The sequence below is a fragment of the Latilactobacillus parasakei genome (assembly GCF_049674265.1).
Taxonomy (GTDB): domain Bacteria; phylum Bacillota; class Bacilli; order Lactobacillales; family Lactobacillaceae; genus Latilactobacillus; species Latilactobacillus sakei.
In genome coordinates this window covers 57,672-173,014 of record NZ_CP186861.1, presented here as the reverse complement: position 1 = coordinate 173,014, position 115,343 = coordinate 57,672, and the positions used below count along the sequence as shown (strand labels likewise).

Here is a 115,343-nt window from a genome sequence, read left to right as displayed (position 1 = left end):
TCGCTACTTGCTTATAGTCTTTGACCCCTAATAAATTATGATACCGTTCATTATCTGTAAAGAAATTACCGTGATCTTCTACACTAGTTGCCCAATTTGGATATTTTCTAAATTCAGCATTAATTGTTACATAATGGCCGTTTACCCATTCTTGAGTTGGAAAAACGATATATTGCCCATTATATCTACCTTTAATCCCAAATAAATTATTTGCTGCAGTAGTTAAACCCGAAGTTCCCCAACCACTTTCAATTGCGGCTTGTGCTGCAGTCACTGATGGTAAGAAATTATGCTTCTTCCATGTATCTACAGCGCCTTGCTTAATAGAATTGAAAAATATTGATGGATCTGTCCGTAACATTGGATTTGGTAGGGCTAATTTTTGACTAGGTGAATAAAAGCCTTGCCCAATCTTACTATTTTGAACTAATGGTGCCTCATGCTGTTGTACTGTGGCATCAGCCTTAACACTATTTATATTACTAAAAACTGGTAATGCAGCTCCTGTTGTTAGCAGTAAAGTCGCAAGTGATACTAAAAGCTTTTTACTTTTCATGTGTATCTCCTCCGGTATATCTGAATAATATTGTACTCAAATCAATTAAATTTTTTAAATATTATCTTAAAAATCAACGTGTCCAAACTGTGTAAACTTCTTTGGTAAATATTCATTCGTACTTACTTGATACATTTGTTCATTATTAATCATTCTAAAACCACTATTTTTCCACTTAGTACCGTTTTTCAGCTTATCTATGGCCATTGTTCCATCTAATTTATAAGTCGGAACTGATTGCCCAGGAATATAATTAACTTCTACAACTCTATTATCGATAGTTGTGTCCTTTCTTGGGATATATTCATCTCCACCAACCAATATCATTTCTTGACCATTGATCATTTTAAGGCCACATACTTTCCAATTAGTTCCTTTTTTAAATACATTATTAGTACCACTCATTTGGGCACCACTAGATCTATAACCAAAGGTACTATTAACAGTAATTCTTGCCGTTGATTCACTTTGTGCGGGTTTTGGGCCGCTGGCCCCAAATTGAGTATATAACTTAGGTAGATAGACATCTCTACCCACTTGGTACATTACTTGCCCTTTTATCGTTGTAAATCCACTATTCTTCCACTTAGTTCCAGTTTTTAATTTATTGGGTGCCAAAGTTCCATCTTTTTTATAAGTATTCACCGTTAAATTAGAATAATAATTTATTTCTAAAATACTATTATCAATAGTTGTATCTTTTCTTGGAATATATTCATCACCACCAACTAACAACATTTCTTGACCATTAATCATTTTAAAGCCATTTACTTTCCAATTAGTTCCTTTTTTAAAAACATTATTAGTACCACTCATTTGAGCCCCACTAGACCTATAACCAAAGGTACTGTTAGCGGTAACTCTTGCCGTTGATTCACTTTGTGCGGGTTTAGGTGACTCAGCCGGTAATTCAGTTGGTAAAACTCTTCTAGCAAAGCTAGGATAATAATATTTCATATTAGTAATTTTTACATTTTGGCCTGGTTGTGGAGCTTGAACAAAGTTGCCATCACCGATATAGATAGCAACGTGATATGTACTACCGCGACTGCCCCAGAACAATAAATCACCTGGTTGCAAAGCGCTTAAACTAACTTCTGATCCACTTTTTTCTTGTTGCGTTGTTACCCGTGGTAAATTAATTCCCGCTGCATGAGAATAAACATATTGAACTAATCCTGAACAATCAAAACTGTTTGGCCCAGTTGCTCCCCAAACATATGGTTTCCCAACTTGTTGCTTAGCTAAGTTGACAACCGCTTGTTGCTTACTATTCATAGCTGCCGCTTGGACAGGTGTGGTATTTGTTAAACCATTCGATATTAGGCCTGTCCCTCCTAATGATAATCCAATTGCTGCCAATAATACTAAAAGTTTTTTATTAACTTTCATTTGTAATCCCTCCTTTACACCTCCATACTAGTCCTATATAATTTTAATACAACTCTATTATTAATTAATTCACAAGAGTATAATTTTAATTGTTATGACTTAAATATTAATAAAATTAACCATTGATGTTTAAAATATGTCTTTTCGGATTTCATCATTTTTTATTACCAATAAAATAAGGCTACCTCACAATTAAGGAAGATAGCCTTATTTCTATAGATAACCTACTTATTTATCAAAGAAGTTATTTCATACTTAAAAGAAGAGGTATTTGATTATTAACTTGGAAAAAATCGGCTTTTTAGGCCAAATTGACCAGAAATATGAGTACCACACATACCCATACGCATCATTTAAAGCAAATAAGATTGTCTCTGGATCTCTAACAAAAACTTTTTCATATCAATTTTTGCTTATTTCATGTTGCTTGAATGGTTTATTTAAATTCGACCTTGTGGCTATGCTATTTGGCGGCCAAGCAGCTATTATTTCACGAATTGTTTATGTCCTAGTTGGACTAAGTGCGCTCTACTGTATTAAATTATTTGCTAATATCAATGCACGTTAATAACCTGAAAAAAGCCCTCAGTTGAGGGCTTTTTTGATGGCTACATTAAAAGTTTTAGGTCACTAGTCTTTTTTTATTATCCCACAGACCCTTCCATTTCATAACTAATCAATCTATTCAATTCCACCGCGTATTCCATTGGGAGTTCCTTGGTGAATGGTTCGACGAAGCCCATGATGATCATTTCGGTTGCTTTGGCTTCCGAAATGCCACGGCTCATCAAGTAATAGAGTTGTTCTTCTGAAATTTTGGAGACTTTGGCTTCATGTTCCATTGAGACGTTCCCGTTTAAGATTGTATTATACGGAATCGTGTCGGAACTGGATTTATCATCCATAATAATCGTATCACATTCGACGTGGGCAAAAGAGCCGTCACTGTCGCGTTCAAAACGAACAGTGCCCCGGTAATCAACCGCGCCACCGTCTTTGGCAATCGATTTCGAAACGATTGATGACGACGTATTTGGTGCGGCGTGAATCATCCGGGCGCCACTGTCTTGGTCAACACCTTCGCCGGCAACAGCGATTGACAGCATTGTGCCCCGTGCGCCTTCACCATCGAGGTAGACGCTTGGGTATTTCATGGTCATTTTAGAACCGAGATTCCCATCAACCCATTCCATTGTCGCGTTTTCCATGGCTTGGGCCCGTTTGGTTTCCAAACTATAAACATTCTTCGACCAGTTTTGAATCGTCGTGTAACGGCAGTAAGCATCCCGTTTAACGAAGACTTCAACGACCGCAGCGTGCAAGCTATCACTTGAATAACTTGGCGCAGTACAGCCTTCGACGTAGTTAACACTGGCGCCTTCATCAACAACAATCAATGTCCGTTCGAATTGACCTGAATTTTCAGCATTAATCCGGAAGTATGATTGGATTGGAATATCTGTCCGCACACCTTTTGGCACGTAGATAAAGGTCCCCCCGGACCAGACAGCCGAGTTGAGGGCTGAGAATTTATTATCGGTTGGTTTAACCAAAGTACTGAAGTATTCCTTCACGATATCGGGATATTCGCGCAAGGCAGTATCCATATCGGTAAAGATAATCCCGAGCTTTTCAAATTCATCGCGCATATTGTGGTAAACCACTTCTGATTCATATTGCGCACTTGAACCAGCTAAGTATTTCCGTTCAGCTTCTGGAACCCCTAAGCGGTCAAAAGTCTCCTTGATTTTATCAGGGACATCTTCCCAATCGCGGTATTGTTTATCAGTCGCCTTTTGGTAGTACAGCATATGCTCTAAATCAAGGCCGGATAAATCTGGGCCAAAATCGGGCATTGGCATTTTTTCGTAAGCATGGAATGATTTTAAACGGAAGTCTAACATCCATTGGGGTTCTTTTTTCTCGTGCGAAATTGCGCGCACAACATCTTCAGTTAAGCCCCGACCGGTTGAAAAGACGGGTTCAACATCATCGCTAAAGCCGTAATCGTAGTTCTCAAATTGGGGCATCGTCGTCTCTTCTGTCATTAATCTGTTCCCTCCGTTTCTGCATGGTTCACAATTTGACCCGTTGTCGCTGTGTTGGTATCGCTATTGAGCGCTTTGTGGAGCGCCTTCCAAGCAAGCGTGGCACATTTAATCCGCGCTGGAAATTGTTGAACGCCCTGCAAGATGGCCGCATCTTCTAGAATTGTCCAATCCTCATCGCGATCACCAATCACCATGTCTGAAAAGCGTTCGATCATCACTTCAGCTTCAGCAGGTGTCTTATGCAAGACCGCATCGGTCATCATGCTGGCAGAGGCTTGGCTGATTGTGCAGCCTTCCCCTGAAAAAGCAATCTGGCTAATCCGGTTATCTTCAAGCGCAATCTCCAACTGCAACACATCGCCACAAGTTGGGTTACGTAATTCAATTTCATGATCGACAGTGTCTAAATGACCATGATGGTGCGGATGTTGCGAATGGTCTAAGATGACCTGTCGATATAAGTTATCTAATTTAGAGAGTGCCATTTTGGAAAAACTCCTTTGCTGCTTGAATCGCGGCCACTAAGGCTTGTACGTCTTCTGACGTATTGTAGAGGTAGAAACTCGCGCGAGCCGTTGCCGCAACGTTTAGCCACTGCATCAGTGGTTGTGCGCAATGATGCCCAGCGCGAACAGCGACCCCTTCCATATCAAGTGCCGTTGCTAAATCGTGCGGATGGAGATTATCGAGATTAAAAGCAATCACACCCGTTCGCTGACTAGCTTCTTGCGGGCCATAAATCGTCAACCCGTCAATCGCTTGTAAGGCCGGTAATGCCTCGGCGACTAAAGCCTGCTCATGTGCCTGGATGTTGGTCATCCCAATCTGATTCAGATAATCAATCGCAGTTCCTAAGCCAATCGCACCAGCAATATTGGGTGTCCCACCTTCTAAGCGCCAAGGCAGTTCTTTGAATGTCGATTCTTGTAAGCCAACAAAATCAATCATCTCACCACCATATTCAACCGGCGGTAACTGTTCGAGCAAGTCCTGCTTACCATACAAGACACCGATCCCTGTTAGGCCCAACATTTTATGCCCTGAAAAGGCATAAAAATCTGCATCGAGCGCCTGCACATTAACTGGCATATGCGGGACAGCTTGTGCGCCATCAACCACCATATAACCACCTTGTGCGTGGACTAGTGCCGCAATCGTCTTCACCGGATTGACAACGCCTAAAACGTTAGAAGCATGTGCTAAACTGACAATTTTAGTCCGTGGACCAATAACCTGCTTAGCAGCTTCTAAATCTAACTGACCATCTGGCAATAGATCGATGTAGCGTAGTTTGGCCCCCGTCTTTTTAGCAAGTTGTTGCCAAGGGACTAGGTTGCTATGGTGTTCCATGTAGCTGATGACGATTTCATCGCCAGCTTGAACAACGGTTGGCCCGAAACTGCCGGCGATCCAGTTTAAACTCTGCGTGGTCCCTTTTGTGAAGACTATCTCCGCTGAAGAAGCTGCATTGATAAATTGTTGAACTTTAACTCTAGCAGCTTCGTATTGAGCAGTCGCCCGCTCCGCCAACGTATGCACGCCCCGGTGAACATTGGCATTATCATGTTGGTAGTAACTCACTAATTGGTCAATCACCGCTTGTGGCTTTTGCGTTGTCGCTGCGTTATCCAAATAGACCAAGGGTTCGTCATTCACCAATTGTTCTAAAATTGGAAAATCTTGCCGACTAGTGTTCAGACTTTTGCCCATCGATTAACTTCCTCTCGATCGTGTCCGTTAATTGTTGACGAACATTTTTGTCCGGAATTTCAGTCAGGACGGCGCCTAAGAACCCACGAATGACTAGGCGTTGTGCGACTTCTTTAGACAAGCCCCGACTCATGAGATAGTACATTTGTTGTTCATTAACACGGCCAACACTGGCAGCGTGACCGGCTTGAACGTCATTTTCATCGATTAATAATAGCGGATTGGCATCCCCACGGGCCGTTCGTGATAACATCAAAACCCGGTTTTCTTGTTGTGCATCGGCACCCTTAGCGCCTTTGATGATGTGCCCAATCCCGTTAAAAGTCAGGGTCGCATCTTCTAAAATAACGCCATGTTGCAAGATATGGCCAATTGAACGGGGACCAATATTCGTTACCCGCGTATCAATTCCTTGAATCTGTTTCCCGGTTGAAATAGCGACCACTTTCGTTTCAGCATGCGAACCATCGCCGACCAAATCAGAATCAAAGTCGCCAATGATATTGCCGTCATTCATGAAGCCCAATGCCCAATCAATCCGGGCATCACGCATTAAGTGTCCCCGACGGTTCAGATAAGTCGTAACAAACTTACCAAACGCATCAACGGCTGAAAAATGCACGTGACTATTATCCTTAGCAATCACTTCAACCACCATATTGGCTAGGTTCTTGTGATCACCCATTGTTTGTAGATTTTCTAGATAACTAAACTCACTATTTTGTTCCGCCACAATTAAAACATGGTGGATAAAATCAGTAGCTTGCGTGCTATCTTGCACATAATAAGCCGTAATCGGTTGTTTAATCACCACATTCTTCGGTACGTACAAGAACATCCCACTGTTCATCAAAGCCGTGTGAAAGGCTGTCAAACGATCCTCGTCCGGTTTAACCGTCACTTGCATATAGTATTCATGAACTAATTCAGGATAGTCTTGTAAAGCAGTGAAGATATCGGTAAAGATGACCCCTTGTTCTGCTAATTCACTAGGCAGATTTAATTTAGCAATCGTTTGTCCAACTTGTACGACATAGGGTTGATCCGCTGTTAAATCAGCGACCATTTCGGGTAGTGTGTCAGTCGCAGAAGTTGTCAAAGTAGGCGCACTCGCAGCCATAATTGGCCAATGTTTGTAATTAATCTTTTCGAAAATAGGTAAGTCGAGCTTTTCAATTTGGCCTAAGGCTGTTTGGCGTAAGGCTGCAAACCAATCTGGTTCTTGATGGGCAATTGAAAAAGCCGCAACTTGTTCAGGTGTGATGGCTAATTTCTTTTTCATCAAAGCTGCCCCCTATTTACTTTCATCGTCAGTTAATTTAATGTCTAACCCTAACTCATCACGAATACCGGCGTAACCTTCGTCTTCTAGACGTTTGGCCAATGACGCATCACCAGTCGTTACGATTTTACCGCCCATCATGATGTGCACGAAATCAGGCACAATGTAATTCAATAAACGTTGATAATGCGTGATAATCAATGAACCGAAGTTGTCACCGCGCATTTCGTTGACCCCTTTAGAAACAACTTGTAAGGCATCGATATCTAAACCAGAATCAATTTCATCTAAAATAGCAAATTTAGGTTCAATCATCATTAATTGTAGAATTTCGTTCCGTTTCTTTTCACCACCAGAAAAGCCTTCGTTTAAGTAACGTTCAGACATTTCTTCTGTCATATCTAAGACAGCCATGCGTTGATCTAATTTTTTCAAGAAGGCCATGATTGAGATTTGATCATCTTCAGCCCGACGCGCATTGATAGCAGCCCGCATAAATTCAGCATTTGTAACCCCTTGAATTTCAGATGGATATTGCATCGCTAAGAACAAGCCAGCGCGCGCCCGTTCATCAACTGGCATTTCAAGAATATTTTGACCGTCTAATTTAATTTCACCTTGAAGCACTTCGTATTTAGGATTACCCATGATGGTTTCTGAAAGGGTTGATTTCCCGGTCCCATTTGGTCCCATGATGGCATGAATCTCACCCGTATTCATTTCTAAGTTAACACCTTTTAAAATTTCTTTACCGTCAATTCCGACGTGTAAATCGATAATTTCTAATTTAGACATTACTGACCCTCCAAAAATCGCATTATAGCACGTTGTTGCTGACTTAATTCTAAGCTAAATGAGAACGCTTTTCAATAGAAGAATGATTGTAAAAAAGAATCAATTCTTATCTATCTCCCAAAAATATGCTAATAAAAAAGCCCTATCCTTCGATAAGACTTTTCCTTCATTATTTAACGGGTAATACCGCCCCGTGCCATTGTTTTTTAATCCAGGATTGGGTTGATTTTGATTTAAGTGCTTTAATTAACTTCTTAATAGCGGGTTTGTTTTCATCACCTTTATTAACGGCGACGACGTTTACGTATGGTGATGAGAGACTTTCAATTGCCACTGCATCTTTTTCCGGTGTGAAGCCGGCTTGAACCGCATAGTTTGAATTGATGGCAACCAGTGTACCTTCATCATTTTTCAACAATTCAGGCATCAATTTCGGTTCAAATGTGTACTTAAATTTGAGCTTCTTCGGATTTTTAGCGATATCCTTGAAGGTCGCATTTTCAACTTTGACCCCTGGTTTCAAGGTGATCAAGCCGCCTGCTTTTAGAATCGAGAGGACCCGGCCCCAGTCAGTTTGACTATTTGAAACCAGAACGGTAGCGCCGGTTTTGACGGCACTCAATTTTTTAACTCGCTTACTATAAAGACCTAGTGGTTCCAGATGAATCCCACCGGCACTCACTAAGTGATAACCATTATCGTGGTTAGCCTTTTTCATAAACGGAATGTGTTGGTAATAGTTGGCGGTCAATTCACCGCTGGCTAAAGCCTTATTAGGTAATACATAATCACTGAACGCTTTGACGTCCAATGTGATGCCTTCTTTTTTTAATTCGGGTTTAATGTGTCTTAAAATGGCGGCATGCGGAATGGTTGATGCGCCAATCACAATCGTATTGGGATCTGCTTTTTTAGCGCGACAGCCAGTCAACAGTAAGCCAACAATTAAAAGCCCGGCGAGTACGCTTAAATATCTTTTTTGCATCTACTTTTCTCCCTCTGTTTTAACGATGATCAATTTTAGCAATGATCATGTCACCGGCTTTTTGACAAATGAACACGATGATTAAAATAATGATTGTCGCCACTAACGTAATTGTATTTTGATTTGCTTGGAAGCCTTCCGTATAGGCCAAGTTTCCTAAGCCACCGGCCCCAATCACACCGGCCATTGCCGTGTAACCAAGTAATGAAATCGCGGTGACGGTTAACCCAGAAACAAGTGCGGGCATGCTTTCTGGTAAAAGGACTTGCCAGATAATTTGCCATTTTGAAGCGCCTAGTGCGCGGGTCGCTTCAATCACCCCGCTATCAACTTCACGAAAGGCTAATTCTACTAACCGGGCGTAAAATGGTGCTGCCGAAACGATTAATGCGGGAATTGCAGCTTTGGGACCAATCATGGTGCCCATTAATTCCTTAGTCATGGGAATCAAAAGCACGATCAAGATGATGAATGGCACTGAACGGAAAACGTTAACGAATAAAGCGACAATCCCATTTAACAACCGACTCATAAAATCCGTTTTACCATTCGTTTGATATAAGACTAATCCCAATAAGAAACCGAGAATCGCCACTAGCAAGACACTGACAGCTGTTAGCCAAACCGTTTCGCCTGTCGCTTCCCACATCGTTGGCCAGTCGATTTGTTTAAATTGAAAATAAGATTGAAACCCGTTGATATTAGCCATGTCTTAACACCTCTACTTCGATAGTTTGTTGACTTAAGTCGGATAATGCCTGTTTTAAATCGTCTGGACTAGCTTGAATCTGAATGTATAAATACCCCAGGGCACCATTAATCGTTTGTTGTAAACTCCCACTAATCACGCTGACTTCAACGCTTGGATAGCGGCGCATTAATTGGCCGATGACCGGTTGACTGGATTGTTCTTCGTTAAACCGGAGTTTGACGATCGTGCCCTCTGGTACCCGCGTCAACAACTGTTCGATTGAAGCGGCTGTTTCGCTAGGCGTAATCACCAATGATTCTGAAACAAAGGCTTTCGTCACTTCTGCCTGTGGCGTTTCGAAGATGGCTTGTGTTGTGCCTTCTTCAATTACCCGACCGGCCGCCATCACTGCGATTCGTTGGCAGATCCGGCGTACCGCATCCATTTCATGGGTTACCAGCACAATCGTGATGCCCATTTCCTGATTAATCTTAGCTAAAAGACTTAAAATTGAATTCGTTGTTTTAGGATCCAAAGCACTGGTTGCTTCATCACATAGTAAGATGGCCGGTTCGCTGATTAACGCACGGGCAATCGCAACCCGCTGTTTTTGGCCACCTGAAAGTTCGCTAGGATAAGCAGCGCCCAAGTCTGTTAGTTCGACTAACGCCAACATCTCTTTGGCCTTAGCTAAGCGTTCCTTCTTACTAACCCCCGCTAATTTAAGCGGTAAGGCAATATTTTCAAGAATTGTTTTTGACCAGAGTAGATTGAAGTGTTGAAAAATCATGCCAATCTTTTGCCGAATTGGTCGCATTGCTTGTTCGCTCAAACCAACGATTGATTGACCGTTGACCAAGACATCCCCGCTGGTTGGTTTTTCTAAACCATTTAATAATCGAATCAACGTACTCTTACCAGCGCCTGAATAGCCGATAATACCGTAAATTTCACCCGCTTCAATTTTCAATGAAATATCGCTGAGTGCTGTAAATGTCTGTTGTTCCCGTTGGTAAACCTTACCGACTTGCTTTAGTTCTAACATTGCATTCTCTCCCTTTGACTAAAAATGTACAAAAAAAGTCCTCCCTCTCAAATAAATGAGAGAAAGGACGCCAATTTGCGTGTTACCACCTTAATTTCACGACTACTTCACAATAATCGCCTTACAAAGTACCAGAATCGATACTCGTTCGCTATATCGGGCAACCCCCGCATTCGGCTCAGTTAAACCTTACCAAATGAATTTGCTCAAAGACCATATTCGAAAATTGTTCGCATTATCCGCTTGCACCTGACCGGACTCTCTTAAAATGCTACTAAATCATCTACTCATCTTTTCATCGCTTGTATTAAGTAATTCTTATCTTAATTAATCAGACGCCAGATGTCAAGTCTAATTATCTGAAATTCGAATATCGGCAATCCACGCATCTTTTTCATTATCCGCATTTAATAATTCGGGATTATCGGCTAAATCAGTATTGACGTTGACTAATTCACCTGCTAAAGGACTATCTAACTCTTGAACCATTTTTTCAGCTTCAATTGCAACAAGTGGCATATCAAGTGCCATCTTTTGCCCTTCAACTGGGACATCTACAAATTTAATTAACCCAAATTCATTTTGCGCACCCTTAGTCAAACCAATTCGTCTGATTGAAGCTGCGATTTCTTCTGTCCAAAAATAATCATTGTTACTCATTGTCAATTGTTTTCACTCCTAGAAAGTATCTTCAGATTCGCTGAACATATAACTCTTATAATGGTACCGCATCGACATGATAAAGCCAATCCCCATCATGTTCCCCAATAGCGATGAACCACCTTGTGAAATAAATGGTAATGGAATACCAGTCAATGGTAATAGACCAACACTCATCCCAATATTTTCAAAAACATGGAAAAGAATCATCATGATAACACCCGTTGAAACATAGGCATAAAACTCATTTTTGGTATCAAATGTGACCCGAATCATTTGGTAGATCAACAAGAAATACAATAAAATGACTAAACAAGAACCGATGAAGCCGAAGTTTTCACCAATTACGGAGAAAATCATATCGGATTCACGAACCGGTACGTTAACCTGAATCTGATTGAAGCCTTTACCAAATAGTTGACCAGACCCGATGGCTTTTAAACTTTGGGACAATTGTAAACTTGTGCTGGCCGTATTATCAAACGGATGTAACCAGGCATCAATTCGGTTAAATTGATAGGTTTTAAAGCCTAAGTGGGTTAAAATCGCCCGCCCGGGGGTTGTTGCCGCCAAGGTCAAAGCAGTTCCACCAATGGCCGCCATTATCGCCATTGCAGGTGCTAAAATCTTCCAAGTAATCCCAGACACCAAGATAATACCACCCAAAATTGCAACGAACACTAATAACGTCCCAAAATCGTTTTGTAATTTCAATAGCACCATAACCGGTAAAGTCCAAATTAATAATCGGCCTAACAATAACCAATCCGTATTAATCGTGTGTTCTGGATACTCAGTATTGTGCTTAGTGACAACCCGGCTCATCATCAAGATATAAGCCGGCTTCATCACTTCGGAAGGCTGGAACGAAATCGGTCCTAACGAGAACCAACTCTTAGCACCAGTTTGAATCGCCACTGCCCGATTGTAAAAGAATAAGACGGCGACTAAGAGGAAAATCCCAATGCCATAAGCAATCGGTGCAACTCGCCAGAGCTGTTCCGAATCAAACTGCATGATGGCCACAATTGCGATCCCACCAATGACGTACCAAGCCGCCTGCATTAGCACAGCTCGCGTTGAGCTGGCACTACTTGTATCATGCGTTACCGCGACATAAATCGACATTAAACCCACTAACGCTAACATGAAGACGGAAAAAACAATCCCGTAATCTACGCGCGAAGTATCGTCGACTTTTTCTAATTCCTTTGGCATGTTAAGTCTCCTTCAACTAAAAACTGTCTTAATTATAAAATAACCCGGCCAAAAATCTGCCGGGTTACTCTAAAGCTAATTAATTCTTAAGAATTAACCTTGGTGTAAGTGATACTCCCGTAGTAATTCGTTAACAGCATCGTCGTGTGTTTTAGTAATGATGCTTTGGCCAGTACCTTCGACAGTTGCTTCAAACCGTTTTTTAGCACTGTCTTCGACAATAACACCCACTTCGTTTTTACCAACTTTGACACTCGTCATTGCTTGGCCGTTGCGGTTAATATCATCAATTGTGACTTCTACGCGTTGTTCTTTTTTAGACATATTTTTTGAAACTCCTTATTTTGTAACATTAGTCATTAACGGACTTATTCCGAAACACTGTGAAGTGGTCCGGAACGGGATCATAACCACCCTTTACAAACGGGTGACACCGCAAAATGCGGCCGATACCCATAATCAAGCCCTTAATAGCGCCATGTTTTTGAATGGCTTGAATCATATAACTAGAGCAAGTCGGATAATACCGACAGCTCGGTGGTAAGAATGGCGAAATACCAGTTTGGTAAAACCGCACAAGTGCAATTAATATCTTTCGCATGCAATCACCACTTATCCTGGCCTACTGTAAGAAATTAATAATGTGACTCCAGGTACTTGGCAAAAAGACGGCAAACGGATTTTGTCCACCCATTGCAAAACCGATCATTTGGCCAATTAGCCCGGCGAAAATCATTAAAACAATTACTAGTAAGATCTTTTTAAGAACTGGTTTGACGTGCTCTTCAAAATTTGATCGATACACAATATTCACAATCCCTTACTTCTGATTTAGTGTGCTCGTTTTTGTGCAATATTTTCTAATAAAACACCCGTACCTAAGGCAACCGCGTCTAATGGCTTTTCAGCTAAGACAACTGGGACCTTAAGGTGTTCAGAAAAGAGGTTGGCAATATTGCGTAACAGCGCGCCACCACCGGTTAACATAATCCCGCGATCAATAATATCACCGGCTAATTCTGGTGGTGTCACTTCAAGCACTTCTTTAGCAGCAGCTACGATGGCCATCATTGTTTCGTGCAAGGCAAGTTCAACTTCATCCGCACCAATCGTGATTGACACTGGTAACCCACCAACAATATCACGGCCACGAACTTCTAGTTGTTCGCTTGCATCAGCATGCCAAACGCTACCAATCTTCAACTTGATTGTTTCGGCAGTATGTTCACCGATTAATAAGTTATGTTTACGTTTAACGTATGCTGCAATTTCTGCATTCATACGATCACCGGCAAGCCGTAATGACCGACTTGTCACCACTTCACCCATTGATAGCACGGCGATATCACTCGTCCCACCACCAATATCGATGACCATGTTACCGCGTGGTTGGAAAATATCCATCCCAGCACCCACGGCCGCAACTTTGGGTTCAAATTCTAAGAAAACTTTACCGCCGCCAGATTTTTCTGCAGCTTCTACAATTGCTTTTTGCTCAATCGATGTAATATTTGTTGGACAACAAATTAAGATGTTTGGTTTTGATAGAAAACCTTTGACGTTTAATTTATTAATGAAATAAGCAAGCATTGCTTCGGTCATGTCAAAATCAGCAATCACACCATCTTTAAGTGGGCGCACTGCCAAAATATTGCCGGGTGTCCGGCCGACCATGCTGTATGCTTCAGAACCAACTGCTAATACTTTTTTTGTTTTAGTATCGATCGCAACGACTGAAGGTTCATTAAGAACAATGCCCTTGTCCATGACGTTAATTAAGACGTTGGCTGTCCCTAAATCAATCCCGATATCTTTAGCCATTTAGTGTTGCTCCTTCCAGAAACCATATTCAATAGTCAATTATACCACAAGCCTAATATCAATAAAATATAAGTTTCGTTTACGAAATTAACACTAAAAAAGAATGACCTCCGTCTAAAAACGAATATCATTCTTTAATAACTGCTAATTAAGCTAATTTTTGAGTTGTTTTACGATGACCGGCTTCATCAAAATCAGCACGGCTGATATGTGCACCTAATGCTCGTAATTTTTGATGGAAGTGATAATAACCACGATCCATATATTGTAAGTTGGTGACCAGTGTTTCGCCATTGGCTACTAGACCTGCGATGACCAATGCTGCGGCTGCTCGTAAATCAGAAGCAGCCACTTCAGCACCAGTTAATTCAGTGGGTCCATATAAGATGACAGATTGACCTTCAACTTGGTAATCAGCATTCATGCGGCGCAATTCTTCTAAGTGCATGAAACGATTTTCGAAGACTGTTTCAGTCATGACACTCGTTCCATGAGCCATCAATTGTAAAGCGGTCATTTGCGCTTGCATATCCGTTGGGAACCCTGGGTATGGTAGGGTTTTGATATTACTTGGTTTCAATTCATCAGGCCCGATAATCCGGATGCCATTTTCTTCCTCGATAACTTGTGCGCCCATTTCAGCTAGTTTAGACAATAAAGGTTTATTATGTTCAGAAATAGCTTCTTCAACTAAAACGTTCCCCTTAGTAGCCGCAGCGGCAATCATGAAGGTCCCTGCTTCAATTCGATCTTGCACAATACTGTGTTCGGTCCCCTTTAATTCGGTAACCCCTTCGATTCGAATTTCTTCAGTCCCTGCGCCGAAAACTTTAGCGCCCATCTTATTCAAGACGTTAGCTAAATCGACAATTTCTGGTTCGCGGGCAACGTTTTCGATAACCGTTGTCCCTTTAGCTAAAGTTGCCGCCATCATGATATTTTGCGTTGCACCGACACTTGGAAAGTCTAAATAGATGTTTGCACCGACTAATTGGTCGGCCTTAGCTTCTATGTAACCATGACTTTGTGTAATCGTTGCGCCGAGTGCTTCAAACCCCTTGAGGTGTAAGTCAACTGGTCTTGAACCAATTGCACAGCCACCTGGCATGGCAACTCGGGCGTGACCCAGTCTTGCTAATAAAGGTCCCATGACAACGATTGAAGCCCGCATCTTTGAAACATATTCGAATGCCGCTTCAAAGTTTAGTGGTTGATTGGCATCAATCATTAGATAGTTACGTTGTTCATCAAATTTAACACGTGCATCCAGACTCTTCAAAACATCTTGCATCATAAAAACATCTGATAAGATTGGCACGTTCGTTAATTCAACTGGTCCTTTAGAGGCTAAAAGTGCTGCCGCCATGATTGGTAAGACTGCGTTTTTAGCACCTTCGATGTGGACATCACCAACTAATGGTTGTCCGCCTTGTATGATCAATTTTTCCAAGAGTTTCCCTCCGATATGACTGCTAATTTATTGGATTAAAAAAATGATATTGCGCGCTTGCGCGATAATATCTAAAAAGAATTGACTCACTAAATAACCCATTACGATGGCTGTAAACATGAGGACAATCTGAATCTGTCGAATATGATTCGGTTTAAAAAGCTGTTCAAGTCGTAAAGACTGTAGACCGTAAAAACTAAGAACGATAAAGCCGATATGACTAATAATGGTAACAACTGCTTGTGATCCAATTGATTGCACTTCAATAACGCCCCTCTATGAATGGATATAGGGACATTGTAACACACAGAAAAGTCCCTTGTCTGTATTTAGCTGTTTTCTTAATAAAAGAAGATTGGATTGTATTATAACACAACAAAAAAAGCCCCCACGACTTTTGCCGTGAGGACTTTTACAATGACTATTGTAAATGATTTTTGACGTCAATCCGGTTCATCGCGCGTTGAAGTGCGATTTGAGCCCGACGTAATTCGTCTGAATCATGTTTTTCTGAAGCCGTCTTAATAGCGTCTTCAGCACGTTGTTTAGCACGTTGGGCACGTGATAAGTTAATATCGCGCGCACGTTCAGCACCATCAGCAACGATTGAAGCGATGTTATGACTAACTTCCATAAAGCCGCCAGTAATTGCAATGGCGTCTTCATGCCCTGGGTTATCCGTCCGCTTAACACGAATTTCACCAATTTCTAGAGGGGTAATAATTGGCTCATGATTAGCCATAATACCAAGTTGTCCTGCCATTGCTGGTACAACCAACATTGAAGCATGGTGATCATAAACGACACCATCAGGAGTTACGATATTAACGGTTAATACCTTTTGCTCTTCTGCCATCATTAACGCCCCTTTCTAGTCTTGATCGACAGCCTTTTCAGACTGTGTATAGCCCATTTCTTTTGCCTTTGCTAATGCAGCATCAATGTTCCCAACAAGACGGAATGCTTCTTCTGGAACATCATCGTAGTCACCCGCAAGGATGGCCTTGAAACCAGAAACAGTATCCTTAACTGGCACGTATGAACCGGCTTGGCCTGTGAAGGCTTCGGCAACGTGGAAGTTTTGTGATAGGAAGAATTGAATCCGACGAGCACGTGCAACGATAATCTTTTCATCATCAGATAATTCATCCATACCTAAGATAGAGATGATATCTTGTAATTCACGATAACGTTGTAAGACGTGTTGTACTTCAGAAGCAACTTCGTAATGTGCTTGGCCAACAATTTCAGGATCGAGCGCACTAGAAGATGATTCTAGTGGGTTAACAGCAGGGTAAATCCCTTGTTGTGTTAACTTACGATCCAAGTTAGTTGTGGCATCCAAATGCGCGAAAGTTGTTGCAGGCGCAGGATCAGTATAATCATCGGCAGGCACATAAATGGCTTGGATAGATGTAACTGAACCTTTTTTAGTTGATGTGATTCGTTCTTGTAATTGACCCATTTCTGTTGCCAATGTTGGTTGGTAACCAACGGCTGAAGGCATCCGTCCTAATAGGGCAGAAACTTCTGAACCAGCTTGCGTGAAACGGAAGATATTATCAATGAACAATAGCACATCTTGGCCTTCAACATCACGGAAGTATTCAGCAATTGTTAAACCAGTCAAGGCAACACGCATACGTGCACCAGGTGATTCATTCATTTGACCGAAAACCATGGCTGTCTTTTCCAAAACGCCTGATTCTTTCATTTCAAAGTATAAGTCATTACCTTCACGTGTTCGTTCACCAACACCAGTAAAGACAGAAATACCACCATGTTCTTCAGCGATATTATGGATTAATTCTTGGATTAAGACGGTTTTACCAACACCGGCACCACCGAACAAACCGATTTTACCACCACGCACATAAGGGGCAAGTAAATCGATAACCTTAATCCCTGTTTCTAGAATTTCTGAACTTGTATTTAATTCCTCAAATTTAGGCGCAGAACGGTGAATACTGTCGCGTCTAAAATCTGCAGGAAATTCTTCGCCGCCATCGATTGTTTCGCCTAAGACGTTAAAAACACGTCCTAGAGTTTCTTTACCGACTGGTACGTTAATTGCACGTCCAGCATCTTCAACAGGCATGCCACGACGTAAACCGTCAGTAGATTCCATTGAAATTGTACGCATTACCCCGTCGCCTAATTCTAGAGCAACCTCTAAAACGACAGTTTCATCATTACCTTTATCGACTGTTAAGGCATTATTGATATCTGGTAAATCCGTATCTAAAGAAAATTCGACATCGACAACGGGACCAATAACTTGGACAACTTTTCCCATACTCATAGTTGTTTCTTCCTCCCGCATTTTTATTCTAATGCTGCCGCACCACCGACGATTTCGGTGATTTCAGTTGTAATTTGAGCTTGACGTGCACGGTTATATTTAATTGATAATTCTGAAATTAAATTATTCGCGTTATCGGTCGCACTCTTCATTGCTGCCATTGAAGCAGCATGTTCTGCTGTTTTAGAATCTAACATTGCGCCATAAATTAAGCTTTCGGCGTATTGCGGTAGAATTGCGTCTAAGGCATCATCCACGGAAGGTTCCGTAATGTATTCTAGATTTTGATCAGCAACTTCTGAAACATCTAAGTCGGTAATTGGTAACATTTTTTCAGCTCTAAAGCCAGATGTTAATGAGTTAACATGGTGGTTGTAACAAACGTACAACTCATCGTAAACACCATTATCATACATCGCAACGGCCGTTTTAATAATTTGTTTAACTTCTTCAAAAGAAGGGACATCACTGACACCACGATATTCGTAAGTTAAGTTCATGCCACGTGCTTTAAAGAAATCAGCACCAGTCCCGCCGACCGCAAGAATTGCGTATTCATCAGGTGATTGATGCGTTTCTGAAATCATTTGGACCATTGCTTTTAGGATTGAGCTGTTATATGCACCAACTAAGCCCCGATCACTTGTAATAACTAAGTAACCAGTTTTCTTAATTGGTCTTTCCACTAACAAATTACTCAACGTTACTTCGTGCTTGATCGCCTTTTTAATAGTTGAATCAGCAGGTTCTGCTTGTAAACTACTCTTTTGACGAGCAATGTCAATTAATTGACTTGCAGCTAGATGCGTCACGATTTCTCGAATCTTATCAGTATAGACTTGGTAAGCAACTGAGTTCTTTTCGATTTGAGAAAGCTTAGCACCAGAAACCATTTGCATAGCACTTGTAATTTGCCCAGTTTTTTTAGTAGAGGCGATTCTTCGTTTGATATCCATTAAAGATTCAGCCAATTAATTCACCCCTTACTTATCTGAGTCTTTGTCATCGGCAGCTTGTTCTGGTACAAAACCTTCTGTGAAGGCTTTAATAGCAGCATCAAGTTTGTCTGTGTCTGGCAATTTAGTTGTTTGACGGATTTCATCCATCAAGTCTTTAGCGTTACTTTCTAGATAATCATTTAAACCACTCTCATAACGCATGATGTCATCAACAGGTACATCATCGATGAAACCGTGTGTTAAGGCATATAGAATTACCGTTTGTTGTTCAAATGGTAATGGTTTATGCAATGGTTGTTTCAAGACTTCAACAGTCCGTTTACCACGATTTAGTTTGGCTTGTGTTGCGGCATCTAAATCAGAACCGAATTGCGTAAAGGCTTCTAGTTCACGGTATGATGAAAGGTCAAGACGTAATGTCCCTGAAACTTTCTTCATAGCCTTGGTTTGAGCTGCCCCACCAACACGAGAAACAGATGAACCAGCATCAATAGCTGGACGTGTTCCTGAATAGAATAAATCACTTTCCAAGAAGATTTGACCATCTGTGATCGAGATAACGTTAGTTGGGATATAAGCTGAAATGTCACCAGCTTGTGTTTCGATGATAGGTAAAGCAGTCATTGAACCGCCACCTAATTCATCACTTAACTTAGCAGCACGTTCTAGTAAACGTGAATGTAAGTAGAAGATATCACCAGGGTAAGCTTCACGGCCTGGAGGTCTTCTTAAAAGTAATGAGATTTCACGATAAGCAGCAGCTTGTTTACTTAAATCATCATAGACGATTAAAACGTGCTTGCCGTTATACATGAATTCTTCACCCATTGCTGCACCAGCATAAGGGGCAATGTACAAGAGTGGTGCGGGTTGGCTAGGGCCAGCTTCGACAACAATTGTATAATCCATTGCACCATAACGCCGTAAGGTTTCAACTTGTGTTCTAACAGTTGATTCCTTTTGACCAATGGCAACGTAGATACAGATCATATCTTGACCTTTTTGGTTAATAATCGTATCGATCGCAACAGATGTTTTACCAGTCTTACGATCCCCGATGATTAACTCACGTTGGCCACGACCAATTGGCACCAAGGCATCGATCGCTTTTAAACCTGTTTGTAAAGGTTCTGAAACAGATTGACGGGCCATAACGCCGGGTGCTTTCTTTTCGATAGGACGCGTTTTGTCTGTTTTAATTTCGCCGCGTCCATCCACTGGTTGACCCAAAGGATTAACAACACGACCGATTAAAGCATCGCCAACAGGTACTTCCATGATCCGACCTGTCCGTTTAACTTGGTCCCCTTCACGAATATTTTCGTATTCGCCGAGGATGATGATACCAACATCATTTGTTTCCAAGTTTTGTGCCACACCGTATGAACCGTTAGAGAATTCTAACAATTCACTTGAGAGGGCATTTTCTAAACCGTGAGCACGTGCAATCCCATCACCAACATAAGTGACAGTACCGACTTCTTCAACGGCTAATTCTTCATTATAATTTGCTAGTTGTTGTTTAATTAATGCACTGATTTCCTCAGTTTTAATGCTCATCAGGTTCACCTCTTTATCAACGATTGACTATTTCAATAATAACGACTTAATTTGGTCTAAGCCGTGTTTGACACTTCCATCGATTACCTTATGGTTCGATTCAAGCACGATACCACCAATAATATCTGGATCAACGACACTTTCGATTAACACTTCGTTTAAACCTTCGCGTTTAGCGAAAGATTGACTGATCTTAGCTAATTGATCATCGTCTAAAGCAACTGCTGAAGTCACCTTAGCGTGTGCAATCCCCTTATGTTGATCGTAAAGATCTTCATAAGCTGCGATAATATAAGGCATTTCAGCCATTCTTTGATAGTCAAAAACTAAGCTCAAAAAGTGTTGCATTAAAGTACTAAAATCATTACTCAATGATTCTAATAAGTTACGCTGTTTCAACCCAGATAAGGTTGTATCTGTTAAAACTGTGCCTAATTTTGGATTGTCATTGAAAATGGTCTCGAGTGCTTGTATCTCATCATGGATACTTTCAAATTGTTGCTCTTGTTCTGCAAGGGAAAATAAGGCCTTTGCATAGCGTTGTCCGACTGCATACTTATCTAGTTTCATTTTGCTTGTCCAACCCTTCAATATAGGAATTGATCAATGACTTTTGATCAGCGACTGACAATTCTTTCTTAATGAGTTTAGAAGCAATTTCAATAGATAATTGAGCAACATCATCTCTCGCACTGTTTAACGCATCTAAACGAGATTGTTCGATGTCTTTTTTAGCATTTTGTTTTAAAGTTTGGACTTCTTCTTGAGCGAGGGTAACCATACCTTCGCGTTGTTTTTCACCGTTTTGTTTAGCTGTATTAACAATCTCAACGGCTTCTGATTTAGAGCTTTTCAACTCTGTTGCGCGTTGTGCAGCCAATTTGGCAGCATCTTCGCGTGATTGAGCGGCGCTATCTAAATCATTTGTGATTTTATTTGAACGTTCCTGCATCATTTTTGAAACAGGTCCGAAAGCAAATTTACCAACTAAAGCGACTAAGATGATGAAGACAACAAGTACAAATAGTGAATCTCCAAGGTAAGATGCAGAAGCACCAACGATTAAATTACTAAACATCTATTGACACTCCTTCCTTGACTTACTGTCTAATTTTTAAAGTGAAACGTTGTTCACTCGGATTAACTAAATAAGATCAAGAAAGAAACGACGATTGATAAAATTGGAACAGCTTCAATCAAACCAACACCGATAAACATTGTTGATCTTAATTGTGCTGACAATTCTGGTTGGCGTGCCATACTTTCGATTGTCTTAGAAATTACCTTACCATTACCGTATGATGCTGCGAATGCTGCAAGTCCTGCTGCGATAGCTGCTGCTAAAAAGTTCATATTTTTTTCCTCCTGATTTTAGTCTTCCATTTCGACTTTCTCTGAAATGTAGACCATTGATAATGTTACAAATACAAAGGCTTGAATTGATCCGATAAAGACGGAGAAGCCTTGCCATACCATTTGAATTGGTGCTGTGACAAGCATTGTGGCTGGGCCATGCGAGAAAGCCATCTTAACTAAAAGATTCAATAAAACTTCCCCGGCAAAAATGTTCCCATACAAACGCAATGACAGCGTCAAGAAATTGGTAAATTGTTCGATGATATTAATCGGTAAGAAAAATCCTACTGGTTTAATATAACTCTTCAAATAATTACCAAATCCTAGTCGTTCAATACTGAAATAATGCGAAAGGACTAATACAATCATCGCTAAGGACATTGTAATAATCGGATCCGCAGTTGGACTCTTCAGCCAAACCACTTCGTCCACCTTCATCTGGAAAATCAAACCGAACTGATTACTAATGAATACGAAAAGAAACATAACAAAGGCAAATAGGTAGAATTGCTTCCCTTCTTCGCCCGGCATAGCACTCTTAACGATACCATTAGTAAAATCGATCATCCATTCCAGGACGTTCTGCCGCTTGGTTGGTTTCAACGCAATCTTTCTTGATAAAAAGAAGACGAGCGCGAAAACAATTGCTGCACTTAATAATACCGAAAGGCAGTTCGCTAAATTAAAACGAATTCCCAAAATGCTAATAATGGGATATTTATCACCCACAAGATTCCCTCCTTCCCTAGGCTTATTTAATAGTTCACGCGAGTTTTCCGATTAACAACTACGTACAACCAATTAACCTAAAAAACAGTAACATTTATGTAAAGAGACGCATAAATTATTACCGCAACACAATTAAGATAATACCACCATTAATTTGAAAGTACAAAGTAATTAGTGATTAATTTGTAATTATTTTTTGTTGAGTCGGTTAAGCGTTAAATAAAGCGCTAGCATGTTCAAAACATAACGTTGAGTATCAAAAAGGCGTTCGCCAAAATGCCGAACGCCTCCTATTATATGTGCATTAATTATTTAGTCCCGAATAAGCGATCACCAGCATCGCCCAAACCAGGATAAATGTAACCTTCTTCATTCAATCCATCATCTAAACCAGCTGCATAAATATCAACATCTGGATGTGCTTCTTGCACAGCTTTAACGCCTTCAGGTGCTGCTACTAAAACAACTAAGCGCATTGATGTTGCGCCACGTTTTTTAAGGGCATCAATTGCCATAATTGCAGAACCACCAGTTGCCAACATTGGATCAACGATGAATAATTGACGTTGGTCAATATCTGTTGGTAATTTAACGAAATATTCGTGTGGTTGAAGCGTCTTTTCATCACGATACATCCCGATATGACCGACCTTAGCGGCTGGAATTAATTCCAAAACGCCGTCGACCATGCCTAAACCGGCACGTAAAATTGGGACAACTGCTAATTTTTTACCGCTCAATTGCTTTTCAATAGCTGGGCCCATTGGTGTTTCAACTTCAACGTCTTCCATTGCTAGATCGCGCGTAATTTCGTAAACCATTAATTCGGCAATTTCATTCGCCACTTCACGGAACACTTTAGTCCCCGTATTCTTGTTACGAATAATTGTTAATTTGTGTTGAATTAACGGATGATTTAATACTGTGAACTTTGCCATTACCTTTTGCCCCTATTCTATTCAATTTGATGGAAAGAATTTCAACAAAAAAGAGTGACTCCAAAGAAAACATCCTCTGAGCCACTCTCCTTTCCGCTTAAAATTCTGTTTACTATTGTAGCGTATATCACAGTAAAAAACTAGCAGTATTCCTAAATTAGTCTAAAAATTTTGCTTGGGTGATTGGGAATTGGTCGGTTAACTTCAAGACCGCTTCACTAATTGCAGTCATTGCTTCTAGTTGATCGTGTTTTTCAATCACTTCTAGAATCAGTTTGGCGATTTGTTCACAATCAGCCTCTTTAAAACCACGTGATGTAATAGCTGGTGTACCAATTCGAATCCCACTTGCCTTAAATGGACTTAATTTTTCAAATGGAATTGTATTTTTATTAACCGTAATATGCACACTATCCAATAGATTTTGCAATTCTTTCCCATTGAGGCCACTATTGGTCAAGTCCAATAACATTAAATGGTTATCCGTTCCCCCCGAAACGACCCGGACTAAATCTGATTGATCAAAAACGGCAGCCATTGCTTGCGCATTAGCAACGATTTGTTTTGTGTAAGCTGTAAATTCTGGTTGGAGCGCTTCACCAAATGCAACTGCTTTAGCAGCAATCACGTGTTCTAATGGTCCACCTTGAATCCCTGGGAAAATGGCAGAGTCAATTGCCTTAGCATATTCTGCTTTGCAAAGAATCATCCCACCACGAGGACCACGGAGTGTCTTATGGGTAGTTGTTGTGACAACATCAGCATACGGCACTGGACTCGGATGGACACCCGTTGCAACTAAACCGGCAATATGGGCCATATCAATCATTAGATAGGCACCAACTTGATCAGCAATTTCACGCAAACGTGGAAAATCAATCGTGCGGCTATAAGCTGAAGCGCCAGCAACAATCATCTTAGGATGCACTTCTTGGGCCTTGGCTGCTAAACTATCATAATCCAATTGTTCGTTTGTATCCGCAACCCCATAACTATAAAAGTCATAGAGTTGGCCACTAAAGTTGAATGGTGAACCATGCGTTAGATGGCCGCCGTCCGTTAAATTCATCCCTAGAATCTTATCGCCAGGTTCTAATAGCGCTTGATAAACCGCCATGTTAGCTTGTGAACCAGAATGGGGTTGAACGTTGACGTGATCGGCACCAAATAATTCTTTAGCCCGTTCAATCGCAAGTGTTTCGATTTGATCGATATACTCGCAACCACCGTAAAATCGCTTGTTGGGATAACCTTCCGCATATTTATTCGTTAGCACGCTGCCCTGTGCTTCTTGAACAGCACCCGAAACAATATTTTCAGACGCAATTAATTCAATATTATGACGTTGACGATTTTCTTCTTGCTTAATTAAATCATTAATCACTGGATCTGTCTTAGCTAACATGCACAACACTCCTTAGGGGGATTATTGGGTCAAAAGTGCTTCACTTGCAACTTACGATCACTGGCCATTAGGCAGTTACTAAACCATTAATCGGCTTGTTGCTTACTAAAATACTTTTGCCCTGCTGATTTTTCGAGGCGGTTCATATACGCTAAACCAACACCTTCCTTGGCAAAGCCTTGGACAAGGATTAGTTTAACTTCCGGATTCAAATCAAAATACCGTAGTCCTTCAAATAAATGCTGGCTCGCTGTGACAACCGATTCACCTAATGAGAATTGGTCCTTGAAGCGGACTTTTGCTTGCTTTTCCAAAATCGTATCGACGGCCATCACACCAAATGGGACAGCTTGTTGGCTAGCCCAGTCAATCGCAGCGTCAAAGTCATCCGGATTAGCAACAATATAAACCTGTGCGTTAGGCGCATAATGCTTATATTTCATCCCGGGTGCTTTCGGTGTTTCTGCTGCTCCGACTTTGTGCTTATTGGTCATAATGGGGCCAATCACACGTTCAATGGCTTCTTGGGTTACCACACCTGGCCGTAAAATGACTGGTGTTGCCACACTTAAATCAATAACCGTTGATTCCAAGCCAACACCGGTAGGCCCGTCATCAATGACGCCGGCAATTTTCCCTGTCAAATCATGTAATACATGATCAGCTAAGGTTGGACTTGGTTTCCCAGATGTATTAGCTGAAGGGCCAACAATCGGCACTCCCGCGGCTTTAATCAATGACAATGTCACTTGGTTATCTGGCATTCTAAAAGCAGCCGTCTTCAACCCACCTGTCACAACAGCATCAAATGCCCCATGTTTTAAGGGCAAGATGATTGTTAGTGAACCGGGCCAAAAAGCTTTGACTAATTGCCCAAAAGCCGGGTTTGACGTCACTGCATAATGTTCAACCGTTTCAACCGAAGCAACATGGACAATCAATGGATTATCGCTAGGACGTCCTTTGGCAGCGTAGACCTTCTTAACAGCGGCTGGATTAGTCGCATCTGCCCCTAAACCATAAACCGTTTCAGTTGGAAAAGAAACTAATTCGCCCGCATTTAAAGCAGCGGCTGCTTGTTCAATTTGGTTGACTGTGTATCGTTTTGTTTCCATTATATGCCTTCCTTAATCAACATCTTATTCTATAATAACAAATTCCGATTGAAATAGTAACCCACTCGCATCATTCTAGACCAATTTGCCATATCTTTTTGTACTTCAAGGCTGAATCGGGGGTCTTTTTGCTCAAAAATACGAACAATCGCTTCTTTTTGCTGATAACCAAACTCTAAAAAGAGCGCGCCGTCTGATTCTAAAAATGCGGGGACTTCCTGCGCGAAGCGTTCATAAAAGGCTAACCCATTATTAGGCGCAAATAACGCTAAATCCGGTTCGTGTTTAAGTACCGAAGCATCCATGACAGAGCGTTCGTCTTCTGCGATATATGGTGGGTTCGAAACAATCACGTCAAATTGTTGCCCCATAACAGGCGTTAAGAAATCACCTTCGATGAAGTCAACCTTTGCACCTAATGTTTGCGCATTTTGTTGGGCCACAGCAATTGCTGCCGGTGAAATATCAACCGCAGAGACTTGCCAATCTGGGCGTTCACAGGCCAAAGTAATCGCAATGGCACCAGAACCGGTTCCGACATCTAGCACTTTTAGCGGTCTGTCCTTAACAGGGGCTACTGACAATACCCATTCTACCAATTCCTCGGTCTCAAGTCGCGGAATAAGCGTTGCGGGTGTCACCTTAAAATCACGTCCGTAAAAATTGGCATAACCTAAAATATATTGTGCCGGTTGATCCTCCGCAAATGCCGCCAAATCGGCTTGGTATTGTTCATACTCTTTTGCAGGCATTTCATCTCTGTAATGCAACACTAATTGGGTAGTCGTCCAGTGATGACGTCCTAATAATAGGAAACGCGCTGCTTCGCGTTCTTTATTGCGTTCTTCTAAAAATAAAAAAGCCCAATTCAGGGCTTTAAGATAAGTGAGCTGTGCCATCTTGTAATTGCTCCAATTTCTCTGTTTGATCGAAGAGGATTAAGGCATCGATTACGTCGCCTAATTCACCATTCATAATGCGATCTAACTTATTGAGCGTCAAACCAATTCGATGATCAGTCACACGATTTTGTGGATAATTATACGTTCTGATTCGTTCTGAACGATCCCCAGAACCAACGGCTGATTTACGACTTGAGTCATATTCACTCTGATTTTGTGATTCATAATAATCGTAAACACGTGCTTGTAAAATCTTCATTGCTTTAACACGGTTTTGTTGTTGTGAACGTTGATCTTGCATTGCCACAACAATCCCAGTTGGAATATGGGTCATCCGAACGGCTGAAGAGGTCTTATTAATATGTTGACCACCGGCACCAGAAGCACGGTAAACATCAACCCGAATATCTTTTGCTTCTAATTCGACATCGACACCATCGTATTCAGGCATGACAGCAACGGTTGCTGTTGACGTATGAACACGGCCTTGTGATTCCGTCTTTGGGATCCGTTGGACACGGTGTGCACCATTTTCATATTTTAGTTTAGAATAAACATTCTTACCGGTAATCATCATCGCAACTTCTTTGAAGCCGCCGACTTCAGTAGCCGTTTCATCGATGATTTCTGTTTGCCAGTTTTGTGATTCAGCGTAACGTTGGTACATGTTGAGGAGGTCACCCGCAAAGAGACTTGCTTCATCCCCACCAGCAGCGCCCCGAATTTCCATGATGATATTTTTTTCATCGTTAGGGTCAGTTGGTAACATTAAAATCTTAATTTCTTGTTCTAATTGGGCTTTTTCAGTTTGGAGTTCTTCTAAATCAGCCTTAACTAATTCTGTCATTTCAGAATCGGTTGTTTCTCGCAAAAGTTCTTCATTTTCAGTCACTTCGCTTAAAACTTCCTTCAAACGCGTATACTTGCCCACAATTTCGCGCAAGCCCGCTTCTTCCTTAGAAAGTTCCATGTAGCGACTGGTTTCATTAATCACTTCTGGATCAGACATTAATTCCTGTAATTCTGCATAGCGGTCTAATAAACCATCGAGTTGTTCAAACATTTTATCCATGAATGATTAGCCTTCCTTTTCAATCTCTTCTTGTATTGGTGGGTTAAAATAGTGCTTCCGGCATACTGGATAGTAAGCTTCATTGCCACCGATTTGAATCTGTTCACCTGTATAAACAGGCAAGCCGTTATTCATTCGCAAGTTCATAATCGCCTTTTTACGGCAGAACCAACAAATTGTCTTCATTTCTTCTATCTTATTGGCAAACAATAAGAGGTATTTCGAGCCTTCAAATAATTCATTCTTAAAATCATTTTTAAGACCAAACGCCATCACCGGGATATTCAAATCATCAACGACTTTGGCAGCTTCGATAACATGGTGCCGTTCTAAAAATTGTGATTCATCAATTAAAACACAAGCGGCATCTGGATTAGTTGCTTCAACCAATTCGTAAATATTCGTGTCCGAAAAGATCGGTGTTGCTTCGCGTTTCAAACCAATTCGACTTGAAACGATTCCCACGCCGTCACGATTATCAATCCCACTGGTTAAGATAATCACTGATTTATTCTGTTCTTCATAATTATGAGCAACTTTTAGAATTTCAATTGATTTACCACTGTTCATTGCACCATATCGAAAAAATAATTGCGCCATTTCCAAACACCCCTATATCAAAGCACATTTTAGTCTAGTATACCTGAAAATAGGAATCGCAACAATATCGGCCCCGATAAAAACTAAAGTTTCCATAAATTTTGCCCCTTCATGACTTCCCTATCGTCGTTTTCCAGAAAATATGCTATTATTATGAACATTGAAAGGGTGGCTTGCATGACAATTAAAAGTTCATTTGCAACAACAACGGGACGTTTTTCATACTGGTTCTTACATACCTTTATGAAAGGCGGCAGCTCTTTACCTGGTCAGATTGCAACAAATCTAGACCCCGCTGTTTTGAAAAACTTAACTAAAAACTACGACGTGATTATCATCACTGGGACCAACGGGAAGACGTTGACGACAGCTTTGACGGTTCAAACGCTCAAGCAAAAATACGACAACATCATGACCAATTCAACAGGATCGAACATGATGCAAGGGATTACGACGGCCTTTTTGGCCCATCATCCTAAAAAAGGGCAAAAGCAACTTGCGATTCTTGAAGTTGATGAAGCCAACGTTGAACCACTTTGTCGTTATATTGAACCCAAAGCAATTGTGATGACTAACATTTTTAGAGATCAAATGGATCGTTTTGGTGAAATTTATACCACTTATAATAAGATTTTGGCCGGGGTTAAACTCGTGCCCAATACGACCTTAATTATGAATGGCGATGTACCACTTTTCTCATCGGTTGAATTACCTAATCCTAAAATTTACTATGGTTTCAATCATCAACCAGATGGTGAAATGCTCGCACCAAGCAATACGGATGGCGTTTTGTGCCCTGTTTGCCAACATATCATTCACTACAAGTTCATCAGTTATAGTAGCCAAGGCAAATTCTACTGCCCAAATTGCGGCTTCAAACGCCCTGAACTAACGGATCAAGTGACGGCCATCAACGAAATGCGCCCAACCAGTTCTCAATTTGAAATTAACCAAGCACCTTTTGAAATCTCAATCGGTGGTATGTATAACATCTATAATGCCCTAGCAGCTTACAGCATTGGCCGCTTCTTGGATGTTCCTGTTTCAGATATTCAAAAAGCCTTCACGCAAAATAAAAAAGTCTTCGGTCGCCAAGAAGTGATTCAATTGAAAGACAAGGCAGTCACATTGGTACTTGTTAAAAACCCAGTTGGCTTAAATCAAGTCCTCCAAATGATCAGTTCTGATCCAGAAGATTTCTCATTAGCAATGTTACTAAATGCTAACTACGCTGATGGTATCGATACAAGTTGGATTTGGGATGGCGAATTCGAAGACCTTTTGAAACACCACATTCCAACGGTTATCACCGGTGGCGAACGGCGTGATGATATCACTTTCCGCTTGAAAGTGGCTGGTGTTACTGACGAACAACTACATGAAACAGCCGATTTAGATGCCACATTAGCAGCTATTGAAGCAGCCCCTACGAAACATGTTTACGTACTTGCTACCTACACGGCAGTCTTACAATTACGTAAAAAAATGGCAGAGGCCAACTACATTAAGAAAGGACTATCAGTATGACCCAAACCTTAAAAATTTGTCATCTTTATGGCAACTTAATGAATACTTATGGGGATCTCGGCAATATTTTAGTCCTCGATTATTACGCTAAGAAAATCGGCTTAAAAACTGAAACAGAAGTTATCAGTATCGGCCAAGATTTCGATGCCAGCCGCTACGACATCGTCCTCTTCGGTGGTGGCCAAGATTTCGAACAAAAAATCATTTCAGAAGATCTTAACAGTAAAAAAGCTGCACTCACAGCATACATCGAAAATGGCGGTGTAATGCTTGCCATTTGTGGTGGTTACCAATTATTGGGCCACTACTACATCGGTGCGAATGGTGATAAGATTCCCGGGATTGGCGCCCTTGATCACTACACACTCAGCCAAGATAATAGCCGTTTTATTGGCGATATCGTTATTGAAAATCGTGAATTTAACGAAACTTACCTCGGCTTTGAAAATCATAACGGTCGGACTTTCTTAGGAAAAGATGAAAAACCACTCGGTTACGTTAAACGTGGTCATGGTAACAATGGCGAAGATGGCACTGAAGGTTGTGTTTATAAAAACACCTTTGGCTCTTACTTCCATGGCCCAATCTTAACCCATAACGGTGTCTTAGCTAAACGACTCTTAACAACAGCGATTAGCCGCCGTTTCCCAGAGTTTGATCTTCAACCACTAGCGGACCTTCCAATCGAAGAATCCCGTTACCAAGTCGACGCAGCAGGTGTCAAAAAGGTCCAAAACTAAATACTCCCAAAAGAACCCCGACAATATCTTTTTCGATATTGTCGGGGTTCTTTTTTTGCATTTTAATCTGCCAATGTTAATTGACTTTGGGCCGCTGCCAAACGGGCACTTGGCACTCGGTATGGTGAACACGAGACATAATCAATGCCTAAATCACGATAAAACGGCATCGCTGCTGGATCACCACCGACTTCGCCACAAACACCAATCGATAAATCAGGTTTGGTTTGACGGCCTTTTTGAACCGCCATTTGCATCAAAGTACCGACCCCATCTTGGTCGAGTGTTTGGAACGGTTCGGTCGGCATTAATCCCTGTTGTTGATAATCCGGCATAAAATGACCAATATCATCGCGAGAAAAGCCGTACGTCATTTGCGTTAAATCATTGGTGCCAAAACTAAAGAAATCTGCGGTCTCTGCGATTTGATCCGCAACTAAACACGCCCGCGGAACCTCAATCATTGTCCCAATTTGATAAGTTAGTTGTTGGTGATTTTCTACCAAATAGTCGTTGATGGTTTGTTGTAATAGTTGTTTTAGATACGCCATTTCAGTCGCCGTGCCAATTAGCGGCAACATTATTTTAGGGATTACAACATGGTGGTGCGTCGCTTGAACCGCTAAGGCACTTTCGACGATTGCTAAGACCTGCATTTGGTAAATTTCAGGATAGGTCACCGCCAAGCGACTGCCACGATGGCCTAACATGGGATTAACCTCCGCTTTATCAGCAATCCGCCGCTTAATCTCGGCCAGACTAATGCCTAACGCGGTTGCTAATTCAGCCTGTTCCGCTTCATTTTGCGGTAAGAATTCATGCAATGGTGGGTCTAACAAGCGAATCGTACATGGCCGTTCTTCAGCTAATGAAAAGATTTGCTGAAAGTCAGTTAATTGAAGGGCTTTTAGTACCGCCAACGCCACTTGGCGATCCGCTAGTTCAGTTGCTAAAATCATTTGGCGCATTTTAAAAATTCGTTCTGGGCCAAAGAACATGTGCTCCGTCCGCACAAGTCCTAACCCCTGTGCGCCAAATTCAAAAGCAGTCGCCACTTCTTGAGGTGTTTCAGCGTTGGCCCAAACCGCAAATGGCGCAATCTCATCACACCAACTGAGCACCGTTGCAAGCGTTGTTTCATGTACACCGGTTTGTTGTGGTAATGTCCCCAAATAAAGATTACCAGTATGCCCATCAACCGAAATAATCGCCCCTTCTTTTAAAACTCGGTCGGCAAAATGCGCCTCACGTTGTTCATAATCCACTTGAAGCTGCTGACAACCAACGACACAACAACAGCCCATTCCCCGGGCAACAACCGCCGCATGCGATGTCATACCACCACGACTCGTAACAATTGCCTCACTAATCACCATCCCATCAATATCTTCTGGTGATGTTTCTTGGCGAACTAAAATGACTTTTTCACCAGCTTCGTGTGCCTGTTGTGCTTTTTGGGCGTCGAAATAGATCGCACCAGTGGCAGCCCCGGGACTCGCTGGTAACCCAGTCAATAACTGAGTTGCCTGTTGCACCGCACTATCTTCAAAAAGCGGGTGTAATAACCCATCAATCATCGTCGGCTTCAAGCGACTAATCGCGGTTGGTCGATCAATCACCCCTTCATTAACTAGATCGACTGCAATTCTAAAAGCGGCCGGTGCAGTTCGCTTACCAATCCGTGTTTGTAAAATATATAACTGACCAGATTCAATCGTAAATTCCATATCTTGCATATCCCGGTAGTGCGCTTCTAATTGGTTGGCAATCGCTTTAAATTGTTCATAAATTGCTGGCAACTGTGCCTTTAACGTTGCAATTGGTGCGGGTGTTCGAATCCCCGCCACCACATCTTCACCTTGTGCATTCAATAAATATTCACCAAACAAACCAGGTTCCCCAGTTGCTGGATTCCGGGTGAACGCAACGCCAGTTCCACTTTGTCCTTGATAATTACCAAAAACCATTTGTTGCACGTTGACTGCGGTTCCCATGGCACCGTCGATTTGATTTAACCGCCGATAAGTTTGCGCACGTGAATTCTGCCATGATTTAAAGACGGCTTCAATTGCCAGTCGCAGTTGTTGATCAACCGACTGTGGAAATTGATATTGTCCAGCCGCTACGTACAGGCCTTTATAGGTTTCAATCAATTGTTTTAAGTCAAGTAGTGTTAAGTCGGTATCCTTTTGAACTTGTCGTTTATTTTTCAGCGCCGTTAATGCCGCTTCAAAAATTGGCTTATCAATACCGTAAACCACATCCCCAAACATTTGAATCAACCGACGATAACAATCATAAGCAAACCATGGATCATCGGTCATCTCAGCTAAACCGATTACCGTTTGATCATTTAGGCCCAAATTCAAGATGGTATCCATCATCCCCGGCATTGAGATTGGTGCACCGCTACGAACGGATACCAATAACGGTTGCTCAGCATTCCCTAATTGTCGCTGCGTTTTTTCTTCAAGAACGTGAACCGCTTTCATTAATTCGTCTTCTAAAAAGTCCGTCTCTTGTTTAGAACTCGCTAAGTATTGTCGACAAGCAGCCGTTGTAATTGTAAAGCCGGCTGGTACGGGTAATCCTAATCGCGTCATTTCCGCTAAGTTGGCTCCCTTGCCACCTAATTCTTGATTCGTTAACGTTTGATCTTCAGCAAAAGCATAAATACAGTTCATGATAGCGCCTCCAAATTTTATCGATACCCGCATTATATAGTGTGTCACATTACAAGTCAATAGTGTAGCTTATAAAAATTAATAGGTCACACTATTGTGTGAATATATTGCAATTAGCGTACTACTATCATATAATGAATTCATTGAAACCGATTTATTTAAAGGAGCGCTTATGGAATTATCTATCCGCCAACAAGCAATTATTAAAATCGTCAAAGCGAATCAACCCATTAGTGGGACTAAAATCGCTGAACAATTGCATCTTTCTCGGGCAACCTTGCGTAATGATTTCGCAATTTTAACAATGACCGGTATTTTGGACGCCCGCCCTAAAGTCGGCTACTTTTACGTCGGCCAAGAAGTGATGCCGCTCTTAACCGATGAACTCTACCAAGAAACAGTCGGTCAACTGATGGTCCCACCTCTTTTAATCCCTCAAACGACAACGATTGATGAAGCGGTCACGCAACTATTCATGCACGATGTTGGGTCGCTTTATGTAACGGATGAGCAGTCAGGTTTGCTAGGTGTTTTATCACGAAAAGACTTACTGCGGGCAACCATTAATACAACTAATACACAAACTACGCCTGTTGCCATGATTATGACGCGAATGCCAAACATTACAACGACCACCGAGGAAACATCTGTCTTACACGCCGGTCAACGGTTAATCGCCCATCAGGTTGATTCATTGCCAGTGGTTGCAATCGACGGTATCACCGTCATTGGCAAAATCACCAAATCAATTATTATGCGCTATTTCATCGAAGCCGGACTACACAATCAATCATAATTTTTTGGAGGATTACAAAATGTCAGCGATTCCAATTTTTATCATTTCAGATTCAATTGGCGAAACAGCCCGCAACGTCATTGCAGCAGTTAACGCCCAATTCCCCGCGTCAGTCACCCTTAAAATTCAACGCTTTCCGTTTATTACCGATCAAAAAACATTAACCCCCATTTTACAAGATGCCCATCAAGAACAGGCAATTGTTGTCTCAACACTTGTTAACCACACGCTTCAAGAAACGGTGATTCAATTTTGCCAAGCCAAGCATTTAACCTTAATCGACCTTCTGTCTCCGCTGACCAATGCCATCAGCGAACGCAGCCAAACCGCATCACTGGAAACCCCAGGTTCATTACGGAAACTTGATGAACACTATTTCCATCGGATTAGCGCCATGGAATTTGCCGTTCGTTACGATGACGGTCAAGATCCACGTGGTTTATTAGAAGCCGACATCGTTTTATTAGGCGTTTCACGGACCTCAAAAACACCCCTCAGTATGTATTTGGCCAATCAAAACTATCGTGTGGCCAACTTACCACTCATTCCCAACGTGCCGTTACCAAAAGAATTATTCAAAGTACCCGCCCATAAAATTATTGGTCTAACCATGCCACTTTCAACACTGCTAAAAATCCGCCAAGAACGTTTGGCCACTTTGGGATTACCGCAAACAACGAACTATTCCAATATGACAACCGTCGGTGACGAGCTTGCCTATGCCAACCAGATTTTTGAACAATTAAACGCCACGACGATTAATGTTGCCGATCGTTCGATTGAGGAAACAGCTAGTTTAATCCAAACCTTAATCTAAAGATTAAGGAAACGACTTAACCTTTTTTAAAGAAAAAAGCCGATTTTTATTCATAAAATATCAATTGTTTGATAACATTCCCCAGCTATACTGTTGTTATAGATTAAAAGGAGCGATCGATATGCTAATAAAAAACCAAAACATTGAATCCGTTAAAATTAAAAGTATTGATAGTCAAGATAAGGTCCTCGCGACAACCGAGTCCGGCGAAATTATCGAACTACATATCACCGATCAACAAAAGAAGGATCGGCTTTTCTGGGAATCATTGGTGAACGTTTTACGCGCTGAACTTTGGCTCCCTCTCAAAAAGAAAACCCATGAACTCTTACAAAACGACTGGTTAGCAGAACCAGAATTAAATTAACCAAAAAGAACGTTGGCCAGAAGTAATTCTGACCAACGTTCTTTTTTTAGTTATTTTGCGCCTTGCCATTCCGCAATGTACTCGGCCACAAAGTCTTGCATGACTTGTGTTCTAGCGGTTGCGATTTCTCGCGCCACTTGCGTATTCATCGTCGCCGCGAGTTTGAAGAGCTTTTCATAAAAATGATTAATCACCGTTGAAGGTTCCCGATAATTAGCCTTGGTTAACTCGGCCCGTGGTTGAATTTCAGGATCATAAGCCACCCCATCGTGCGCACCACCGTACATAAAAGTCCGCCCAATGCCAATCGCGCCAATCGCATCCAACCGATCCGCATCTTGAACGATTTGTCCTTCTAAACTTAATGCTTGGTGCTGATTAATATTTTTAGAAAATGACATATGATCGATGATGTCAAAAATCGCAGTTGATTGCATCTTATCAATGCCATTTTGGGTTAAAACAGCCGCTACGCTTTGGCGAGCTTGTGCCACATCGCTAACAATTTTTTCATCAATTACATCGTGTAATAGTGCGGCTAATGTAATCGTTGTTAAGTCGCCATCACCAACTTGGCGTTGAATTAAGCGGGCATTATTTACAACCCGTTGAATGTGATCAAAACCATGGCCACTATGCTCCTGAGCTAACGCTGTTCGTACGAATTGTTCAATTGCTTCAATTTGTTTTTGCATGACTGCCACCCTACTCTTTTAATCATTAAAAAAATTGCAACCACGGCTGCGGTTGCAATTCGTTATGTTTATTTTACTTGTTACCCGGTTCTGAAGCAATAATTTGCATGTTACCTTTTAAGTCCCATGACTTAATGCCAAATGGTAAGACAAAGTGCATGTTCTTATGAATTGGGTAGGTTTGACCATCCGCAACCAATTCACCTTCACCGTCAACCACTGACACTAAAGTATAAGGGGCTGTTGTCCGGTCAAAGTGTAAATCACCCTTGACCAACCATTGGTAAACACTGAAAAATGGTGACATTGGGGGTTGCACATAAGTTGTGATGGTTGAATCCCCAACGTGTTCTGTTTGAATATTCAAAACAGGATCTTGATGGGGCACAATCGTGGTATCAATTGATTGTTTTAGATGCAATTCACGTTTTTCACCCGTCTTCGCATCTACTCGATCATAATCGTATAACCGATAAGTCGTATCACTACTTTGTTGCGTTTCAAGGGCCATAATCCCCTTATTCAAGGCATGAATTGTGCCACTTGGGACGTAGAAAAAGTCGCCCGTTTTAACAGGTACTTTACGCAATAAGTCATCCCACTTACCCGCTTCAATCATTTCCGTTAGTTCTGCTTTGTTTTTAGCGTGATGACCATAGATTAAGTAAGCACCAGGTTCGGCATCTAAAATATACCAACATTCAGTCTTACCTAATTCTGTAGGGCCTTCGTGAGCAGCTGCATAGGCATCATCTGGATGGACTTGAACTGATAAGCTTGCTTCGGCATCCAAAATCTTCGTTAATAATGGGAAAACTTCTCCCTTGGCATCACCAAAATAATCGCGGTGTTGGGCCCAAGCTTGATCTAATGTGAGCCCTTTTAAGGGACCATTTTCGATTGTGCTGGGACCATGTGGATGTGCTGAAATCGCCCAACATTCACCAATGTCGCCATCTGGTAAATCATAGTCGAAGGCTTCTGCTAATTTGCGGCCACCCCAAATTTTTTCTTGGAAAACTGGTTTTAGAAATAATGGTTCTGTCAATTCAATCACTCCTAATGCACTTTATTTATCAATGTTTCTATTCTACCATAAATGAAAGCGGATAAGACGTGGTAGTAACTGTTTTTAAAGCGATTTCGTGATTAGACCTTATCTTCAGCCAAGAATTGATCCACAATCATTGTCCGCCGATCAAGAAAAGCTTGATTATCTGCTGACGGGTGAATCCGATTGCTCAATACAATCAAGCCCGTCTGGCGTTTTCGATCTAGCAACATAAAAGTCCCCGTAAAACCGGTATGATAAATCAATGGTGTCTGATCTGCTGTAAACCGTAAATCCCAACCCAATGATCGACCTAAATGGGCTGGTGTCCAGTCGCGGTATAAGCCCTTAACACTTGCTTGACTAACCGGTGCCTCAGCAACTTTTAATTGCCCTAGTTGAAACTGTGCAAACCGAACGACATCGTCTAACGGTGCAAAAAGCCCTGCTGCACCACTATGGTTTTGTAAAGTGTAACTCTTTGGATCGTGGACAACGCCTTGAATAAGCCCTCTAGTCATTGTTAGTTCGGTCGGTACTGCTCGACTTGCTTCTGGGGTAAACGTACTCTGGTCCATCCCTAAAGGGGTTAGCACCATATTTTGAATTAAATCTTGAACCGGTTTACCATAAATCACTTCTAGTATCCAGCCCAAATACAACATACCAATATCCGTGTAGACAACCTTTTTTCCAAAATTAGGGCCAACTGTCAATTGCGTTAATAGTGCTTCTTTTAATGCTGGCGCAGCTAACTGATTACGATTAGGAATATAGCCCTCTAAGCCCGATGTGTGGGTCAAGAGGTGCAAAACCGTCACCCGTCGATCTTTAAACGCTGGTAAAATGCTGTGAACCTTGGTCGTAAGTGACAGGCGACCCCGCTCTAACAAACGGAGAATCAACGTCGTCGTCCCAATCACCTTCGTCAAAGACGCTAAATCGTATAATTGTCCTGGTTCTAACGGGATTAGGTTAGGCGTCAGTTCTGAATAACCAAGAACCTTAGTCGTCACTTGCTGGTCTTCAATTACGGCATATGAAACACCTGGTACAACTTCATCAGCCACTAACGCCTCAATTTGGTGAATCGTTTGTTCAAATCGCATCTCAAAACCTCCTATTTGAATCAATACTATTAGTATACGCCATCTAAAAAAAGACACCACCAGTTTAACCTGATGATGTCTCTTATTTAATAGCAATTTAAATCTCGACGTTCCCTGAGAATTGACTGTTATATAGATCAGCGTAGAAGCCATCTTGAACCATCAATTCATCATGTGTACCGGTTTCCATAATTGAACCGTGATTCATCACAATGATGTTATCCGCATCCCGAATCGTTGATAAACGATGGGCAACAACGAAACTCGTCCGATTTTGCAATAGCCGTTCCATTGCGTGTTGGATATGAATTTCAGTCCGCGTATCAACCGAACTTGTTGCTTCATCCAAGATTAAGATATCTGGATCGGCCACAAAAGCCCGGGCAATCGTCAATAATTGTCGTTGACCTTGTGAAATATTTGAAGCTTCTTCATTCAAGACTGTGTTATAACCTTCAGGTAACTGACGAACAAAGCCGTCAACATGGGCCGCTTTAGCAGCTGCCAAAATTGCTTCATCTGAAGCTGATTCATTACCGTATTTCAAGTTATCCCAAATCGTCCCGGTAAATAGCCAAGTATCTTGAAGAACCATCGCAAAATGACTCCGCAATTCTTCCCGACTCATATCACGTGTATCGACACCTTTTAATTTAATCGAACCGCCACTAACATCGTAGAAGCGTTCAAGTAAGTTAATAATAGTTGTCTTACCAGCCCCAGTAGGACCAACAATCGCGATCATTTGGCCTGGTTTAACTTGTAAATTATAGTCCGTCAACAAGAGATCCTTGCCTTGGTAACCAAATTCAACATGTTCCATTTCTAATTGGTTGGCATCATCTTGCACAACTGGGACAGTTGAAGGCTCTTCAGACATATCTTCTTCATCTAAAACTGCAAAAACCCGTTCAGCTGAAGCAATCGTTGATTGAATTGTGTTTGCCAAGTTAGCCAATTGTGAGATTGGTTGTGAGAATTGTTGTGTATATTGCATGAAGGCCTGCATGTCCCCTAATGTGACTTGACCGTGTGAGACGCGAATCCCACCGATAATTGCCACGAAAACATACCCTAAGTTATTGACGAAAGTCATCAATGGCATGATCACCCCAGAGATAAATTGGGCTTTCCAAGCAGCTTTATACAACTTTTCATTTTGTTCTTCAAATGTATCAATCGTGACTTGTTCCCGGTTAAAGGTCTTCAAGACCACTTGACCGGAAAAGTTTTCTTCGATTTGATTATTTAATAACCCTAAACTCTTTTGTTGTGCGGCAAAGAATTTTTGCGACTTAGGTGCGACAATCCCAACGACAATTAAACTCAACGGAATTGTGACCAAAGCAATCAGTGTTAATTGCCAACTAATTGTCAGCATCATCCATAAAACACCGATAAACGTTACCGTGCTGGTCACCATTTGCGTTAAACTTTGTTGTAGCGTGCTGGCAATATTATCCATATCATTAATCGCACGACTCATGATATCCCCGTTTGAATGGGTGTCGTAATAATTGATTGGCACCCGTTGCATCTTATCTTTCAATTCCTTACGTAATTCGTAGACGGTTTGTTGTGAAATCCGCGTCATAATAAATTGTTGTAAGAAACTGAAGACGGCTGAAGCAAGATACATCAAGATCACCGTCATGATAATGTGTTGAATCTTATCGAAATCAATTGGTAAGCGATCCATTGCAATCCCAGCTTTTTGCATAGCATTGCCTTTCATCACCCCTTTAAAGATTTCAGTTGTTGCTTCCCCTAAAACTTTGGGCGTTCTAATTTGGAAAATAACGGAGACAATCGCCAAAACAATGACAAATACTAAGGCAATTAAACGGCTCGACATGTATTTCAATAAACGATTAGTTGTGCCCCAGAAATTCTTAGGTTTTTCAACGACGCCGCCCATGCCGCGACCTGGACCGTGACCACCTTGTGGCCGGTTTGTTGCTGCTTTTTCTGCCATTAGGCTTCATCCCCCTCTCTGATTTGTGAATTGATAATTTCTTGGTAAGTTGCATTTGTTGCCTTTAATTGGGCATGCGTGCCTTTACCAACCATTTGGCCTTCATCTAAGACCAAGATTGTATCGGCATCAGCCACAGTTGAGACCCGTTGTCCAACAATGACGACGACACTCTTTTGAATTTCAGTATCTTCCTTCAAGGCTTTGCGTAAAAGGGCATCCGTCTTGAAATCTAAAGCTGAAAATGAATCATCAAAAACATAAACTGATGCGCGTTTAACTAATGCCCGGGCAATCGCTAATCGTTGACGTTGACCACCTGAGAAGTTACCGCCACCTTGTTCAACGTGACTGTCTAAGCCACCATCAAGTTCGCTAACGAAATCCTTCGATTGGGCAATTTCAAGTGCATGCCAAATCTGATCATCAGTTGCATCCGGATTCCCATATTGCATATTTTCGCGAATCGTTCCTGTAAAGAGATTGGCTTTTTGCGGTACAAATGCGACTTGTTCATGAATATCATGCAATGTCACATCTTTGACGTTTAATCCATCAACTTGAACTTGGCCGGCTTCAACGTCGTAAAAACGCGGAATCAAGTTAACCAAGGTTGATTTACCTGAACCAGTCCCCCCGATGATCGCAACGGTTTGACCAGCAGACGCTTGGAAATCAATCTTCTCTAAGGCTAATTTTTCTGCATTTTGGTAGCGGAAGTTAACATTATCGAAGGCTAAGCTGACAGTTTGATCTGTCAAGCTTTTTGGGTTTTCTGGATTTTCAATTGGTGTTTGTAAATCTAAGACTTCATTAATCCGAACGGCTGATGCTTGTGCCCGTGGAATGAAGACGAAAACCATTGAAAGCATCATGAAGCTCATTAAGATTTGCATCGCATAAGTCATGAAGGCTAATAGGTTCCCCACTTGCATGGCTTGATCAGCAATTAAGTGACCACCCATCCAAGTAATCGCAATATTTGTCCCACTCATAATTAATGTCATCACAGGTAACATGACAGACATGATACTGTAGACCTTTTTAGCATTTTGTGTGTAATCTAAGTTCGCATCGTCAAAACGTTCTTGCTCGAACTTATCGCGCCGGAATGCACGGATTACCCGCACCCCTGTTAAACCTTCACGGAAAACTAAGTTAATCCGGTCAGTCTTCTTTTGCATCGCTTTGAAAAGCGGTACGGCAAAGTACATCACGACACCGATAAAGATTGCCATCAATGGTAAGACAACGACGAAGATTGATGTTAATTGCGCATTCTTTTGGTAAGCCAAGAAGCTAGCACCAATCAACATAATAGGAGCCATGATCATCATTCGTAAGAACATCATCGCCACATTTTGAATTTGAACAACATCATTAGTCGTCCGTGTAATCAGTGAAGAGGTCCCCACTTGGTCCATTTCATCGTGTGAGAAATTGATGACCTTCCGATAAATATCTGATCGTAATTTTTGGCCCAGACCTTGTGATGTCTTAGCAGCTAAATAAACGTTACAGATTGCGGCTAAGATACTGATCAATGAAAAGCCGAGCATTTTGAAGCCGGCTTGCCAGATATAATCAATATCGCCTTTGGCAATCCCATTATTAACAATATCAGACGTCAAATTAGGGAGATACAAGTTACTAACAACTTGAATCACCATGAATAAGACAGCACCAAAAACGGCTAAGCCCGACATTCTCTTTTTTGCAAGTTTAATCATGCGTTTTGTTCCTTCTTTCTATTCTACTTATCTTGAACGCTCGCGCCGGTTTCTAACCAACCAGTGACTAATTCGAAGTGTTCGTAGATTTGTTCTATTGTTAAGGCTTGCTCAGTATCACGATTTAAATAATAGGAAGCAATGCTTTGAAAAACATTATTCATTAATTGATGGAGAAGCAACCTAACGGCATCCGGCTGTGTTTTATCAATTTTCAGCAAACTAAAATCAACATGGTCCATTAAAAACTGAAAACCCTCTGTCCGATGCGCATGCATCAATTCAGGTGACATTTTACGGCGATTTTTGAAATCCATGTGCAAGAATAAATGCCGATAAAATTGCGCATTCTCACCATTAATCGCTTCATTCGCCATTGCCTTAAAGAAAATCCGAATTGTCTTAAAAAGATCACCCTTGGTATCTAATAAGAGCTGTTCTAAATCCTGTTTAGAGCTATCACGCAGTAAACTGAGGTCGTAAAAGAAAATATCAGCCTTATCTTCAAAGTACTGATAAAAGCTACCCCGTGGAATTTCAGCAGCTTTAATAATGTTGCTGACCGATGCTTCATTAAACGGGACCCGTGAAAATTCGGCATGGGCGGCCTTTAATAACCGTTGTTGTTTTTCTGCCGGTAACCGGAAAAAAGTTTTTTTAGGCATGCATTGGGACTCCTTTCAACTAAAAATGACATACCGTCGCAATTTATGACGTTCTGTCATTTTAGCACTGATTTTAATTGGATGCAATACTAAGTTATTACCAGGCTTGATACAATATCACTCACTAACCGTTATTGTCTAACAGCGCCATTAATCTTATAATAGGAATGTTCTTATTTAAAACTAATTTTGTGAGGCATATTATGAAGTTACTCAAACGTTTTTACACGATTACCATCGCCATACTCGCCATCATCTCAATTATCTTCGTTCTATTAGACTACAGCGACGTCATTGACCTGACAGCTGCACCCTATCTCGCCATCGATAATACGATTTTAATTATTTTTACGGTCGATTATTTCGTGCGTCTTTGGCTTGCTACTGATAAACGCCGCTTCTTCAAGACGAATATCTTTGACCTACTTGCGATTATTCCGCTAAGCACCCTCTTTTCATTTTTCCGACTGGGACGTCTCTTTCGCATTGCTGGGTTAATGAAAGTTTTCCGTTTTACACGCTTGGTAGGTTTAACAGGTAAGTTACAGCGCCATTCCAAGAAATTCCTCAAACAAAATGGCCTACTCTATCTGACTTATGTCAGTGCCGCCGTATTAATCATCGCTTCCGTTTTATACGCACTCGCCGAAAAGGCAACCCTTGCTGATTCATTCTGGTGGGCGATTGCGACCGCCACAACGGTTGGCTACGGTGATATCTGACCACACACGCTGATTGGTCGTATCGCGGCAATTATGCTAATGTCAGTTGGAATAGGTTTTATCGGCACACTCACCAGTTCGATTACCAGTTACTTCACTCAAGATACTGATGACAAACTAGACGCAATTCTCAAAAAACTTGATCACCTCGAACAAGAAAATGAAAGCCTTAAGGCGCTTTATCACGACAAACAGTCCGAGTCAAAATAATTAATATAAATTAAAAAAAAACGATAATAATCATCAGATATTGGCTTTAAGCCTTTTAATTGGTTATTTATAGCACCGGTATTTACAATAAATTGTAAACAACTAAAAAAGGTTGGCTAAACAAGAAATAATTGTTTAACCAACCTTTTTAATTTTGAGCATAAAAAAACCTCGCATAAGCGAGGTTTAAAACATTATTAAAGTTTAACGATGTTTGTTGCTTGAGGACCGCGGTCGCTGTCTTCAACATCAAATGATACTGCTTGGCCTTCGTCTAATGACTTGTAACCGTCACCTTGGATAGCTGAGAAATGAGCAAATACGTCTTTGCCATCTTCACCAGTAATAAAACCAAAACCCTTGTCTGCGTTAAACCATTTTACTGTACCGTTGTTCATAATAATTTCCTCCTAATACATATACATGTACGTTTTGTTGCAATAAATAATGATAAATAAACGCTGATTAGAGTTATGAAATTCAAAACTTAAATTACGCTTCAATATTGATTACTTGTTTATAATACCATATAAATTATTAAATAGCAAAAAAAGAATTTTTTTTTATTGATAATCTCACTAATATGCTATGATAGCCACATGGAGGTGGCGCGTATTAAACATTTCAAACACATTATCTGTTTTATCTTGCTTTTAATCATGCAACAAATCCCCCTTTTATTAGTAGGTAGCTTAGCTGCCCTACCAAAAGCACAGCGAACGACGCATTTAATTTTAATTGTCGAGTGGCTCTTTTTAATTCTAACCATTGGGATCACCATTTTAATGTGGTATCTTTACCAAAAAGTAAAAGGGCCGCAATATCATAATCATTTTTCAAAAGCCCACTGGCGTGCAATTCTAATTGGATTTGTCGCCATGCTAGTGATTAATAATTTGACGGTGCCCTTTATGCAGAAAACAGGAAACGCCAATGTCGATGGCCTCGTTCAAATTTTTGCCGTCCTCGGTATTTTCATGTTGCCCTATACCTTGATCTTAGGGCCAATGATGGAAGAATTACTTTTCCGTGGTTTCTTAATGAATTGGTTCTTCGTTAAATCACCTATTCTAAACATTATGACGAGCGCTCTATTATTCGGTCTCGTACACGTTTCAACTGATCCGATCTATTTCATTTCCAAAGCACTACTCGGATTAGTCTTAGCAATCGTTTATTATCGCACAAAAACCATTAAGAGTAGTATCATATTACATGTCTTAAACAATCTCTCAGCAGGGCTAACTATTTTTTAATCATTGAAAGGAATTCGCCTATGTCTACTTTAACAACTATTTTAACCTATATCCAAGAAAATCCTGAAACAGTGACGTTAGAACCGTTCCAATATGCTAACGTTATCCGCTTTGGCATCGATGATCAGGTCCAACTACCAGATGTTGAAAAACTATTCCCAGACATGCGGCTCCACGTTAACCGTATCGATTCTGACTATGTTAATGCCCACCGTGACTTATTAGAAGCTTTTTACCAACAAACAATAGAGAAACAAAAAGACGGCTTTCAAGATGTCTGGATCACAACCACCCATCTTTCCGACCGTCATATTTTCCTAGTGGATCTTTCTTTTGAATAACCCACAATTTCAAGCATTAAAGGTTGAATTCGTTAAATACGCAATTTTAACCCTCTTCTTATTCGTTATGCGGGCCTTTATTGCGCACCCGATTATCATTATTGCCAGTTGGCTCAGCACCCTCGTTTGCGCAGGCTATTTTGTCGCACTGGTGATGACTTATCACTACCGTTAACGGCTCATTTTTTTCGTTTCAGCGATTACTTCTTCAGTGAAGTATAACTGTAATGCAAAGAAAATTGCCAGCAATGCTGCGGCTAACCAGGCTGCACGGACATTAATGACTTTGACTAAGAAACCAGAACCAATCGTTCCGATAAAGAAGCTACCAACAATTAGCCCAAAATACTTGGCTTTTTGTTGGTATTTTTTTTCCTTCGTCGCAATAAATAAATAACAATTTTCAACTAACTTCCGGTAATTCCCAGTCGTAAAAGTATTGGCATATGGATAACCATTAACCGTTGAATAACTGGCTAGTTGGGTTGCCATCGACATCGATAACATCGTCGTAACAATCATATTAGGGACAGCAGTGCTTAAAAAACCAACGATAATCAAAACGATGATTTGTAATGCGAGTAACCATAAACGCCAAATATTCAAGCGTGCCGTGTTAAAGTGGCGCCGAGCCAATTGCACAATAATGACCCCAATTCCAAAAGCGATGATTGGCATAATCTTTTCAGGTAATTGTGACCACTGATTGGTAGCGATATCAACACCGATAAATACGATATTACCCGTTTGTGCACTAGCAAACACGCCACCTCGTAGAATCACACAATAAGCATCTAAAAAACCACCGATAAAGGTTAAAAACATGGCAGTTCCTAACCGGTCGTGAAAATTAATTTTCTTTTGCAAGACAAACCCTCCAACTCAATACTTCTATTATACGCAAAAAAAGAACCGTGACAAAATAAATTTAGTCCCGGTTCTTTTCTAGTTTATAGATTGATTGGATTAGAGTCTTGATCATGAACGACTTCTCGGAAATCCATCAGACCTTGGTCAAGGCCCCGCAATAGCACCTCCGCAGTGCCAATATTAGTGGCAAGTGGCACTTCGTAAACGTCAGACAACCGAATGAGCGCATTAACATCTGGTTCGTGTGGTTGGGCCGTCAATGGATCTCGTAAGAAAATAACAAGGTCCATTTTATTTTCAGAAATTAAAGCGCCAATTTGTTGATCCCCACCTAATGGGCCAGACTTAAAGCGTTTAACGGATAAACCCGTTGCATCAATAATTTTCTGACCAGTTGTCCCAGTCGCAAAAAGTTCATGTTGCGCCAAAATAGGCTGGTAAGCTGTTGCTAATTTGACGATTAACGGTTTTTGACGATCGTGTGCAATTAATGCAATTTTCATAAGAAAGCCTCCTAATGTCTTCTATGTTTAACCACTGTGAAAAAGCGGAGTACGCTCGCAAGTAAGATAAAGAAAATTAATACAAACGAGACGTAATTCACCCAAAACTGGGTAATGGGTAACACAATATTAACGAGCCGTTGCAATAACATGGTAATCAACGTAGCGCAAGCAACCATGCCAAATAACTGTCCATAACGTTTCACGGTATCATCCGTCCTTTTAGCTTTATCATGAAGGCCAGCGCCGATTCGCTGACACTCAGTGCGTTTTTTCATAGATAATGTCTTTAATCCAAATGAGTTGGTTTGAACAACTTCTCGAATCTTCAGCAGTCCGGCTGCACTAAGCACCTTATCAAAAGTTCTAAAAGTCCCATCAGTCATACCGGTCACAAACTCTTCTAGCCCGCTTGCATAGCAACTACTGATAGTCACGTAACTTTTCCCCTTAAACCGATCAGGCAAAGCATCTCCTGCCCGATTAAAGCGCACTAGGCGCCCTCGCAATCTAAGAAGTTTTTCATGACACCAGACATAGCGCCCCAATAAGTAGGCGCAACTAATACCCATACATCAGCTGCTAACAATTGTTGTTCAAGTTGATCTAACACCGGATTTGGTTGCCCCGTGTCCGGTAAAATTTGGAAATCGTTTAGAAAAATAGTTGAGACATCATCTTCGGGACCCACACCTGCTAAAACGGCTTGTAATAGCTGGCCATTAACGCCATCGCGTTGGTGACTACCTAATATTCCTAATACTTTCATGCCCAAAACTCCAAACTTTTAAATTAATTCTAGTGTACACTTTTTAAGCAGGGGTTGCCAACATAAATAAAGCGCTTTATTAATAGTGTAAAAAAAAGCAACGGCGTTAGCCACTGCTTTTTAGTTTAAACTATTTTATCTTAATACCAACCGTTTGCTAACCAGAAGCTCTTTGCGCCTTCCCATGAACCATAACGGCTTGTTACATATTGATCTGCAACACGTTCTTGGTTACTTGCTGAGTAGTCACCATTTAAGTATGAGCTTGATAATTGGTAACGACCAACGAATTGACCGTTACTTGCTGTGTATGAACCACCTGATTCTTTGTTGGCAATCCATTCTTTAGCTGAGTTAGTTGTTGATGTTGTTGTGTTTGTAGTTGTCGTAGTAGTTGTTGTTTGTTGTTGTTTAACAACTGGCGTTGTTGTTGCTTGTTGTTGAACGGGTTGTGTTTGTGTTGCTGCTTTTTGAACGGATTGTTGTGTAGCAGCAGGTGTTGTTGTTTGAGTTGTTTGTTGTGTTGCAACTGGTGTTGTAGCAGGTGCTACTGTAACAGTTTGTGTTTCTTCATCAATTGTTAATGTTTCACCAACATAGATTAAGTTCTTGTTAGCAATTTTATTAGCGTTAGCGATCTTTTCGATTAAGCTGCTGTTGCCAGCAAATTTTTGTGAGATTGATGATAATGTATCACCGCTGACAACCGTGTAGTTCGTAGCTGCATCGGCATGGCCGTTACTTGCGAATAAAAGACCTGCAGTTGCGGCAGTTGATAATGTAGCGCTGAATAAAAGTGTTTTAAGTGATTTCATATTGTGTGTTTATCTCCTTGTTGTTTCAAAAATTTAATGTCGTATTAATAACGTGACATTAATATACCATCTAAAAATCATTTGTAAGTATCAAACAAGTAACAATTGATGACAATCCTGTAACAAAACAACCGCTTAACGGCCTGATCTGTAATATTGTCCCCTGTGATGACTGGTAATATAGGATTTATAATCTATTGAAAATGACGCAAAAAAAGGCGGTTTTTTTCTGTAAATTACCAAAAAAAGCACGATTTTCCGTTTTAAATCAAAAAAAGATTGTCAATCCGACATTATTTACTTATACTTTTAAATATTATTTACCTATGTTAAATACTGATTTAAGCAATTACGTCCCTTGGAATCTACTTATCTGTCCAAAAAACCGATGACAATAAAAGCTGAATACTTATCTTTTGGAGGAGATAAAATGTCTAACTTTTTTGCATTACTATTGGTCATTTCTTTTTTTGCCCTACCCTATTATGGCATTAAGCGGTATATGACCAAGAAAAAGAATCCCGAGGTTTACGCCAAGATCAAGAAACGGATCTGGTATGCACTTATTATTTTTGTAATCAGTTTTATTGGTGTGGGGGCAACTCAACCTGCTGCCGCTAAAACAAAAGCTCCACAGCATGACAAAGTAACAACTGTCGATAACAAACTAACAGCGGCAAAATCTGCGGTAAATGCGCTTTTTACAAATAGCAAGCACACTAAATTAAAACAAGATGTGACCAAGCATGATATCACTGCTGCTGACAAGCAAGTCAAACAGCTAAAAGATTCAAAAACTAAAAAGCAACTACAAACATCAATCGCGACCGCTTCAGATCTACTAAAAAAAGCTGAAAAAGAAGCTGCATTAGCAACCTCAAAATCCGAAAGTGCTCGCGCTGCTTCTAAATCAGAATCCAAAGCTCAAAAAGAATCGGAAGAACGTGCTGAAAAAGAATCTTCAGAGAAATTAGCCGCCTCGATTTCAAACTCAGAAAGCGTATCAAGCGTCCAAGCTGCTTCTACTAGCGCTCGTCAAGCAAGTGAACAAGCCGCTTCAAGCGCTGCTTCTGAAAGTATTCGTATTGCTAATGAACAGGCTGCTAGAGCTGCAAGTGAATCAACTGAACGAGCAGCAACAGTTGCCGCCCAAAGTACACAAGCAACAGGTGCTGATACAACTACCAATCAAGGTGTGATCGTCGGTAACACAAGATCTCACATCTATCATGTACCCGGACAAGCAACCTATCATATGAGTTCTGCTAATATGATTACATTCCCTAACGAACAAGCTGCGATTGCTGCAGGTTATCGCAAGTCAGAACGTTAATCACCAGCTAGGTAACCCTTTATGGTTAACAAGAATAGGTTCAATTCCTATTAGGGTTGTTATTGAAGAAAAAAATAAAAAGCACATAAAAAGAGCTATTAAACCGCGGTTTAATAGCTCTTTTCATTCTAGGATATGATCAATATCACCCGTACGGGGATCGAACCCGTAACTCCGCCTTGAGAGGGCGACGTCTTAACCAATTTGACCAACGGGCAATAAATTGGAACACCTAATATATTAGCGAATAACACCCGTAATGTCAATTATTAATTGAACTAGATAAAAATCTTATAGTTCCGGTGGTTAATAGTAATCGATTCCCTTGTGACTTTGCGATTGGTTTTACGTTTGAGATTCTTCAGAATATTCAATGCGTAGTCGCGATGCTGTTCAATTAAGGTTAACACATCGTTTTCAATCGATAACTCCAATCGTTTACGCGAATCCTGTAATTGAATATGAACTTGGTTCTGATCTTGGGAAATCGCCTTTCCCTGAAACAACTTTTCAACATCTACTTTATTCATATCGATAGCCTCCCATATCAGTATAGTCCTTTTTACTGGTTTTGTTAAAAATCAGAATTGACAAGCGTTAGGGCATGCAGTATCATAGTATTCGTTGATAACATTGGGTATTCGCCAAATTGGTAAGGCACCGGACTCTGAATCCGGAATTTATAGGTTCGAGCCCTATATACCCAATTGTATTTTCGCTAAGCCTGAGAAATCAGGCTTTTTTTGTGCATTCAAATCATTTTATTCTCTTAATCGCATAAATCTCTTCTATATAAATAGCTTTTTGATTAACTATTAACTGGTTGGCTATCCAGCCCGTAATTCTCCCCGTTATTGGTGCCAGAATCTGGCCATCCTGATTACGTTGTGCTAGATCTACAGTCACGACTTCTTTTTTTACAATCGCCTCGTTGATGACATTACTAATCTGTTCAACTGACATCTTAGCAAGATGCGTTCGGTGTAACTGCACGTCAGCAGCACTGGCTTCCTTAGCACGTACAGAAGTATGGTCACTTAAATAAAAGCCTTGCCACTTCATCATACCCCGATCGTGATAATCATACTTCAGAAATTGTGTCACCAGCTTGCTATTAAACTGCTCAGTCATAAGCATTGCCGCCCGCATGACCCCCGATAAGGCCAGCGCGTTCAATCGCGGTTGCGCCCTTATCCTTACTTGATAACTTGACCAACGACGCAAAACCAAACTTCTGTCGAATTTCATCAACGGTTTGATCCAATTGCTGTTGCTTTAAATGACGTAATTCCGGATCAAAAAGATCCAGCTGTTGCGCATCATCATCAATCAACTGACCACAAGTCAGGCTAATATGCCGAATGGTCTGCTGTTGCCACTGTTCTCGAAATAATTGAATCGCTGTTGTAGTAATTTCGTGATTACCATTAGTCGGGGCCACTTTTAATGATCGGCCAAACCCTGAGCGCACACCACTTTCATTTTCGGAAAAAGAAAAACCAATCCCTAAACTAATTACACACGCTTGTTTACGATGTGCACGCAAGCGAGCCGCAACTTGCTCAGCAAGTTCTCTGATAACGACTTCGATCTCCCCTTGTAAAAAATAATCACGGGGTAACACCTGACTATTGCCATAGGAACGCTCTTTGGGCGTATATTTTTGATGCACAATTGCGCGATCAATCCCCCAACTAAATGCAAATAATTGGCTGCCAATAATCCCCATTTTTTGTTTTAACTCATATGGATTAGCGTGCGCTAAATCGGCCATCGAATAAATCTTTAATTGATTTAATTTGGCCGCTGTGCGTTGCCCAATTGACCAGACACTTGCTAAATCCGTTACGGGCCATAACTTGTCAGGCACATCTTCATAGTGCCATTCTGCAATTAAACTGTGATTATGTTTAGCCTCCAAGTCCAAAGCGAGTTTGGCAAGTAGCGGATTATCGCCTATGCCAATCGTCAAATAAATACCCGTTTCTTTTTTCACCGCCAGTTGAATTTGACGTGCCACTTCATAAGGTGTTTGACCAAAAAGATGCCAACTTGCCGTTATATCGAGTAGTGATTCATCAATCGAATAAGGTTGAATATCTTCTTCAGCCGTAAACCTCTGAAAAATACGATTAATCCTTAAATTTTCTTGGATATAAAGGTTCATTCGCGGCTCTGCGATAATAAGCCGTTTATCATGGACCGGTACTTGAGTCGCCCGGGTCACATTGCTAATGCCAAAAAGTTGTTTAGCTCGCGGACTAGCTGCCAACACCAAGCCACTGCCGGCATTTTTGGCAGTAGACATCACTACCAGAATCGATTTCAGCGGGTTTAACCCCCGTTGAACCGATTCTACAGAAGCGTAAAAAGATTTAGAGTCAATCATCAAAATAACCCGACGCGGTTCATCAGTGTAATCATACATTAACCATTCACCGCATTTCTAACATGATACTTATCAACGATGAGTTGGTTTTTACGATTATAACGTCCAAAAACAGCAATCCGTGCATTCTGCTCTGCTACATACATTAAATTAAAAGCATCCTTGGCAACCAAACAATTATAATTCTGAGTAGTTGTTTGCAAAGTAAACCGGACTAAATACGGCGCGAACGAAATGACTTTGATCGTACTACTAATCGTTCCTTGAAGACTAACGTATTGCATGATTATCCCACCTTTTTACTTAAACAATGCCCTTGGTTAAAGTTTGAATCAGCTGTACTTGCTGATCTAATTGACTTTGCCAGCGATTAATTTCAATTAAGGTGACTTGTGGCAAGTGTTTCCCAATAAATTGCGGAAACTTACTACGATTATAGTAATAATTCATGGCATCTCGTAAATCACTTGATGAACCTGCTTGTTGCCGTAATTCTAAGACACCAAAACCATTTAAATACAAACTTAAATTTTGTTGTTGCAAATCAATTATCACTCGATTTTTTTGCATCAAGATCACCTCAATCATCTGTTCTCTTATTACATTATACGAATGTATGTTCGCGTTAGTCAAGTTTAATTTAATTTTGACCACAAAAAAAGCAGTGACGTCAGCCACCGCTTTTTAGTTTAAACTATTTTATCTTAATACCAACCGTTTGCTAACCAGAAGCTCTTTGCGCCTTCCCATGAACCGTAACGACTTGTTACATATTGATCTGCAACGCGTTCTTGGTTACTTGCTGAGTAGTCACCGTTTAAGTATGAGCTTGATAATTGGTAACGACCAACGAATTGACCGTTACTTGCTGAGTATGAACCACCTGATTCTTTGTTGGCAATCCATTCTTTTGCTGAGTTAGTTGTTGAAGTTGTTGTGTTTGTTGTTGTCGTAGTTGTTGTTTGTTGTTGTTTTACAACTGGCGTTGTTGTTGCTTGTTGTTGAACAGGTTGTGTTTGGGTTGCTGCTTTTTGAACGGGTTGTTGTGTAGCAGCAGGTGTTGTTGTTTGAGTTGTTTGTTGTGTTGCAACTGGTGTTGTAGTTGTTTGTGTTGTAGCAGGTGCTACTGTAACAGTTTGTGTTTCTTCATCAATTGTTAATGTTTCACCAACATAGATTAAGTTCTTGTTAGCAATTTTATTAGCGTTAGCGATCTTTTCGATTAAGCTGCTGTTGCCAGCAAATTTTTGTGAGATTGATGATAATGTATCACCGCTGACAACCGTGTAGTTCGTAGCTGCATCGGCATGGCCGTTACTTGCGAATAAAAGACCTGCAGTTGCGGCAGTTGATAATGTAGCGCTGAATAAAAGTGTTTTAAGTGATTTCATATTGTGTGTTTATCTCCTTGTTGTTTCAAAAATTTAATGTCGTATTAATAACGTGACATTAATATACCATCTAAAAATCATTCGTAAGTATCAAACAAGTAACAATTGATGACAATCCTGTAACAAAACAACCGCTTAACGGCCTGATCTGTAATATTGACCTCTATAAAGTCCGGTAATATAGGATTCTAATGCAACAAAAAAACGACTTAAAAAAGTCGTTTTTTGCTTGTTTTTTTAAGATTCTTCTTGACGCCGCTTCAAATGGTACTTATTAATTGCTTTTTGGCGTCCTAAAACCAACGGAATACGTTCGACAAAGACATCACTATACTCTAACCCAAACCAAGATGCTGGTGTATCTGTAAATTTCTCTAACCATAAACGCATTTGCACGATTCCTTTATCCATTGCCCTGATTTGTGTTTCAGGTGATAAGTCTTCTTGAATAATCACAAATGAGAAATCACCGACTTCACGATTAGGAATTGTCGTGTAATGTTGTGGTTGTGCGGGTAGTTCGCCATTATGGATCATTTCATGGATGATTTGCCGGATAAAAATATTGACCTTTTGTTCCATCTTAAAACCTAAATACAATTGGACACTGACAATGTAATCTGTACCTAATGTATCAACCGTGTACTCTGCGGTATAGGGCTCGTCTGTCACGTTGACAGCGACAAACCAATAAACCTGAGCACGCTTAGGTCGTTTATCCAATATTGAATAGAGGATATTCTTTTTCACCATATTTTTGCCCCGCGGTTCTGCTTGCGGTTTTGAAAGATAAACTAAGTTCGTTGTATACAATGGTAGTGATGTTTCATTACGTAGGTCATGCAGTTGTCGTTTATACGCTAATAATGACACTGTACTTGACTTAAAGGTGTTACTTTCCTTAATTGTATTACTCCGGTACCAAACAAACATGATGAATAAAATGACAAAGGCGATTAAAACGGTCACGTACCCACCGTGCATAAATTTAGCCGCACTTGCGATAAAGAAAATCGTTTCAATTGCACCAAAGAATAGTAATACGGTATAAGCTAAGAACCACCGTTTTTCACGGCGACCTAAATAATGGAATAGGAGAATTGTCGTCATTAACATTGTAATTGTAATTGCTAACCCGTACGCTGCTTCCATATGCGCTGAATTCTTAAAATAGAAAACAACTGCTAAACAGACTGCCCATAAAATCCAGTTTACAATTGAAATGTAGAGTTGTCCCTTTAATTTAGCCGGATAGTCCACTTTAATCCGTGGTAATAAACGTAACTTGATTGCTTCTGAGACCAAAGTATATGAACCAGAAATCAAAGCTTGCGACGCAATAATAGCAGCTACCGTTGCTAAAAGAATCGCCGGAATTTTTAATTGTGCCGGCATTGCTTCAAAGAACGGATTAAAATCGGTCATATTTTGATAAGCGGCTACTTCCTTGTGTTGTAATAACCAAACGCCTTGCCCAAAATAATTAAGCACTAAGCAAGCAGCGATGTATGGCCAGCTACCATAAATATTGTGCCGACCAACATGTCCCATGTCAGAATAGAGTGCTTCGGCCCCGGTGGTTGCCAAGAAAACACTCCCTAATATTAAAATTCCGACTTTATTTTCGGGACTGAATAAAAGATGCAGTGCGTAATAAGGGTTCAATGCTTTAAGCATCGTTAAATCTCCCATTAAATTCATAACACCAATTGCACCAATAAAGGTAAACCAGATGAACATAATCGGTCCAAATGACTTACCAATTAAATCCGTTCCGAATTTTTGAATAAAAAAGAGGACCGATAAAATCGTGACAGTTAAAATGATCACTTCGCGTTGATTAGAAACTAAAACGTTACCATTGATTGGCAATCCCTTCAGTCCTTCAATAGCAGTTGTGACCGTCACAGCCGGCGTCAACATCCCGTCAGCCAGTAATGTTGCCCCACCAATAATTGCCGGTATCACGAGCCACTTAGCTTGTTTACGGATTAACGTATACAACGCAAAGATTCCACCTTCACCGTTGTTATCGGCGCGCAGCGCGATTAATACATATTTAACCGTTGTCATTAACATCAACGTCCAGAAAACAAGCGAGATGCTCCCCACCACAAAATCCTGACTAATATTACGAATACCGCCATTACCTTCGACAATGGACTTCATCACATACAATGGTGACGTCCCAATATCGCCATAGACAACGCCCATTGTAATTAACATACCAGCGATTGACAATTTTTGCCGGGTTGTTTTCTTTTCTGTTGCCAATTTCATCTTCTTACTTCCTTTACTGTGATATTAGCATTATCGTAGCCTGTTCCAAGCAGAATGTCTAGTTATATCTATAATTTCTAGTTGTTAGTCTCCAACTTTATTAAAGATGGTGTTTCATGCTATAATGAATACACTGAAATAAAAGAGGGACATTAATATGAAAGATAAAGATCAAAAAAAAGTCGAAATCGCTAAGAAACAGTATAAAAAGCTAGCTAATCGCCCACTCGCTAAAGAACGCAAAAAAGCAGTTGGGACATCTTCTATTTATCTGTTTGTCGTTGTTGCGGTAATTTTAATTGCGTTAGCCATTTTTCTTAAACAGCGTTAAATCAAAAAAGGTTGCTGAAGCAGCCTTTTTTTGATTGAATGTTTTTTATTTACCGTCTATAATGAAGTAGTTAACTCTTTTAAGCGCAACGATTTATATAAAACACGAACATTACCCAGAAAGGCGGCTCTTATGTCTACCAACAAAAAAATCTATCTCGCAGGTCCTTTTTTTAGCCCCGAACAAATTGAAAGGCTTGATAAAGTTGCGGCCCTTCTAGCGCAAAATCCAACAATTGAAACGGAAGCAATCTTCCGCCCTAATGAACATACCTATTCAGCTGCTGAATTTGGTAGTTTCGAATGGCAAACTGCGACCTTTGGTTTTGATATTCGCCAAATTGATCAAGCAGATGTCGTTGTAGCAGTATTAGATTATCAAACCGAATCTGGTCAATTCGAACCCGACTCCGGTACGATGTGGGAATGTGGCTACGCCTTCGCTCACAACAAACCCGTTGTTTTAGTGCGTTACAAAGATGATTTACCAATTAATTTAATGTTATCTGGTAGCGCGACGGCCGTCTTCAACGGCGAAGCTGATCTTGCTAATCTAGCAACTTACGACTTTGGTACGCTTCAAACTAAATACGTTGCAACTAAAATTTATTAATCAAAAAATGTCTCGCTAAACCATCATTAGGTCTAGCGAGACATTTTTTTAATTAAAACCCGTTATTTTCTGTTAATTGACGATACCAATGACCACTTTTTTTCATAGTCCGTTGTGCATTATGCTCTAAATCAACACGGAAAAATCCATAACGATTTCTAAACCCGTTTAACCAGGACCAACAATCATTAAACGTCCAAGTATGGTAGCCAAAACAACTACTACCGTCCGCGATGGCACGATGTAATTGGCGCAAATGCTCCTGCATGAACTCAATGCGGTAATCATCTTGAACCTCACCGTCTGCAGCCATAAACCGCTCCTCGTCTGCAACCCCCATGCCATTTTCAGAAACATACCACGGGATATTTTGGTAATCGTTTTTCATCATCATCGCAACATCATACAGGGCTTCTGGATAAATCTCCCAACCACGATATGGATTAATCCGCCGTTCCGGCCAAACGTAATTCGTATAGAGATCATCAGTCGTCAAGGCTGGGAAGTGCGGATTAGTTGGTGCTTGCACTCGCAATGGTTGATAATAATTAACACCAATGAAATCAACGCGGTTAGCCGCTAATAAATCTTGGTCTCCGGCTTCAGTAACAGGTGTCAATTGATGTTCTGCCAACAATGTTATCAAAGCAGGTGGCACCTGACCTAGCACTGTTGGTTCTAAGAAACTTTTGGCCAATAATAAATCCGCTTTTTCCTTAGCTGCGAGATCTTCTGGTGAATCACTCTTGGCATAGGCCGGTGTAATATTTAAAATAATACCAATTTGACCGTCTGGTTTCACTTTTCTAAATTCAGCAACTGCCGCGGCGTGTGCTAGCAAAGTATGATAACCCACTTGAACAGCTTTTTTAAAGTCAACAATATCCGGATAATGATAACCCGTTAAGTAACCACACTCAATATGAACAATTGGCTCATTAAAAGTTGTCCAACGATCCACTAAGTCACCAAATAGTTCAAACGCTGTTTTAGCATATTGCGCAAAAGCCGTTACTGATTCGCGATTCTCCCAACCACCCTTTTCCATTAACCACCAAGGCATGTCAAAATGGAATAAATTAATGATTGGTGTAATGTTGGCAGCCTTCAAACGTTTAAAATAATCCCGGTAAAAAGCGACCGCTTCCGGATTGACATGTTCACCATCGGGCATCAAGCGCGTCCAGGCAATTGAAGTTCGAAATGAATTCAAACCAATCTTTTGCATGTTTTGGACATCCTCTTGATACAAGCGGTAAGTATCACTAGCTGAATCAGGCCCCTGATCGCCGTTAAACTTCTCAGGGTGCATTTCAAACCATTTGTCCCACGTTGAGGCGGACTTACCGTAGTTAAGCGCATAGCCCTCTGATTGGGGTGCTGACGTGGCTGCGCCCCACATAAAATATTCTGGAAATTTGATCATTGACTCTTCTCCTTCAAAATGTAATCGGCACCATTTGTTATAACTTTATTGTAGCATGCCTTGTTTTAGGTTTCACTAAATAACTAATCGCTAATCAGACGGGTTTGCAATCGCTATCATCACTTCATTTTACCATTTATCATTATTTTTTATACATTTTTTATGTTTTATGCGTAATTTACTTTAAATTTAGTAGCATTTATGATATATTTTAGCAGGAATGATTAATACTCCCCCAAGTAAGATCATTTCGATACTCATAAGGTACCCGGCTTACTCTCTTCCCCAATTAGAGTTTATGCCGGGTATTTTTGTGCAAAAAAAATAGCCCTCGCGGACTATTTTGATCATTATGCAAAAATAATTTGATAGATTCCTGCACCACAGATTGCGCCGATAATTGGTGCAACGACTGGTACCCAAGCATAACTCCATTGTGAGTCGCCTTTGTTCTTAAGTGGTGTTAACATATGCACCAAACGTGGGCCTAAATCACGAGCTGGGTTCAAGGCAGGACCAGTTGGGCCACCTAATGAAGCAACCAATGTCATAACCAATAAACCAACAACGATATGTCCGGCAGCGCCAAACTTACCAGCACCAATTGCTAAAGCACCGAAAACTAAGATAAATGTCCCCAGGAATTCGTTAACGAAACCATTCATACGGCTATGAGCAGCATCGATTGTCACGAATGAACCCAAGATACCTTCTTGGTTTGTTGTGCGATCGTAATATGGTTTGTAAGCTGCAACCAATAATAATTGGCCAACCATTGCGCCTAAGAATTGAACAATGATGTATGGTAATACGTTTTCCCATGGGAATAAGCCCATCACTGCAAAACTTAATGTAACAGCTGGATTAAGATGGTTACCAGAAATGCTACCAAACATAACGGCGGGAATCATAACCCCACAACCATATCCAAAAGCGATTAAAAACCAATCACTACTAAAACCTTTTGTTCCTTTTAATTCAACGTTGGCTACTGCCCCGTTACCAAAAATAATCATAATTGCAGTTCCAATAAATTCGGCAGCCAAACGGGTTGTCAAAGAAGCATCCACTACTATTTCCTCCTAATGTTAACATAAGTATATATATCATGATACGTGATAATTTTCAGAAAAACAATTAGGATTTATAATTAAAGCCCTTTTATGAAAAAAATCGTCTTTTTTTCACATAATTCTATTAAAAATACCTTGCTTAAATTGTGTAAAATGGGATAATATTCATTGGTTAACCATGTTAACGCTGATTATCTAATTGGAGGTCACTTTATGAACTTAATGTTAGCCGTCATTCTCTATTTCGGCTTAGCCATCTTCGGATTGGGCTTATTACTACTCTTGTTCCTTCTCATCTTTAAAAAAAGCATTAAAGCCGCGTTAATTATTTCATTAATTGGTTTACTTGTCGCAGCCGCACCTGTTGGGTATCAATATTATCTAACTCAAAAGGCCGCTCATGAAGCACAAGTTAAACTTGAAAAACGCGAGAAAAACTTTAATAAACATGAACGTCAATTCTTAAAACATATCAAGCAAGCCACAGCTTCCACTGAATATGTTGCCCAAAAGTACACTGCTACTTGGGAAACGCTCATTAAAGACGGTTCTGTTACAATCGGTGATTCAACTTATACCGATAACGAAAACGCAATTGCCGGCGAAGGTCGTCTACTAGTTGCTAAGGGTAAACTGGATGACGCTGATAATTATTACGCCATTGCGCAAACTGATTATGAGAGCATGAAAGACTATAAGACAAGTCATAACAAGGAACGCCTTGTTTACGCTAAAAATGTTTTGGAAAAAACAAACGCCTTTATTTTAGCCGCAACTCGTCCTAACAGTACTTATCAAGATTATGCAGATGACATCTACAAAACCAATAAACGGCACGTCCGTGCGATTGATCAGCTAAAAAATGCCCGTTCGACCGATATCAATTAGCGTCACTGAGAATCATTTTTGAATTTAAGCACCGACAGTTTTGTCCGATAAAATAAAATGCTGGGGAGCATTTTATTTTTGAACTTGTGGTTAACCCCATTATATTTTGGAGGGTGAAAAAATGCGTCGAATAAAATTACTGAGTTTGTTAATGAGTCTTCTTTTACTACTAACTGCTTGCGGCAATCCCGTAGCAGTTAAGCTCCACGAAAATGGGAGCGGGTTCAATGCGACCGTCACTGGGAAAACTAAGAAAAAGCGGGTCTACTGGCAAATTGGTGATCAAACCCACTCTGTAAAAGTAACTGATGGCACTTTTGAAGTTGATATTCCCTATAAAGCCAAAGAATATCGCGTCACATTCGCCGATAACGAACAACTTAATAATCCAACATACTTGCAGGGACCTGCTGCAACACCAATTACAAAATGGTCAACTTTCATCGCACGCTATAATCCGTTAGCACGTCAAAAGAATTTAGGTGTTTTTGATGCCAAATCAATCGAAGGCATTCGTTCCGACCAAATTGATGATCATAATGTAATTTCTATCAATGCTAGTGACGGTCAAATCTTAGGTATTTCCGTTAAATCGCTAGATGCCAAGAACAACCTCGTCTTTAAAAACTATTTGGAATCTTTCACCGCTAGTCTTGGCACCAATAACAAGCAAGTTACAGCGCTCGTAAAACAGTCGTTCAACCGACCTAATAAGCTTTTACAATTAACGACTAAAAAGATTCGCTATTCAATCGTCACGACTACCAACCAAAAGCATAAAATGACCCAGCTTGCCATTACACATGCTGAATAGAACAATAAAAAAGACCTGAAGTTGACAATCTTCAGGTCTTTTTTATTTAATTAAATTATATAAGTAGTTTTTAATTTCGGGAGAAATTATTCACAAGTTCAGTATAACTCATCTCCAGAATCACGTAAACGATCGGTCAAGCACAACTTAATACCATCAAATCAAATTAGCAGAAAAAGCTAATCCATTGTGTTATATTTAAGTTATTAAGAAGGAGGTTTTTATCATGTTAGAATATCATAATATTTTAGTTGGATTAGACGGTTCAGAATTAGCTGATAAGGCGCTTAAACAGGCGATTGAAGTGGCTAAGCGTAATCATGCCAAACTTTTTATTGCTCAGATTATTCCAGATGAAGTCTCTGTCAGCACAAGCATCACATACCCCGCTTCTTCCCTAGAAGCAGAACGAAAATCAACGAAGCTCTACTTAGAAGAAAAAGCCAAGGAAGCTAAAGATCAAGGCGTTGAAGACGTCCAAACTATTTTCAAGGTTGGTTCACCCCGTCGTGAATTAGCCGTCACCATCCCACAAGAAGCCGATATTGATTTAACGATTGTTGGGGTTAGTGGTAAAGGCGCCATTGAACGACTACTCATCGGTTCAGTTGCACAGTTCATTAGTATCCATTCCACAACAAACGTTTTATTGGTTAAATAAAGCGAACGGGCCTTTAAAATTCGGTAAAGATTACTTTAGTGACTAACCGATCCCTAAAACGGGTATCATTCGGATTTAATCTACATCAAACGTTATTAGCGCGTAGCGTTATCAATTTTGTTCGTTTTTCAAGCATCATTAACAATGAATATTTGATAATCGATTGTCTATTTCGACCTTGCTAATGTTAATAATTGTTATATAATGAAGGCTAAATCCCCTCTTAACAACTATATTTCAAGTAAGGAGTGTTATACGTGGCATTTGATATTACTAAACTTTCGGATCAGCACCTCAAGGCCGCGTGGCACAAACATCGAAAACAAATCTTATCGACATTGATGCATCCCGCAACCTGGTTTGATCAAATTAATCGCCTTTTGATGGCCTTTTTTAAATAAACAGTAAGCGTCTAGTGCTAAACAACATTTTGTTTAACGCTAGACGCTTTACTTTTGTCGTCATCAATGGTTGTCCCCCATACAAAATGGTATACTGCTATATAAGAAGGCTTTTACAATATTGAAAGTGAGGCTTTTTTTATGTTGGCAATCTTATTAGTGATTTGCGAAATCTTTATTAGTACGGCCCTTATTTTATGGACCAAGCACACTTGGAACTTACCGATTCTATTAATGGGTGGCGGCCTTATTTTATTGGCACTCTTCACTCAAATGTGGTGGCAAGTTTTGTGTATCAGTTTACTCATAACTAGCTATGAACTGCTTATCTATTACTATCACCTATAGCAAGGAGCACTTATCTTTGAAACTCAAAAAAAAGCATCGTCTAAGACTAATAGGATTACTACTGATTGTTGGCATCGGCTTATTGATTGTTCAAGCTCAGTTCGGTAATCCCTTGTTAAAAATGCAAGACGCTCAATCTGCGCAAGATATTACTAAGAAACCTAAAAAGGTGCTGTTAGATATCGCACCCATTTCACAATTTCCAGAATTACCAACTGGCTGCGAAATCACGGCCGTCGCAATGTTAATGTCCTATAAGGATGTTGACCTGCCCAAAACAGCTATCCCAGAATTGATTCCTTACACAACCACTGGTGATATGGAAACCGGCTTTTGGGGGAATCCTTTTGATGATTCCGGCTATACCATGTACCCACCTGCTTGGGCCGATCTATTCGACCAATATCTGGGGAGCTTCACCGATCTTTCTGACGCATCCATATCGAACTTAAAAAAGACTCTTGATCAAAAAAAGCCAATCGTCGCCTGGATCAATTACCACGGCCAACCCGCTCACTCCGTTTTAATCATCGGTTATGATCAAGAACACTTCTTCTTTAACGATCCTTACACTGGGAAGCGTAAGACGATGACATTTAAGACTTTTTGGAAAATTGCGAGTTATCAAGGCCACCGGGCAATGACTTATTAAGTTTAATTGGGAGGATTTATCATGTTAAAGCACCAAACACTAACACTATTATTCGGCACTAGTCTTTTATTACTAACAGCTTGCCAAGCAAAACAACCTAGTACGCACTCAGCAACATCATCCTCAGCTCAACAAAGCTCACAGGTTGCTCATTCAAAATCATCTTCTGCAGAAATGGTTTCTAAAACCACTACTTCCTCGTCAACGACTAGTCATGCCGTACAAGAAACGACTCACTCTTATACCGACAGTCAAAAAGCAGCAATCACCCATGATTTCTTAGAGTGGGCCGGTCAACGTGCTGAAGTTGGTAATATGGCTGTTAGTGACTGGTACTTTGACCATGGTGCTGATGATCCTGGTGATTGGTACGCCGAAACACCGGATGGAAGAATTTTAGTTCAACACGGTGAAGGTGATGGGCGCCACTACCCCATTCAAGCAGTTGGTGGTTGTGTCTTTTACACAGCATTAGATGGCACAACCGGTATCGATTCACAACTATATGATTCCTACGCTAGAAACTATGCTAGCAATATGAACATGAACCGCCCTATTAGTAAATATTTATTAGGCGATAATGGTGTGGTTTACGAACTTAAAACGGGGAATGGGCAACCAACAAACACAACAGACGGTTTCGCATTAGCCCCATTCAGCGGTAGTAGAGATACAACGCCCACACCATTTACCGTTTCACAAGATACGGCGGCTGCACAACAAGAATTAAAATCGTTGTTAGCCGCCTATTAGACACATTTCAAGGAGAATTCAATGAATAATGCAGCTTTATTAGAGTATCTCGAAGCAAACTCACGGGCTCTCGATACCTTTCGCGATAAAAGTCTCGATTATCAAAATGAAAAAAATATGAAACGCCAACCCGCCAAACGTTGGAACGATGCTAAGATTGATCGCGCCGTCGATAAGATGGTTGCCGAATTTATCGCTAGTATTCAACAGAAGATGGCCTTTAACATTCGGGGTGAACATGCCGATGAGTACCAAACGTGGGTCGATTTCATCGAACAAAATGAGGTCTTAGAAGGCCTAGAAGAATCGGTCAATGAAATGACATTTGAATAATGTAAACGAATCAGAGTTAGCTCAGCAATCAGATTGAGCCTAACTCTTTTTTTGCACTAAAAAAGCGACTAAAAATAAATTTTAGTCGCTTTTTCAAAAATATCAGTCTTGAATTATAGACGTTCGTTTAATTCTTTACCAAGTTCTTCGAAGCCAGGTTTGCCAAGTAAAGCAAACATGTTCTTCTTGTAAGCTTCAACACCAGGTTGGTTGAATGGGTTAATACCATTCAAGTAACCTGAGATTGAAACTGCTAATTCGAAGAATGTGATCATGTAACCTAATGTGTAGGCTGTTTGATCAGGAATATTAACGGTCATAACAGGAACGCCACCATCAGTATGTGCTAAAACAACACCTTGGTAAGCTTTCTTGTTAACGAAGTCCATTGTGTGGCCTTCTAAGTAACCTAAACCATCTAAGTTTTGTTCGTCGGCTGGGATGTCAATGTCGCTGTTAGGTTTTTCAACGTTAACAACAGTTTCCATCAAGTTACGACGACCTTCTTGGATGTATTGACCTAATGAATGTAAGTCAGTTGAGAAGTTAGCGCTTGAAGGGTAGATACCTTTTTGGTCTTTACCTTCAGATTCGCCCATCAATTGCTTCCACCATTCTGAGAAGTATTGCAATGTTGGTTCGTAGTTTTCTAATAATTCAGTTGTGTAACCCTTACGGTATAAGATGTTACGTAATGCAGCGTATTTGTATGCATCATTCTTAGTAACGTCTGTATCTGTATATTCTAAGCGTGCGTCAGCGGCACCCTTCATTAATTGATCAATATCGCCACCAGCAACGGCAATTGGTAATAAACCAACAGCTGTTAATACTGAGAAACGACCACCGATATCATCAGGCACAACAAATTCTGCATAGCCTTCTGCATCTGATTCAGTCTTCAAAGCACCTTTAGCGCGGTCAGTTGTTGCGTAGATCCGGCTCTTAGCTTCTTCTTTACCATATTTCTTGATTAACTTATCTTTTAAGACACGGAAAGCAATTGAAGGTTCCGTTGTTGTTCCTGATTTTGAGATAACGTTGATTGAGAAATCGCGGTCACCAATCAAGTTAACTAAGTCTGATAAGTAGCTTGAACTAATTGAGTTCCCAGCGAATAAAACTTGTGGGAAATCGCGTTGTTCTGCTGGTAGCATGTTGTAGAACGTGTTGTTTAAGAAATCAATTGCAGCTTTAGCGCCGAGGTATGAACCACCGATACCAATTGCAACGAAGATTTCTGAATCGCTCTTAATCTTAGCAGCAGCTTCTTTAATCCGTGCAAATTCATCTTTGTCGTAATTAACTGGTAAATCTAAGAAGCCACGGAAATCGTTGCCTGCGCCAGTTCCTTCACGTAATTGTGAATCTGCAGCATTAACCATTGCTTGCATTTCTGCAAGTTCGTTTGATTGAACAAATTTGTCCAAACGTGATGCATCAAATGAAATATGTGCCATAGTAGTCTATTCCTCCTGTTTTTAAAACACAAGTATACTTAATAACTTTAGCTTTTTTAAGGCTAAAATGCAAGCCAGATTCCCCCCTTTTTCACGCAAGTTTTGGTTTCTTTTCAGAATTTATTTTCTTAAAGGCCTTGACTTCATTCTGGCAAGCCGCTATACTTTTCAACATCAAATAAAACGGAGGTTACTGAACATGACAAACACTCACTTAGTACAATTGAATATTCGTTGGCAAAGCCGCTAAGTGAGATTGTATACCGTCGTGGGATACAGTCTTTTGATTGTATCCATGCGGCCATTCATCAGTAATCGATTGAATTTTAAGCCTACATGGATTTTACTCGAGGAAATCCATGTAGGCTTTTTCTGTCCCCTACATGACTATGTGGGGGACTTTTTTATTTGAGAAATAAGTGCGTTCAGCCTGGTTATACTTTGAGGAGTAGCCTAGTCCAGTGAATGAACGATGTAATCGTTCGTTTGCGGGACGTAGCTAACCGCAGAAGTATGGGCTGAAAAGCACGTTAAAGGAGCTTTCGTCAATGTCTAAACTAAAACGTTTTTTACCACTCATCTTAATTTTCGGTAGTTTACTCACACTACTAGGCATCAAAAAAATCAAAGAAGCCCACCAACCTGATTTGCCAATCGTTGGTATTTTACAGCCCTTATCCCATCCCGCACTTGACGAAATCCACCGCGGCATTGTCGCAGGTTTAGCGAGTGCCGGCTATCATAATCATCAAAATATTAAAATTGATTTTCAAAACGCACAAAACGATCAAAGTAACCTGCGTCTAATGAGCAACCGGTTTGTCACCGAAAAAGCTAAGGTCACTATCGGTATTGCCACACCGGCCGCCCAAAGCCTGGCTAACGCAACAAAACAACTCCCAATTATCCTAGGGGCCGTTACTGATCCAGCGAGTGCCAACCTCGTTCAAAATAATCAACATCCCGGTGCCAATATCACCGGTGTTTCCGATCAAGCACCCATTCAAAAACAACTCGATTTAATGCAAGCCATCATGCCGCAGCTCAAAACCGTTGGTATCTTATATTCTAGCAGTGATAACTCGGCAACAAGTCAAATGCACCTATTCAAGCAACTCGCTGAACAAAAAGGCCTTCAAGTCGTTGATGCGAGCCTTAGTTCCGTCAACGATCTTGAACAGGTCAGCCAAAATCTAGCCCCTAAAGTTGACGCAATTTACGTACCGACCGATAACACAATTGCCAGTGCGATGGGCACACTTGTCCACGTTACCGATAAAACTAAAACACCAGTCTTTCCTTCGGCTGAAACGATGGTTAAAGACGGCGGGCTTGCCACTGTTGGCTTGAGTCAATATGATTTGGGCGTTGAAACCGGCAAAATGGCCGCTGCCGTTTTAAGCGGTCGTTCAAAACCCGCTTCAACACCCATTCGCTATTTACGTAAAGGCCACCTTGTCTTAAATCTCAAAAAGGCCAAAGACTTACACATCACCATTCCTCAAAATCTTGTCAAAACCGCTAAAGAAAAAGGAGCGATTATCAAATGAGCCTCATTATTTCAACCATCGACCAAGGATTATTATGGAGTTTACTTAGTTTAGGGGTCTTCATTACCTTCCGGATTCTCAAATTTCCTGATATGACTGTCGAAGGTAGCTTCCCACTAGGCGCGGCATTAAGTGCCGTCATGCTACAACAACACAACATTGCCCTTTCGCTACTCGTTGCCTTTGTTGGCGGTTGTCTTGCCGGATTAGTCACCGCTATCTTATACAATTATTTTCACGTTCAGAGCCTCTTAGCCGGTATCTTGACGCTAACCGGTCTTTATTCGGTTAACTTACGTATTTTGGGCCAAGCAAATCTTGCAATCGGTGACCAACATAATCTCTACCAATTGCCTTTTTTACAACAATTAACTGTCGATCAACGGCTACTAATTTTGAACCTCATCATTATTGTCGTGGCGATGTTGGCCCTTGCCTTATTACTCTATACTGAATTCGGGCAAGCACTCATTGCCGCTGGTGATAATCCGACAATGGCACTTTCTCAAGGCATCGCCGTCAAACGGACTAAGACAATCGGAATCGTCCTTTCTAATGGTCTCATCGCTTTAGCAGGGGGCTTAGTCGCCCAATATAACGGCTTTGCAGACGTTAATATGGGCATCGGCGTGATGGTCATTGGTTTATCCGCCATCATCATTGGTGAACGACTATTGGTTGGTCGCCACTTCATCTCTAAATTAATCAGCATTATTCTTGGGAGTATCGTCTACCGTTTAATCTTATTGTTGGTTCTCCAACTTGGCTTTAACGCTAATGATTTCAAACTATTCTCAGCTGTTATCCTCGCCATCTTCATCATTGCACCGCAACAAAAGAAAGGAATGACCACTAAATGACGCCTCGTATGACTTTAAACCAAATAAGTTATCAAATCACTGATGACAATGACCAAAAACAATTACTCGACCAGTTAAGCCTCGACATCAACCCCGGAGAATTCGTTGTGCTACTGGGGGCCAATGGTGCTGGTAAATCAACCTTTTTCAACACTGTTGCTGGTGATTTAACGCCAACTAGTGGTCAAATTATTTTTAATGGCCAAGAGATTACCAAGCAATCTGCCCAACAGCGGACACGTTTAATTAGTCGCGTTTATCAAGATCCCAAACTAGGGACGGCCGCTGATATGACCGTCGCCGAAAACATCCTATTGGCCATGCGCCGTGGACAACGCCGCCGTTTGTTGCCCCGTCGCCTAAAACAGCAATTACCAAAAATTAAGGCCCTCGCCAAAACGTTACCCAACCATCTAGAACAACAGCTTAATCGACCAGTCAGTGCCTTATCTGGTGGACAACGCCAAACCCTAAACTTCTTGATGGCAACGATTCAAAAACCCGAATTGCTACTATTGGATGAGCATACATCGGCCTTAGACGCCGTTTCAAGCCAGGCATTGATGACTTTTACAGATCAAACCATTCGGGAAAATCAACTCACCTGTTTGATGATTACCCATGATTTGGAAGATGCCCTCCGTTATGGTAACCGACTTTTAGTGCTAAAAGCCGGTCAATTAATCGCTGATTTTGACGCAGTGGCAAAACAACAACTAACAACTGAAACACTCCTCAATTATCTTAATGCCTAAAAAAATAACAAGTATTCCTAGCGCTGACTAATGCTCAGAAGACGGGATACTTGTTATTTTATTTTCTCAAACTACCAGTAATCAGTTCAGTCTATTGATAAAATAAGCGAAACGCTTGTAATCGATTTCAACGTGTGCTAAATTATATGTCATAAGGTTGCACACAACCTAAATAGTTAATTCACTTAAAGGAGTTCTTTTACTATGACTGGTACAAATACTGAAATACAAAAAACTATTCCAGCAAGCGTTGCAATGCTTCGTGTTCTTGAATCTTGGGGAGTTGACCACGTTTTTGGTTATCCTGGTGGCTCATTTAATTCAACAATGCGTGCGTTAACGATCGAACAAGATCGACTTAAATATATCCAAGTGCGTCACGAACAAGTTGGTGCACTTGCTGCCGCTGCTGATGCTAAATTAACGGGTAAAATTGGGGTTGCTTTTGGTTCTGCTGGTCCTGGTGCAACAAACCTTTTAACAGGTTTATATGATGCTAAAGAAGATCACGCACCTGTTTTAGCATTAATTGGCCAAGTCCCAAGTACGAATATGAACTACAATTACTTCCAAGAATTTAATGAAAACCCAATGTTTGATGACGTTTCTGTTTATAACCGACTCGTTATGACGCCAGAAAGTCTACCATATGTCGTTGATAAGGCTATCCGTGAAGCTTATAAACACAAGGGTGTCGCAGTTGTCATCATTCCTAATAACTTTGGTTACGTTGAAATTCCAGACACACCATACAGCTCAAGCTCACCAACAGATCGTAAACAAGTTGCCGGCCCTGCTGCGACTGACGAAGAAGTTGATCAATTCTTGGCAATGGTTAAAGACGCAAAACGCCCTGTAATCCACGTCGGTCGTGGGATTAAAGATGGCGGCGACAAACTCGTTGAACTATCAAAGAAATTACAAATTCCAATCGTCATGACTGGTCTTGCAAAAGGCTTAGTGCCTGATAGTTATGAAGGTAACTTAGGGATGGCTAACCGGGCTGCTTCAAAGGCGGCCGATGAAATCATGGCCGTCAGTGATCTTGTGATTGCCATCGGTGCTGACTTCCCATTTGCCAACTTAATTTACCGGACACATGACTTCAAGTTCATCCAAATCGATAACGATGAAGCACAATTTGGCCGTCATCATTTCTTAGACTTTGGTATCTGGTCAGATGCAACCACTTTTGTTGAAAAAGTAATTGCGCGTAGTCAAGCTGCTGCACCAAGTCCATTCTTCAAAGCTGCTGTTGCTGACATGAAGAACTGGCAAGCTTATCTTGATGACTTAACCAACCGGCCATCTGATCCACTTGAATTTGAACCAATCTATAAAGAAATCAACCGGATTGCTGAACCAGATGCTGTCTTCTCAATCGACGTTGGTGATAATATTATCAATAGTTTCCGCCACTTAAACTTAACACCTAAGAATAAATGGGTGATTTCAGCCCTCTTTGCTTCAATGGGCTCAGGTGTCCCTGGTGCCTTAGCTGGTCAACTCAGCTACCCAGACCGTCAAGTCTTCAATATTGCTGGTGATGGTGCCTTTTCAATGGTGATGCAAGATTTAATTACCGAAAAGAAATATCAATTGCCAATCATCAATATCATCACTTCTAATGCCTCATTAAACTTCATTAAGAGTGAACAAGATGATTTACCAATGGATTACTCAGGAATCTTCATCGAAGATCAAGACTTCGCAATGATTGCTCAAGCAATGGGCGTTGAATCAATCACAGTTCGTTCTTCTAAAGAATTACCTGCCGCTTTTGACAAAGCCCTTGAAGTCACAAAAGCAGGTCGCCCATTCTTAATCGATGCTAAAATTACTGACAAACGTAGTATCCCTGTTGAAGAATTAGAATTAACTATCAAAGATGGCAAGCTAACAGAATCAATTAGCGCAAGCTATGATGCTTCTCGTCCTGCCGGCAAAGAATACAGCGTCGCTGATTTCTTTGCAGAATACGATGGTCAATCACTTAAAACATTGCCAGAGTTATTTGCAGAAAATGGCGTTGAACTCTAATATTTTCAAATTAAAAAGCATCCTAACGCGTGTTAGGATGCTTTTTTGATGCTTTAATTTTCAGTAATCGTTTCTTTTGGATGGAACCAAACAACATTCTTATCGAAAAATGACACTAAATCGTTTGATAAGTACAAGATGTACGTGAAGAATAAAACCCAGTTAGAACCACCTTGCATTGCTGTAATACCCCATAAAGTAATTGAGACAATACTTTGGATAAACCAGAAGTAGTAACTTTCCTTGAAACGTAACGTTGTCAATAACGCACCAGTAAAGCCAACCGAAGCGGCAACACTATCAATCAACGGCCGTGGGCTATCTGTCATATGACTTTCCCAGAGATATAACAACCCTACTGAAGCAGCGAAGAATAATAACGTCAGTACCCAGTTACGAAGACCCTTACCACGACTCGCAAGACCACGGACTTTTTTGTCGACATTTTGTGCCCAATCTGGCATCAATAAGACCGGAATATCTAACATAATAATGTAGACCGTTTGTAATAACATATCATTATAGTTTTTAGCGTTGTAAGCCACAATAATGTAGATTAACGCAGAAATAATCCCAAAAACACCATTTAAGGGTTTTGTATTAGTGATACTAATCGTACATGTAAAACCTAACATGCCCGCAAACATCGTTAAAATTGAAACACTATTAATGGGTCCACCTGAAACTGTGGCAGCTAAAATAAACCCCAAACCAAACATTAATAAGCCATAACTAGCTGTTGTCCAGCCCTTCATTTGTTGGATATACCACTTTGGATTAAATACACTGGCGATTGCACGACTATCTTGCATTGATCAAAAACCCTCTTCATCTCAAATTAGTTATTTATTCGGATTGTCAACACCGTTTCCTATATATTGGTGTATAAAACAAATTAACAACACTATATATAGTACACGCAGGCTTTTAAAATTTAAACTCTTGTATTTAATTTAAAATATGGTAGCTCTCAAACTGTGATTTCTAAGATGCCCGTTAGCACGCTAATGCAAGCGCTGAACTAGGCCAATTAAAAAAGATAGTTACCCACCTTAGCAATTCACTCAAAAAAAGTGTCGCTCAAATTAAATTGAGCGACACTTTTTAAATACTTTTTTAAGCCCGATAAATTGCTTTAGCGGCGTTCATTGCCGACCAAGCTTTTGGCCAGCCGACATAAAAGGCCAGGTGCGTAATGACTTCGACAATTTCTGCCTCGGTAATGCCATTGTCCTTACCGATTTTCAGATGTGCTGGCAGCTGTTCAAAATTACCACCTGAAATTAACGCACTAATTGTAATTAAACTACGTTGGTGCGCCGGTAGTTCTGCTTCTCGTGACCAGACTTGCCCAAATAAAACATCATCATTTAATTCAGCGAACTTAGGTGCAAAGTCACCCAATAAATCGCGGCCTGCCGTTTGTTTTTTTGCCATTTTAAAACCTCCCTTTAGTTTGTTAATGCATCATAATCGGTATCGGAAACAGCTTCTAGCCATTCAGGCGTCCCAGCTGTAATTGCGATGTGGCTAAACCAACTGTCCTTAGTGGCACCATGCCAATGCTTAATGCCGTCTTTAGTGACAATCACATCACCAGGCACCAAATGTTGCGCTGCTTCACCAGCTTCTTGATACCAGCCTTCACCACCAGTGACTAACAAAATTTGATAACCATCATGATGAATGTGCCAGTTATTGCGACAACCTGGTTCAAACGTGACATTGCCAACATTAGCATTCACATCTGGTTCGTTAACCAACATTGATAAATAACTTTGCCCAACAAAGAAGTCTTGGTAAGCCACATTTGGTTCACCCACTGTAAATAATTGTTCTGTTTTTAATTGTTCATTTTTAACCATTTTAATAACCTCACTTTATTATGATTCAAATCGTTGTAAATAGGTCTCAAAGCTTTCTGATTGATCTATCGACTGGTCTAATTTGCCATCATACCAATCAATTTTATGCCCCATAATCGCCAAATTAGCTTGTAATTCAGCGACCTCGGCTTCGGCCCGTGCTTTAACCTGCTGCAATAGCGCCTTGCGCGCCTCAATCGTTGGATCACCTTGAGCTCGCAGTTCAACATAGTTCTGTAATTCGGTAATCCGCATCCCGGTCCCTTTTAGATGGAGGATAAAACCGACCCATTTCACATCCTCTAATGTGTAATAGCGTAACCCGGCTGCATCCCGTTGCGGTTTGATTAAGCCTTGTTCTTCATAATAACGTAACGTGTAGGTTGATAACCCCACTAGGGCCGCAAACTCACCAATTTTATAATGTTTTTCTGCCAAAATAGACGCCTCCTTTTAATAAGCTGGTCGATTGCCGTCCGTATTGGGCTGATTAATCCCCCAACTTGCGCGAATACCAAGGGTTGGTTGATTAATTAAATCTACCACCACCTTGGCGATACTTTGTCGTGAAATAATCGTTCCTTTAAATGGTGTGCCTTTTTCCGTTAATTCATAATCAACAATCGGTTCATCTGTCATATAAGCACACCGTAAAATTGTGTAATCTAATGGCGATTGTTCAACGATTGTTGCCGCTCTACGTGTATCTTCCATGACATCGTGACCTACAGCGCGTTCATTCCACGCACCAAATTCGCCCGGTACTTCATGATAAAGACCCAACCCACTGATATAAATCAACCGTTTGACACCGGTCGCAGTCATCGCTTGAACAACAGTCTTCATTAAGGGTTCAAATTTGCCACCTAAATTAGCATAGATAATATCAATCCCCTTCAAGGCTGACGTTAATCGCGATTGATCTAAAACATCGCCTTCGATAATTGTCACATGCGGATTTGTTTTTAAAGTGGCCAACCGTTCGGAATGCCGTAAATATAAAACTAAATCGTGTTGCTTAGCTGCTAATAATTCTTGAATGACCAGCTGTGCGACTTGGCCTGCCGCACCTAATACTAATATTTTACTCATGATTGACACTCCTTTGCTTCAGTAACTGTAGAATACACCTTCTAGTGGACTATAAGGCAAGCTTATTTTTAAATAACATTTCAATTTTGCACAATTTAAAAGTAATCGGTTGAAGTATCACAAGACGTAGTTTATAATAATTATAAAGTAATAAAGGTTATTGGAGGCTTCATTGTGACTAAGAAATTATCTCTTGCTCAAAAAATTAATGTTATGCGGGCTAGTGTGATGGGTGCCAACGACGGCATTCTTTCCGTTGCTGGTATTGTAATTGGGGTTGCCGGTGCCACTAGCAATCACTTCGCCATTTTTATCTCAGGGATTGCCGGTATGTTAGCCGGTACTATCTCAATGGCAATGGGCGAATACGTTTCGGTCAGCACGCAAAAAGATGCGCAAGAAATGGCAATTTTCAATACACAACTCAATCTCAAAAGTAATTATGAATCACAAAGCGCCTTTGTCCGTCAAAAATACATTAAAACGGGTATTGCCCCAGAATTAGCGACGAAAGCCACCCAAGAAATGATGACGGCTGATCCCCTAACAACTGTTATCCGAGAAAAATACGGCTTTTTACCCAACGCTTTCACGAATCCTTACGCAGCTGCGATTGCCTCATTTATTTCATTTCCGATTGGCTCTATTTTGCCACTAGCAGCAATTACCCTTTTCCCTAATCGTATTAGCGTTATCGCAACTATCATCGCGGTGATGATTGCCCTAGCCATTACTGGTTATAGTGCCGCTGCCCTCGGTAAAGCCAATCGGCCCAAAGCCATTATTAGAAACGTTATCTCTGGTTTATTAACAATGATTGTCACTTACGCAATTGGAACACTGTTCAAACAATAAACGCTTGCCTAGCTGATTTTTAAAACACACAATTATTTTTTCTCGAAAGGATCCTTTTCTATGTCGATTTCAAAAACAACTGCCCCTTCAGTTGAAAAGCCCCACCAAACAATGGAAGAAAAAATGAATACATTACGGGCTGGTGTTTTAGGTTCCAATGACGGGATTTTAACCGTCGTTGGCGTACTTTTTAGTGTTGCCGCCGCCACAACTAATAATTTCACGATTTTTATCGCTGGCTTAGCAGACCTACTAGCCTGTGCCTTTTCAATGGCCGCTGGCGAATATGCCTCCGTTAGTTCTCAAAGCGATACTGAAAAGGCCGCCGTTGCTATTGAACAGCAACGCTTAATTCATGATAAGGAAGGCCAAATCAAAGAGGTGCAATCCTTCTACGAATCAAAAGGCGTTACACCAGAAACCTCACTAGCGATTGCCAAAGATCTCATGTCGAAAAAACCTTTAGCGACCATCGTCAACGTTAAATACGATTTAGAACTCGGCCATTATATGAATCCTTGGGCAGCAGCCTTTGCTTCTCTTTTCTCCGCAGCCTTCGGTGGTGTTTTCCCACTATTTGCTATGATCATTCTCCCTGAAGCCTACAAAATGGCGGGGACCATCATCGCCGTTACTGTGGCGGTTTCTATTACAGCTTACATCAGTGCTAAATTGGGTGATGGCAAGGTCAAAGTCTCAATTATTCGAAACATTCTAATCGGTCTAGTCACCATGGCTATTCATTACGGTATCGGCCAACTCTTCTAAATTTAAATAACTAAAAAAGCCTTGGCACAAAAGTGATTTTTGTGCCAAGGCTTTTTTTAATGATTAATTTTATTTATCAGAAACCGGGCAATCTTTTCATGACCGGCATCATTGGGATGCAAGCTATCGAGACTAAAGGCTTCTGCTTGTTGCGCATCGGCAAAAGATAATGCCTTTTGATTAAAGAGACTGATGTGCCGAATGCCTAGTAATTCGGTGACTTGGACAATTGCCTTTTCATAATCGACTTGGCGATAACCGCTTTGATTGATAGCTGGGAAAAAATCCGTTCCAATTTTGACATGCGATATAAAATAAATCGTTGCTTGCGGATAATGTTTACTAATCTGACCGAGCATCTGTTGCAACGCGCCATAAAAAGTCACGGTTGTTTGGTCGCTAAGTTGGCCTAACGGGACATCGCGACCAAAATCATTGATACCAGCATAGATTAATAATAAATCTGTTTCAGTTGGTATCTGTTGCCAGCGATTGACCATTGGATCGTACGGTTGGGCAATCGTTGAGCCGGAAATACCGAGATTGGTGGTCTTAGGAATCGCTAACCAGTCCGCCAACCATTGGTAATACCATTGATGCGCATAGTGGTTTCGTTGATCGGTGATACTATCTCCTAAAACCGTTAAATGTTGATACTGCCTCACCTGTCATTCACTCCTATTACCGGATAGTCAATTAATTGCCAGCCGTTTTTTTGCCAATAAGCCGTACTTTGTAACGTTTTTAGCGTTTCCAACTCAAGCAGGCGGTTAGTCGTTAAACTACTTTTTTGCCTTAAAACACTAGATAAATACCCGACATGACTTAAAATAACCGGTAACACCGCTTGGTCAACTAACGATAATTGGTGGTGAATATCAGCGGGTGTTAAGTATGGCCCTTGTTGCGCCGTGATTAATGCACCAGTCGTTTTGACCGTGCTCTTTTGCCACAAATCTTGATAGGCTATTTGCTGTTTTTGCGGTAACTTAGTGACTTCATGACGTAGCGGGACATGATAAGTCTCAGCCAATTCAAGCACTACCGCATAAATGGCAGGCGTTAAAGTGGCGATAAAATGATGAGAAGTCAGATGAGTCAATTTTAAACCGCTCGCTAAAAAGCAATCGATCTGAGCTTGAAATTCACGTCTGACCTCGTTGATATCAAGTTCTTGCGCACGTGCTTGCAAATTGGCATAGCTCGCCAGTCGGCCAGTTGTCGTCACCAAACTGGGGAGACTTTGTGGCTCACAAATTGGTACATCCTTGTCGAGTACGAGATGGAGGCCCATCCCCTGAATCCCCATTTGCTGGGCCAAAACCGCACTTTCTGCAAAAGCTGGTGACGTGACTTGCGCATTAGTTGCCGAGAGCAACCCGCGCTTTAACCCCAATATAATCGCGCGTGAAATCGGGACAGTCATCCCGAAATCATCGGATTCAATAATAATTGCGCGCATATAACACCTTATTCCGCCATTAAATCGAACTGACCAATGACACTATCCGTCGTCACTGCTGCTGGTAGCGGTTCGGTTGGTGTGAATGTCGCATTGCTGCTGACGACCATGATTGTATTGGCTTTATCCGCTGCTTTTAGCTGTGCCCAGTCGATTGTCACCAGTGGTTCGCCAGCTTTTACTTTAAAATCAGCTTCCACTTGCATTTCAAACGGTGCACCTTGTAATTCAACTGTATCAATTCCCATGTGAATCAAGACTTCGACACCTTGTTTCGTTTTAATCAAGATCGCATGTTTGGTTGGAAAAATTGAACTAACCACGCCATCAACTGGCGCATTAATCGTATTCGTCATTTCGTCCGGCACGATGGCAAAACCATCACCAACTGCCTTGCTAGCAAATACTTCGTCCGTTACTTTTTCGATTGGTAAATAGTGACCTGTGACTGGCGCTGTTAGTTGGCCCGCAGGTGCTTTTTTCATAAATTTAAACATCATTCTTATCCTCTTTTCATTCAACTTCTAACATAACGGCTTCATATGGTCGCAATATGATTTGGTCGGCCGTTAATTGGTGGTCTGGATAATTACTCATCATCACCGCTTTAACGGCTGCGTTAGCGCGTTGTTGTGTTTGATCTGTAAAGTTTGCGATCACACGGACTTTTTTATCACCTAACTGTCGTTGATAAGTATAAACCGCTTCATCTTCCGGTGCCAATAATTGATACTGGCCTTCAATGAGGACTGGTTCAGTCTTACGTAGCGCTACTAATTGTTGGTAAAAGGCAAAGACACTGTCAGGCGCTTGTGCTTTAGTCGCCACCGAATAGTCATCCGCAACAACCGGTTGCAACCAAGGTGTGCCAGTTGTAAAGCCGTGATTAGCTGTCATATCCCATTGCATTGGAATCCGACAATTTTCACGCGATTTTTGTTGCAGGATTTGGATTGCTAAATCTTCACTAATACCATCAGCTAACATTTGATGATATGCGTTAATCGATTCTGCGTCTTGATATTGATCAATCGAAGTGAAATTAGCGTTCTTCATCGCAATTTCTTCCCCTTGATAAATATACGGTGTGCCTTGTAAACCAAATTCAACTAATGCCAATAACTTAGCGGATTGATCCCGATACTGACCGTCGTCTAAAAACCGTGAAATCGCCCGGGGTTGATCGTGGTTTGACCAGAATAGTGCGTTCCAGCCACCGCCCGCTGCCATTTCAGTTTGCCATTGACTTAAAATCCGCTTCAAATCAGATAACCGGTATTGCCCTAGTGTCCACTTTTTACCACCCGTATAATCCACTTTGACGTGGTGAAAGGTAAACGCCATTGAAAGTTCTTCGCGTTCTGGATTCGTATACCGAATCGCTTCTGAAACGGGCGTTGATGATAATTCACCAACTGTCACAAAATTGTTAGGCCCAAAGACACGTTCGTACATTTCATGAATATATTCATGGACGTGCGGCCCATTAGTATAAAAGTTACGGCCATCATCACTTGGTGTTTCAAAGGTATCGTTTGGAAAATCTTTATCCTTCGAAATATTATTGATGACATCTAACCGCAAACCATCAATCCCTAGATCAGCCCAAAATTGCATCATTTGATAGATTTCTTCACGTAATTGCGGATTGCGCCAGTTTAAATCAGGCATCCGCTTCTCATATAAATGTAAGTAATACTGATCTAGCGTAGGGACATACTCCCAAGCACTACCACTAAACTTAGATAACCAATTATTCGGTTCATGACCATCAACTGGATCTCGCCATAAATAATAATCGTGATAAGGATTGTCCTTGCCCTTCAAACTTTCTTGGAACCAACGGTGTTGGTCTGAGGTATGGTTGACCACCATATCCATCATAATTTTAATCCCACGTTGATGGGCCTCTTTCAAGAGACGCTCAAAATCAGCTAAATCCCCAAAAATCGGATCGATTTGATAGTAGTCCGCAATATCATACCCATTGTCGCGACCTGGCGAGACATACATCGGTGTTAGCCAGATTAATTCAATCCCCAAATCTTGTAAATAATCTAAGCGTTGGATAATCCCGTTAATATCACCGATACCATCACCATTTGAATCTTGAAAACTCCGTGGATAAATTTGATAAACTGTTGCTTTTTGCCACCATTTCATATGATTCTCTCTCCTATGCCGTTACTTTTTTAGTCGTACCTGGTTTTTGTGGTTTAGCCATTCCTTGCCCTTCTTGCATTTGGTCGTTATAACCCCAAACATAAGTGACGATGAATGGCACAATTGTTGCAACCGCTGAAGCAGCAATGAAAATCCAGAGGTTTGATAAATCTGCTGGGTGTTTTGGATCCAAGAATGATGCAAACCCAATCCATGAACCGGCAAAACCAAACATATTACCATGTAATAAGCCGCTGACAAAACCACCAGCTGCTGAACCGATTAAGCCAGAGATGAAAACCCGTTTGTATTTCAAGTTAATCCCGTAAATAGCGGGTTCTGTTACCCCACAGAAAGCTGAAATTGCACCAGCAAATGATAATTCTTTTAAAGCTGTTTTCCGAGTTTTAATCGCAACTGCTAATACAGCAGCCCCTTGGGCAACCATTGTTGTGCTTAAAATAGCGTTTAAATAACTGTGTCCCGAAGTGGCCACGTCGTTGGCAATGATCGGTAAAATCCCCCAATGAAGACCGAAGATAACGAGCACTTGATAGAAGCCGCCGATTAATAGACCGGATAACCAACCACTCTTTAAGAGTAAGAATTGAATCCCAAATGCTAAGCCGTTTGATAACCAAATAATAGCTGGACCTGTAATATAAAGTGTAATGGCTGCAACAACGGCGATTACAATTAGTGGTGTAAAGATAATTTGTAAGTAGCCTGGTAACCAATTCTTAACCCATTTTGTTAATCTAGCGACCAACCATGCTGCTAAAATCATTGGGAAAATTGAGTACGTATAGTTCACCATTGGGAAGTTTAACGAACCAATCTCAAGAAGTGATTTACCGTTTAAAGCGACTAATGAGGGATGGACTAAAACGCCCCCGATAACCGCTGTTAAGACTGGATCGCCTTTTAATTTCTTAGCGGCTGTAAACCCAACTAACATTGGTAAGAAGTAAAAGACAGAATCGCCCATCGCACTTAAAATGATGTAAAATTCACTCTTTTGACTGACTACCGCGCCTAATTGCGGCATCGTTAACATTGCCAATACACCTTTTAAAATCCCGCCGGCGGCCAAAATGCCAACGATGGGACTCATCGCACCAGTGATAACACCGATCAGTTCACTAAAAGCGTCTTTCACACGTCCCCATGGTGTTAGGTTTTGTTTTCGTTTAGTAGTTGCCACCACTTTAGCTGTTTCATCTTCATCGGCAAAGTCTTCACCAATTTCAGCAATCACAGCGTCATAAACGGCTGTGACCTGATTACCGATCACAACTTGATATTGCCCAGATGCTTTTTGCACATTAATAACGCCATCCAAAGCTTTGATCGTTTCTGTTTGTGCTTTTGATTCATCTTTTAAATAAAACCGAAGCCGTGTAATACAGTGAATCAAACTATCAATATTCTCTTTGCCCCCGACACCGGCAACGATTGCTTTCGCGAGTTGTGAATAATCTTTTTGTGCCATATTAAATCCTCCCTTAATTTCTTTTTGTAAAAGCGCTTTCTATTTATGAATTCATCATACAACATGTATAGACAAGTTGTCAATGAACTTTTTTTAACCGTTTTCAAATGCCTCTTGCAACTTTAGTCATTAATTTATATGATGGAACTAATCAAACGATTGAGGTTTAGTTTATGTCGAAAAAATACGAAACAATCTACCGCGAATTGGTCCATAAAATTACGAATCAAGTTTACCCAGCCAATTCATTTTTACCAAGTGAGAACGAACTCGCAACAGCTTATGGCACTTCGCGCGAAACCGTCCGTAAAGCCCTTGCTAGTCTTTTAGAAAACGGCTTCATCCACAAAATCAAGGGGAAAGGTTCTTTAGTCCTCGATTTCGATAAATACGCCTTCCCAATTTCTGGCTTAACCAGTTACCGTGAACTCGATAGCCTCTTTGAAATGCACACGCAAACGACGGTCTTACAACTCCAAAAAACAACCGTCCCACAAGCGCCTTTTCATTTAGACCCTACCGAGATCCTACCCGCAACCTATATTCAACGGTTGCGGACCGTTGAGGGTGAACCAATTGTTATCGACAACGATTACGTTCTAACCAGCGTTGTCCCAGAAATCTCGCGGACAATCGCCCAAGATTCGCTTTATCACTACTTTGAACAAGAATTAGGCCTGACCATCGGCTATGGGAATAAGGAATTCACCGTCGTCCCTGCAACTGAGGAACAATGTGCCATTTTAAAACTAGCGCCTAATAGTGCTGTAGTCAGTGTTAAAGGCATTACTCACTTACAGGACAATACCCTAATTCAATTTACCGAATCCATTCATCGGGCTGATAAATTTAAATTCATTGAACACGCCCGCCGCCAATCAATTTAGAACAATCGTAATATAAAAGGAGGGACCGATTTTACCATTGGTCCCTCCTTTTTGATGACGCCACTAACTGTTTAGTGCACCAATGCTATTTAAGAGTTGATTTAATTTTAGTCGTTGCTGCTTTTGAATCGTTCGACATTGGTTTAATTGTTGTTCCAGTTCTGATTCCTCAGTCAACCGCATCGCATTGACAAAGTCCTTTGCCGCAGTGACATAATGGTTAATAACCTGCTGTAATTGTTCATGTAACGCGCCAAATTCTGCCGGTGGTTGAATACGCGCAATTTGGTCGACAAACCGGTCAAGCACCGTCAGATTCTGTTTAGAATAGCGATTAAGTAACTGTAAATTTTCATCGACCAAGCCTTTACCGCGCATAATATTCTTACTCGTTTGAGCGTATTCGCTAAAAACTGTTTCAAAGACAATAAACCGTTCTAAAAATCGATTCCATTGGATGATATAAGCTTGTGCTGATAACTGAATTGTTGGTTGTAACATCCTAATCGCCTCCTTGACTATACTTTAAATCTTATTGTTAGTATAATCATATAACGTTGGCAATCATTCTGTCAAAGATAGTGTACTTGTTCACATTCGCTGTTTAGGACCTGGCGCGCCAGCGCACCCTCCCCACTATTATTAACCAAATTAAGAGCGTTCCTAAACTAATGAATTGACCTAGCATTAATCCGGGTGCCCGATACCGTAACTGTATCTGATTGGCACCCCGCTTTAATGGCACAGCTAGCATATTAGCCATTACCTTTTTAGGTTTAATCGTTTGACCATTGACCTTAGCTTGCCACCCTGTATCATACGGTATACTGAGATATAGTAATTGATTAGCGGCAGTCGTTTTAATTTTACCCGTCACATGTCCATTATTTTCCCACAAAGCAGTCGTCGTTAACTTTTGCCGTTTCAGCTGTTGAACAGCCTGATCGAACCGTGCCTGATTAAGCGTTGCAACTTGAAAATGATTAATGTTCTGTCGTTTAGGACTAATCACCGTCAAACGCAGTGGCTGTCCCTTATGTGAGTCCTCAAGTGGCACAATTGCTGCGCTGTTCACTCTAATCGGCGTTTTCTTTTTACGGCCATTAACGAATAATTTAATATGTGTTAGATTTTGATGTGGTAAATATAAATAGGTTGGACCCACAGTGTCTCTTGGAATTGATAACGTATAGCGATAACGACGCGTTTTAACCTCCTGGCGAACTGTTTGAATGCGATGAATAGTGTAAAAAGGCTGATCAGTGTTCACCATTGCTTGCAACAATCGATTTTGGTTGTCAAATGGGCGATGCTTTTTCAAAGTAACATGTGCTAATTGCGGATTAACCGCAAAGCCCAAACCAAGCGTTTGGTGTCGTTGAATAACCGTTTGCTGGTTTTTCTGTTGTAAATCATAGCGATTGGCAAATAATAAATCCGTAATCGCCGTATGACCAACACCATTGATTCGCCGGACGTTCTTACTGTAAAAACCGAGGTCCACTAACATACTACGCATTTGTTCATCCAAAGTTGACGAATAATTATTCAACGTATATTGCCCAAATAATAACGCATCATTGTAACCATAATAAGGTTCGTGATATGCCGATTTTAATAAAATTGACTGATTATTGACACGGTAAAAATCATTATCCTTTTCACTGAGTTGTTCATACAGCGCAGCTTGACGTTGATATTGTTGCGCATATTGTTTTTGATAACCCAATGGTATTTTATGCGTCATTAATTGAAAATTAGTAACTAACTCGCCAAAAGAGATCAGAACGACACCCGTCATTAATAATTTTTGATAGCGACGGTTAGTTTGCCCCCAATAATAAAATAATAACCCGAGAAATATTGTGTAGCCAATTAACAACCACCAAGGCTGTTGCGCAATCTGTGGATATTGACTACCGTGTAATTTTAATTGGCCAATCACTAATAAGATACCAACTAGTACAATGGTCCAACCCTTAGCCTTTTTATTTTGTCCCCGTACTAAACTTGCCTCATAAGCAATCTTAATTAAGACAAACGAGAATAAGTAAGCATTTCGATAGGGAAAACCTTCTGGTTGCTGGAACATATGCCAAACTGTATTAAAAGTTGTTACCCAAAAACTAAGCGCTAAACTAATCACTAAAAAGCCATTAGCATACTTCGCCTGTTTTCTAATTTGCGGCAGCATAAAGTATAAAACAGCAAATAATAACGCCAATGTGCCCACAAAGAGTGTTGGTTCATGTGTTAATCGTTGCGTATAGCGACTAGCGCCCACCTGAAATTGGGTCAGCACTTCCCACCCAAATTGCGGTGTGGGGTAAAAGCTAGTCATCGCAATCGTCTTTTTACCTGTCTTCAACATGCCCAGTAACGCTGGTAGTAAGATAGCCGCACTTAATCCGCCGACAATCAATGATGACCACATAAACTGCCAGATGACTTGTGCTTGTTGCCGTAATAAGTGGCCCCATTTTTGCTGTGGTTGCCGTTGCTTAATCACAAGACTAATCATATATAAAACGGCAAATAAGCATGTCATGTAACCCAAATAATAATTGGTTAAAATTGAAACCGTCAACGTCACAATGTAAAATGTCGGCTTTTTAACTGAAAATAAGCGTTCAAGGCCGATGACAATCAGTGGCACTAGGATTAAAGCGTCTAACCACATCAAATTATAAAAATTCATTGCCACAAAACCGCACAAACTATAAGCCGTTGAAAAAATGAGCGCGGTATAATGATACGTCGTTGTTCGTGTTCTCAAAAAATAACTCATTGTCACGCCCATCGTACAAATCTTAAGTGCAATAACATAACTCACGATAACTGGTAACTGACTATTTGAGCCTAGCAGTAGCAGCAGGTTAAACGGACTAATTAGATAATAAGCTGCCAGCGGAACTAAATTACCCCCTAATGATAATGAAAACGAGTAGGCACTAAAGTTAAGGTGCGCCACTTGTCGCTTAAATTCAGCTAAAAAGGGCATGTACTGGGTTCCTAAATCGCTAAACAATAAATTGTGATTACCAAAAGGCACTAATCCCATAATTGCAAAACCGATTAAGACCAATACTAATGGCAACCCGAAACTGAGTCCATAATAGCTGATTGCCTGCTTATGTTTTGTTTGCATCAATTTTCAACCCTCTCTTATTTGAAACCCTCTCTAAGCATAGCATGCTAATTAGCCAAAACACCATCAAACAACTATGCCGATTTGATGACACATTTAGCAAATAAAAAAGCAGACTACTACCCGTCATTAAGGTATCAGTCTGCTTTTTGATTAATATTAAGATTATTTCATCATTCCAAGTGTCACGCCACCAACAATGACTAATAAACAGCCAAGTGTGACATACACCATTTCTTTTTTCGTTTTACGTTCACCCAAGAGGTAGATACTACCAATTGTTGAAATGATAATCCCACATTGTGAAAGTGAATAACTGATGGCAAGACCGATATCTGACATTGAAATCAACATGAACAAGTTTCCTAAGCCCCACAATAGACCAGTGACAATGTTCAAACCTGTTTTCTTATCAAAGACTGCTTTACCAATACCAACGCCAGCAAAGATGGCAGCGCCGATAAACATCCCAATCGCTTGCGGTAAGACGATTGTGGTTGCACTAATTCCTGACCAGTTAACAATGATTGTGTAACCACCATAACCGATTGTTGAAAGGATCAAGGCCCGGAAGCCACGTGCAAATTGTGTATCTTCTTTAGCAGCTAAGCTACTCTTAGGATCTTTCATTGATGTTAACGTTGCACCAGCGATTAAAATCACTAATGCTGTAATCCCGAAGATATAATCATGAGTTGTTTTCCATTCGTGGAATAACAAGGCGCCCGCTAAAGTGTTTACAATCAATTGCATCCCTGTTGATAATGGGACGGTTTTTGAAACACCCATCGCTTGCATTGATTGGAATTGTTGTCCTTGACCAATGCTCCAGAATAATCCGGAAATGACACCGATTACCATGATGAATAAATCGATTTTAGGTTGAATAACTAAAAAGGTACCGATTCCAAAAACTAACGCACCAATTGTCATCCCAAAAGTTTGTTGATAAGCGTTACCACCTAATTTACCACTTACCAATCCGATACTACCCCAAGCAAGTGCTGGGATTAATGCAATTAAAATAGCCATTTTTAAATTCCTCTTCTTCTCTAAAGTACAAGAATCCATTATACAGACAAACACAATCGATTTCTAGAGGGAAAACGGCACCATTAAGCGCCTTCCAAAATGGTCTGTTTATGAAAAAACGACTATACCAACCATGTTAACGGTTACCATTTTTTTGCGTATAGGTTGAATTTTTTTTACTTTTTTTTAGTAAACCCGCTAACCTTTTTTAGTAAACCCATTAACCTATTGTTCTGACGCAATTAAAAAGGTATCAAAGGCCTATCATTTGCCTTTAATACCCTCAATTTAATGTTTTGCAATTCGATAGCCTTTGTATAAACTCACCCCAATAATCGTCCCAAGTGTATTGAAGATTAAATCATCAATATCGGCCATCCCTGTTCCTAAAATAAACTGGGCGGTTTCAATTCCAAATGAAAATAACGCCCCTTCGATAATCGTTAATAGCCAGGTCCCTTTTCGGTCCGTTAATGACCCGCGCAACCACCCAAACGGCATAAACCACAGAATATTACCATAGAAGTTATACCAGTAATCTAGTTGTGCCGGCGCATTTCGTAATTTAAACGTTTCAACAAACGGCGTTAAATTAATTTGCGTTAAAGATCGGTTGACGTATAGGTGCATTTGCCAAGGATAGTAAATATGGCGTAAAACCGTTAACGATAATAGTAGACATAGATAGAAGACAAATATAAAAAGTTTCAATTCATACTTAAATTGAATCCGACGTTTTTTAAGGCCTAGGTACAATAGGCGTAGTCCGATAAAAATAAAACAATACAAAATTGTCTTATCCAAACTCTCTACCGTTAATTTAATTAAAGGCAGATGATTATATTTTGTCCCCCAAGGGAGAATGATGTTGTCATAAAGACCACCTAAAAATAACAAATGATAACCCCACTTATCCGATTGATTTAAGCTATTACGTCATGTGTCCATTATATACACTTTGACGACTAAATGACACATGACACCCCACTAACTAAAGTGAATCTTAAACTTCTAATCAAGATACGCCTAGCGTTGGAGGAGAGATTTAACGAGCTATGCTATAATGGTGTGATTAGTTACCAATATAACGTGTCACAAGGAGCCATTTAATGAAAGTTTTATTGTACTTTGAAAGTGAAAAACTACTCGCTAAATCAGGTATTGGCCGCGCACTAGACCATCAAAAACGTGCGCTAACTGCCATGGGCATCGATTACACACTCGATCCCAACGATACTGATTATGATATCTTACATATTAACACATACGGTTTAAATAGCCGCCGGATGATTAAAAAAGCGCGTCAAGCTGGTAAAAAGGTGATCTATCATGCGCACTCAACCGAAGAGGATTTCCGTAATTCCTTTGTCGGTTCCAATCAACTGGCCCCATTTGTCAAACACCGCCTAATCAGTCTCTACTCAAAGGCAGACCATCTCATCACCCCCACCCTATATTCCAAGGCACTTTTACAAGGGTATGGTCTCCAGGTGCCAATTGCACCCATTTCTAACGGCATTGATCTTGTTAAGTATCAAGCAACGCCGGATAAAGAACAAGCTTTTAGAGCTTATTTCAACTTGAAACCAGATCAAAAGGTAATTATTTGTGTCGGTTTATTCTTCCAACGTAAAGGCTTGCTAGATTTTGTTGAAATTGCTAAGCAATTACCCGAATACACCTTCATTTGGTTTGGTGATGTGCCGATGTACAGCATTCCGCGCAATATTCGCCTGATTGTTAAAAAGGACCATCCTGAAAATGTGCGCTTCCCTGGTTATATCAAAGGTGACATTATCGAAGGCGCTTATGCTAACGCTGATTTATTCTTTTTCCCTTCTTATGAAGAAACAGAAGGGATTGTGGTGCTAGAAGCTCTTGCCAGTCACCAAAAAGTATTGGTGCGCGATATTCCGGTCTACCACGGCTGGCTCAAAGATCAACAAAATTGTTACATGGGTACCGATAATACGCAATTTAAGCGATTGATTCAAGACATCGTTGAACAACGCGTCCCCGACTTAACTGAAGCGGGTTATCAAACCGCTGAATCGAAACAGATTACCGCAATTGGCCATGAATTAGCGGCCGTCTACCAACATGTCTTAAACCCTGATGAATCAAATCCAACCTACACGCAAATCATGCAGCACACTTTAAAACTTTAAGTTTCCGTTTAAATCATGTCATGCACTTTGCGCTGTCTTCATTTGGGCGGTAAAATGAGGCAATGACGCGCTTTAGATTGATTTTGAAAGGATGTTACATTTCTTGAAACTCACAAAAATAAAACAATTTATGGCCTCTAAGCTTGGCTTTTTAAGCCTATTAGTCTTTTTATTTTGGGTTAAAACCCTGTTTGGTTATTTCACCGATTTCAACCTCGCAGCTAGCGATCCGCTCCAAATGGCCATTTTAATCTTCAATCCACTCGCAACTACCTTGCTTGTCTTGGGGATTTTATTGTACATTAAGCAACCGATTATCAGTTATTGGACCGGGCTGGTGATTTACACGGCCAACACGGCCCTTTTGTACTTTAATGTCATCTATTACCGGCAATTCACCGATTACATGACAATTAACACCATTCTCGGTTATTCAAAAGTTTCCGCGGGCCTCAGTAAGAGTTCGTTAGCCCTAATGAACTGGCACGATGCACTCTACTGGCTAGACATTATCGTTTTAGCCGTTTTAATCCTATTGAAAGTTATCAAGATTGATCACCGCCAATTCCCTAAACGGTGGGCATTTAGTATTACATCCCTCGCCGTTTTATTATTCGGCGTTAATCTTGGTTTAAGTGAAATCAGCCGGCCACAGATCCTCTCACGGACTTTTGATCGGAACTATATTGTTAAATACCTCGGTATCGACACCTTTACGGTCTACGATGCCGTTAAAACTACCCAGAATAATCAAGTGCGGGCCCAAGCTGAAAGTTACGACTTAGATCCCGTCTTAGACTTCACTAAGCAACACTACGCCGCGCCTAATGCCGATTATTTCGGTGCTGCTAAGGGTAAAAACGTGATCGTCATTCATCTTGAGAGTTTCCAACAATTCTTAATTGATTTCAAATTTGAAGGTCAAGAAGTGACGCCATTTTTAAATAGTCTCTACCATAATCAAAATACGTTGGCCTTCTCTAACTTCTTCAACCAAGTTGGCCAAGGGAAAACCAGTGATGCCGAAAACATGCTTGAAACTGGTGTATACGGCTTACCACAAGGTTCCGTCTTTACAACGCTTGGTTCCGACAACACCTTCCAAGCAGCGCCTTCAATCCTCAAACAAAATGGCGATTATACCAGCGCTGTTTTCCATGGGAATGTCGGGACGTTCTGGAATCGGAATAACGTTTATAAGAACTTTGGTTACAATTATTTCTTCGATTCTAGCTATTTTAATACAAGTCCTGATAACGTCTTACAATACGGTCTCAAAGATAAACTCCTCTTTGGCCAATCAATTAAATATTTAGAACAATTGCAACAACCGTTCTATTCTAAATTTATTACCGTTACCAACCATTTCCCATTCCCACTACCTAAAACAGATGGTGATTTTCCACGGGCAACAACCGAAAATTCCGCTGTTAACAACTACTTCGCAACCGCTCACTATCTCGATCAATCGCTCGCTGAATTCTTCAATTATTTGAAGAGTTCTGGTCTCTATGATAAATCGATGATTGTGCTATATGGGGATCATTATGGCCTCTCAAACTCCGATAATAAAGCTTTATCTGGCGTTTTAGGTCGCGACTATGATACTTGGACCGATAACGATAACGCTCAATTACAACGAGTCCCTTACATGATTCATATGCCTGGTTTAAAAGGTGGTATTCAAACCCAATATGGTGGCGAAATAGATGCCTTACCAACCATGTTGCATCTATTAGGGATCAATAGCCAAAATTACGTTCAATTTGGAACGGACCTACTTTCCAAGCAACACGATCAAGTTGTCGCCTTCCGAAATCATAACTTCGTGACGCCAGAATATACCGTCCTCGATGGCACCATCTACCAAAATCAAGACGGTACTGAAGTCACCCAACCAACGACTAAATTACAAAAGCAAGTTGCCAAATGGCAAAAGCAGGTCAATCACGAACTTAGTCTTTCTGACTCAGTTAATGAAAAGAACCTCTTGCGCTTTTACACGCCAACCGGCTTCAAACCAGTTGACCCCGCCGATTATAATTATCAAACTGGCTATCAACAACTGGTCGATATCGAAAATAAACTCGGTTCTAAATCAACAAGTATTCTTTCCCAAAACAAGGGCAAATCAACAGTCCCATTATTTAAAACAGATGCCCCTGAGTTAGCGGATGATCAATCTAGTTTAACTGAAATCCCTAAAAGCAAAGCACTAAAAGATAGTGCAGCTACCTCGTCAAGTAGTAGCTCGGAATCCAGTCAATCAACATTAGAATAGTCCCAAATAAAAAGTGCCATTCCGAATTTGGAATGACACTTTTTGTATTTAATGCGTTAATACTTGTTTCTTAAAGCTCTCAAAAACTGATTCTTGTTCTGTTGTAAAAATGATAATCAATTCATTATCGGCCGCAATCTTGCGGACATCGTTTAATAACTGCCGCGCATCTCGGGGAGGTAGTTGATCCAAATAACGCATTAAAACAAAGACCTGTTGCCGATTTGCTAACCCGCGGATAAATTGAATCCAAAACTGATCGATTGGTTTTAAAGCACTTCCCAACGTCGTTCGCACCTTTTTGACATATTGATCAATTAAACTGCTAATGACTGACTGATCAGCATCCTTAGGGAGCAATAGATTATCCCAGCCGGATAAGAACGGTAAGATCTTTGGTTGCGCATAATCAATCGTAAAGGGCTGATTAGGCAGTTGTAAGACTGTCTTTAACAACTCCGGTTGACTGAAATAAATCTGACCGACTTCTAAAGGTTGTTTGTTCAACATACCGACTCACCTCTTAAATATTTTTTCTTAAACCGGCTAACCTGTAAACGACCAATCATCAAAATAGGTACGGCTAAGCTAATGATTGCCTGCCATAATTGGTCAAAAATTTGATTGGTTAATGTTTGTTTAACACTATTGTGCAGTGTCGGGTTCAAAAGAGAATGGCTACTAAAATCCGTTAAATGATTTTTAAAAAGTGGATTGAGCGTTTTAGGCGCTTTTTGCATTCCTTGTAGTGGTTGATGCCAATAATGATTAACGGCTTCTAAGCCCCGCCAGAATGGCTGATTAGCAACTAACAACAACAGACTGACCGTTACGATAGCGAAAAATAGTAAGCAAAGCGCCGTTAAGCCGTAATACAGCGTCACTTTTGTTCGTGTCCAATTGGCACTAAAAAAGGTTTCGATGTCACGCGCCAAAATTTTAAACGCTAACCAGCTAATGATTGCTGTGGTGATGATTCCAATAATAATTAGTAATAGATATGCGGTTTGATACCGCTCTAAGACTGTCTGGTTAGAATGGAGTAATGTCTTTAACGGATGATCCGCTGCGAATTTTTCCTCAGCTGTAAAATTAGCTAACTGACTCTTGAGTTGGGTTAAGTTATGTCGTTCTAACCGAATCAAGCCCAAGATAATTGTCGCCAGGCCTAAAAATAAACAGTCCAATAAATAAATCGCTAGCGACTGCCGCCAATAGTAACGAATATTGGCCGGAATCGATTTTAAGAAAAACATTAACTCACCCCCTTATAGAAACAGTGTAAAGCTAAAGTGTGAAAAATATATGAACTATCTGGTAAAAAATAAAAAAGCCAGTATAAAACGACTTTTATACTGGCTTTCCATAACGATTTAAATCGCTTTTTTAGTTTGTAATTGAACGGCTACGCCATAAAAAAGTGCTGTGATTAACATGGCGATAAAGGTTGCCCCTGTATAGACGTGCACGATTGCGAATTGATTTAAGATTAAATAACTGATAACACCAATCACCCAACTGAATAGTGCCGTTAGATGATAGCCCTTCGTGTACCAGTATGGCCCAGCAATCGTATTGAGCGCATCAACTTGATATTGTCTGCGTCTAATCCAGAAGTAATCCACTAGGAAAATGGCAATCTCTGGTCCTAAGAACATCCCAATACTGTCTAAGAAGGTTTCAAAAGTCGTCAAAAATGACGCAACATAAACTGGAATAAAAGTGACAACCGTTGCCAACAAAGTGACGCACCAGAGTGCTGGCGTTAACTTAAGTTTTGGGAAAATATTAGTGAGCGCCGAACCAGCAGCCATTAAATTAACAGCATTCGCGGTTGTACTGGTAATTACAATCACCAACAAGGCTAAAACGCCGAGTCCTAATTTAGCGGCAATCGTACTTGGATCAGCGTTATTAGGATCAAAATGATTCAACGTAATCGCGGTCGCAATTGTTGCCGTCAAACCGATGAAGGCAAACCAGAATAAGCCGATATTCGCCCCTAGGAATGAATAAACAGTTGCGGCCTTCTTACGCTTGGCAAAACGACTAAAGTCAGCTGCTGCTGTGACCCACGCTAAATTAAAGGCGGCTAAAATATCGATTGCTCGACCGGCTTCAAGACGAAACTTGGCAGCTGGACGCCAAGCCACCAAATCTTTGAACGGTACCATTTTGAAAACAATAATTGATTCCCAAGTCACTAGGATAATCACGAGTATAATCCCAATCCGTTCGATCCAACGAACGGATTTTTCACCTAACGAAATGCTGATAAGATGCAAGATCGACATGATGATAATACCAACGATCAAGCTCAAACGATTCGTGGCAGCATCATTGCCCGACCAGCCCATGATTTCTTTCAAAATAAAGCTCACAGAAGTTGCCGCAATATAGGTATTAACGGCTGCCCAACCGATAAACTGCACGACGTTAATGAGTGACGGTAAGACTGAACCCTTAACGCCAAATGAAGCACGCGTTAAGCCCATTGCACCCACACCGGTTTGATAGCCCATATAAGAAGCAAGTGCTAATAAGACATAGGATAAACAGCCGATGACAATCAACAGTGTAGAGCCTTGAATAAGACCAGTTGCGGCAATAATCCCGCCGATGTACCACGTCCCATTATTAGCGTTGGCACCTATCCAGGTCGCAAATAAATCCCAATCACCCATCGTTCTTTCAGACTTAGCGACTGAGTGAATCGTGTGTTGTTTTGCCATTTTCTCTCCTCCAACTTCGACCATCACAAACAAAAAAGGCCCACTCCAAAACAGAGCGAGGCCATTAAATCCCGATAGTCGCTCCTTTGTCAGCCTCTCTGGACTGCACTTAAAAGGAATTATATTTATAAGCATTGTATTAAACCTACTTGCCAAAGTCAACCCAGTATTGTTATACTCACTATTAAAAAATAGCGAGGATGGATTCAGATGCTTATTCAAAACGTTCATATCGAGAACCAGACAGCTTTAAAATCAATTAGAATTGAAAACGGTCTTATAACAGCGATTGAATCACATCTTGAGCCCCAACAAAATGAAAAAATAATTGACGGTCAACAACAACTAGCGCTCCCACCGTTTGTTGACCCCCACGTTCATCTTGATTCAACACTAACTGCCGGACAACCAGAATGGAATGAATCCGGAACACTTTTTGATGGCATTCGAATCTGGTCCGAGCGTAAGAAAACACTGACACACCAAGATGTTAAAGAACGAGCCCTCAAAGCCCTGAAAATGCAGGCTAGTCACGGCGTCCAATTTGTTCGCTCACACGTTGATGTCACTGATCCTGAATTAGTCGCCCTGAAAGCACTGATTGAGGTCCGCGAAGAAGTGAAAGACTGGATGACATTGCAATTGGTTGCCTTCCCACAAGAAGGGATTCTCTCCTTTCCAAATGGTAAGGCGCTAATGACCAAAGCTGCTCAACTAGGTGTGGATGCCATTGGTGCAATTCCCCATTTCGAGTTCAATCGGGAATACGCTGTCGAATCCTTGAAATTTGCCTTTGAATTAGCGCAAGAATATGATTTATTATTCGATGCGCATACTGATGAAATTGATGATCCTAATTCACGAAGCCTCGAAACAGTCGCCACACTCGCCTTAGAAACTGGCATGAAAGATAAGGTAACAGCTTCACATACAACGGCAATGGGCTGTTACAATGATGCCTACATGTATAAGCTAATGCGCTTATTGAAAATGGCCGATCTTAATTTTATCGCTAACCCCTTGGTCAACTTATTCTTGGGTGGCCGTTTTGATACCTATCCCAAACGCCGCGGCCTCACACGGGTCAAGGAATTAACAGCTAACGGATTGAATGTTGCGTTTGGTGAAGATGACATCCAAGACCCTTGGTACCCTATGGGCGATGGTAACATGTTAGACGTCCTCCATGCCGGTTTACATGCCACTCAAATGATGGGTTATACAGAAATCATGAATGCTTACCGTTTCATTACCCACAATGGCGCTCGGGCAATGCATGTCACTGACCAATACGGTCTTGAAGTTGGGAAACCTGCCCACTTAATCTTAATGGCTAGTGATAATTTCTATAATGCAATTAATCAACGGGCCGCTGTTACGCTATCAATCCACGCTGGTCGTATCATTAGTGAAACACAGCCGGCTACCACTCAGTTATTTATTTAAAAGCTAAAAAAACGCAACCTTATAGGCTGCGTTTTTTGTTTGCGTAGTTATTAATTAGCATCCGTTGTGACTGTTTCATCTGGGAAAGTTAACGTAAAGGTTGTCCCTTGATCCGGTTCACTTTGAACCTCGATGGTCCCATGATGCAATTGGACAAGTTGATGAACAATTGCTAGGCCCAAGCCAGATTCGCCGTATTTTGTGTTCTTTCGGGAAGGATCAGCCTTATAGTAACGTTCCCAAATATTTTTGACTTGTTCAGGGGTCATCCCAATCCCAGTATCACTAACCGTCAGAATGGTTTCGTGGAACCCAGCTTCTGCAGTAACCGTGATCTGACCGTCATTGGTAAATTGGATGGCATTTTGCATGATATTAAACATCACCTGAACAAAGCGGTCGTAGTCGGCATAGATAACCACTTCTTCTTGTGCTTCAAGCACAATGGTATCACCGGCATCCGCCGCTTTTTTCTGAAGTTGTTCTTGAATATTTTGCAACGCTTCTACCGCATTAAATGTTTGTTGATTCAATTTAATTTGGTTTGTTCGAATCTTTTCATAATCCAAGTTCTCATTAACCAAGCGAATTAAGCGATTGGTTTCGTTTTGCATTAATGAAATACTCTTTTCTCGCATTTCTTCTGGGATGGCATCGTAGGCTAAGCCTTCCAATAGCCCCTTGACCGTCGTTAATGGTGTCCGCATTTCGTGTGCAGCATCGGCCATAAACTGACGACGACGATCTTCTTGCCGCTTAATTTCGGCCTCAGATTCATTAAGCGAGTGGACCATTTCGTTAAAGTCGGTCGCCAAATCATCCAGTTCATCCTTACCGGGATTATCGATATGGACATCAAAATCCCCTTCGGCAACCAGATGCGTTGCATTTCGTAAGCGGCTAATCCGATAAATCTGGTAGCGCGCTAGGACGTAACTGAGTAAAATGCCACCAATCGTCGAAAGTAAGAAGGCAATTAATAAATTCTTGCGCATCGTCACTAAGCCCGACTTAACGTTTTTGATAGAGGAACCAACCCCAATAACATAAATCAACTTATCATTATAGAAAACCGGTTTAAAAACGACCAGTTGATCTTGATCATTATTAAACTGACGGGAGTCCTTGCTCATACTGAGTCGTTGGACTTGCCCCTTCTTCAAGTACTTCCAATACTTTTTCTTAACGGAGACGTTCGAGTTAGGCGCTGGGTAGACCATTTCATTTTGCGCATTAAAGAAATTAAAACTAACCCGTTGTTGCGACAGGATGGCTTGACTATCGTCAATAAACTGCTTGGATAGCGTTGCCTGTGAGCCCTGTTTGAACGCTTCACGTTCGATAACTGATGCGTAACCTTCCAACTGATCCCACGTATTATTATAGGCCGTCTTCGTTGAATACTGCGTAAACGCAATCCCGACAATCACGATGGTCGTCATAATAACCCCAAAAAAGGCTAGCATCCACTGATAGATTAGTTTCATTAGTGTTTATTAACCGCTGAATCATCAAATTTGTAGCCAACACCCCAGACCGTCTGGATCACTTGGGGACCAACCTTTTCGATCTTTTGACGGAGTTTTTTAATATGGGCATCGACTGTTCGTTCATCGCCAAAATATTGATAATCCCAAACAAGTTCTAATAACTGTTCACGTGAGAAAACTTGGCGCGGATTTTTCGCTAAAGTCTTCAATAAATCAAATTCTTTGGGCGTAAGATCTAAAATCGGTTCGTCCATTAAATAGGCCTCGCGCGTCTTAGAGCTCATCTTGAAGTGATCTGTTTGCACATCGTAATCAGAATCATCTACTTCTTCAGCTTGCCCATCTTCAGCGACGACTTGTTCGTCTACTAATTCAGCACGGCGATGGAGCGCCTTAATCCGGGCGATCAATGTAATTGGACTAAAAGGTTTCGTCACATAATCATCCGCACCCAATTCGAGCCCTAGGACCTGATCACTCTCTGAATCACGGGCCGTCAACATAATAATCGGCACCACCTTAGATTGTTCACGAATTTTTTGGGCGACTTGCATCCCGTCCATCCCAGGCAAGTTCAAATCTAACGTAATAATATCCCAGCTATCAGGATCAGCACTAAATTGTTCAACTGCTTCATTACCATCATACGCAAAATGGGCATCCCACGCTTCTTTTTGAAAGAACATGCCCATCATTTCAGAGACAGACTTATTATCTTCAACCATTAATATTTTCATTAGAATTCCTTCTCTTTTGTGTGATTATATTCTTATTATACAGTATCTTAACCAATGGCGGATGAATTAAATATGAAGAAGCTATGAAATTTACCATGTTGGATTGACGAATCTTGACACACTTGTTAAAATTAATTTATAATTTAAGTGATTTATACGCAAGTCAAAAATTAATTTCTAACGCTCAACTAGTCTTTTATAAAATTAAATCTCCTGTAAGCTAGGGCTTAACCAATTGGTTAGGCCCTTTTTTTATGACCAAGCGAATTAGAGGAGGTGGTCAACTTGATCGAACACGAAGCACTTTTTTTCAAAAACCTGAAGATTCTTCAAGATTTGAAGTTCATGATTTATGAACGAACGTCACCTGCAATCGATTTTCATTGCTTTGGTATTCTCTATCTCGAAGTTAATCAACAACAGATTGACCTCGCAGCGGAATATCAGGCTTTAAAAAGCGATCATTCATTGGGTGAAATTGCCCAGACAATCATCAATCACTATCAGTTATAGCAGTTTTACTCGGGGGAGTATTAATCAAACACATGAACAATTTAGCCATCTTGTAAACCGGAAGGACGTTTATTTGCATGCATGCTGAAACCATGCTAGCATGGAGTTTATTATGATATTAGGAGGCACTTATTTTGACCTATAAAGGACTTGTATTTTTTGATCTTGACGGGACACTTTACAACGAACACTCTCGCGTGGACCCAGCAGTCGCCATCGCTGTTAAACAACTACGCGCCAACCATTACCTCCCAATCATTTCTACCGGTCGTTCACCACTTGAAATTCAAGAGGCATTAGCAATTACCGGAATTGACTCATTCATCGCATTAAACGGTAGTTACATTCAATTTGAAGGCCAACCGGTTTACCAAGGTACTATTCCAACTAAGACGATTGAACAAGTGGTTACAATTGCTAAAGATGCTGGCGAAGCAGTTGCCTTTTATGATGATCAAGCCATTCGGATTACCAGTGTGACACAAGCAGCTAAAGATGCTTATGCTGAAGTCAACGCACCAGTACCAAGTGTTGATCCAGAATATTACTTAAACCATCCAATTTATATGCTGTTAATTTTGACGAACGACAATGATGCGGCTTATGCAACAGACGATTTAACATTCTATCGGAACACACCTTATTCAATCGATACTGTTGAAAAGAACGGTTCTAAACAAACTGGTATTAAGCGACTACTTGCTTCTCAAGGATTAGAAGACATTCCAACTTATGCTTTTGGTGATGGTCGCAATGACATTCCGATGCTTAGTTACGTCGATTATCCTACAGCCATGGGCAACGGCATTCCAGAAGCTAAGGCCCAAGCTAAATACATCACATCAGCCAACGTAGAAGGTGGCATTATTGAAGGCTTAAGACACTGGGAATTAATCTAAGCTAATGTGACTTAAACACCATTTCATTCATACGGGATGGTGTTTTTTTATTGCTTATCCCTATTGACTGTTTGCTCCTTCACAGCTTACAATAATAACTATTTACTACTAACTAAATAGTTAATCAAAGGAGTCCTATTATGTCCAAACATTCTTTATTTGCTAAAAAGAAAATCGACGCGAGTCAATTTAAAAATGGCTTACTTGAACGAAACTTAACCGCAGTTGGCCTAACTGCAATGGGAGTTGGCGCCGTTGTGGGGGCCGGCATTTTCATCACACCCGGGATTATCGCGGCTAAATATGCTGGACCAGGTGCAATGTTATCTTACCTATTAGCAGCCGTCGTTTGTGCATTGGCAGCCCTTTGTTATTCTGAATTTGCTTCTACCATTCCACTAGCTGGTAGTGCCTATACTTACGTCTACACCGTCTTTGGCGAATTAGTCGCTTGGATTTTAGGCTGGGCACTGGTTTCAGAATATCTATTTGCGGTTGCTTCGGTTGCGGTTAGTTGGTCAGCTTATTTTCAAAATTTAATGGCCGGCTTTGGTCTTCATTTACCAACTGCGCTTTCGGCAGCGTGGGAACCTGGAAAACCAGCTGGTGTTAACTTGATTGCTGGCATTGTCGTTTTAATTGTCGGTTTCTTACTCTCAAATGGTATGCGCGAATCTACTCGGATTAATACCATTATGGTCGGTGTTAAAATCGCCGTCATCGTCATTTTCCTTGGCGTTGCCATTTTCTACGTTAAACCAGCCAACTTCCACCCATTCCTCCCTTATGGTGCCTCAGGTGTCTTATCTGGTGCCGCCCTGGCCTTTTACGCTTATATTGGGTTCGACGCTGTTTCAACGGCCTCTGAAGAAGTTATTAACCCCCAACGTGATATGCCAATCGGGATTATCGCTTCATTGTTGATTGCTTCATTATTATATGCCGCTGTCGCAACAGTATTAGTGGGGGTTGTCCACTATACAAAACTAAATGTTGGTGATCCGGTCGCATTCGCATTACAATTGATGCACCAAAACTGGGTGGCCGGCATTATCTCGTTAGGTGCCGTCGCTGGGATGACAACCGTTTTACTCGTGATGACTTACGGTGGAACACGTTTAATCTTCGCAATGAGTCGTGATGGTTTATTACCGGCCGTCTTTGCCAAGATTAATCCTAAAACACACGTACCAGTTGCCAATACTTGGATTTTTGCAGTCGTTACCAGTGTTGTGGCCGCCATCGTGCCGCTTGATAAAATTGCCGAATTGGTTAATATCGGTACCCTCTTTGCCTTTGCAACTGTTTCATTAGGCGTGATTTTCTTAAGAAGAATTCCAAACTACAATGAGTTGCCTCAAGGCTTCAAAGTACCGCTCTATCCTATCGTGCCAATCCTCTCATGCATCCTCTGCGTCCTCTTAATGACGCAACTGCAAATAACAACTTGGATTGTCTTTGTCATCTGGCTCGTTATCGGATTGGTGATTTACTTTAGTTATAGCTATCACCATAGTCAACAAAGAATGTAAGGTATTAAAAAAAGCCGTCTACTAAGAAACTAATTAGTAGACGGCTTTTTTAATGTACTTTTATTTTTTATGTTTTTTATTCAAAATCTTGTCGAACAAGTTATTGTCTTGTGGGTTAACTGAGTCACCACTAGCCACCGCAAATGCTTTTAAGGCATCACGTTGTTTACTGTTTAAGGTCTTTGGTGTTACAACATTGACTGTCACTTTTTGATCACCGTTGCCTGTGCCGTGAAGTTTAGGCGCACCCTTACCACGTAGACGGAAAACAGTGTTCGTTTGTGTGCCAGCAGGAATCTTCAACTTAACTGGGCCATGGACCGTGTTAACTTCGATTTCATCCCCTAAAGCGGCTTGGACGAATGAAATTGGCACTTCAACAAAAATTTGAGCGCCATCACGTTCGAACTCATCACTAGGTGCAACGCGGAAGACGATAAATAGATCCCCATAAGGGCCACCATTTGAACCGGCTTCACCTTGTCCTTGAAGACGCATTTGTTGGCCATCTTCAACACCAGCAGGGACTTTCACCTTAACGGTGTGACGTTCTTCTTCGCGACCTGTCCCATGACAAGTATCACATTTTGACTTAATTTCCTTACCAGTCCCACCACAGACATCACATGTTTCGCGTGACATCATACGGCCAAGTGGTGTTTGACGTTCCACTTGGATTTGACCAGCACCGTGACATTTATGACACGTTTCAGCACTTGTGCCAGGCTTAGCACCTGAACCGTGACAAGTATGACATTCGGCTTCACGGCTGTAAGAAATCTTCGTTTCCTTACCAAAGATAGCTTCTTCAAACTTCAAGTCCATCCGATATTGTAAATCAGAACCTTGACGTGGGCCATTAGGTTGTTGACGAGCCCCGCCACCGAAAAATGAACTGAAGATATCGTCGAATCCGCCGAAACCTTCTGCGCCACCGCCAAAACCACCAAAGCCTTGCCCAGCACCAGCGCCGCCACCAAAACCACCATTCATGCCGGCATGACCATATTGATCATAGGCTGCTCGTTTTTGAGGATCGCTTAATGCTTCGTATGCTTCAGTTACTTCTTTAAATTTTGCTTCTGCATCAGGTGCTTTATTGATATCTGGATGATATTTTTTAGAAAGTTTACGATAGGCTTTTTTAATCTCATCGTCAGAAGCGTCGCGTCCGACACCTAAGACGTCGTAATAATCTCTTTTTTCAGCCATTGTGGGCCTCCATTCATTTACTTACGGGTTAAATCTACCCTAACAAGAATAGCATAACTGATTGATTAAAAAAAGCCAAAGCCCTAGACCATACTAGGTTTTGGCTTTTTTTAACGTTCTTATTCTTTGTCGTCTTTAACTTCTTCGAAGTCGCCGTCAACAGTACCGTCATCAGTCTTAGCATCAGTTGCGTTACCTTCAGCACCACCAGCAGCTTGTTGTGCTTCTTGGGCTTGTTGATATAACTTAACTGTCAATTCTTGAACAATTTCACTTAACGCATCGCGTTTTGTCTTCATATCTTCAAGATTGTTTTCTTGTTGTGCTTTAACTAATTCTTCTTTAGCATCTTTTGCTTTTTGTAATTCTTCGTCAGAAACTTTACCTTCAAGTTCTTTCAAAGTCTTATCTGTTTGGAAGATTAATTGATCAACATCGTTCTTCAAATCAACTTCTTCTTTACGTTTTGTATCTGCTTCTTCGTTTTCTTGTGCTTCTTTCATCATACGATCGATTTCTTCGTCTGATAAACCAGAGTTACTCTTGATAGTGATTTTTTGTTCTTTGTTTGTGCCAAGATCTTTAGCAGAAACGTTAACAATACCATTTTTATCAATATCAAACTTAACTTCGATTTGTGGCACACCACGAGGTGCAGCAGGAATATCTGTTAATTGGAAACGACCTAAAGTCTTGTTGTCAGCAGCCATTGGACGTTCACCTTGTAAGACATGGATGTCTACAGCAGGTTGGTTGTCAGCAGCAGTTGAGAATGTTTGGGCCTTGCTTGTAGGAATGGTTGTATTCCGGTCGATTAACTTCGTGAAGACACCGCCCATTGTTTCAATCCCTAATGATAATGGTGTAACATCAAGTAAAACAACGTCTTTAACGTCACCTGAGATAACGCCACCTTGAACAGCAGCACCAAGTGCAACGGCTTCGTCAGGGTTGATTGAGTGATCTGGTTCTTTGCCTGTCCAGTTCTTAACAGCTTCTTGAACAGCAGGAATCCGTGTTGAACCACCGTTTAAGATGACTTTGTCGATTTCGTTTGCATCTAAGCCAGCATCTTTCAAAGCATTCATAACTGGTGCTTTTGTACGATCAACTAAGTCTGATGTTAAACGATCGAATTCAGTCCGTGATAATGTCATTTCTAAATGTAAAGGACCATTTTCGCCGGCTGAGATAAATGGCAAGCTGATTTGTGTGCTTGATACACCTGATAAATCTTTCTTAGCTTTTTCAGCAGCATCCTTTAGACGTTGCATAGCCATCTTGTCTTTTGATAAGTCGATACCATTGTCTGATTTGAAGTTTTCAACTAACCAGTTCATGATAGCTTCATCAAAATCGTCCCCACCTAAACGTGTATCACCATTTGTTGATAATACTTGGAAGACACCATCGCCTAATTCAAGAACAGAAACGTCAAAAGTACCACCACCAAGGTCATAAACTAAGACTTTTTCGTCTGTTTCTGTCTTGTCCAAACCGTAAGCTAAAGCTGAAGCTGTTGGTTCGTTGATAATCCGTTTAACATCTAAACCGGCAATCTTACCAGCATCTTTAGTAGCTTGACGTTGTGAATCGTTGAAGTAAGCAGGTACTGTGATAACAGCTTCTGTGACTTCTTCACCAAGATAGTCTTCAGCGAATTTCTTGATGTATTGTAAGATCATTGCTGAAACTTCTTGTGGTGTGTATGATTTGTCACCAACAGTTACTTTGTAACCTGCTTCGCCAATGTGACGTTTGATTGATGCGATTGTATCTGGGTTAGTGATTGCTTGACGTTTAGCAACTTCACCAACTTGGATTTCACCATTTTTGAATGATACAACAGATGGTGTTGTACGAGCGCCTTCTGGATTTGTAATAATTTTGGGTTGTCCGCCTTCTAATACGGCAACAGCTGAGTTTGTTGTTCCTAAATCAATACCGATTACTTTACTCATTGAAAATACCCTCTTTTTTTAATTTTTTAAATTTTATTATTGTGCAACTACAACCATTGCTGGTCGTAAAACGCGGTCCTTCAAATAATAGCCTTTTTGGAAGACTTGAACCACGGTGTCAGCTTTTTGATCACCATCAACCGCAATCGTTTGAACGGCTTGGTGAATGGTCGGATCAAAGGCTTGACCTTGCGCCTCAATTTCTTTAACACCATGATCTTCTAAAGCATGTTTCATATGATCATATGTCATTTGAACACCCTTTTTAAGGCTTTCATCAGTTGCTTCAGCTGCCAATGCGCGTTCTAGATTATCTAAAACAGGTAAGACATCTTTGGCTAATGATTGGCCATCATATTTTAACAAGTTAGCTTGTTCTTTTTGATTGCGCATTTGGATGTTCTTAATTTCAGCTTGTGACCGTAAGAAACTATCTTCCATAGCGTCATATTTCTTTTGAAGTTCAGCTAATTTATCATCTGCTTCTTCAACAGGTGCTTGTGCTTCAGTTGTTTCTTCAACTTCATCAGCTTCCATAACTGGTTCAAATGGTGTTTCTTTTTTAGGCGTTTCTTCTACAGTTTCTTCAGTTGGCTTTTCTTGGTTTTCAGCCTTTTCTTGCTTTGTCAAACAAACACGCTCCTTTTAAGATTGATTATCATCAAAATCTGCATAATAATCAATTAATTTCTTCGCTAGTTCTTCGCGGAATAAATCGAGTAACCCGATCATGCGCGAATATGGCATGCTAGTGGGACCTAATAAAGCAATCAATCCTTGGCCGTGTTCACCAACATCATAATTAACAGTCATTAAACTGTAATTCTTCAATAAATCATTGGTCATTTCATCGCCCAAACGAACCTGAACTTGGCTATTGGCCTCACCCGGTGATAACTCTAGCAACTTAGCTAGATCGTCCGATTGATTAATGATGTTGTAGATTGACTTCAACTGTGACACATCCGTCAATTCCGAGAAGTTTAATAAGTTCGATTGGCCCCCCACATATAAACGTTCCTGTGAAGCTTGTTTTAAGACATCATCGAAGATGTTTAAAAAGCCACCCGGTGAGCCCATGTATTGCATTAATAACGCAGGCACCTCTGTTTTCAACTTCTGACTGACAACGGTCAACGGTAATCCGATTAGATGATCATTCACGACTCGAATCGCTTTTTCAAGTTCATCACCTGAAATCGCGTTTGGAATTGTGAAAACCTGATTATCAACCGTTCCGGCACTTGTCACGATAATCGCCATTACCTGGTGGTTACCAAGTGGTACAAGTCGGAAACCTGTCAACCGAATCTCTGCCATCTCCGGCCCTAACGTAATCGCTGTATAGCTCGTTAGGTTTGAAAGAATATTAGCAGATTGTGAAACAATCTCGTCAATCTTATGATAATGGCGTCCAAATGATTGTTGCACAGTCGCAACATCCATTGGATTTAAGACAGCGGGCTGAATGAGATGATCTAAATAGTAACGATAGCCCTTCATAGAAGGAACCCGTCCAGAAGACGAATGCGTCTTCTCTATTAAACCGACATTCTCAAGATCAGCCATATCATTTCGGATTGTCGCGGAACTAACGTGCATTGGTAATTCAGACATTAGCTTCTTAGAACCCACCGGCTGACCACTCTCGGTAAAAAGACGAATAATTTCTTTCAAAATCATTAATTGTCTTTCGGTCAGCATGTTATCACCTCTTTTTAGCACTTGATTATTACGAGTGCTAATTACAAGTATTAATATAGCAAGAACGTCAAATAAAGTCAAGAATTGAACTGTAATTTTCACGGATTTAATGAAAATGGGACCAAAGACTGATAAAAGGCCACACCCAAATGATGAGTGTGACCTTTGCAAAGATTGCTATCAATAATTCTCGTGAAATTGTTGTAAATCAGCGACTGAATGACTCGCTAATATTGATTGGGCTGCTTGAACTTTTTCAATTGGCCAGTGGTACCAATCAATTGCTTGCAGGATTTCAATGTCAGCTGGTGTAAACCGTGATTTTAAAACCCGTGCTGGATTACCACCAACGACAGCGTACGCCGGCACATCCTTAACCACCACCGCGCCGGCAGCGATAATCGCGCCCTGCCCAATATGAACGCCAGGCATAATTAACGCGCGCATCCCAAGCCACGCACCGTCTTCAATGATTGTATCGCCCTTGGGCTCATAAGAGGCCGCAATTTGTTCTGGGAACGGGTAAGCGCTAATCCAATCACTATGATGATTATGATTACCGCCCATCAAAATAACAACGCCACTGGCAATGCAAACGTAACGGCCAATAATTAGGCGGTCCAATTGCCAACCAAATTCAGCCTGTGGATTAAATAAGGCACGTGAGGCATCATCGCCCCAATGATATCGAACACAGCCGTCCTCAAAATTCTGGTGATCATAATACCCCGAAAAGTAAGAATAATCGCCGACTTCAATTAATGGGTTTGTCACCAAATCCTTTAAATATTTTGTTTCTGACCAATGTTGATAAGTATTCTTGTCCATTTCATAAAACCTCGCTTCTAAGTTTTTGTTATCTGCTTAACTTAGAAGCGACTGCTTGTGAAACGGCCCGTAATTGTAAAAGGTGTCTAACCAAAAATGATCACCATCCCATTTGCTCGAAATATAACCCGGTTTGAACGCACTTCTTTTTAACGTGCTTTTCAAGCTAACTTTCTGCGCTTAGCTTCGTGCGTCAAATAATCGACTGCGTCGCTTATTCGCCCCACTGTGCTAATGCTCCAAAGTTGACCAAGCTTGAACGCACTTAATAGCTGTCTAACAAGAATTCCTGGAAGACTTCGTTGCCTAGGAACTTTCCTGATTCAGTTAGTCTTAGCCAGTCGCCTTCTTGTTTTAGGTACCCTTTTGCAATCTGATTGGCGACTGTTTCGCCGTAGATGTTTTGTAGTGGGTATCTGAATTTTTCTTCAAAGTGCTTGATTGAGACACCTTGCATCGTCCGCAGACCTAAGAAGAGTTCTTCTTCCATTTGTTCGGTCAAGGGAAGCACGTGGCGTTCAATCACTGGTACTTTATGTGCTTGTAGCGGTTCTAAGTATTGTTGGATTGGGCCGAAATTATGATAGCGGTCCTTGCCTAAATAACCATAAGCACCGGCCCCAAAGCCGAAATACTTTTCGTTCCGCCAATAGGTTAAGTTATGTGCAGACTGGTAGCCTGGTTTGGCAAAATTGCTAATTTCGTATTGTTCTAAACCAGCTTGTTGGAAGCTATCAATCGCATTTTGGTACATGTGTGCTTCAACATCTTGCGATGGTAAGCGTAACTTACCTTGACGCATCAAATTATAGAAAATAGTTTTCTTCTCTAAGATTAATGAATAAGTTGAATAATGCGGCAAATCAAGGTCGATTGCCTGTTTCAAACTGTCCATAAAATCTGCTTCGCTTTGTTGTGGTAGTCGGAAAATCAAATCAATACTGATATTTTCGAAACCAACTTGGCGCGCATTAGCGATGGCCCGATAAACGTCAGCACTGCGATGAATCCGGCCAATCTTCTTAAGAATGTCATCATTAAAAGACTGCACACCAATGCTCAAGCGATTGACGCCATTGTCTTTTAGTACCTGCAATTTAGCGGTATCTTGTAAATCATTGGGGTTGGCTTCAAACGTAAACTCGCCACCCTCATAAGGTAAGTACTGATGAATGCCATCCAACAAACGTTGGAGTTGGGCTGGTGAGAGTGTCGTTGGTGTCCCACCGCCGACATAAATTGTTTCAATTTTCTCGTCTGGGTATTCCGCCATTACCAATTGGAATTCGCGAATTAACATGTCAACGTACTCATCAACCGGTTGCCCTTCAATGAAGACCTTGTTGAAGTCGCAATAATAACAAATATGTTCGCAAAACGGAATATGAATATATGCGCCTGCCATTAATGTTGACCCTCTAATTTCTCAAAATAAGTCCGGGTATCAGCTTCATCTTGGTGGAGTTGGTCGATCAACGCTTCTGCTGAATCAAACTTCACTTCACCTCTTAAATACTGATACCACTCGACTTTAACTTGTTCACCATAAATGTCCGCACTAAAGTCGAGTAAGTTAATCTCGACTGTCACGGGATTATTGACATGGAACGTCACGTTCCGGCCAATTGACGCCATCCCCCAGTACCATTGACCACGAACCAGTAAACGGACCGCGTAAATCCCAATGCCCGGTAAACGTTCTGGTTTTTGACTCTCAATATTAGCCGTTGGAAAGCCGAGTTCCCGGCCCCGTGCTTCACCGTGAACAACTTCCCCAGTCGTTTGGTAAACATAACCTAACAACTCGTTAGCTGCCGCTACTTGGCCTTGATCCAAATCTTCACGAATCAAAGTTGAACCAATCTTATGCCCTTGATAGTCATGTTCAGCCACCGTCACAATTTCAAAGCGGTCTTTGGCATATGTGCTAAGGGTCTGCATATTAGCGATGTCTTTTTTACCATAAGTGTAATCAAAGCCCGCGACCACCGTTTTCGCGTGGAGCGCCACTAAGTATTGATCGACGAAATCTTGGGGTGCCAACTTCGCAAAGCCGTCATTAAAATGAACGACATACAAAATATCGACACCTAAATCAGCCATTAATTCTTGCTTGCGTTCCACTGTCGATAAATAACGAAAATCGGCTTGATTGACGTTCCGGTAAACAATCGCGGGATGAATATCAAAGGTCATCACCGCTAATGGACGGTTCTGTTGCACCGCCAATTCTTTGGCCGTCTTAATCACTGCTTGATGTGCCCGGTGGACACCATCAAAAAAGCCGAGTGCTAAAACAATTTCTTCGGCTGGTACTTGTTCTTTTGAATAGGGATGAATTAATTCAATCACACGCATTTTTTTCACCTAGTTTTTTTAATGAGTCCCTTGGTTTTGTAAATACATTTTATATGGTCGATAGAGATGTTGTTTCGCGTTAGCCACTTGATACAAGGCCTTGATGTGCCCTTCATAAGTTAAGGCTAAGATCTCTTCTGTTTGTTCTGGGAACGTTAAGAAGACACCATTTAAAATTTTGGCCCATTGATCATCATCAAGCGCAATCTTGACGTTTTCTTCAAAAACATGATCTAACGGAATCAAAATATCCGCTAATTGACCGTTATCAGCAGCTTCAGCTAGTTGTGCCAAGGTAACGCAACTGCCAATTTGAATGCCACCACTCTTAAGCCGCGTTAAATCAGACATGACTGCCGGTAAGCCTAACTTACGGCCAAAATCAACAGCTAAAGTCCGAATATAAGTGCCTTTTGAACAGCCCGCAATAAAGCGGAATGTTTGGCGACCCGTTTTTGCATCGAATTCTGGTTCGCCTTGCAAGTCAAATTGCGTAATTGTAATTTTGCGTTGTGGGCGTTCCACAGGATCGCCGGCCCGTGCATAATCGTATAGACGGCGCCCGTTAACCTTTACGGCTGAGAACATCGGTGGAATCTGGATTGAATCCCCTAGAAAACTTGCCAGTGTTTCTTTAATTTTTTCAGTTGAAATTGGTTCAGCTAATTGTTGTTCTTCAACGACTTCACCATCTAAATCTTCGGTGGTCGTTGATAGGCCCAACGTAATTTCACCAGTATAAACTTTACCAGAGTGCACCAATTGGTCCACTACCTTGGTTGCTTGGCCAATACAGATTGGCAAAACACCGTCTACATTGGGATCAAGCGTTCCAGAATGCCCCACTTTTTTCATATGAAGAATCCGTCGTACTTTAAAAACGCAATCGTTGCTAGTCATGCCGCGTTCTTTATATAAGGGTATAATGCCGTCCATAAGTAATCTCCTTTTAACTATTAACTAAACCATTATAGCATAGAGTGCTAACCCGCACGGGATTTGCTTTATGATGCGCCCCAATTTATCGTTAACAGACAAAAAGCCGGGACAAGTATTAAGTTGTCTCGGCAATTACTTTGAAAAAATGAGTTCTTTATTTTGAAGCTGACTGTCGATTCGGGCACTTTTTAATGCGATTGCATAAATAATTTCTTTTTCCTTTTCTTCTTTAGATAAGCTCTCTGCATAACCAGGCACCTGTTTTTGATAGGCGGCCGCCACATCGCTAAAGCGATACTGTGTGCGATATACCTTGAGGCGATTGCTGGTAATCCGTAGCCCTTCACTCGTGGGTAGCGTATAAATTGCGGCCCGACCTAAATCCAGCTCACTTACTTTCGGCGCTTCCGGATCCGTTCCAAAATACCAAATATTGGGCACATCATTGAGCGTGACGAAACTAATCTGTCGACTAGAGGGCTGTCCCTGTTCATCCGCTGTACTCAGTAGGATTGTATTAAACTGCTTAACATATTTACGAAACGCACTTAAATTATTCTGATACAACTCTGGACTAGTTGTTTGGCTGTCAATATAAGCAATTGCATCATCAATCGTCTCTAAGGTCGGATTAGCTTCAAGATAATAAAGAATCTGGGGAATAATCTGCGATATTTCTCGTTGATGATAATAAAACTGCAACCACCGATTAGAGGCTGATAAAGCATCCGTATAACGCTTATCCAACTGTCTGCGATAGCGATGCACAATATTTTTTAACGGGCGATATTTAACTAGTTTTTGAAAGACCGCTAAACTCACCAAGAACATGACAATTGCAACTAGGATATTAATTTTAACAATCCCCATCATTGGCCAACCTTCATATTGCATGAACCAATCATACAATAACACTAAAAAAACGGTCAGCACTGCGGCACAAGCAATTACCAAACGCCGTTTAAAAACCCGCCGTTTATGGGTCATCGCTTCGATTATTTTTTGCCGCTCTTTCATGGTTCGTTCGCGGGCAATCATTTCATCAATCACGACTTGATCTGCTTCAGAAATCATCGTCATCCTCCTCAAATGCATCAAAGCGTTGGCGTAATTCATAAGTCCCGACATCAGCAAAATCAGAAATGATGATATTTTGCCGCTGTTTGCGCATGTTTGCAGCGCCGTATTTAGCGGTATACATCTCTTCAGCCCAGGCTAATCGCTGTTGTAGCCGCTGTTCATCAAACGTTTTAATAACACCCTTTCTAATCCGATACTGTTTTACTTTATTCATTAAATAGAGGCTGATAAAGAAAACTGAAAAAACGATAATATAGCGTAAGAAGATATAATTCGTATTCTGTAATAATTGTTTAAAGGCGGCCCGATTAACCGGAATCATCGTTTCACGGGTTAGATAGATACCGACTGTTGCCGCGGTGGGAATCAGACACATCAACCAGCCAATACCAATCAATACTAATTGACGCAAATGATGCCCAGTCTTTTTAGATGTAAAAAACCAATCGATTGTAATCTGATCTTCACTTAATTGATGACGAATATAATCTGGTTTACTCATCTGAATCCTCCCCTTCTCGTTTTCCGGTTGCTTCTGTCGAACGTGTCGGTGATTTCCAAACCCCAGCATCTTTGCCCCTGATAATTTGGCGAATGGTTGGGACAATCTCGACCGCTACGGTATACGTATTAACCATCCAATAAATCAAGATATACCAGGGCGCAAATGCGATATACTTCAACGAACGGCCCCCATCATTAAAATAGGACGCTTGCACCAATTGAATTAACCCCACCAATATCTCAATCGTGATAAAAATTGCTGCAATAGACAAACTCGAAAGGAGCCGTTGCCAATCCTGATTAATCAGGTAACCAATTTGAAGAACGATAAAAGTCACCATACTGATCCAGTAAAATAACGACCAAATGATACTCAAACCATAATCAATGATAATCGGAACCATCGAAAAATGCTTAATTGGGTGCCGTAAAATACCAAACGATTTCGTCAAGAGCACGTAGATTCCGCCAGAGGTCCATCTTCGCCGCTGCTTAACGAGTTCCGGCAGTGTTTCTGGCACATCCATAAAAAAACGAATGTGCGGTGCAAAATAAGCCTGCCAGCCTGCGGTCTGCATATCCCATGAAATCGCAATATCTTCAGTTGGTTGTTCTGCTTGCCAACCACCAACATCAATCACTGCTACCTTACGGTACATCGTATTAGCCCCAGAAAAGGCAAACAATCCACCATAAGAAAGCTGCGAGCGTTTAATGAGTCCAATGATTGAATTCAATTCATTTTGCTGGGCTTCTGCCACTAGGGTTGTCTTATTAATCGACAACATATTGCCAGTCACGGCACCTAATTGCGCCCCACCTTCACGCTCGAAATAGTACATATACTTCCATAAAGCATCAACTTCTGGTTTGGAATCAGCATCGTTGGACAAAATAAATTCGCCTTTGGCAAATCCTAAAGCACTATTAAAGCCGGCTGCCTTACCACGATTATTAATAATCGTGACCGTTCGTAATCGTTGACCGTATTTTGCTTGTAATGTTTCTAAAATAATTCCAGTTTTGTCCGTCGAGCCATCGTTGACGACAATTATTTCATATTGATCGGTTGGATAATTCATTTGGGTTGCTAAATGATCAATCGTGGCTTCAATTGAAGCTTCTTCATTATGTGCTGGCACTAAAATCGTGATGAACGGCGTCCCTTTTTTTAGATAACGAGGTTGATCTTCCTTCTCCATTAATAGCCAATAATACAAACTCGAGACAATAAACGATAACCCCCCGATAATCGGATAAGAAACCAGTGTGTAGATTAATATTTGGGTGAAATAGTCTATCAATAGCATATATCAGGCCTCATTTCAGAGCGAATTTTAATCAGCTAACAATGAAATCATATCAACAACTTTCCTCGATAAGTCATAAATTAATTCTAATTTTAGTTTAAAATAACTGCTAACAACAATCATTGCCTATAACTCAATAGTAATATGGTGCAATCTACCGTGTCAATTTAAGGGATTATAGTTGCCATAAGGTCATCAAAACAAAAAAAGAGCACCGACGAAATTCGTCGGTGCTCTTGGTCACAGCCTAACGCTGTGCTTCATCTTGATGTAACTTACGCAATAATTCGTCGATATGTTCACCATAACGAACTGAACCATCTTGTTCAAAGGTAATTTCTGGAATCTTGTATAACTTAATTCGTTGGCCAAGTTCGCTACGAATCAAGCCTTTAGCTTTATCCAAACCTTTTTGTGCTTTTTCAGCATCACTGGCTAGATTAGACAAGATACTGTAATAAACCTTCACGTGTTGTAAGTCACCACTCAGATTAATATCTGTAATCGTTACCCCTTCAACTCGGGGATCACGTACACGTTTTAATAAAATATCATTAACTTCACGTTGAATTTCTTGTTCAACACGACCGACACGATGTTTCATCTGTAGTCCTCCTGTAAATTAATTATTTAACAGGTACTTCTTCCATCACGTAGGCTTCAATTTGATCATCAATCTTGATATCATTGTAATCTTCGATTGTCACACCACATTCAAAGCCGGTTTTAACTTCTTTAACGTCATCTTTGAAACGTTTCAAGCTTGAAAGTTTACCTTCATAAATCACGATACTATCACGAATCAAGCGGACACCACTATCACGTTGGATAACACCAGTATCAACGATACAACCGGCAATTGTCCCGATCTTAGAAACATTATATGTTTCACGAACAGTTAATTGACCTGTTACTTTTTCTTCGTAAACTGGTTCTAACATACCCTTCATAGCAGCTTCGATTTCTTCGATTGCCTTGTAGATGATTCGGTGTAAACGAATATCGACTTGTTCAGCATCGGCTTGGATCTTAGCTTGTGGTGTAGGACGAACGTTGAACCCGATAATGATAGCGTTACTTGCAGCTGCTAATGTGACGTCACTTTCGTTAATCGCACCAACGGCTTCATGAATAATATTCACGCGAACGCCTTCGACTTCAATCTTCCGTAAACTACCAGCCAAGGCTTCTGTTGAACCTTGAACGTCGGCTTTGATAATAACGCCAACTTCTTTTAATTCACCTTGTTTCATTGTTTCAAACAAGTTATCTAATGTGACAGGGTTTGAACGGCTACGTTCCTTCAAGAGGGCCCGTTTAGCACGTTCTTCACCAGCAGCACGAGCTGTTTTTTCGTCTTCAAAGACAACGAAACGATCAGCTGCTTGTGGCACATCATTTAACCCAGTAATTTCAACTGGTTCTGATGGGAAGACTTCTTTAACACGACGACCGCGATCATTTGTCATGACACGGACACGACCAAAGGTATTCCCAACAACGATTGGATCACCGATCCGTAATGTCCCTTGTTGTACTAATAATGAGGCAACAGGTCCCTTACCTTTATCAAGGCGGGCTTCAATAACTGTCCCAACCGCTTTTTGATCACGGTTAGCCTTCAATTCAAGCACGTCGGCTTCAAGAAGAACCATTTCAAGCAAGTCATCAATGTTTTCACCAGTTTTAGCTGAGATCTTAACAAAGATTGTATCGCCACCCCAGTCTTCAGGAACAAGGCCGTAACCCATTAATTGTTCCATCACGTGGTCAGGGTTAGCACCTGGTTTATCGATTTTATTAACCGCAACGATAATTGGGGCTTTAGCAGCCTTCGCATGGTTAATAGCTTCGATTGTTTGTGGCATCACACCATCATCAGCAGCGACAACTAAGATGATGATATCAGTAATATCAGCACCACGTGCCCGCATGTTAGTGAAGGCCGCATGTCCTGGTGTATCCAAGAACGTGATTAAACGATCGTTTAACTTCGTTTGGTAAGCACCGATATGTTGTGTAATCCCGCCGGCTTCACCATCAGTAACGTGACTGTTACGAAGGTTATCCAATAATGTTGTCTTACCATGATCAACGTGACCCATGATTGTGACAACTGGTGGGCGGCTTACAAGGTTAGCATCACTCTTAGCTTCTGTTTCAAAGACTGAATCAATATCAGCGATATCCACTTCAACTTTTTGTTCTGCTTCGATACCGTAATCAGTTGCTAATAATTCGATCGTATCCTTATCAAGTGATTGGTTCATGTTAACCATAATGCCTAACATGAATAACTTCTTGATAATTTCAGCTGGTTCGCGATGAATCTTCTTAGCGATATCCGCAACGTTCATCCCTTCAGAGAAAACTAATACTTCTGGTAATGGCCGTTCTTTACGTTGTGGCATTTCCTTCTTAGCTGCGTTTTGTTCAGCTAATTGTTGCTTACGTGTCTTCTTACGTTTCTTATTGAAACGTTGTTGGCTATTGCCGTAGCTGTTATAGCCACCGCCACGTTTTTTATCTGGGCCAAAGTTCTTTGGCTTGCTTGCTGTATTGTTTGATGCTGGTTTAGAAGCACTAACAGTATTAGCTTGCATTTTTTGTTGCATTTCTTGTGCAGAAACTGGCCGTGATGGTGTCGTTGCTGGACGACTGTTTGTTGGTCGGTTATTCGTCGTATTAGGACGTGCACTATTGTTATTGTTTGGACGGCTGCTACCTAATGGGCGACCATCTTTTGTAACGGTTGGTCGTGGACTGTTAGTCGTTGGACGTGCACCGTTTGTTGGTTTGCCGTTTGATGGGCGGTTGTTTGAAGCATTATTTCTTGTTGGACGTGGACGATTTGCTTGTTCACGACGCTTCTTTTCGTCTGCTTCACGTTGTTCACGTTGTTGTTGAATCCGTTCTTGGGTTCTTTGACGACGTGCATTAGCCTGTGAAATCTGTTCTTGTAAGCTCATTGGATGGTTAGCGCTTGTTGAACGATTTTGGCTATTGTTATTTGGCCGACTGTTTGTGTTAGGACGGCTGTTATTAGGACGAGCGCTATTGTTGTTAGGACGCGCATTGTTTGTCCGGTTTTGACCATTGCTTGCTTGACCGTTACGGTTAGCATTAGCTTGTGGTCGGTTGTTTGAATGTTGCGCTGGTTTTTTGTCGGCTTCTGGGCGGCGACGGATAGCAGTTTTATTGATCTTGATCTTACCACTTTCTGATTTTTCGCTCGCTTTAGGTGCGGTAGGTGTTGCTGGTTTACTTGCAGCTGGTGTTGCTTTTGTTTGGAAAGCAGCCCGCAATGTTTTTTCTTGATTATCATCAATTGTTGCCATGTGATTCTTGAGATCATAGCCTTTTTTGTTGGCAGTCTCTAAAATGTCTTTGCTAGCAACATTAATTTCTTTAGCTAATTCATAGATACGTTTTTTACCCATATCTTCACGCTCCTTTATTATCCCAGTAGCGTTATCATCTTTTTGGCAAACCCAGCGTCGACAACCGCTATGGTGGCTCTATGTAATCCAATTGCTTGGGTTAGTTGGGCCGCGGTGTAGGCCTTTGTTTCTGGGATTTTGTAGAAATGACTCTTATCAGTCAATTTCTTCTGCGTCAGTGGGCTGATATCCTGGCCGATAAAAACCAATTTAGCTTTTGACTGCTGAATGGCTTTTAGGACCTGTTCTTCACCACTGACCAGTTGCCTTGCTCTCATACAAATGCCTAAGAGTTGCAATAAACGGTCTGGTTGTTCACTCATTTTCGTTCTCCAAATAGTTCTTGACGGGCCTTTTGATGGTCAACATACTCGAACAATTCTGTGTAAAAGTCTGCTGAAACATCAATGCCAAAAGTCTTTTCTAAGATTTTCTTAGCTTGCGCTGTCTTAATCGCATCTGGTTCTAATGAAACATAGGCACCGCGACCAGATTTCTTACCAGTCGGATCGATACTAATTTCGCCTTCAGCGGTTTTAACAATTCGCACCATTTCTTTTTTAGGCTTCATTTCTTGTGAAATAACGTCTTTTCTCATTGGTACTTTTCTTTGTTTCATCATGAACACCTCACTTATTCTTGTGGTTGTTCTTCAGAATCAACAACAGTTTCTGCTGGTTGTTCGATGTCTTCAGCAACTTCTGCCGTTTCAGGGGCTACTTCAACTGTTTCTTCAGTAGTCTCTGGTGTGATTGTTTCTTCTTCGAAACCTTCAACCACGGCTGATTCATCTTCACTATCATCGCCATCGACAAATTCGACTTCTGATTCAGGTTTGATGTCAATCTTGTAACCTGTT

At 40.9% G+C, this 115,343-nt stretch carries 122 protein-coding genes, 2 tRNA genes and 1 pseudogene (2 of these 125 cut by a window edge); 35 read left to right on the top strand and 90 right to left on the bottom strand.

What is annotated here, in order from left to right; genetic code table 11:
* Positions 1-556, bottom strand: the start of a protein-coding gene (locus ACPBEH_RS00900; protein WP_424349384.1) for a glycoside hydrolase family 73 protein. It extends 947 nt beyond the left edge of the window; the window shows 556 of its 1,503 coding nt (coding positions 1-556); its start codon is at positions 554-556; its stop codon lies beyond the left edge, outside the window.
* 66 nt (positions 557-622) lie between these two features.
* A complete protein-coding gene (locus tag ACPBEH_RS00895; RefSeq protein ID WP_424349383.1) occupies positions 623-1,948 on the bottom strand; it encodes a C40 family peptidase in 1,326 nt (441 codons plus the stop codon).
* A 409-nt stretch (positions 1,949-2,357) separates the two neighbouring features.
* On the opposite strand from ACPBEH_RS00895, the gene ACPBEH_RS00890 reads away from it, so the two are divergent.
* Entirely contained in the window at positions 2,358-2,516 is a 159-nt protein-coding gene (locus tag ACPBEH_RS00890; protein ID WP_424350077.1) for a DUF378 domain-containing protein, read from the top strand.
* 76 nt (positions 2,517-2,592) lie between these two features.
* Here ACPBEH_RS00890 and sufB read toward each other — a convergent pair whose 3' ends face one another.
* From sufB to ACPBEH_RS00740, 30 genes are all read right to left on the bottom strand, one after another.
* Complete coding sequence (gene sufB, locus ACPBEH_RS00885) at positions 2,593-3,996, bottom strand: Fe-S cluster assembly protein SufB (RefSeq protein WP_104964132.1); 1,404 nt, start codon at positions 3,994-3,996, stop codon at positions 2,593-2,595.
* A complete protein-coding gene (sufU, locus tag ACPBEH_RS00880) occupies positions 3,996-4,484 on the bottom strand; it encodes a Fe-S cluster assembly sulfur transfer protein SufU (RefSeq protein WP_011374809.1) in 489 nt (162 codons plus the stop codon). The genes sufB and sufU overlap by 1 nt, the downstream gene beginning before the upstream one ends.
* The gene (locus ACPBEH_RS00875; protein ID WP_424349382.1) at positions 4,471-5,709 is read right to left on the bottom strand and encodes a cysteine desulfurase; all 1,239 of its coding nucleotides are present in this window, start codon (positions 5,707-5,709) and stop codon (positions 4,471-4,473) included. Before ACPBEH_RS00875 ends, sufU begins: the two co-directional genes overlap by 14 nt.
* Positions 5,687-6,991 carry a Fe-S cluster assembly protein SufD gene (sufD, locus tag ACPBEH_RS00870; RefSeq protein ID WP_424349381.1) on the bottom strand — a complete coding sequence of 435 codons (1,305 nt, stop codon included), beginning with the start codon at positions 6,989-6,991 and terminating at the stop codon, positions 5,687-5,689. The genes ACPBEH_RS00875 and sufD overlap by 23 nt, the downstream gene beginning before the upstream one ends.
* Before the next feature lie 12 nt (positions 6,992-7,003).
* The gene (gene sufC, locus ACPBEH_RS00865; RefSeq protein WP_011374812.1) at positions 7,004-7,786 is read right to left on the bottom strand and encodes a Fe-S cluster assembly ATPase SufC; all 783 of its coding nucleotides are present in this window, start codon (positions 7,784-7,786) and stop codon (positions 7,004-7,006) included.
* A gap of 169 nt (positions 7,787-7,955) precedes the next feature.
* Positions 7,956-8,771 (bottom strand): MetQ/NlpA family ABC transporter substrate-binding protein, encoded by an 816-nt coding sequence (locus ACPBEH_RS00860; RefSeq protein WP_424349380.1) that lies wholly within the window; start codon positions 8,769-8,771, stop codon positions 7,956-7,958.
* Between the two features lie 19 nt (positions 8,772-8,790).
* Positions 8,791-9,480 (bottom strand): methionine ABC transporter permease, encoded by a 690-nt coding sequence (locus ACPBEH_RS00855; protein WP_424349379.1) that lies wholly within the window; start codon positions 9,478-9,480, stop codon positions 8,791-8,793.
* Positions 9,473-10,507, bottom strand: a complete 1,035-nt coding sequence (locus tag ACPBEH_RS00850) for a methionine ABC transporter ATP-binding protein (RefSeq protein WP_424349378.1) — start codon at positions 10,505-10,507, stop codon at positions 9,473-9,475. The genes ACPBEH_RS00855 and ACPBEH_RS00850 overlap by 8 nt, the downstream gene beginning before the upstream one ends.
* A 351-nt stretch (positions 10,508-10,858) precedes the next feature.
* Positions 10,859-11,167: a glycine cleavage system protein H gene (locus tag ACPBEH_RS00845; protein WP_025016454.1), complete on the bottom strand. Its 309-nt coding sequence runs from the start codon at positions 11,165-11,167 to the stop codon at positions 10,859-10,861.
* 18 nt (positions 11,168-11,185) lie between these two features.
* Positions 11,186-12,385: an FtsW/RodA/SpoVE family cell cycle protein gene (locus ACPBEH_RS00840; RefSeq protein WP_011374817.1), complete on the bottom strand. Its 1,200-nt coding sequence runs from the start codon at positions 12,383-12,385 to the stop codon at positions 11,186-11,188.
* Between the two features lie 93 nt (positions 12,386-12,478).
* The gene (locus ACPBEH_RS00835; protein ID WP_056947848.1) at positions 12,479-12,709 is read right to left on the bottom strand and encodes a DUF2969 domain-containing protein; all 231 of its coding nucleotides are present in this window, start codon (positions 12,707-12,709) and stop codon (positions 12,479-12,481) included.
* 28 nt (positions 12,710-12,737) lie between these two features.
* Entirely contained in the window at positions 12,738-12,986 is a 249-nt protein-coding gene (yidD, locus tag ACPBEH_RS00830) for a membrane protein insertion efficiency factor YidD (protein WP_112217709.1), read from the bottom strand.
* A gap of 21 nt (positions 12,987-13,007) precedes the next feature.
* Positions 13,008-13,199, bottom strand: coding sequence for a DNA-directed RNA polymerase subunit beta (locus tag ACPBEH_RS00825; RefSeq protein ID WP_016265258.1), 192 nt, complete (start codon positions 13,197-13,199; stop codon positions 13,008-13,010).
* 17 nt (positions 13,200-13,216) lie between these two features.
* Entirely contained in the window at positions 13,217-14,206 is a 990-nt protein-coding gene (locus ACPBEH_RS00820; protein WP_016265259.1) for a rod shape-determining protein, read from the bottom strand.
* A 148-nt stretch (positions 14,207-14,354) separates the two neighbouring features.
* Positions 14,355-15,656: a UDP-N-acetylglucosamine 1-carboxyvinyltransferase gene (gene murA / locus ACPBEH_RS00815; RefSeq protein ID WP_424349377.1), complete on the bottom strand. Its 1,302-nt coding sequence runs from the start codon at positions 15,654-15,656 to the stop codon at positions 14,355-14,357.
* Between the two features lie 27 nt (positions 15,657-15,683).
* On the bottom strand, positions 15,684-15,917 hold the full coding sequence (locus tag ACPBEH_RS00810; RefSeq protein WP_424349376.1) for a DUF1146 family protein: 234 nt from the start codon (positions 15,915-15,917) through the stop codon (positions 15,684-15,686).
* Between the two features lie 160 nt (positions 15,918-16,077).
* Positions 16,078-16,512, bottom strand: a complete 435-nt coding sequence (locus ACPBEH_RS00805) for a F0F1 ATP synthase subunit epsilon (protein WP_025016451.1) — start codon at positions 16,510-16,512, stop codon at positions 16,078-16,080.
* A gap of 15 nt (positions 16,513-16,527) precedes the next feature.
* A complete protein-coding gene (gene atpD / locus ACPBEH_RS00800; RefSeq protein ID WP_424349375.1) occupies positions 16,528-17,958 on the bottom strand; it encodes a F0F1 ATP synthase subunit beta in 1,431 nt (476 codons plus the stop codon).
* 23 nt (positions 17,959-17,981) lie between these two features.
* Positions 17,982-18,929: a F0F1 ATP synthase subunit gamma gene (locus ACPBEH_RS00795; protein ID WP_011374826.1), complete on the bottom strand. Its 948-nt coding sequence runs from the start codon at positions 18,927-18,929 to the stop codon at positions 17,982-17,984.
* Positions 18,930-18,941: 12 nt separating this feature from the next.
* Complete coding sequence (gene atpA / locus ACPBEH_RS00790) at positions 18,942-20,477, bottom strand: F0F1 ATP synthase subunit alpha (RefSeq protein ID WP_011374827.1); 1,536 nt, start codon at positions 20,475-20,477, stop codon at positions 18,942-18,944.
* A 27-nt stretch (positions 20,478-20,504) separates the two neighbouring features.
* Positions 20,505-21,047: an ATP synthase F1 subunit delta gene (atpH, locus tag ACPBEH_RS00785; protein ID WP_011374828.1), complete on the bottom strand. Its 543-nt coding sequence runs from the start codon at positions 21,045-21,047 to the stop codon at positions 20,505-20,507.
* Positions 21,034-21,555 (bottom strand): F0F1 ATP synthase subunit B, encoded by a 522-nt coding sequence (atpF, locus tag ACPBEH_RS00780; RefSeq protein ID WP_424349374.1) that lies wholly within the window; start codon positions 21,553-21,555, stop codon positions 21,034-21,036. The genes atpH and atpF overlap by 14 nt, the downstream gene beginning before the upstream one ends.
* A gap of 62 nt (positions 21,556-21,617) precedes the next feature.
* Positions 21,618-21,830, bottom strand: a complete 213-nt coding sequence (gene atpE / locus ACPBEH_RS00775) for a F0F1 ATP synthase subunit C (RefSeq protein WP_011374830.1) — start codon at positions 21,828-21,830, stop codon at positions 21,618-21,620.
* 18 nt (positions 21,831-21,848) lie between these two features.
* Positions 21,849-22,562 (bottom strand): F0F1 ATP synthase subunit A, encoded by a 714-nt coding sequence (atpB, locus tag ACPBEH_RS00770; RefSeq protein WP_011374831.1) that lies wholly within the window; start codon positions 22,560-22,562, stop codon positions 21,849-21,851.
* 308 nt (positions 22,563-22,870) lie between these two features.
* A complete protein-coding gene (gene upp, locus ACPBEH_RS00765) occupies positions 22,871-23,500 on the bottom strand; it encodes a uracil phosphoribosyltransferase (protein WP_011374832.1) in 630 nt (209 codons plus the stop codon).
* A 157-nt stretch (positions 23,501-23,657) separates the two neighbouring features.
* Positions 23,658-24,905: a serine hydroxymethyltransferase gene (glyA, locus tag ACPBEH_RS00760; protein WP_424349373.1), complete on the bottom strand. Its 1,248-nt coding sequence runs from the start codon at positions 24,903-24,905 to the stop codon at positions 23,658-23,660.
* A gap of 86 nt (positions 24,906-24,991) precedes the next feature.
* Complete coding sequence (locus ACPBEH_RS00755; protein WP_011374834.1) at positions 24,992-26,020, bottom strand: L-threonylcarbamoyladenylate synthase; 1,029 nt, start codon at positions 26,018-26,020, stop codon at positions 24,992-24,994.
* A gap of 29 nt (positions 26,021-26,049) precedes the next feature.
* Positions 26,050-26,919, bottom strand: coding sequence for a peptide chain release factor N(5)-glutamine methyltransferase (prmC, locus tag ACPBEH_RS00750; protein ID WP_424349372.1), 870 nt, complete (start codon positions 26,917-26,919; stop codon positions 26,050-26,052).
* On the bottom strand, positions 26,897-27,994 hold the full coding sequence (gene prfA, locus ACPBEH_RS00745) for a peptide chain release factor 1 (protein ID WP_011374836.1): 1,098 nt from the start codon (positions 27,992-27,994) through the stop codon (positions 26,897-26,899). Before prfA ends, prmC begins: the two co-directional genes overlap by 23 nt.
* 6 nt (positions 27,995-28,000) lie before the next feature.
* A complete protein-coding gene (locus tag ACPBEH_RS00740) occupies positions 28,001-28,594 on the bottom strand; it encodes a thymidine kinase (RefSeq protein ID WP_011374837.1) in 594 nt (197 codons plus the stop codon).
* Between the two features lie 177 nt (positions 28,595-28,771).
* Here ACPBEH_RS00740 and ACPBEH_RS00735 point away from each other — a divergent pair, with 177 nt between their 5' ends.
* Together ACPBEH_RS00735 and ACPBEH_RS00730 are read left to right on the top strand one after the other, a co-directional pair.
* The gene (locus ACPBEH_RS00735) at positions 28,772-30,121 is read left to right on the top strand and encodes a MurT ligase domain-containing protein (protein ID WP_424349371.1); all 1,350 of its coding nucleotides are present in this window, start codon (positions 28,772-28,774) and stop codon (positions 30,119-30,121) included.
* Positions 30,118-30,861, top strand: a complete 744-nt coding sequence (locus ACPBEH_RS00730) for a type 1 glutamine amidotransferase (RefSeq protein WP_076632247.1) — start codon at positions 30,118-30,120, stop codon at positions 30,859-30,861. The genes ACPBEH_RS00735 and ACPBEH_RS00730 overlap by 4 nt, the downstream gene beginning before the upstream one ends.
* A 62-nt stretch (positions 30,862-30,923) precedes the next feature.
* On the opposite strand, the gene ppdK is transcribed toward ACPBEH_RS00730, so the two are convergent.
* Positions 30,924-33,545: a pyruvate, phosphate dikinase gene (gene ppdK, locus ACPBEH_RS00725; protein ID WP_424349370.1), complete on the bottom strand. Its 2,622-nt coding sequence runs from the start codon at positions 33,543-33,545 to the stop codon at positions 30,924-30,926.
* A gap of 172 nt (positions 33,546-33,717) precedes the next feature.
* Here ppdK and ACPBEH_RS00720 point away from each other — a divergent pair, with 172 nt between their 5' ends.
* The 3 genes from ACPBEH_RS00720 (at position 33,718) to ACPBEH_RS00710 (ending at position 35,525) form a co-directional block, all read left to right on the top strand.
* Positions 33,718-34,341, top strand: a complete 624-nt coding sequence (locus tag ACPBEH_RS00720; RefSeq protein WP_424349369.1) for a helix-turn-helix transcriptional regulator — start codon at positions 33,718-33,720, stop codon at positions 34,339-34,341.
* Positions 34,342-34,360: 19 nt separating this feature from the next.
* Positions 34,361-35,158, top strand: a complete 798-nt coding sequence (locus ACPBEH_RS00715; RefSeq protein WP_424349368.1) for a pyruvate, water dikinase regulatory protein — start codon at positions 34,361-34,363, stop codon at positions 35,156-35,158.
* Positions 35,159-35,279: 121 nt separating this feature from the next.
* Positions 35,280-35,525, top strand: coding sequence for a hypothetical protein (locus ACPBEH_RS00710; protein WP_011374843.1), 246 nt, complete (start codon positions 35,280-35,282; stop codon positions 35,523-35,525).
* Positions 35,526-35,575: 50 nt separating this feature from the next.
* Here the strand turns inward: ACPBEH_RS00710 and ACPBEH_RS00705 are convergent, their stop codons facing one another.
* The 6 genes from ACPBEH_RS00705 to ACPBEH_RS00680 form a co-directional block, all read right to left on the bottom strand.
* Positions 35,576-36,220, bottom strand: a complete 645-nt coding sequence (locus ACPBEH_RS00705; RefSeq protein WP_424349367.1) for an HD domain-containing protein — start codon at positions 36,218-36,220, stop codon at positions 35,576-35,578.
* Between the two features lie 73 nt (positions 36,221-36,293).
* The gene (gene manA / locus ACPBEH_RS00700; protein WP_011374845.1) at positions 36,294-37,268 is read right to left on the bottom strand and encodes a mannose-6-phosphate isomerase, class I; all 975 of its coding nucleotides are present in this window, start codon (positions 37,266-37,268) and stop codon (positions 36,294-36,296) included.
* Between the two features lie 101 nt (positions 37,269-37,369).
* Positions 37,370-38,380, bottom strand: a complete 1,011-nt coding sequence (locus ACPBEH_RS00695; RefSeq protein ID WP_424349366.1) for a serine hydrolase domain-containing protein — start codon at positions 38,378-38,380, stop codon at positions 37,370-37,372.
* Positions 38,381-38,477: 97 nt separating this feature from the next.
* Complete coding sequence (locus ACPBEH_RS00690) at positions 38,478-40,355, bottom strand: ABC transporter ATP-binding protein (protein ID WP_011374847.1); 1,878 nt, start codon at positions 40,353-40,355, stop codon at positions 38,478-38,480.
* Positions 40,355-42,085, bottom strand: a complete 1,731-nt coding sequence (locus ACPBEH_RS00685) for an ABC transporter ATP-binding protein (protein ID WP_424349365.1) — start codon at positions 42,083-42,085, stop codon at positions 40,355-40,357. The genes ACPBEH_RS00690 and ACPBEH_RS00685 overlap by 1 nt, the downstream gene beginning before the upstream one ends.
* Before the next feature lie 23 nt (positions 42,086-42,108).
* Positions 42,109-42,750 carry a TetR family transcriptional regulator gene (locus tag ACPBEH_RS00680; RefSeq protein ID WP_424349364.1) on the bottom strand — a complete coding sequence of 214 codons (642 nt, stop codon included), beginning with the start codon at positions 42,748-42,750 and terminating at the stop codon, positions 42,109-42,111.
* Between the two features lie 203 nt (positions 42,751-42,953).
* On the opposite strand from ACPBEH_RS00680, the gene ACPBEH_RS00675 reads away from it, so the two are divergent.
* Together ACPBEH_RS00675 and ACPBEH_RS00670 are read left to right on the top strand one after the other, a co-directional pair.
* Positions 42,954-43,472 carry an ion transporter gene (locus ACPBEH_RS00675; protein ID WP_424349363.1) on the top strand — a complete coding sequence of 173 codons (519 nt, stop codon included), beginning with the start codon at positions 42,954-42,956 and terminating at the stop codon, positions 43,470-43,472.
* Between the two features lie 39 nt (positions 43,473-43,511).
* On the top strand, positions 43,512-43,682 hold the full coding sequence (locus tag ACPBEH_RS00670) for a hypothetical protein (protein WP_424349362.1): 171 nt from the start codon (positions 43,512-43,514) through the stop codon (positions 43,680-43,682).
* 197 nt (positions 43,683-43,879) lie between these two features.
* Here the strand turns inward: ACPBEH_RS00670 and ACPBEH_RS00665 are convergent, their stop codons facing one another.
* Entirely contained in the window at positions 43,880-44,080 is a 201-nt protein-coding gene (locus ACPBEH_RS00665; protein ID WP_004270328.1) for a cold-shock protein, read from the bottom strand.
* Positions 44,081-44,281: 201 nt separating this feature from the next.
* Between ACPBEH_RS00665 and ACPBEH_RS00660 the strand changes: the two genes are divergently transcribed.
* The 3 genes from ACPBEH_RS00660 to ACPBEH_RS00650 are packed head-to-tail and all read left to right on the top strand — an operon-like array spanning position 44,282 to position 45,454.
* Positions 44,282-44,938 (top strand): lysostaphin resistance A-like protein, encoded by a 657-nt coding sequence (locus tag ACPBEH_RS00660; protein WP_424349361.1) that lies wholly within the window; start codon positions 44,282-44,284, stop codon positions 44,936-44,938.
* Between the two features lie 20 nt (positions 44,939-44,958).
* Entirely contained in the window at positions 44,959-45,279 is a 321-nt protein-coding gene (locus tag ACPBEH_RS00655; protein WP_011374852.1) for a hypothetical protein, read from the top strand.
* Positions 45,272-45,454, top strand: coding sequence for a hypothetical protein (locus ACPBEH_RS00650; protein ID WP_424349360.1), 183 nt, complete (start codon positions 45,272-45,274; stop codon positions 45,452-45,454). Before ACPBEH_RS00655 ends, ACPBEH_RS00650 begins: the two co-directional genes overlap by 8 nt.
* Here the strand turns inward: ACPBEH_RS00650 and ACPBEH_RS00645 are convergent.
* The 4 genes and pseudogenes from ACPBEH_RS00645 to ACPBEH_RS00630 form a co-directional block, all read right to left on the bottom strand.
* Positions 45,451-46,146: a YoaK family protein gene (locus tag ACPBEH_RS00645; protein WP_011374854.1), complete on the bottom strand. Its 696-nt coding sequence runs from the start codon at positions 46,144-46,146 to the stop codon at positions 45,451-45,453. The genes ACPBEH_RS00650 and ACPBEH_RS00645 overlap by 4 nt on opposite strands.
* An 83-nt stretch (positions 46,147-46,229) precedes the next feature.
* Positions 46,230-46,652 (bottom strand): methylglyoxal synthase, encoded by a 423-nt coding sequence (gene mgsA, locus ACPBEH_RS00640; protein WP_112206151.1) that lies wholly within the window; start codon positions 46,650-46,652, stop codon positions 46,230-46,232.
* A gap of 11 nt (positions 46,653-46,663) precedes the next feature.
* Positions 46,664-47,421, bottom strand: a pseudogene (locus ACPBEH_RS00635) (flavodoxin family protein).
* 140 nt (positions 47,422-47,561) lie between these two features.
* Positions 47,562-48,236 carry a LysM peptidoglycan-binding domain-containing protein gene (locus ACPBEH_RS00630; protein ID WP_424349359.1) on the bottom strand — a complete coding sequence of 225 codons (675 nt, stop codon included), beginning with the start codon at positions 48,234-48,236 and terminating at the stop codon, positions 47,562-47,564.
* A 430-nt stretch (positions 48,237-48,666) separates the two neighbouring features.
* On the opposite strand from ACPBEH_RS00630, the gene ACPBEH_RS00625 reads away from it, so the two are divergent.
* Positions 48,667-49,569 carry a toxin Cry1Ac domain D-VI-related protein gene (locus tag ACPBEH_RS00625; protein WP_424349358.1) on the top strand — a complete coding sequence of 301 codons (903 nt, stop codon included), beginning with the start codon at positions 48,667-48,669 and terminating at the stop codon, positions 49,567-49,569.
* A gap of 145 nt (positions 49,570-49,714) precedes the next feature.
* On the opposite strand, the gene ACPBEH_RS00620 is transcribed toward ACPBEH_RS00625, so the two are convergent.
* Both ACPBEH_RS00620 and ACPBEH_RS00615 read right to left on the bottom strand, forming a co-directional pair.
* Positions 49,715-49,787 (bottom strand) — tRNA-Glu (locus tag ACPBEH_RS00620).
* A 60-nt stretch (positions 49,788-49,847) separates the two neighbouring features.
* On the bottom strand, positions 49,848-50,099 hold the full coding sequence (locus tag ACPBEH_RS00615; RefSeq protein ID WP_424349357.1) for a hypothetical protein: 252 nt from the start codon (positions 50,097-50,099) through the stop codon (positions 49,848-49,850).
* Between the two features lie 104 nt (positions 50,100-50,203).
* Here ACPBEH_RS00615 and ACPBEH_RS00610 point away from each other — a divergent pair.
* Positions 50,204-50,276 (top strand) — tRNA-Gln (locus ACPBEH_RS00610).
* A gap of 49 nt (positions 50,277-50,325) precedes the next feature.
* On the opposite strand, the gene ACPBEH_RS00605 is transcribed toward ACPBEH_RS00610, so the two are convergent.
* The 6 genes from ACPBEH_RS00605 to ACPBEH_RS00580 all read right to left on the bottom strand — a co-directional run bounded on the left by ACPBEH_RS00605 (position 50,326) and on the right by ACPBEH_RS00580 (position 55,629).
* Positions 50,326-50,700: a hypothetical protein gene (locus ACPBEH_RS00605; RefSeq protein ID WP_424349356.1), complete on the bottom strand. Its 375-nt coding sequence runs from the start codon at positions 50,698-50,700 to the stop codon at positions 50,326-50,328.
* Positions 50,693-51,997, bottom strand: a complete 1,305-nt coding sequence (locus tag ACPBEH_RS00600; RefSeq protein ID WP_424349355.1) for a Y-family DNA polymerase — start codon at positions 51,995-51,997, stop codon at positions 50,693-50,695. The genes ACPBEH_RS00605 and ACPBEH_RS00600 overlap by 8 nt, the downstream gene beginning before the upstream one ends.
* Complete coding sequence (locus ACPBEH_RS00595) at positions 51,997-52,242, bottom strand: hypothetical protein (RefSeq protein ID WP_424349354.1); 246 nt, start codon at positions 52,240-52,242, stop codon at positions 51,997-51,999. Before ACPBEH_RS00595 ends, ACPBEH_RS00600 begins: the two co-directional genes overlap by 1 nt.
* 19 nt (positions 52,243-52,261) lie before the next feature.
* Complete coding sequence (locus ACPBEH_RS00590; protein ID WP_424349353.1) at positions 52,262-52,528, bottom strand: hypothetical protein; 267 nt, start codon at positions 52,526-52,528, stop codon at positions 52,262-52,264.
* 134 nt (positions 52,529-52,662) lie between these two features.
* Positions 52,663-53,349, bottom strand: a complete 687-nt coding sequence (locus ACPBEH_RS00585; RefSeq protein WP_424349352.1) for a LysM peptidoglycan-binding domain-containing protein — start codon at positions 53,347-53,349, stop codon at positions 52,663-52,665.
* A 237-nt stretch (positions 53,350-53,586) separates the two neighbouring features.
* A complete protein-coding gene (locus ACPBEH_RS00580) occupies positions 53,587-55,629 on the bottom strand; it encodes a KUP/HAK/KT family potassium transporter (RefSeq protein WP_424349351.1) in 2,043 nt (680 codons plus the stop codon).
* Between the two features lie 157 nt (positions 55,630-55,786).
* Between ACPBEH_RS00580 and ACPBEH_RS00575 the strand changes: the two genes are divergently transcribed.
* Positions 55,787-55,960: a hypothetical protein gene (locus tag ACPBEH_RS00575; RefSeq protein WP_424349350.1), complete on the top strand. Its 174-nt coding sequence runs from the start codon at positions 55,787-55,789 to the stop codon at positions 55,958-55,960.
* Positions 55,961-56,092: 132 nt separating this feature from the next.
* On the top strand, positions 56,093-56,572 hold the full coding sequence (locus ACPBEH_RS00570; protein ID WP_424349349.1) for a nucleoside 2-deoxyribosyltransferase: 480 nt from the start codon (positions 56,093-56,095) through the stop codon (positions 56,570-56,572).
* 52 nt (positions 56,573-56,624) lie between these two features.
* On the opposite strand, the gene ACPBEH_RS00565 is transcribed toward ACPBEH_RS00570, so the two are convergent.
* Positions 56,625-57,998, bottom strand: a complete 1,374-nt coding sequence (locus ACPBEH_RS00565; RefSeq protein ID WP_424349348.1) for a glycoside hydrolase family 1 protein — start codon at positions 57,996-57,998, stop codon at positions 56,625-56,627.
* 350 nt (positions 57,999-58,348) lie between these two features.
* The gene (locus ACPBEH_RS00560) at positions 58,349-59,068 is read right to left on the bottom strand and encodes an MIP/aquaporin family protein (RefSeq protein WP_016265287.1); all 720 of its coding nucleotides are present in this window, start codon (positions 59,066-59,068) and stop codon (positions 58,349-58,351) included.
* A gap of 216 nt (positions 59,069-59,284) precedes the next feature.
* Between ACPBEH_RS00560 and ACPBEH_RS00555 the strand changes: the two genes are divergently transcribed.
* The 7 genes from ACPBEH_RS00555 to ACPBEH_RS00525 all read left to right on the top strand — a co-directional run bounded on the left by ACPBEH_RS00555 (position 59,285) and on the right by ACPBEH_RS00525 (position 63,921).
* Complete coding sequence (locus tag ACPBEH_RS00555) at positions 59,285-59,959, top strand: hypothetical protein (RefSeq protein ID WP_424349347.1); 675 nt, start codon at positions 59,285-59,287, stop codon at positions 59,957-59,959.
* A gap of 121 nt (positions 59,960-60,080) precedes the next feature.
* Entirely contained in the window at positions 60,081-60,773 is a 693-nt protein-coding gene (locus ACPBEH_RS00550; protein ID WP_424349346.1) for a hypothetical protein, read from the top strand.
* 226 nt (positions 60,774-60,999) lie between these two features.
* Positions 61,000-61,434, top strand: coding sequence for a universal stress protein (locus ACPBEH_RS00545; RefSeq protein ID WP_424349345.1), 435 nt, complete (start codon positions 61,000-61,002; stop codon positions 61,432-61,434).
* 257 nt (positions 61,435-61,691) lie between these two features.
* Positions 61,692-61,835, top strand: a complete 144-nt coding sequence (locus ACPBEH_RS00540) for a hypothetical protein (protein WP_424349344.1) — start codon at positions 61,692-61,694, stop codon at positions 61,833-61,835.
* Between the two features lie 364 nt (positions 61,836-62,199).
* Complete coding sequence (locus ACPBEH_RS00535) at positions 62,200-62,835, top strand: C39 family peptidase (RefSeq protein ID WP_424349343.1); 636 nt, start codon at positions 62,200-62,202, stop codon at positions 62,833-62,835.
* A gap of 21 nt (positions 62,836-62,856) precedes the next feature.
* Positions 62,857-63,588: a hypothetical protein gene (locus ACPBEH_RS00530; protein WP_424349342.1), complete on the top strand. Its 732-nt coding sequence runs from the start codon at positions 62,857-62,859 to the stop codon at positions 63,586-63,588.
* A gap of 21 nt (positions 63,589-63,609) precedes the next feature.
* The gene (locus tag ACPBEH_RS00525) at positions 63,610-63,921 is read left to right on the top strand and encodes a hypothetical protein (protein ID WP_424349341.1); all 312 of its coding nucleotides are present in this window, start codon (positions 63,610-63,612) and stop codon (positions 63,919-63,921) included.
* 113 nt (positions 63,922-64,034) lie between these two features.
* On the opposite strand, the gene ACPBEH_RS00520 is transcribed toward ACPBEH_RS00525, so the two are convergent.
* Positions 64,035-65,381 (bottom strand): glucose-6-phosphate isomerase, encoded by a 1,347-nt coding sequence (locus ACPBEH_RS00520; protein ID WP_424349340.1) that lies wholly within the window; start codon positions 65,379-65,381, stop codon positions 64,035-64,037.
* Between the two features lie 548 nt (positions 65,382-65,929).
* On the opposite strand from ACPBEH_RS00520, the gene trpX reads away from it, so the two are divergent.
* The 4 genes from trpX (at position 65,930) to spxB (ending at position 70,586) form a co-directional block, all read left to right on the top strand.
* Positions 65,930-66,931, top strand: coding sequence for a tryptophan ABC transporter substrate-binding protein (trpX, locus tag ACPBEH_RS00515; RefSeq protein ID WP_424349339.1), 1,002 nt, complete (start codon positions 65,930-65,932; stop codon positions 66,929-66,931).
* Positions 66,928-67,791 carry an ABC transporter permease gene (locus ACPBEH_RS00510; protein ID WP_424349338.1) on the top strand — a complete coding sequence of 288 codons (864 nt, stop codon included), beginning with the start codon at positions 66,928-66,930 and terminating at the stop codon, positions 67,789-67,791. Before trpX ends, ACPBEH_RS00510 begins: the two co-directional genes overlap by 4 nt.
* Positions 67,788-68,546, top strand: coding sequence for an ABC transporter ATP-binding protein (locus tag ACPBEH_RS00505; protein WP_424349337.1), 759 nt, complete (start codon positions 67,788-67,790; stop codon positions 68,544-68,546). The genes ACPBEH_RS00510 and ACPBEH_RS00505 overlap by 4 nt, the downstream gene beginning before the upstream one ends.
* A 204-nt stretch (positions 68,547-68,750) precedes the next feature.
* On the top strand, positions 68,751-70,586 hold the full coding sequence (spxB, locus tag ACPBEH_RS00500) for a pyruvate oxidase (RefSeq protein ID WP_424349336.1): 1,836 nt from the start codon (positions 68,751-68,753) through the stop codon (positions 70,584-70,586).
* 53 nt (positions 70,587-70,639) lie between these two features.
* On the opposite strand, the gene pnuC is transcribed toward spxB, so the two are convergent.
* From pnuC to ACPBEH_RS00475, 5 genes are all read right to left on the bottom strand, one after another.
* Entirely contained in the window at positions 70,640-71,398 is a 759-nt protein-coding gene (gene pnuC / locus ACPBEH_RS00495) for a nicotinamide riboside transporter PnuC (RefSeq protein WP_424349335.1), read from the bottom strand.
* A 304-nt stretch (positions 71,399-71,702) separates the two neighbouring features.
* A complete protein-coding gene (locus ACPBEH_RS00490) occupies positions 71,703-72,023 on the bottom strand; it encodes a carboxymuconolactone decarboxylase family protein (protein ID WP_424349334.1) in 321 nt (106 codons plus the stop codon).
* Between the two features lie 14 nt (positions 72,024-72,037).
* The gene (locus tag ACPBEH_RS00485; RefSeq protein WP_424349333.1) at positions 72,038-72,451 is read right to left on the bottom strand and encodes a cupin domain-containing protein; all 414 of its coding nucleotides are present in this window, start codon (positions 72,449-72,451) and stop codon (positions 72,038-72,040) included.
* An 18-nt stretch (positions 72,452-72,469) separates the two neighbouring features.
* Positions 72,470-72,889: a MerR family transcriptional regulator gene (locus tag ACPBEH_RS00480; protein ID WP_424349332.1), complete on the bottom strand. Its 420-nt coding sequence runs from the start codon at positions 72,887-72,889 to the stop codon at positions 72,470-72,472.
* A gap of 15 nt (positions 72,890-72,904) precedes the next feature.
* On the bottom strand, positions 72,905-73,543 hold the full coding sequence (locus ACPBEH_RS00475; protein WP_424349331.1) for an NAD(P)H-binding protein: 639 nt from the start codon (positions 73,541-73,543) through the stop codon (positions 72,905-72,907).
* Between the two features lie 174 nt (positions 73,544-73,717).
* Between ACPBEH_RS00475 and ACPBEH_RS00470 the strand changes: the two genes are divergently transcribed.
* Both ACPBEH_RS00470 and ACPBEH_RS00465 read left to right on the top strand, forming a co-directional pair.
* Complete coding sequence (locus ACPBEH_RS00470) at positions 73,718-74,398, top strand: VIT1/CCC1 transporter family protein (RefSeq protein ID WP_424349330.1); 681 nt, start codon at positions 73,718-73,720, stop codon at positions 74,396-74,398.
* Positions 74,399-74,458: 60 nt separating this feature from the next.
* Complete coding sequence (locus tag ACPBEH_RS00465) at positions 74,459-75,166, top strand: VIT1/CCC1 transporter family protein (protein WP_424349329.1); 708 nt, start codon at positions 74,459-74,461, stop codon at positions 75,164-75,166.
* A 56-nt stretch (positions 75,167-75,222) separates the two neighbouring features.
* Here the strand turns inward: ACPBEH_RS00465 and ACPBEH_RS00460 are convergent, their stop codons facing one another.
* From ACPBEH_RS00460 to ACPBEH_RS00440, 5 genes are read right to left on the bottom strand one after another with little or no spacing between them, the layout of a single operon-like run.
* Complete coding sequence (locus ACPBEH_RS00460; protein ID WP_424349328.1) at positions 75,223-75,831, bottom strand: SGNH/GDSL hydrolase family protein; 609 nt, start codon at positions 75,829-75,831, stop codon at positions 75,223-75,225.
* Entirely contained in the window at positions 75,828-76,628 is an 801-nt protein-coding gene (locus tag ACPBEH_RS00455) for a ChbG/HpnK family deacetylase (RefSeq protein ID WP_424349327.1), read from the bottom strand. The genes ACPBEH_RS00460 and ACPBEH_RS00455 overlap by 4 nt, the downstream gene beginning before the upstream one ends.
* Before the next feature lie 8 nt (positions 76,629-76,636).
* On the bottom strand, positions 76,637-77,128 hold the full coding sequence (locus tag ACPBEH_RS00450; RefSeq protein ID WP_424349326.1) for a PTS sugar transporter subunit IIA: 492 nt from the start codon (positions 77,126-77,128) through the stop codon (positions 76,637-76,639).
* A 13-nt stretch (positions 77,129-77,141) separates the two neighbouring features.
* Positions 77,142-78,791 carry an alpha,alpha-phosphotrehalase gene (locus tag ACPBEH_RS00445; protein WP_424349325.1) on the bottom strand — a complete coding sequence of 550 codons (1,650 nt, stop codon included), beginning with the start codon at positions 78,789-78,791 and terminating at the stop codon, positions 77,142-77,144.
* A 13-nt stretch (positions 78,792-78,804) separates the two neighbouring features.
* On the bottom strand, positions 78,805-80,283 hold the full coding sequence (locus ACPBEH_RS00440) for a PTS transporter subunit EIIC (protein WP_424349324.1): 1,479 nt from the start codon (positions 80,281-80,283) through the stop codon (positions 78,805-78,807).
* A 173-nt stretch (positions 80,284-80,456) separates the two neighbouring features.
* Between ACPBEH_RS00440 and treR the strand changes: the two genes are divergently transcribed.
* On the top strand, positions 80,457-81,170 hold the full coding sequence (gene treR, locus ACPBEH_RS00435; RefSeq protein ID WP_424349323.1) for a trehalose operon repressor: 714 nt from the start codon (positions 80,457-80,459) through the stop codon (positions 81,168-81,170).
* Between the two features lie 63 nt (positions 81,171-81,233).
* Here treR and ACPBEH_RS00430 read toward each other — a convergent pair whose 3' ends face one another.
* From ACPBEH_RS00430 to ACPBEH_RS00415, 4 genes are all read right to left on the bottom strand, one after another.
* Positions 81,234-81,671, bottom strand: a complete 438-nt coding sequence (locus ACPBEH_RS00430; protein WP_424349322.1) for a hypothetical protein — start codon at positions 81,669-81,671, stop codon at positions 81,234-81,236.
* Between the two features lie 103 nt (positions 81,672-81,774).
* The gene (locus ACPBEH_RS00425) at positions 81,775-84,318 is read right to left on the bottom strand and encodes a YfhO family protein (RefSeq protein ID WP_424349321.1); all 2,544 of its coding nucleotides are present in this window, start codon (positions 84,316-84,318) and stop codon (positions 81,775-81,777) included.
* A 165-nt stretch (positions 84,319-84,483) separates the two neighbouring features.
* Positions 84,484-85,350, bottom strand: a complete 867-nt coding sequence (locus ACPBEH_RS00420) for a GRP family sugar transporter (protein ID WP_011374902.1) — start codon at positions 85,348-85,350, stop codon at positions 84,484-84,486.
* 288 nt (positions 85,351-85,638) lie between these two features.
* Entirely contained in the window at positions 85,639-86,247 is a 609-nt protein-coding gene (locus tag ACPBEH_RS00415; RefSeq protein ID WP_424349320.1) for a VanZ family protein, read from the bottom strand.
* Between the two features lie 212 nt (positions 86,248-86,459).
* Here ACPBEH_RS00415 and ACPBEH_RS00410 point away from each other — a divergent pair, with 212 nt between their 5' ends.
* Both ACPBEH_RS00410 and ACPBEH_RS00405 read left to right on the top strand, forming a co-directional pair.
* Positions 86,460-87,518: a glycosyltransferase gene (locus ACPBEH_RS00410; RefSeq protein ID WP_424349319.1), complete on the top strand. Its 1,059-nt coding sequence runs from the start codon at positions 86,460-86,462 to the stop codon at positions 87,516-87,518.
* A 91-nt stretch (positions 87,519-87,609) separates the two neighbouring features.
* Entirely contained in the window at positions 87,610-89,799 is a 2,190-nt protein-coding gene (locus ACPBEH_RS00405; protein WP_424349318.1) for an LTA synthase family protein, read from the top strand.
* A gap of 48 nt (positions 89,800-89,847) precedes the next feature.
* Here ACPBEH_RS00405 and ACPBEH_RS00400 read toward each other — a convergent pair whose 3' ends face one another.
* From ACPBEH_RS00400 to ACPBEH_RS00390, 3 genes are all read right to left on the bottom strand, one after another.
* On the bottom strand, positions 89,848-90,309 hold the full coding sequence (locus ACPBEH_RS00400) for a hypothetical protein (RefSeq protein WP_424349317.1): 462 nt from the start codon (positions 90,307-90,309) through the stop codon (positions 89,848-89,850).
* On the bottom strand, positions 90,303-91,055 hold the full coding sequence (locus ACPBEH_RS00395) for a hypothetical protein (RefSeq protein WP_424349316.1): 753 nt from the start codon (positions 91,053-91,055) through the stop codon (positions 90,303-90,305). The genes ACPBEH_RS00400 and ACPBEH_RS00395 overlap by 7 nt, the downstream gene beginning before the upstream one ends.
* A gap of 117 nt (positions 91,056-91,172) precedes the next feature.
* On the bottom strand, positions 91,173-92,531 hold the full coding sequence (locus ACPBEH_RS00390; protein ID WP_424349315.1) for a cytosine permease: 1,359 nt from the start codon (positions 92,529-92,531) through the stop codon (positions 91,173-91,175).
* A gap of 210 nt (positions 92,532-92,741) precedes the next feature.
* Between ACPBEH_RS00390 and codA the strand changes: the two genes are divergently transcribed.
* Complete coding sequence (gene codA, locus ACPBEH_RS00385; RefSeq protein WP_424349314.1) at positions 92,742-93,977, top strand: cytosine deaminase; 1,236 nt, start codon at positions 92,742-92,744, stop codon at positions 93,975-93,977.
* 50 nt (positions 93,978-94,027) lie between these two features.
* Here the strand turns inward: codA and ACPBEH_RS00380 are convergent, their stop codons facing one another.
* On the bottom strand, positions 94,028-95,464 hold the full coding sequence (locus ACPBEH_RS00380) for an ATP-binding protein (protein WP_424349313.1): 1,437 nt from the start codon (positions 95,462-95,464) through the stop codon (positions 94,028-94,030).
* Positions 95,464-96,204: a winged helix-turn-helix domain-containing protein gene (locus ACPBEH_RS00375; protein ID WP_424349312.1), complete on the bottom strand. Its 741-nt coding sequence runs from the start codon at positions 96,202-96,204 to the stop codon at positions 95,464-95,466. The genes ACPBEH_RS00380 and ACPBEH_RS00375 overlap by 1 nt, the downstream gene beginning before the upstream one ends.
* A 285-nt stretch (positions 96,205-96,489) precedes the next feature.
* Here ACPBEH_RS00375 and ACPBEH_RS00370 point away from each other — a divergent pair, with 285 nt between their 5' ends.
* The 3 genes from ACPBEH_RS00370 to ACPBEH_RS00360 all read left to right on the top strand — a co-directional run bounded on the left by ACPBEH_RS00370 (position 96,490) and on the right by ACPBEH_RS00360 (position 99,148).
* A complete protein-coding gene (locus ACPBEH_RS00370; protein WP_011374914.1) occupies positions 96,490-96,717 on the top strand; it encodes a hypothetical protein in 228 nt (75 codons plus the stop codon).
* 134 nt (positions 96,718-96,851) lie between these two features.
* On the top strand, positions 96,852-97,616 hold the full coding sequence (locus ACPBEH_RS00365) for a Cof-type HAD-IIB family hydrolase (protein ID WP_424349311.1): 765 nt from the start codon (positions 96,852-96,854) through the stop codon (positions 97,614-97,616).
* Positions 97,617-97,756: 140 nt separating this feature from the next.
* The gene (locus tag ACPBEH_RS00360; protein ID WP_424349310.1) at positions 97,757-99,148 is read left to right on the top strand and encodes an amino acid permease; all 1,392 of its coding nucleotides are present in this window, start codon (positions 97,757-97,759) and stop codon (positions 99,146-99,148) included.
* Between the two features lie 60 nt (positions 99,149-99,208).
* On the opposite strand, the gene dnaJ is transcribed toward ACPBEH_RS00360, so the two are convergent.
* From dnaJ to nusA, 16 genes are all read right to left on the bottom strand, one after another.
* Positions 99,209-100,360, bottom strand: a complete 1,152-nt coding sequence (gene dnaJ / locus ACPBEH_RS00355) for a molecular chaperone DnaJ (RefSeq protein ID WP_424349309.1) — start codon at positions 100,358-100,360, stop codon at positions 99,209-99,211.
* Positions 100,361-100,479: 119 nt separating this feature from the next.
* A complete protein-coding gene (gene dnaK / locus ACPBEH_RS00350; protein WP_016265325.1) occupies positions 100,480-102,321 on the bottom strand; it encodes a molecular chaperone DnaK in 1,842 nt (613 codons plus the stop codon).
* A 36-nt stretch (positions 102,322-102,357) separates the two neighbouring features.
* A complete protein-coding gene (gene grpE, locus ACPBEH_RS00345; RefSeq protein ID WP_424349308.1) occupies positions 102,358-102,951 on the bottom strand; it encodes a nucleotide exchange factor GrpE in 594 nt (197 codons plus the stop codon).
* Positions 102,952-102,966: 15 nt separating this feature from the next.
* Positions 102,967-104,025, bottom strand: coding sequence for a heat-inducible transcriptional repressor HrcA (gene hrcA / locus ACPBEH_RS00340; RefSeq protein ID WP_025016350.1), 1,059 nt, complete (start codon positions 104,023-104,025; stop codon positions 102,967-102,969).
* A gap of 180 nt (positions 104,026-104,205) precedes the next feature.
* A complete protein-coding gene (locus tag ACPBEH_RS00335; protein WP_424349307.1) occupies positions 104,206-104,853 on the bottom strand; it encodes a CatB-related O-acetyltransferase in 648 nt (215 codons plus the stop codon).
* A 265-nt stretch (positions 104,854-105,118) separates the two neighbouring features.
* The gene (gene hemW, locus ACPBEH_RS00330) at positions 105,119-106,258 is read right to left on the bottom strand and encodes a radical SAM family heme chaperone HemW (protein WP_254680933.1); all 1,140 of its coding nucleotides are present in this window, start codon (positions 106,256-106,258) and stop codon (positions 105,119-105,121) included.
* The gene (gene ribF / locus ACPBEH_RS00325) at positions 106,258-107,211 is read right to left on the bottom strand and encodes a riboflavin biosynthesis protein RibF (protein WP_424349306.1); all 954 of its coding nucleotides are present in this window, start codon (positions 107,209-107,211) and stop codon (positions 106,258-106,260) included. Before ribF ends, hemW begins: the two co-directional genes overlap by 1 nt.
* A gap of 18 nt (positions 107,212-107,229) precedes the next feature.
* Entirely contained in the window at positions 107,230-108,147 is a 918-nt protein-coding gene (gene truB, locus ACPBEH_RS00320) for a tRNA pseudouridine(55) synthase TruB (RefSeq protein WP_104964227.1), read from the bottom strand.
* A 135-nt stretch (positions 108,148-108,282) separates the two neighbouring features.
* Positions 108,283-109,224, bottom strand: coding sequence for a pyridoxamine 5'-phosphate oxidase family protein (locus tag ACPBEH_RS00315; protein WP_424349305.1), 942 nt, complete (start codon positions 109,222-109,224; stop codon positions 108,283-108,285).
* Positions 109,214-109,732 (bottom strand): hypothetical protein, encoded by a 519-nt coding sequence (locus ACPBEH_RS00310; RefSeq protein ID WP_424349304.1) that lies wholly within the window; start codon positions 109,730-109,732, stop codon positions 109,214-109,216. Before ACPBEH_RS00310 ends, ACPBEH_RS00315 begins: the two co-directional genes overlap by 11 nt.
* Entirely contained in the window at positions 109,725-111,044 is a 1,320-nt protein-coding gene (locus tag ACPBEH_RS00305; RefSeq protein WP_424349303.1) for a glycosyltransferase family 2 protein, read from the bottom strand. Before ACPBEH_RS00305 ends, ACPBEH_RS00310 begins: the two co-directional genes overlap by 8 nt.
* Before the next feature lie 247 nt (positions 111,045-111,291).
* A complete protein-coding gene (gene rbfA, locus ACPBEH_RS00300) occupies positions 111,292-111,648 on the bottom strand; it encodes a 30S ribosome-binding factor RbfA (protein WP_011374944.1) in 357 nt (118 codons plus the stop codon).
* A 22-nt stretch (positions 111,649-111,670) separates the two neighbouring features.
* A complete protein-coding gene (gene infB, locus ACPBEH_RS00295; RefSeq protein WP_424349302.1) occupies positions 111,671-114,484 on the bottom strand; it encodes a translation initiation factor IF-2 in 2,814 nt (937 codons plus the stop codon).
* 17 nt (positions 114,485-114,501) lie between these two features.
* A complete protein-coding gene (locus ACPBEH_RS00290) occupies positions 114,502-114,807 on the bottom strand; it encodes a L7Ae/L30e/S12e/Gadd45 family ribosomal protein (protein ID WP_011374946.1) in 306 nt (101 codons plus the stop codon).
* The gene (gene rnpM, locus ACPBEH_RS00285) at positions 114,804-115,103 is read right to left on the bottom strand and encodes an RNase P modulator RnpM (RefSeq protein ID WP_025016343.1); all 300 of its coding nucleotides are present in this window, start codon (positions 115,101-115,103) and stop codon (positions 114,804-114,806) included. The genes ACPBEH_RS00290 and rnpM overlap by 4 nt, the downstream gene beginning before the upstream one ends.
* Before the next feature lie 14 nt (positions 115,104-115,117).
* Positions 115,118-115,343: the final stretch of a transcription termination factor NusA gene (gene nusA / locus ACPBEH_RS00280; RefSeq protein ID WP_141265961.1), read on the bottom strand. It continues 992 nt past the right edge of the window; only the last 226 of its 1,218 coding nucleotides appear in the window; its start codon lies off the right edge, out of view; the stop codon is at positions 115,118-115,120.

Bases quoted from the DNA above. Each gene is read 5' to 3' on its own strand.
- ACPBEH_RS00730 (WP_076632247.1), top strand. From the start codon at position 30,118: ATGACCCAAACCTTAAAAATTTGTCATCTTTATGGCAACTTAATGAAT.
- ACPBEH_RS00305 (WP_424349303.1), bottom strand. From the start codon at position 111,044: ATGCTATTGATAGACTATTTCACCCAAATATTAATCTACACACTGGTT.
- ACPBEH_RS00840 (WP_011374817.1), bottom strand. From the start codon at position 12,385: ATGCCAAAGGAATTAGAAAAAGTCGACGATACTTCGCGCGTAGATTAC.
- pnuC (WP_424349335.1), bottom strand. From the start codon at position 71,398: ATGCAAGATAGTCGTGCAATCGCCAGTGTATTTAATCCAAAGTGGTAT.
- ACPBEH_RS00575 (WP_424349350.1), top strand. From the start codon at position 55,787: ATGAAAGATAAAGATCAAAAAAAAGTCGAAATCGCTAAGAAACAGTAT.
- ACPBEH_RS00580 (WP_424349351.1), bottom strand. From the start codon at position 55,629: ATGAAATTGGCAACAGAAAAGAAAACAACCCGGCAAAAATTGTCAATC.
- ACPBEH_RS00450 (WP_424349326.1), bottom strand. From the start codon at position 77,128: ATGATGTTTAAATTTATGAAAAAAGCACCTGCGGGCCAACTAACAGCG.
- ACPBEH_RS00695 (WP_424349366.1), bottom strand. From the start codon at position 38,380: ATGCGATTTGAACAAACGATTCACCAAATTGAGGCGTTAGTGGCTGAT.
- ACPBEH_RS00425 (WP_424349321.1), bottom strand. From the start codon at position 84,318: ATGCAAACAAAACATAAGCAGGCAATCAGCTATTATGGACTCAGTTTC.
- ppdK (WP_424349370.1), bottom strand. From the start codon at position 33,545: ATGAACTGTATTTATGCTTTTGCTGAAGATCAAACGTTAACGAATCAA.
- ACPBEH_RS00660 (WP_424349361.1), top strand. From the start codon at position 44,282: ATGGAGGTGGCGCGTATTAAACATTTCAAACACATTATCTGTTTTATC.
- ACPBEH_RS00545 (WP_424349345.1), top strand. From the start codon at position 61,000: ATGTTAGAATATCATAATATTTTAGTTGGATTAGACGGTTCAGAATTA.
- ACPBEH_RS00710 (WP_011374843.1), top strand. From the start codon at position 35,280: ATGCTAATAAAAAACCAAAACATTGAATCCGTTAAAATTAAAAGTATT.
- ACPBEH_RS00380 (WP_424349313.1), bottom strand. From the start codon at position 95,464: ATGAAACTAATCTATCAGTGGATGCTAGCCTTTTTTGGGGTTATTATG.
- ACPBEH_RS00420 (WP_011374902.1), bottom strand. From the start codon at position 85,350: ATGGCTATTTTAATTGCATTAATCCCAGCACTTGCTTGGGGTAGTATC.
- ACPBEH_RS00570 (WP_424349349.1), top strand. From the start codon at position 56,093: ATGTCTACCAACAAAAAAATCTATCTCGCAGGTCCTTTTTTTAGCCCC.
- truB (WP_104964227.1), bottom strand. From the start codon at position 108,147: ATGGACGGCATTATACCCTTATATAAAGAACGCGGCATGACTAGCAAC.
- atpA (WP_011374827.1), bottom strand. From the start codon at position 20,477: ATGAGCATTAAAACTGAGGAAATCAGTGCATTAATTAAACAACAACTA.
- rnpM (WP_025016343.1), bottom strand. From the start codon at position 115,103: ATGAAACAAAGAAAAGTACCAATGAGAAAAGACGTTATTTCACAAGAA.
- ACPBEH_RS00390 (WP_424349315.1), bottom strand. From the start codon at position 92,531: ATGGCAAAACAACACACGATTCACTCAGTCGCTAAGTCTGAAAGAACG.
- mgsA (WP_112206151.1), bottom strand. From the start codon at position 46,652: ATGAAAATTGCATTAATTGCACACGATCGTCAAAAACCGTTAATCGTC.
- prfA (WP_011374836.1), bottom strand. From the start codon at position 27,994: ATGGATAAAATGTTTGAACAACTCGATGGTTTATTAGACCGCTATGCA.
- sufB (WP_104964132.1), bottom strand. From the start codon at position 3,996: ATGACAGAAGAGACGACGATGCCCCAATTTGAGAACTACGATTACGGC.
- dnaJ (WP_424349309.1), bottom strand. From the start codon at position 100,360: ATGGCTGAAAAAAGAGATTATTACGACGTCTTAGGTGTCGGACGCGAC.
- spxB (WP_424349336.1), top strand. From the start codon at position 68,751: ATGACTGGTACAAATACTGAAATACAAAAAACTATTCCAGCAAGCGTT.
- ACPBEH_RS00525 (WP_424349341.1), top strand. From the start codon at position 63,610: ATGAATAATGCAGCTTTATTAGAGTATCTCGAAGCAAACTCACGGGCT.
- ACPBEH_RS00530 (WP_424349342.1), top strand. From the start codon at position 62,857: ATGTTAAAGCACCAAACACTAACACTATTATTCGGCACTAGTCTTTTA.
- ACPBEH_RS00475 (WP_424349331.1), bottom strand. From the start codon at position 73,543: ATGAGTAAAATATTAGTATTAGGTGCGGCAGGCCAAGTCGCACAGCTG.
- upp (WP_011374832.1), bottom strand. From the start codon at position 23,500: ATGGCAAAGTTCACAGTATTAAATCATCCGTTAATTCAACACAAATTA.
- ACPBEH_RS00590 (WP_424349353.1), bottom strand. From the start codon at position 52,528: ATGCAAAAAAATCGAGTGATAATTGATTTGCAACAACAAAATTTAAGT.
- yidD (WP_112217709.1), bottom strand. From the start codon at position 12,986: ATGCGAAAGATATTAATTGCACTTGTGCGGTTTTACCAAACTGGTATT.
- glyA (WP_424349373.1), bottom strand. From the start codon at position 24,905: ATGTTAGCTAAGACAGATCCAGTGATTAATGATTTAATTAAGCAAGAA.
- ACPBEH_RS00360 (WP_424349310.1), top strand. From the start codon at position 97,757: ATGTCCAAACATTCTTTATTTGCTAAAAAGAAAATCGACGCGAGTCAA.
- ACPBEH_RS00625 (WP_424349358.1), top strand. From the start codon at position 48,667: ATGTCTAACTTTTTTGCATTACTATTGGTCATTTCTTTTTTTGCCCTA.
- trpX (WP_424349339.1), top strand. From the start codon at position 65,930: ATGTCTAAACTAAAACGTTTTTTACCACTCATCTTAATTTTCGGTAGT.
- atpE (WP_011374830.1), bottom strand. From the start codon at position 21,830: ATGAACTTTTTAGCAGCAGCTATCGCAGCAGGACTTGCAGCATTCGCA.
- ACPBEH_RS00405 (WP_424349318.1), top strand. From the start codon at position 87,610: ATGTTACATTTCTTGAAACTCACAAAAATAAAACAATTTATGGCCTCT.
- ACPBEH_RS00705 (WP_424349367.1), bottom strand. From the start codon at position 36,220: ATGCAAAAACAAATTGAAGCAATTGAACAATTCGTACGAACAGCGTTA.
- codA (WP_424349314.1), top strand. From the start codon at position 92,742: ATGCTTATTCAAAACGTTCATATCGAGAACCAGACAGCTTTAAAATCA.
- atpF (WP_424349374.1), bottom strand. From the start codon at position 21,555: ATGTTTAGTAATTTAATCGTTGGTGCTTCTGCATCTTACCTTGGAGAT.
- ACPBEH_RS00835 (WP_056947848.1), bottom strand. From the start codon at position 12,709: ATGTCTAAAAAAGAACAACGCGTAGAAGTCACAATTGATGATATTAAC.
- ACPBEH_RS00655 (WP_011374852.1), top strand. From the start codon at position 44,959: ATGTCTACTTTAACAACTATTTTAACCTATATCCAAGAAAATCCTGAA.
- ACPBEH_RS00555 (WP_424349347.1), top strand. From the start codon at position 59,285: ATGAACTTAATGTTAGCCGTCATTCTCTATTTCGGCTTAGCCATCTTC.
- ACPBEH_RS00615 (WP_424349357.1), bottom strand. From the start codon at position 50,099: ATGAATAAAGTAGATGTTGAAAAGTTGTTTCAGGGAAAGGCGATTTCC.
- ACPBEH_RS00895 (WP_424349383.1), bottom strand. From the start codon at position 1,948: ATGAAAGTTAATAAAAAACTTTTAGTATTATTGGCAGCAATTGGATTA.
- ACPBEH_RS00550 (WP_424349346.1), top strand. From the start codon at position 60,081: ATGCGTCGAATAAAATTACTGAGTTTGTTAATGAGTCTTCTTTTACTA.
- ACPBEH_RS00875 (WP_424349382.1), bottom strand. From the start codon at position 5,709: ATGGGCAAAAGTCTGAACACTAGTCGGCAAGATTTTCCAATTTTAGAA.
- ACPBEH_RS00740 (WP_011374837.1), bottom strand. From the start codon at position 28,594: ATGGCGCAATTATTTTTTCGATATGGTGCAATGAACAGTGGTAAATCA.
- infB (WP_424349302.1), bottom strand. From the start codon at position 114,484: ATGGGTAAAAAACGTATCTATGAATTAGCTAAAGAAATTAATGTTGCT.
- ACPBEH_RS00735 (WP_424349371.1), top strand. From the start codon at position 28,772: ATGACAATTAAAAGTTCATTTGCAACAACAACGGGACGTTTTTCATAC.
- ACPBEH_RS00375 (WP_424349312.1), bottom strand. From the start codon at position 96,204: ATGAAAATATTAATGGTTGAAGATAATAAGTCTGTCTCTGAAATGATG.
- ACPBEH_RS00855 (WP_424349379.1), bottom strand. From the start codon at position 9,480: ATGGCTAATATCAACGGGTTTCAATCTTATTTTCAATTTAAACAAATC.
- ACPBEH_RS00720 (WP_424349369.1), top strand. From the start codon at position 33,718: ATGGAATTATCTATCCGCCAACAAGCAATTATTAAAATCGTCAAAGCG.
- hrcA (WP_025016350.1), bottom strand. From the start codon at position 104,025: ATGCTGACCGAAAGACAATTAATGATTTTGAAAGAAATTATTCGTCTT.
- sufC (WP_011374812.1), bottom strand. From the start codon at position 7,786: ATGTCTAAATTAGAAATTATCGATTTACACGTCGGAATTGACGGTAAA.
- ACPBEH_RS00675 (WP_424349363.1), top strand. From the start codon at position 42,954: ATGAAGTTACTCAAACGTTTTTACACGATTACCATCGCCATACTCGCC.
- sufD (WP_424349381.1), bottom strand. From the start codon at position 6,991: ATGAAAAAGAAATTAGCCATCACACCTGAACAAGTTGCGGCTTTTTCA.
- ACPBEH_RS00315 (WP_424349305.1), bottom strand. From the start codon at position 109,224: ATGATTTCTGAAGCAGATCAAGTCGTGATTGATGAAATGATTGCCCGC.
- ACPBEH_RS00490 (WP_424349334.1), bottom strand. From the start codon at position 72,023: ATGGCAAAAAAACAAACGGCAGGCCGCGATTTATTGGGTGACTTTGCA.
- ACPBEH_RS00850 (WP_424349378.1), bottom strand. From the start codon at position 10,507: ATGTTAGAACTAAAGCAAGTCGGTAAGGTTTACCAACGGGAACAACAG.
- ACPBEH_RS00335 (WP_424349307.1), bottom strand. From the start codon at position 104,853: ATGGACAAGAATACTTATCAACATTGGTCAGAAACAAAATATTTAAAG.
- ACPBEH_RS00685 (WP_424349365.1), bottom strand. From the start codon at position 42,085: ATGATTAAACTTGCAAAAAAGAGAATGTCGGGCTTAGCCGTTTTTGGT.
- ACPBEH_RS00290 (WP_011374946.1), bottom strand. From the start codon at position 114,807: ATGAGTGAACAACCAGACCGTTTATTGCAACTCTTAGGCATTTGTATG.
- ACPBEH_RS00860 (WP_424349380.1), bottom strand. From the start codon at position 8,771: ATGCAAAAAAGATATTTAAGCGTACTCGCCGGGCTTTTAATTGTTGGC.
- ACPBEH_RS00520 (WP_424349340.1), bottom strand. From the start codon at position 65,381: ATGGCACATATTTCATTTGATGCATCACGTTTGGACAAATTTGTTCAA.
- ACPBEH_RS00465 (WP_424349329.1), top strand. From the start codon at position 74,459: ATGTCGATTTCAAAAACAACTGCCCCTTCAGTTGAAAAGCCCCACCAA.
- ACPBEH_RS00680 (WP_424349364.1), bottom strand. From the start codon at position 42,750: ATGCCTAAAAAAACTTTTTTCCGGTTACCGGCAGAAAAACAACAACGG.
- ACPBEH_RS00485 (WP_424349333.1), bottom strand. From the start codon at position 72,451: ATGGTTAAAAATGAACAATTAAAAACAGAACAATTATTTACAGTGGGT.
- ACPBEH_RS00845 (WP_025016454.1), bottom strand. From the start codon at position 11,167: ATGAGTAACAATGATTATTTTTGGACAGAAGAAATCGCAGCTTCAATC.
- ACPBEH_RS00400 (WP_424349317.1), bottom strand. From the start codon at position 90,309: ATGTTGAACAAACAACCTTTAGAAGTCGGTCAGATTTATTTCAGTCAA.
- sufU (WP_011374809.1), bottom strand. From the start codon at position 4,484: ATGGCACTCTCTAAATTAGATAACTTATATCGACAGGTCATCTTAGAC.
- ACPBEH_RS00595 (WP_424349354.1), bottom strand. From the start codon at position 52,242: ATGCAATACGTTAGTCTTCAAGGAACGATTAGTAGTACGATCAAAGTC.
- ACPBEH_RS00505 (WP_424349337.1), top strand. From the start codon at position 67,788: ATGACGCCTCGTATGACTTTAAACCAAATAAGTTATCAAATCACTGAT.
- ACPBEH_RS00430 (WP_424349322.1), bottom strand. From the start codon at position 81,671: ATGTTACAACCAACAATTCAGTTATCAGCACAAGCTTATATCATCCAA.
- ACPBEH_RS00440 (WP_424349324.1), bottom strand. From the start codon at position 80,283: ATGGCACAAAAAGATTATTCACAACTCGCGAAAGCAATCGTTGCCGGT.
- ACPBEH_RS00605 (WP_424349356.1), bottom strand. From the start codon at position 50,700: ATGACTGAGCAGTTTAATAGCAAGCTGGTGACACAATTTCTGAAGTAT.
- dnaK (WP_016265325.1), bottom strand. From the start codon at position 102,321: ATGAGTAAAGTAATCGGTATTGATTTAGGAACAACAAACTCAGCTGTT.
- atpD (WP_424349375.1), bottom strand. From the start codon at position 17,958: ATGAGTATGGGAAAAGTTGTCCAAGTTATTGGTCCCGTTGTCGATGTC.
- ACPBEH_RS00630 (WP_424349359.1), bottom strand. From the start codon at position 48,236: ATGAAATCACTTAAAACACTTTTATTCAGCGCTACATTATCAACTGCC.
- ACPBEH_RS00455 (WP_424349327.1), bottom strand. From the start codon at position 76,628: ATGCGCGCAATTATTATTGAATCCGATGATTTCGGGATGACTGTCCCG.
- ACPBEH_RS00445 (WP_424349325.1), bottom strand. From the start codon at position 78,791: ATGAAATGGTGGCAAAAAGCAACAGTTTATCAAATTTATCCACGGAGT.
- ACPBEH_RS00585 (WP_424349352.1), bottom strand. From the start codon at position 53,349: ATGAAATCACTTAAAACACTTTTATTCAGCGCTACATTATCAACTGCC.
- ACPBEH_RS00690 (WP_011374847.1), bottom strand. From the start codon at position 40,355: ATGGCAGAAAAAGCAGCAACAAACCGGCCACAAGGTGGTCACGGTCCA.
- ACPBEH_RS00510 (WP_424349338.1), top strand. From the start codon at position 66,928: ATGAGCCTCATTATTTCAACCATCGACCAAGGATTATTATGGAGTTTA.
- ACPBEH_RS00670 (WP_424349362.1), top strand. From the start codon at position 43,512: ATGTCAGTTGGAATAGGTTTTATCGGCACACTCACCAGTTCGATTACC.
- treR (WP_424349323.1), top strand. From the start codon at position 80,457: ATGTCGAAAAAATACGAAACAATCTACCGCGAATTGGTCCATAAAATT.
- ACPBEH_RS00820 (WP_016265259.1), bottom strand. From the start codon at position 14,206: ATGGCTAAAGATATCGGGATTGATTTAGGGACAGCCAACGTCTTAATT.
- ribF (WP_424349306.1), bottom strand. From the start codon at position 107,211: ATGCGTGTGATTGAATTAATTCATCCCTATTCAAAAGAACAAGTACCA.
- atpH (WP_011374828.1), bottom strand. From the start codon at position 21,047: ATGAAACTAGATAAGTATGCAGTCGGACAACGCTATGCAAAGGCCTTA.
- rbfA (WP_011374944.1), bottom strand. From the start codon at position 111,648: ATGAAACATCGTGTCGGTCGTGTTGAACAAGAAATTCAACGTGAAGTT.
- ACPBEH_RS00410 (WP_424349319.1), top strand. From the start codon at position 86,460: ATGAAAGTTTTATTGTACTTTGAAAGTGAAAAACTACTCGCTAAATCA.
- hemW (WP_254680933.1), bottom strand. From the start codon at position 106,258: ATGGCAGGCGCATATATTCATATTCCGTTTTGCGAACATATTTGTTAT.
- ACPBEH_RS00715 (WP_424349368.1), top strand. From the start codon at position 34,361: ATGTCAGCGATTCCAATTTTTATCATTTCAGATTCAATTGGCGAAACA.
- ACPBEH_RS00755 (WP_011374834.1), bottom strand. From the start codon at position 26,020: ATGGAAACAAAACGATACACAGTCAACCAAATTGAACAAGCAGCCGCT.
- ACPBEH_RS00805 (WP_025016451.1), bottom strand. From the start codon at position 16,512: ATGGCAGAAGAGCAAAAGGTATTAACCGTTAATATCGTAACTCCTGAT.
- ACPBEH_RS00395 (WP_424349316.1), bottom strand. From the start codon at position 91,055: ATGTTTTTCTTAAAATCGATTCCGGCCAATATTCGTTACTATTGGCGG.
- prmC (WP_424349372.1), bottom strand. From the start codon at position 26,919: ATGGCACAGCTCACTTATCTTAAAGCCCTGAATTGGGCTTTTTTATTT.
- ACPBEH_RS00600 (WP_424349355.1), bottom strand. From the start codon at position 51,997: ATGTATGATTACACTGATGAACCGCGTCGGGTTATTTTGATGATTGAC.
- ACPBEH_RS00310 (WP_424349304.1), bottom strand. From the start codon at position 109,732: ATGAGTAAACCAGATTATATTCGTCATCAATTAAGTGAAGATCAGATT.
- ACPBEH_RS00565 (WP_424349348.1), bottom strand. From the start codon at position 57,998: ATGATCAAATTTCCAGAATATTTTATGTGGGGCGCAGCCACGTCAGCA.
- ACPBEH_RS00665 (WP_004270328.1), bottom strand. From the start codon at position 44,080: ATGAACAACGGTACAGTAAAATGGTTTAACGCAGACAAGGGTTTTGGT.